This window comes from Bradyrhizobium liaoningense (assembly GCF_018130825.1).
Classification (GTDB): Bacteria; Pseudomonadota; Alphaproteobacteria; order Rhizobiales; family Xanthobacteraceae; genus Bradyrhizobium; species Bradyrhizobium liaoningense_B.
Window position 1 is genome coordinate 224135 of record NZ_JAFCJS010000006.1, and the last position, 114718, is coordinate 338852.

Genomic DNA, 114718 nt, shown 5'->3' on the forward strand with positions numbered 1-114718 from the left:
CGGGCGGCGGAGAGGGCGGCATACATGCCGGCAAAGCCGGCGCCGATGATGAGCAGTCGCATGTGGTTCACTCCTAAGTTTGGTGATCGGGACAGACATGCGTCGTCGCGGCCGCCCAAGGTCGGCGGAACCTGCTGCGATCGGCGAAGACGCGAAGAGGTGAGACGGTGGACGCTGCGGCCTTACGGGGCAGTGCAGCTCGGCAGTGACGACAGCAGCGCGGGGCTGCCACAGGCCGCCTGGCAGCCTCTCGGGCTCGATGGCCAGCCGCGCAGGGCGACCGGCACTGAAGCTTTCCTCGGCCAATCATGATTGATCAGGATTGACGTCAGGAGACTGGCGTTCTGCGCCGGCGCCTCTTCGGCCGTCGGCGAGGTGAAACGCACGGTCAGTGAGAGCCCGTACAGGAGCGCCGTTGCGATGGCTTTGCGGCGCGGTGCGATTGCAAGGCGTTTCCAGTCCATTGTTCGTCTCCGTCCGCGTGATCCGTTCCTGCGTTGTTTAGCGAACCAGAAATCCGACTGCCCCAGAGCGATTGCCGTCCCTGTCGCGGGATTGCTGCTACCGCGTCCGTCTGCGCCAATCGCTCGGCGTTTCGCCCGTCAGCTTCTTGAACGCCGCGGCGAAGGCGGTCTGGGTGGAATAGCCGAGCGCGGCGGCGATCGAGACGACCGATTCGTTGCTCTCGCGCAGCATGTTCATGGCCTGCTCGAGCCGGTGCTGGCGCAGCCAGGCGTGCGGCGAGAGTCCGGTGCTCTCCTTGAAGGACCGGCAGAAATGGAAGCGCGACAGACCGGCGTCGGACGCGAGCGCCGAGAGTGAGACGTCAGCGTCGCTGTCGGAGCGCAGGCGTTCGATGGCCCGGCGCAGCACTGAAGGCGAGAGGCCGCCGACGATCGGTTGCGGCGCGGCCGGCACGCCGGCATGGGCGGCGAGCACGCGCGTGGCGAGGAGATCGGTCAGTTGCTGCCTGAACAGCGTGTCGAGCGTGGCGCTGCCTTCGAGCGAGTCGGCTGCGCTCAGCAGCAGGCGGGAGGTGATGCCGTCGGGATGCCCGGTTCTTTCCAGGAGGTCGCCGGGGCTCGCCGTGCTGGCCTCGTCGGCGATGCGCAGCAGCGTTCGCTGCGGAAGATAGAGCTGAACCACATGCATGGACCGGTGAATGTCCCATCGCGAGGTCGATCCGGCCGGAATGATCGTGACGACGCCGGGTCGCGCCGTGCTGATCGCGGCCGATCTTCCGCTGCGCCGCTCCAGCGCCTGTGAGCCGGCGGGATAGGCCATGATGACGTGATCGACCATGGGTTCGACCACGTCGTGCAACGGCTCGTGCTTCCAATAGGCGATGGTGCCGCTCTGGGAATCGGAGGCCATGCGAAGCGGCGTCGTCTTGAGCACGCGCGCCATCTCCGCATCGGCAGCGCGCAGCTCGGAAGTCGCGCCATTGTCCGGCTTCGTAAGGGATGTGGGTGGCAAGCCCTTGGGCGGGGGATTGCGCATGAGTGCGGTGCTCCCGATCATTGTGCGGCTCCTCCTGATCGTCTCAGGTTGCACATCAGTCGTCCGTATTTGTACGGGTCGGGGCGTGTTCTATGCGCGTGACGGAACAGCGTCTTTCCTGAAGCGGCCGTGCTTTGTCCGATCCTGCTCAGGGCAGGTGCGCGTTTTCGCAAACGCACGCCGGGCGGCGTCGCTGTGTTGAACGGACATCGCGCGAAAAGGCGTCAAAAGCCGTTGAAATGGCTTGTGAAAGACCGCTTGCTACGAGGAGCGCGAGCAGGTCGGCACCGCTGCTCGATTGTCGACGACACGCCTCAGCGCGCGGCAAAGTGCCCGAGCGCCTCACGGTCGATCTCGATCCCGAGTCCCGGTCCGTCGGGGACGCGCACGACGCCATTCGCGTGCGCGATCGGCTTTTTCAGGATCGCCTGACGGATCGGATGTTCGGTGCGGTCGAACTCGAGCATCGGCTCCAGCGGTGCGAGCGACGTCGGCGTGTGCGACGGCAGCACGGCGAGGAGCTGGAGCGAGGCTGCGATCGCAATCCCGGTGCCCCAGACATGCGGATTGTAACGGATGCCGAAGGCCTCGCTCATGTCGGCGATCTTCTTGCATTCGGTGAGGCCGCCGGCGGCGCAGGTGTCGGGCTGGGCGATGTCGAGCGCATGCGAGGCGAACAGGTCGCGGAAGCCGAAGCGCGTGAATTCGCATTCGCCGCCGGCGACCGGAATGGACAGCGCGGACTTCACCGCGCGATATCCGGCGATGTCCTCCGGCGGCACCGGCTCCTCGAACCAGCCGATGTCATGACGCTCGATCAGGCGGCCGAGGCGGATCGCCGCGACCGCGTCATAGGCGTGGTTCGCATCCACCATCAGCGCAACATCGGGGCCGATCGCCTCGCGCACCGCGCGCGTGACGGTGGCATCCTCCGCGATGCCGAAGCCGACCTTCAGCTTCACGGCGCGAAAACCTTCCGCGACATAGCCGGCTGCTTCCTCCGGCAGGTATTCGAGCGGATCGCCTGTCTTGCGCCGGTAGAGTCCGGTCGCGTAGGCCTGCACCTCTTGACGCGAAGCGCCGCCGAGAAGCTGATACGCGGGGACACCGAAATGCTTGCCCTTGATGTCCCACAGCGCGATGTCGATGCCGCTCAGGCCCTGGATCACGACGCCCTTCTGGCCGTGATCGCGCAGACGCGCATAGACCGTCTGCCACAACACGTCGGTGCAGAGCGGGTCTTCGCCGATCAGCCACGGCGCGATGGTCTGCACGACGGCCGCCGTGATCCGCGCAGGTCCGTAGCATTCGCCCCAGCCGGTGAGCCCCGCGTCGGTCTCGATCTCGACCAGCATTGCGGTGCGGGTGTCGTACCAGGCGCGCGAATAGGCGAAAGGCTGCGAAAGCTTTGCCTCGAGGATGTGGGTCCGAACGCTCGTGATCTTCATGGGGTCTTCTCCCTTCTCGTTTTCACGCCTGACGTCTCGAACAGCAACGCGCGGATCCAGCGGTGGCCGGGGTCGCGATGGGTGCGATCGTGCCAGGCGGCGATCTTGGCAAAGCCGGGGATGTCCAGCGGCGGCTTGAGCAGCGTCAGACCGTCGATATCGGCGACCAGACGCCGGGGCACGACGGCGATGAGGTCGCTTGCGCGCAGCACTTCGGGGAGAACGAGGAAGCTCGCCACCGACAGGCTGACGCGCCGCCGGTGCCCGAGTTTTGCCAGAGCCGTGTCGGTCGTGCCGGTAAAACTGTCGCCGGCATAGGAGACCAGCGCGTGGTCGAGCGCGCAGAAGCGTTCGAGCGACAGCGTCCTGCGCTTCGCGTCGGGATGATCACGGCGCAGCGCGCAGACATACTGCTCGTCGAACAGGCGGCGGACATGCAGGTCCGGGGGCGTCGTTTCCGGCGTGAGCAGCGCAAGGTCGAGATCGCCGCGCTCGAACTGGCTGCGCAGCCGGTCGTCGTCGATCTGGCGCACCGCTACGCGAATATGCGGGGCGCGTGTTCGCAGCGCTGCGAGGAAGGGGACGACGACGGCCCGCAAGGCATAGTCGGTGGCCGCCAGCGACAGCGTGAAGTTCGCGGCCACAGGCTCGAACGCGCGCGGCCTCAAGAGCGCCTCGACCTCTTGCAGCACCCGCTTGACGGGATCTGCGAGCTCCAATGCGCGCGAGGTCGGCACGATGCCGCGTTGGGTGCGGACGAACAGCGGATCGCCGAAACTGTCGCGCAGGCGCGTCAAGGTTCCGCTCATCGCGGGTTGAGTCAGCGCCAGCCGCGCCGCGGCGCGCGTGACGTTGCGCTCCTCGATCAGCGCATTGAAGGCCTTCAGCAGGTTGAGGTCGAGGGTTCTGATATCGCGCATGCTGATGATCGTGATCGGAAATGGCGATTGGCGCTGTCCGGACGTAACCCCCATCTGTCGGAAAGTCCAATGGCGAGAACGCCAATCCGATCCGAACGAAGGATTTCCCTGCAATGAGCGATATCATCTGGCCCGATCAGTACCTGCCGGGTACGACCGACAACTACGTCTCGAACGAGATCATCGTGAAGGGCCTGCGTGCCGACCAGGTCTGGCAGCAGCTCAACGATACCACGGCCTGGCCGAGCTATTACAGCAACGTCTCGGATATCCGCTTCCACGACGGCAAGGGCTCCGCACTGCGTCTAGGGGCACGCTTCCGCTTCACCACCTTCAGCTTTCCGGTGGAGGCCGAAGTGACCGAGTACGAGCCGCCGGCGCCGGGCAAGCCGGCGCGTGTCGCCTGGCACGGCTGGGTCGAGGGCGATGCCGCGACGCGGCTCGACGTCCACCACGCCTGGCTGATCGAGGATCTCCCCGGCGGCCGCGTCCGCATTCTCACGCAGGAGACCCAGACCGGCCAGCCGGCGAGGGACCTGGCGCAGACCAGGCCCAATCCGATGCTGAACGCCCATCAGGAATGGATCGAGGGGCTCGCCGCCGCGGCGCGTCGCAAGTAGATCGCTACCGCGCCTCGTCCAGCGTGCAAGTCACGGTGCAGACGACGCCGCGCGGCAGGAAGTCGACGGTTGCCTCGCCGCCGAGCTGGTCGCGCGCGCTACGCTCGATCAGGCGCGAGCCGAAGCCGCGCCGCACCGGCGCGGTCACCGGCGGTCCGCCGATCTCGGTCCAGATCAGGCGCAGCCGCGGCTTGGGCGTATCGGCGATGACCTCCCAGTCGAGCGTCACCCGGCCGGTTTCGTTCGACAGCGCGCCGTATTTCGCCGCGTTGGTGGCGATCTCGTGCACGATCATCGACAGCACCACGGCAAGCCGCGGCGACAGCGGCACCGCGGGGCCCGCCATGCGGATGCGGTCCGGACTGCTCAACAGGAACGGCCGAAGCGCACGGGCGATCACGTCCCTCAGCTCCGAGCCCGCCCATTTCTCCTGGCTGAGCAGATTATGTGCCTCGGCGAGCGCGCCGAGCCGTCCCTCGAACTTGGCCCGCTCGTCCCGGCTGGCGCTGCGGAAGGTCTGCACCGCGATCGCCTGCATCAGGGCCAGCGTGTTCTTGACGCGGTGGTTGAGCTCCTCGATCAGGAGATTGTGCAGCATCTCGCCGCGCGCGATCGTGGTTGCCATCCGGACCGCGAAGGTGAGGCCGATCAGCAGCAGGATGCCGCCGATCAGGCTGGTGATCGCGATGTTGCGCCAGAGCGGGGCGATCAACGAGCTCTCGGGGACGCCCGCGGCCACGGTCCATCCCGTGAGCTGAGATCTTGTGTAGGCGGAGGCGAGTGCGACGCCGTCCAGCGAGACCGAGGACAGCGTCGCCTCGGGTGCGCGAAACATTTCCGCGTACAGCGAGGGCGAAGCGCGCTTGCCGAAGTTTTCACCCGGGTTTGGCACGCGGGCAAACACCGTGCCCTTGGTGTCGAGCAGGGACACCGTCCATTGCTGATCGGGCCGCTGCTTCTCGACCAGCTCCTGGAAGATGCTGACCGGCGGGCTGAAGCAGAGGTCGTAGATCACTTCGCCGTTGCGCGATACCGGTACCTCGACCGTCAGAACCTGGCGCCCGTTGATCGCGCCGGTGAACAGGTCGGAATATTGCGGCGTCCTGGTCGCGAACACCTTCTCGACGATAGCGAGATTGCCGCGTGACGGCAGGCTCGCGGTGTCCTCCGTCGACGAGGAGAACAGCAGCCGGCCCTTGCGGTCGGAGATCAGCAACAGGCCGCCCTTGCCGTACTGGTCGAGGAAGCCGAGCGCGATGCGGCGAAAGTTCTGGAAGTCGTCGTTGCGCAGCGAGTTCGTCAGCGCCAGCACCTGCAAGCTGCCGGTCATGCGCTGCACCTCGGAATCCAGCACGAGGCGCATGCTGCGCACGTTCTCCAGCACGCGGCGCGCCGCATCGCTGCGGTCCTGCTTGTAATGGTAGAAGGCGAGGCCGACCGCGAAGACGATCATCGGCAGCGTCGTTCCCGCGACCAGGAGAGCGAGCCGGACCGGCAGGGTGAGCTTTGACAAACGCGGGCGTCCCGATTCCGGCGCGGCGGCGCCGGATTATGATTTTGGCGAGAACCATACGGGCAGGACTTGCGGCGCGCCACGATTTTTGCATGTGGCGAGCGGTCCGAAAGGATTTTGCAGCGCAGTGCGGGAGCCCTGCGCCTCAGCTCATGCCAATCGCGGTCAGTAGCAGACACATGGCGTAGATGACCGCCAGACTGAGCCCGGCGATCCGCGCCTCTCGATGCGGTTTCATGCGGTCAACTCCGGCAGGCGGCCGCCTTCGCGGCGGCCGCTCGTCCGTCAGTCCTGATCAATCGATTTCCTGAACGACGGTCCGTGTACCCGGATCCACCAGCATCACGCGTTCGCCGGAATAGACGTAGCGATATTTCGTCAGCGACGGGCCCCAATCGGCCGGAACCGCTTCGAGCTCGACTTCGCTCGGCACTGTGGCGCCGACGATGATCTTCTCCTTGGTCGTGATCGGGCGCACGCGGTGCTCGGTGACGTAGGATTTGATCTTTGTGCGGTATTCCGGCTCGATCTGAACGACCGCGGCGTGACCGGTTCCGGTCGTGGTCACGGTGGATTGTGCGAATGCGCCGGTCGAGATCAGAATAGCCGCGGCGGAAAGCAGGAACAGTTTCTTCATCTTATCCTCCTCGTAGAAATAAGCGCGGCAACAACCTCCCGCCGCGCGCGACGTTCCCCGAGGATAGGAACAAAATACCATTTTTTCCCGTTTCCAAATCGACCGGACCGAAATCCGGCAATTGGAGGAGGAGACGAGATGAAGTTGAAGATGGCGACTGCAGCACTGATGGTTGCTGCGTTTTCCCTGCCGGCGTTCGCAGCCGACGAGTTCTACGTGGTCCAGGACGTCAAGACCAAGAAGTGCACCATCGTCGACAAGAAGCCGATGGACGCGTCCATGACCGTCGTCAGCCCGTCCGGCACGATCTACAAGACGCGCACCGAAGCCGAGAGCGGCATGAAGACCGTCAAGGTCTGCACATCCAATTGAGGAGGGCATCATGCCAGTACTCATTCTCTGGGCCGTGCCGGCGATCATCGTGATCGGCGGCGGCATCTATCTGATTGGTCATATGCACTAGGTCAGTCGTGGAAGACGCGCGGGTCTGTGCGTGCAGCGCACAGCTCCGCGCGTCTTCCCGTGTCCCAGGGAGTGAGGGGTCGCTGATGCGGCGTGCCGCGCGCCGGCAGGAGTGCGAGTTGCAGTGCAACAGGTCATGCAGGAGCAAGTCCTGCGACGAAGAAGACCTCCAGCGCGCGCGAAATGACTTCCGTCCCGCCGGAGTTTTTCATACGCTCCCTCTCGCAAGCCGCATACCGGCTGCACGCACGGCCCGGCGACGGGGCCGGAGCATCAAAGGGAGGGGAGACGATGAAGCGACGGTCATTTCTCGCTGGTATCGGTGCGACCACTGCGGCGGCCTCGATTGGCATGCCGTCGATCCTCAGGGCGCAGGCGCCGATCACGCTGAACGGCGCTGTGCAATTCAACGACGACCATGCCTTCAATCGGGCGCTGATCCGGTTCGAGGAGCTGGTGAAGAAATATTACGGCAAGCCCGTCAATTTCACGCTGCACAAGAACTCCTCGCTCGGCCTCGAGAAGCAGTATTTCGAGTACATGTCGCAGGGCAAGGCGGTCGATTACGGCATCGTCTCGCCGGCCCACATGTCGACCTTCGCCAAGGCGGCTCCGTTCATCGATGCGCCCTTCGTGTTCAAGGGCATCGAGCACATGAACAAGGTCGTCGAAGCCAACATCCTGGCGCCGATCGCCGACGAGGTCGCGACGAAGGCGGAGGTGGTTCTGATCGGCTATTCCGGCGGCGGCATCCGCAACATCTTCGCCAACAAGCCGCTCAAGAATCTCGCCGATCTCAAAGGCCTCAAGGTTCGCGTGCAGGGCGCCCCGATCTGGTCGAAGACCTTTGCGGCCGTCGGCATGAGCCCGACGGTGATCGCCTATAACGAGATCTACAATGCGATCCAGAACGGCGTGATATCGGCCGGCGAGAACGAGGCGGCCGGCGTCGAGGCGATGAAGTTCTACGAAGTCGCCCCGCATCTCAGCCTCACCCAGCATGCCGTATCGATCCGGCCGATCTGCTTCTCGGTGAAGACGCTGAAGACCTTGCCGAAGGATTTGCAGGACGCGATCATGAAGGCCGGCAAGGAGGCCGGCGACTACGGCCGTCAGCTGGAATCGAGCGAAGAGGTCGTCAAGCTCGATACGCTCGAGAAGGCCGGCAAGCTCAAGCGCGTTCCGTTCGAGGAGCGGGACGCCATGAAGAAGCTCGCCGACCCCGTGATGGCCACCTACGCCAAGGAGATCGGCGCAGAGGGCATCTTCGAGAAGATCAACGTCGCCTGAGCTCGTTGCATCCGCCGACGGCATGTCCGGGCAAGCCCCGCTTCTTGCCCGGCCGTGGTGGATCAGCTGCCGCTGGGAGTCCCAATGTCCGAAATGCCCGTCCCGTCCACACCGTCGCTGTGGCGTCGCATCACGGCGGCCTATGCGAAATTGCTGGAAATCCTGCTCGCGGCCTGCGTCGGCATTATCATCATCCCGGTGACACTGCAGATCATCTCGCGCTACACGCCCTTCATTCCGTCCTACATCTGGACGGAGGAAATGGCGCGCTTCCTGTTCGTCTGGACGATCATGATCGGCGCCATGGTCGGTGTGCGGGAGGCGCAGCATTTCGAGGTCGACGTGTGGCCGGACTTGTCGCGGCGGTCGGAGGCTGCGGTGCGGATTCTCGCGCGGCTCGGGGTGCTGGCGCTGGCGCTGGTGTTCGTGTTCGCCGGCCTGGAGTTCACCCGCTTTGCCTGGAACAGAACTTCGGAGCTGGCCGATCTGCCGCTCTGGCTGATCCACGTCGCCTGGCCCGTGACCGGCGCGACGTGGATCGTCTTTGCGGGCGAACAGATCATCGATGAAATGCGCATTCTGGTCGGGGCACGGCGATGAACGGCAATGTACTCTCGGCCGGACAGGCTGCGATGGTGCTGTTCGGGGTCTTCATCGGCCTGCTCATCGTGCGCGTGCCGGTCGCCTTCGCGCTCGGCCTTGCCTGCGTGCCGATCCTGCTGATCGAGCCGCGTCTGTCCTTGATGACGCTCGCGCAGGAGACCTTCAATGCGTACAATTCATTCATCCTGCTGGCGGTGCCGTTCTTCCTGCTGACGGCGAACCTGATGAGCATCGGCGGCATCACCGACCGCCTGGTGGCGTTGTCGCGCTCGATGGTTGGGCACTGGCCGGGATCCCTGGCGCAGATCAACGTCGTGCTGTCGGTGTTCTTTGCCGGCATCTCGGGCTCGTCCACGGCCGATGCGGCGAGCCAGTCCAAGATCTTCATCGATGCGCAGACCAAGGAGGGCTACGACCTCTCGTTTTCCATCGCCATCACGGCAGTGTCGGCGGTTCTGGCGGTCATCATCCCACCGTCGATCCTGATGATCGTGTGGGGCGGGCTGATCTCGACCTCGATTGCGGCGATGTATCTGGCCGGCATCGTGCCGGGCCTGCTGATCGCGGGCGCGCAGATGGCGACGGTGCACATCTATGCGGTGCGCCGCGGCTACCCGACCTATCCGAAGGCGACCTGGGTCGAGATGCGATGCGCCATCTGGCGGTCGATACCGGCCATGATGACGCCGTTCATCATCGTCGGCGGCATTCTGCTCGGCTGGTTCACCGCGACCGAGTCCGCCTGCGTCGCGGTGCTCTATTCCGTGGCGCTCTCGGCGTTCTTCTACCGCGAGACCGGGCTGCGCGAATTGTACAAGGCCTTGCTCGACACCGGGCGCCTTGCCGGCGTCGCGCTGTTCTGCGTCGGCACCGCAAGTGCGTTTGGCTGGCTGCTCGCCTATTACAGGATCCCGCAGGAGCTGCTGGCCAACGTTTCGACCTGGGGCATGGGCAGCGTCGCGGCCGGCTTTTTCATCGCCTTCTGCTTCCTGGTGGTGGGCTGCTTCCTCGACGCCATCCCGGCCATCATCATCGTCGGCACCGTGCTGGAGCCGCTGGCCAAGTCGGTCGACCTGCATCCGGTCCAGTTCGCGATCATATCGATCGTGTCGCTGGCCTTCGGACTGGTGACGCCACCCTATGGCTTATGCCTGATGATCGCCTGCTCGGTCGCCGGCGTGCGGCTGCGCTATGCGCTGAAGGACACGGTGATCATGCTGATCCCGATGCTGCTCGTACTGGCGGCGCTCATCGTCTGGCCGAGCGTGTCGCTGTTCCTGCCGCGCCTGATCGTGCCGGAGATGCTTAAATAAACGTCCCGCGGCCGAGGCCGCGGGATCGATTGAATAGGTTACAGATTGCTCTCGGTGATCGCGGCATACACCATGCTGCGCAGCTCGCGGCGGAGCGGATAGGCGCTCGACGGCAAAACCTGCGTCATGAAGATGGTGATCAGCTCCTCGGCCGGATCGATCCAGAACGAGGTCGTGGCCGCGCCGCCCCAATTGTATTCGCCGGGGCTGCCGGCGATCAGCGTCTCGGCCGGGCGCATGGTCACGGCGAAGCCGAGGCCGAAGCCGATGCCGTTATAGGTGGCTTCCGAGAACAGCGAACGCGACACCTCCGGCAGCGCGCGGCCGCCGGGAATGTGGTTGGTCGTCATCAGCGCCAGCGTCTTCGGTCCGATCAGCCTGACACCGCCGAGCTCGCCGCCATTGAGCAGCGCGCGGCAGAAGGTGAGATAGTCGGCCGCCGTCGAGCACAATCCGCCGCCGCCGGAGATGAAGGGGGGCGGCGACAGGAACGAGCTCGTCGTCGGATCGTCCTGGAGCGTCAGCCCCTCGCGGCGCTGGCCGGCATGGAAGGTCATGCCGCCGCCCGGGTCCGCCGAATAGCAGGCCGCGAAGCGGTGCGCCTTGGAGGTCGGCACGTGGAAATCGGTGTCGGTCATGCCGAGCGGATCGAGGATGCGTTGTTTCAGGAACTGCTCGAACGGCACGCCTGAGATCTTGCCGATGAGGTAGCCGATCACGTCGGTCGCGACCGAATAGTTCCAGGACTCGCCCGGCGAGAATTCCAGCGGGATTTTCGCCAGCCCCTCGATCATGGTCTGGAGCGTGCCTGATTTCTCGACCTCGCCGATCTTCTCGGTGCGATAGGCGGCATCGACATTGGAACGCTGCTGGAAGCCGTAGGTGAGGCCGGAGGTGTGGCGCAAGAGGTCGACGATCAGCATCGGCCGCGACGGCGGCCGGGTCAGGAAGGAAGGCGCGGTGCCGGCGACGAACACGCCGAGATCCTTCCATTCCGGAATGTATTTGGCTACGGGCTCGTCGATCGCGACGAGGCCTTCCTCGACCAGCATCATGAAGGCGACGCTGGTGAGCGGCTTCGTCATGGAATAGATGCGGTAGATTGTGTCGTCCTTCACCGGCACCTGGCGCTCGACATCGGCGAGGCCCTGCACGGAGCTGTGGGCGATCTTGCCGCGGCGATAGACCAGGAGCTGCGTGCCCGGGAACCGGCCGGCATCGATGTATCGCTTCTTCAGATGCGCATCGACGCGGTCGAGCGCAGCCTTGGACATGCCGACGGATTCGGGCGAGGCGGGGGTGGGGGCAAGCATCAGTTCCTCCGGGCAGTTTCTCGACGACCGTGATAGCCAAATGGCGGGCCCATTCCAAGCCGGTCGCGCTTAACGCGGGGCCGCCGACTGGTGTAGTCTCCAGCCGGGAACGCCTCCAGGGAGCCCGCCCGGGCCAACAAAAAACGCGAGGGCAAACGCACCATGACCCAGTTCAACGAGACCGAACTCACCGAAGCCGTCGTCAAGAGCTTCGACCGGACGCCTGATACGCGCACGAAATTCCTGCTCCAGGAATTGGTGAAGTCGCTGCACGATTACGTGAGCAAGACCGGTCTCACCTTCGAGGAATGGGAATACGCCATCGATTTTCTGACCCGGACGGGGCAGAAATGCACCGACACCCGCCAGGAATTCATCCTGCTGTCGGACGTGCTCGGGGTCTCCATGCTGGTCGACGCCGTCAACCACAGGGATCGCGAGGGGGCGACCCAGACGACGGTGCTCGGACCGTTCTATGTCGGCGAGCACAAGGTGACCGCGCATGGTACCGACATCTCGCCGAACAACCAGACGGGCGAGCGGATGTTCGTGCAGAGCCGCGTCACCGATCTCAAGGGCAAGCCGCTTGCGAACGTTCCCGTCGACGTCTGGCATGCCGACGATGACGGCTTCTACGATTCACAGAAGCCGAATTATGACGAGGTCGGCGCCTCCGCGCGGGCGCGCTTCATCACCGATCATGACGGCCGCTTCTTCTTCCGCACCATTCTGCCGTGCAGCTATCCGATCCCGACCGACGGTCCGGTCGGCGAGATGATCGTGCAGACCAATCGCCACCCGATGCGTCCCGCGCATGTGCACTTCCTGGTCAATGCCAAGGGCTACGAGCCGCTGATCACCCACGTGTTCATGGATGGGGACAAATATCTCGATTCCGACGTGGTGTTCGGTGTCAAGGACGACCTCGTCGCCAAGGTTGAGCCGCGCAACGATCCTGAGATGCCCGACGGCACCAAGGCGAACGGGCGGTGGCATCTGATGAGCTACGAATTCCACCTCAAGCCGGGCGGCGGCATGGCGCCGAAGCCGCTGGGGACGAAGGCGGCGGAGCCGGCGTGATGCGGCCTCGTCCCTTATCGCAGCCGTAGCGCTGCGAGCAGCACGATGACCGCGCAGGCCAGGATCGCCGTGGTCAGCTTCCAGAACAGCAGCGGATTGCGCTCCAGAAGTGGCGTGGTCCGCGTGGCGAGATAGGCCGGATTGGGATTTCTGAGCTCGAACACGAACTCGGAGAGGTCTTCGTGGCGCTTGTAGGGATCGGGATGCAGCGCCTTCCTCAGCGCGCCGTCGATCCAGCCGGGAATGCCCCGCTCGGCATCGACCGCGGGGCGGTATCTCAGTTTCCACGCGTCCGATCGTCCCCGGATTTTAGCCAGCTGGGCGCCGTAGGGCAGATGTCCGGTGAGCATCTGGTAGCAGATGGCGGCCAGTGAGAACATGTCGGACCGAGGCGATCCGCCCTCGCCGAGGAAATACTCCGGTGCCGTGTACTGGACCGTGCCGAGAATCTCCGCGTCGGCCGCTCCAGGCGCTGCTTCAGCGACGCCCGCGACCCTGACCGATCCGAAGTCGATGATCTTCGCGGTGCCGGTCTTGTCGATCAGGACATTATCGGGCCTGAGATCCTGGTGCAGCATCTCCATCCGGTGGAAGGCGCGCAGCCCGGTGGCGATCTGCTCGACGATCCGGCGCACCGTCTCCAGATCGGGGCGGGGATTGTCGAGCATCCACTGCCGCAGCGTCTGCCCCTCGACGAACTCGGTCGCGACGTAGAGATAGTTGCGCCGCGTCGATCGCGATCGCGGCTTGAGCACGTACGGACTGTCGATTCGCCGAGCGATCCATTCCTCCATCAGGAAACGTTTCAGATAGGCCTGGTTGTCGCGCAGGTCGATCGACGGAATCTTGAGCGCGACCGTTTCCTCGGTCTCCGCATCGACGGCGAGATAGATGTGGCTGCGGCTGCTGCCGTGGATCTCCCGGATGATCCGGTAGCCATCGAACATCGCCCGCGGCTCCAGCAGGGGCGGCAGCGGCAGCGCCGAACTCTGATCGAAGACACCGGATTCCTCCGGCACCGCATCGATGCGCAGGATCTGCACGGTGATGTTGTCGTCGCTGCCGCGCCGGTAGGCCTCCTCGACGATCGCCTTTGCTGCGCCGTCGAGCTCGGCCGCATGCTCGATGATTGCGCTCGTGACGAAACGCGGCTCGACGAATTCATACGCACCGTCCGTTGCCAGCAGGAAGGTGTCGCCGGCCTGGATCTCGACCGTCTGGTAGTCGATCTCGAGCTGCGGATTGATGCCGAGCGCGCGGCCGAGATAGGTCTGCTCCGACGACACGATGATGCGGTGATCGTCGGTCAGCTGCTCCAGCGCCCTGCCGGCGATGCGGTAGATGCGGCAGTCGCCGACATGGAAGATGTGCGCGGTGGCCGCCTTGATGACCATGGCGCTGAGGGTGCAGACATAGCCCTTGTCGCGGTCATAGGCATATTGGCTCTTGCGCGTCTGCGCATGCAGCCAGGAGTTGGTCGCCTCCAGCACGCGGCGGGCGGAGGTCTTCACCGTCCAGGATTCCGACGTGCAGTAATAGTCCATCAGGAAGCTCTTGACCGCCGACTCGCTGGCGATCTGGCTCACGCTGCTGCTGGAGATGCCGTCGGCGAGAACCGCCGCGATGCCCTTCAGGCTGAGCAGCGGCTCCTCCGGAATCAGGACGCCGTGAAAATCCTGGTTGACGGGCTTGCGACCCCTGTCCGAGTGCTGGCCGACCGAGATCTGGAGTCCGCGGGACATCGTCATCACCAGGAGAGGGGAGCCTCACCCTGCTTGGGCGAAGCTCCCCTGTCGAGACGGATTCGATCAGGCTGCGACGCGGGGCTTCGCAGCCTTGTCGGCCTGGCGCTTCGGCAGGGTCATGACGTGCGTGGCGTAGAGGGTCATGCCGGTGAAGGCGAGGCCGCCGACGAGGTTGCCGAGCACGGTCGGAATCTCGTTCCAGATCAGGTAGTCCATGATCGAGAACTTCGCATGGAGCATGAGGCCCGACGGGAACAGGAACATGTTCACCACGGAATGCTCGAACACCATGTAGAAGAACACCAGGATCGGCATCCACATCGCGATGACCTTGCCAGGGACCGAGGTTGAGATCATGGCGCCGACGACGCCGGTCGAGACCATCCAGTTGCAGAGCATGCCGCGCAGGAACAGCGTCGCCATGCCGGCCGCGCCATGCGCGGCGTAGCCCAGCGTTCGGCCTTCGCCGATATTGCCGATCGCCGCGCCGACCTTGTCGGGGGCCTGGGTAAAGCCGAAGGTCGTGACGAAGGCCATCATGAAGGCCACCGTGAAGGCGCCGGCGAAGTTGCCGACGAAGACGAGGCCCCAGTTGCGCAGCACGCCGCCAAGGGTGACGCCCGGGCGCTTGTCGATCAAGGCGAGCGGGGAGAGCACGAACACGCCGGTCAGGAGGTCGAAGCCCAAGAGATAGAGCATGACGAAGCCGACCGGGAACAGCAGCGCGCCGACCAGCGGCTGGCCGGTGTTCACGTTGATGGTGACGGCGAACCAGGCGGCGAGGGCGAGGATCGCGCCGGCCATATAGGCCCGGATGATGGTATCGCGGGTGGACATGAAGATCTTGGACTCGCCCGCATCCACCATCTTGGTGACGAATTCCGAAGGCGCGAGATACGACATCAATGGTTCCTTTGCTTCGTAAGTGAGATCGACACGCCCCCTCAGAGGACGCGGCTGAACGTCATTGGCCGTGCGGGCTGGCCGGCCGCGCACGAGGGCTATGGAATGTCTGGAAGCTTTGGGAATCGCGTCACGAGGACTGAGCCGGGAGGGCCGCGAAGCAGATGAGCTTCCGGGATGCAGCCGCCAGAGGCTGCAACGATGCGGCAAGCCGCAGTCTTCGTTGACGCCAATGAAGAAGCAAGTTGCGTGCCGCCGAGGCGCGCAGGAAAAATGAAGTCATATCAAACTGATGCGCCTCTCGCCGATTTCGGTCCGAGGCGCTTGGCAGCCTCCTGCTTAAGCGACTGCACAAGCTTTGTGCGCCGCACAAGGATTGGGCAGTGCGCAAATTTCGCAAGCGGGATCAGCCTGCGACAGTCTGGCGCGGGACGGCTAAGTTACTCAATATCTTGGTGTTTTGGCGATGCCGAGCTTGGCATGAAGCTTGAATAGTTCCAAGCGACGCCATTGAAGCCGTCCCGCGAGACTTCTCATCCGATTTGCTGACGCCACCAGACGGGGGTCTCTCCCGTCGTGCGTTCGCATGCGCCAAAGACGGCGCCGCCGGACGGACGGGCTGCTCGTGTGCACTGACGCCATCAAATTCTGCAACGACGCAAAGGACGACACTACACATGACCAAGCGCATTCGCCGGCCCTCCGAGACTGGCCTCAGCCGCCGTCAATTGTTGAAAGCCGCCGGCTCTACTGCTGCCCTTCTCGCCGCCGCCAAACTCAATTTCCCCGCCGGCGCCTTCGCGCAGGATTCAGGTCCTGAGGTCAAGGGCGCCAAGCTCGGCTTCATTGCGCTGAGCGACGCCGGGCCGCTGTTCGTCGCCAAGGACAAGGGTCTGTTCGCCAAATACGGCGTGCCTGACACTGACGTGCAGAAGCAGGCCTCCTGGGGCACCACGCGCGACAACCTCGTGCTCGGCTCCGAAGGCAATGGCATCGACGGCGCGCATATCCTCACCCCGATGCCGTACCTGATCTCAGCCGGCAAGGTGACGCAGAACAACCAGCCGACGCCGATGTACATCCTGGCGCGGCTCAATCTCGATGCCCAGTGCATCTCGGTCGCCAAGGAATATGCCGACCTCAAGCTCGGCACCGATGCGGCGCCGTTCAAGGCGGCGCTGGAGAAGAAGAAGGCCTCCGGCAAGGCGGTGAAGGCCGCGATGACCTTCCCGGGCGGCACCCATGACCTCTGGATCCGCTACTGGCTCGCCGCCGGCGGCATCGATCCCGACAAGGACATCGAGACCATCGTGGTGCCGCCGCCGCAGATGGTGGCCAACATGAAGGTCGGCACCATGGACTGCTTCTGTGTCGGCGAGCCCTGGAACCTGCAGCTCGTCCACCAGGACATCGGCTACACCGCGGTCAACACCGGCGAGATCTGGAACAAGCATCCGGAGAAATCTTTCGGCATGCGTGCAGCCTTCGTCGACAAATATCCCAAGGCGACCAAAGCGATCCTGATGGCGGTGCTCGAGGCCCAGCAGTGGGCCGACAAGGCCGAGAACAAGCAGGAGCTTGCCACCATCATGGCCAAGCGGCAGTGGATCAACTGCCCGGTTGAGGACGTCTACGACCGCACCGCCGGCAAGTTCGACTATGGCAACGGCAAGTTGGTCGAGAACTCGCCGCACATCATGAAGTACTGGCGCGACTTCGCCTCCTATCCGTTCCAGAGCCACGATCTCTGGTTCCTCACCGAGGACATCCGCTGGGGCAAGTATGAGGCGAATTTCGACACCAAGGCGCTGATCGCCAAGGTCAATCGTGAAGACCTCTGGAAGGATGCGGCGAAGACGCTGGGCGTTGCTGCCGCGGAAATTCCGACCTCCACCTCGCGCGGCAAGGAGACCTTCTTCGACGGCAAGGTGTTCGACCCCGAAAATCCGGCTGCCTATCTGAAGTCGCTCGCGATCAAGCGCGTCGAAGTCTGATGGAGCCAGCGGCCGCCCCCGGGCGGCCGCATCGTCTTTTGCAGCCGGAGAGATATTGCGATGAATATGCCTGCCACGAAGATTGAGGTCGAGACCGCGACGCCCGCGGCTGTTGCCGCACCTGTCGTTGCGATGACGCCGAAGCGCCCGCCCCGCAGTGAGGCCTACGCACGCATGGCAAGGGAAACCGCCGTGCGCGTCATCCCGCCGCTGGTCGTGCTCGCGCTGCTGACCCTGGTGTGGGAGCTCGTTTGCCGCCGCGCCGGCTCGGCGCTGCCGCCGCCGTCAAAAGTCTTCAAGGACACCAAGGAGCTGATCCTCGATCCGTTCTTCGACCATGGCGGCATCGACAAGGGCCTGTTCTGGCATCTCTCCGCCAGTCTCCAGCGCGTTGCGCTCGGCTATTCGCTCTCGGCGATCGCCGGCATAGCGCTCGGCGTGCTGGTCGGGCAATCGGTCTGGGCGATGCGCGGGCTCGATCCGCTGTTCCAGGTGCTGCGCACCATTCCGCCGCTCGCCTGGCTGCCGCTCTCGCTCGCCGCGTTCCGCGACGGCCAGCCCTCGGCGATCTTCGTCATCTTCATCACCTCGATCTGGCCGATCATCATCAACACCGCGGTCGGCATCCGCAACATCCCGCAGGACTACCGCAACGTCGCCGCGGTGGTGCAGCTCAACCCGCTCGAATTCTTCTCCAAGATCATGATCCCGGCGGCCGCGCCCTACATCTTCACGGGCCTGCGCATCGGCATCGGCCTGTCCTGGCTCGCGATCGTCGCCGCGGAAATGCTGATCGGCGGCGTCGGCATCGGCTTCTTCATCTGGGACGCCTGGAACTCCTCGCATATCAGCGAGATCATCCTGGCGCTGTTCTATGTCGGCATCGTCGGGTTCGTGCTCGATCGCCTGATCGCAGGCCTCGGCAAGATCGTCACCCGCGGCACCGCCACAAGCTAAGGGGGAAGGGACACATGACCGCCTATCTGAAGCTCGACCACATCGACAAGATTTTTACCCGCGGCGCTGCGACGACCGAGGTGCTGAAGGACATCAACCTGACCATCGAGAAGGGGCAGTACGTCTCGATCATCGGTCATTCCGGCTGCGGCAAGTCGACCCTGCTCAACATCATCGCAGGACTCACGACCGCCACCACCGGTGGCGTGCTGCTGGAGAACCGCGAGGTCAACTCGCCGGGCCCCGATCGCGCCGTTGTGTTCCAGAACCACAGCCTGCTGCCGTGGCTCACCGTCTACGAGAACGTCCGGCTCGGCGTGGACAAGGTGTTTGCGAGGACCAAGACGAGGGCCGAGCGCGACGCCTGGGTGATGCACAATCTCAACCTGGTGCAGATGGCTCATGCCAGGGACAAGCGCCCCTCGGAAATCTCCGGCGGCATGAAGCAGCGCGTCGGCATCGCGCGGGCGCTGGCGATGGAGCCGAAGGTGCTGCTGCTGGACGAGCCGTTCGGCGCCCTCGACGCGCTGACCCGCGCGCACTTGCAGGACTCGGTGATGGCGCTACATCAGAAGCTCGGCAACACCATCCTGATGATCACCCACGACGTCGACGAGGCCGTGCTCTTGTCCGACCGCATCGTGATGATGACGAACGGGCCGAGTGCGCGCATCGGCGAGGTGCTGGAGGTACCGCTGGCGCGTCCCCGCAAGCGGCTCGAGCTCGCGACCAACACCACCTATCTGAAGTGCCGGCAGCGTGTGCTCGAATTCCTCTACGAGCGTCATCGCTTCGTAGAAGCCGCGTAAACCAAGGTTTAACGCGGAGGATGCGCGCGCCTAAATAATTGACATCAAGCTCAATCCTTGTGCGCCGCACAAGGATTGAGCGAATCGCAAATTTAGCGTGCGAAAATGCCCTGCAAAAACTTCGGGCAATGCGAATAAGATCCTGAAATCCCTGTATTTCCAGTACGCGCGCAATTGGCACGGAAATTGAAGTGTCTTTGCGCGACGCCAACGACGACGTCCCTCAACATCATCAATCAGCATCGTGAACTCGCCACCGGGGTGAAGCCCCGGAGCGCGCCTTCGTGACCGGAGGCAGAGCCTGCAACGACGCAGCGGTGAGCCTGGAAGGGATAATGTATGACCAAGAATTCGACGTGGATTTCTGACTGGCGCCCCGAAGATGAGGCGTTCTGGAATGCGGGCGGCAAGACCATCGCCCGGCGTAACCTGATCTGGTCGATCGTCGCCGAACATATCGGCTTCTCGGTGTGGCTGATCTGGAGCATCGTCACCACCAAGCTGCCGATGGCGGGCTTCCACTACACCACGGACCAGCTGTTCCAGCTCGTCGCGGTGCCGGGCCTGATCGGCGCCTTCATGCGCTTTCCCTACACCTTCGCGGTGACGACCTTCGGCGGCCGCAACTGGACCATCTTCAGCGCGGCGATCCTGTTCATCCCGACGCTGTCCCTTGCCTATTTCGTCAGCCAGCCCGACACGCCTTTCTGGCTGATGCTGCTGGTCGCCTCGACCGCCGGTCTTGGTGGCGGCAACTTCGCCTCCAGCATGACCAACATCTCCTTCTTCTTCCCCGACCGGATGAAGGGATGGGCGCTGGGCCTCAATGCCGCCGGCGGCAATATCGGCGTCTCCAGCGTGCAGCTCTTGACCCCGATCCTGATGACGCTCGCCGTCATCAACCTGTTCCAGGCAAGCCCCGTCGACGGCATCTTCCTGCAGAATGCCGGCCTGATGTGGGTGCTGCCGATCGCGATCGCGGTGTTCGGCGCGGTGTTCTTCATGAACAACCTGACCACGGCGAAGTCGTCGATCAAGAACCAGCTCGCGGTGGTGAAGCGCAAACACACCTGGATCATGGCGTATCTCTACATCGGCACGTTCGGGTCTTTCATCGGCTACTCCGCGGCGTTCCCGCTGCTGCTCAAGACGCAGTTTCCGTCGGTGACGATCTCGATCGCCTTCCTCGGTCCGCTGGTCGGTTCGCTGTCGCGCCCGTTCGGCGGCTGGCTCGCCGACAGGATCGGCGGCTCGGTGATCACGTTCTGGAATTTCATCGCGATGGCGGCGGCGACGGTCGGTGCGCTCTATTTCGTCGGGCACAAGGACTTCATCGGCTTCCTGTCGATGTTCCTGATCCTGTTCGTGACGACCGGCATCGGCAACGGCTCCACCTACCGCATGATCCCCTCGATCTTCCGCGAGCAGAACCTGTTCAAGGTACGCGGCCAGGGCGATGCGGCACGTAGCGCTGCCCTGAAGGCCGCGAGCATCGAGAGCGGCGCGGCAGTCGGCTTCATCGGCGCGATCGGTGCCGTCGGCGGCTACCTGATCCCGAGTGGTTTCGGCAAGTCGATCGCCCTGACCGGCGGTCCGCAGCTCGCGCTCGCGATCTATCTCGGCTTCTACGCCTCGTGCCTGGCTTTGACCTGGTGGTTCTATCTGCGTCGCAGCCCGCAAGGCGAAGGCGCGCCAGGCCTCGCGGAAGCACGCGTGTGACACTTGGTACGAATCTCGCTTCTCCCCGTACGCGGGGAGAAGACTCTCTGATGACGTTTGACCCATGAACCTTGTCCGCAACGGCGCGGACAAAGGCAGACCGAAACAGACAGGAGAACATCATGACGCCCGAACAGATTACCCTCATTCAGCAGAGCTTCGCCAAGGTCGCTCCGATCTCGGAGCAGGCTGCGGTGCTGTTCTACGATCGCCTGTTCGAGGTGGCGCCGCCGGTGCGCGCGATGTTCCCTGAAGACATGACCGAGCAGCGCAAGAAGCTGATGGGCATGCTCGCCGCCGTGGTCGGCGGCCTGTCGAACCTCGAGACGATTCTTCCCGCGGCCTCGGCGCTAGCCAAGCGTCACGTCGCCTATGGCGCCAAGGCCGAGCACTACCCCGTGGTCGGTGCGACCTTGCTGTGGACCCTCGAGAAGGGTCTTGGCGAAGCCTGGACGCCCGAACTCGCCACGGCCTGGACCGACGCCTATGGCGTGCTGTCCGGCTACATGATGTCCGAGGCCTACGGCGCACAGGCGCAGGCCGCCGAATAGGAGATGCCTTGTGAGTGAACCGCTGGTCATCGTCGGTAACGGTATGGCGGCCGCGCGTCTGGTCGACGAGCTCGCCAAGACCGCGCTCGGCCGCTACGCGGTCGCTGTGATCGGCGAGGAACCGCGGCTCGCTTACAATCGCGTGCTGCTCTCCTCTGTGCTGGCCGGCGAGACCGGCTCGCACGAGATCGAGCTGCGGCCGGCCGATTGGTGGCGCCATCGCGGCGTCACGGTGCGCTACGGCTATCGCGTCACCGAGATCGACACCGGCCGCCGCGAGCTCAAGATCGCGGGCGAAGAGAGCATGGAATATTCCAAGCTCGTGCTTGCGACCGGCTCGACGCCGCTGCGCCTCAACGTGCCGGGCGCCGATCTCGCCGGCGTGCACACGTTCCGCGATACGCGCGATGTCGACCTGCTGCTGACGCTGGCGGCGGCGAAGAAGCGCGTCGTCGTGGTCGGCGGCGGCCTGCTCGGCCTGGAGGCCGCATACGGCCTCGCCAAGGCCGGCGCGCCGGTGACGCTGCTGCATCTGATGGACCGGCTGATGGAGCGCCAGCTCGACGCGCCCGCGGCCGACCTGCTCAAGACGCTGGTCGAGCGCAAGGGCATCCGCATCCTGCTCAATGCCAGCACGAAGTGCATCCATGGCGACGGCCACGTCGAGGCCGTCGAGCTTGCCGACGGCAGCCGGATCGAAGCCGATGCGGTGATTTTCGCTGCCGGCATCAAGCCGAACGTCGCGCTGGCGAAGGAGGCGGGGATTGCGGTCAATCGCGGCGTCGTCGTCAACGATGTGATGCAGACCTCCTCGTCCGACATTTTCGCGCTCGGCGAATGCGCCGAGCATCGCGGCACCTGCTATGGCCTTGTCGAGCCCGCCTATGAGCAGGCGCGCGTGCTGGCGCGGCATCTCGCCGGCCGGGCCGCCGCCTATCAGGGCAGCGTGGTCTCGACCAATCTGAAGGTCTCCGGCGTCAGCGTGTTCTCGGCCGGCGACTTCATGGGCGGGGAGGGCAGCGAAAGCCTGGTGCTGTCGGACCGCAGGCGCGGCACCTACAAGAAGCTCGTCATCGCCGACGGCCGGCTCACCGGCGCGGTGCTGATCGGCGATACCGTCGATGCGCTCTGGTATCTCGAATTGATCCGCAATCGCGACAAGGTCGCGGCGATCCGTACGGACATGATGTTCGGCCGCGCACTTGCGCGTCCTTCCAAGGCGGCTGACAAGGCGGCTTGATATGACGGCGATCGACCCAAACCTCCGCGCTACCCGAACGACTTGCCCCTATTGCGGCGTCGGCTGCGGCGTGCTGGCGACACCGGACGGCAAGGGCGGCGCGGCGATCGCGGGCGATCCCGACCATCCCGCCAATTTCGGCCGGTTGTGCTCGAAGGGCTCGGCGCTCGGCGAGACCGTGGGGCTCGAGAGCCGGCTGCTCTATCCCATGATCCGCTGCAAGGGCGTGCTGGAGCGCGTCGCCTGGAGCGATGCGCTCGACCACGTCGCCCACCGCATGCAGCACATCGTGGCGCGTGACGGCGCCGATGCGGTCGCGTTCTATCTCTCCGGCCAGCTTCTGACCGAGGACTATTACGTCGCCAACAAGCTGATGAAGGGTTTCGTCGGCACGGCGAACGTCGACACCAATTCGCGGCTCTGCATGTCGTCCTCCGTTGCCGGCCATCGCCGCGCTTTCGGCGCCGATACCGTGCCCGGCTGCTACGAGGATCTCGACCAGGCCGATCTGCTGATCTTCGTCGGCTCGAACGCGGCCTGGTGCCATCCCGTGCTGTTCCAGCGCATGCTGAAGAACCGCGGGGAGCGCGGCGCGCGCATGATCGTGATCGATCCGCGCCGCACCGATACCGCGAGCGACGTCGATCTGTTCCTCGGCCTCAAGCCCGGCACCGACACCGCGCTGTTCTCCGGCCTGTTCGTGCATCTCGCCGACAACGGCGTGTTGGACCAGGACTACATCGCTGAGAATACCAGCGGTTTCGACGATGCGCTGGCGCGCGCGCGCAACATCGCCGGCAGCGTCGGCGCGACCGCGCTCGCCACGGGCTTGTCCGAGCAGGACGTCGCCACCTTCTTCAAGATGTTCCGCGACACCGAGAAGGTCGTCACGCTCTATTCGCAGGGTGTCAATCAGTCGGCACAGGGCACCGACAAGGTCAACGCGATCCTGAACTGCCATCTCGCCACGGGCCGCATCGGCAAGCCGGGCGCGTCGCCATTCTCGCTCACCGGCCAGCCCAACGCGATGGGCGGCCGCGAGGTCGGCGGCCTCGCCAATATGCTCGCCGCCCATATGGGCTTCACGCCGCCGGACATCGACCGCGTCAGGCGGTTCTGGAAGGCGCCGCGCATTGCCACGCATGAAGGCCTGAAGGCAGTGCAGCTGTTCGAGGCGATCAACCGCGGCGAGGTCAAGGCGCTCTGGGTGATGGGCACCAACCCCGCGGTGTCGCTGCCCGATGCGGACTTCGTGCGCGCGGCGCTGAAGAAGCTCGAGCTGTTCGTGGTCTCCGAGAACGTGCTCTCCAACGACACGGTCGAGGCGGGCCCGCATGTGTTGCTGCCGGCGCTCGCCTGGGGCGAGAAGTCGGGCACGGTGACCAATTCCGAGCGGCGTATCTCGCGCCAGCGCTCGTTCCTACCGGCGCCGGGCGAGGCGCGTCCCGATTGGTGGATCCTGAGCGAGACCGCAAAGCGCCTCGGCTTCGGCGACAGCTTTAATTACAAATCCGCGGCTGATATTTTCCGGGAGCATGCCGCGCTCTCGGCCTTCGAGAATGATGGTAGTCGCGATTTCGATATCAGCGCGCTCACTTCTCTGTCCGACGAAGCCTTCGACGCCTTGAAGCCTGTGCAATGGCCGGCGCGCGAAGGCGCTGAGCCGGGCGAGCGTTTCTTTGCGCAAGGCGGCTTCTTCACCAATGACGGCAAGGGCCGCTTCATTGCGCCGGAGGTGCCGGCGCTGCGCAGCGAGACCGGTCCGTCGCGTCCCTTACGGCTCAATACCGGGCGCATCCGCGACCAGTGGCACACGATGACCCGCACGGGCCTCAGCCAGCGGCTGGGCGCGCATCTGCCCGAGCCGTTCGTCGAGATCCATCCCGATGACGCCGGCAAATACGGCATCGCCCACGACAGCTATGCCCGCATCACCACCGATTACGGCCAGTGCATCCTGAAGGCCGTCGTCAGCGAAGGTCAGCAGCGCGGCACCCTGTTCGTGCCGATCCACTGGAGCGCGATGAACACCTCGCACGGCCGCGTCGGTGCGCTGGTGCAGTCCTTCACCGATCCGTTTTCGGGGCAGCCGGAAGCGAAGGCCACGCCGGCCGCGATTGCGCCTTATGAATTCGTCTTCCGCGGCTTCGCGCTCTCGCGCAAACAGCTCGACCTGCCGCAGAATCTATTGTGGACCCGCGTCACGGTCAGCGGCGGCTTCGGCTATCTCTTCGCCGACAATGCGGATCTCACCCGCTGGCCGGCCTGGCTCGAGGGTGTTGTCGGCGAGGACGTCGCCGAGTACCGCGACTTTGGCGGCGGCGTCTATCGTGCAGCGTCTTTCGCAGGCGATCGCATCGAGACCTGCCTGTTCGTCGGACCCGCGCATGACGCGGGCGATTGGGAGGTGGTGAAGAGCCTGTTCGTGGCCGACCAGGTCACCGACGATCAGCGCCGCATGCTGCTGTCGGGCAAGTCCAGCGAAGGTGCCGGCTCGACCGGTCCCATCGTCTGCGCCTGCTTCGGTGTCGGCCGCGGCACCATCTGCGATGCCATCGCTGGCGGCGCGCGCACCGCCGCCGAGATCGGTGCAAAACTCAAGGCCGGCACCAATTGCGGCTCCTGCATCCCGGAGCTGAAGCGCCTGATCGCGACGACGGAGGTCGTGCCGGCGAAGCAGGCCAAGGTGGCGAGCGCGGCGGGGTAGGCCCGACTCTTTCCATCGTCATTGCGAGCGTAGCGAAGCAATCCAGAGTCTTTCCGCAGAGGGATTCTGGATTGCTTCGCTGCGCTCGCAATGACGGTGTTGATGCAGGTGCGCCAAAAGCCATGGTCTCGTGCCCCGGACGCAGCGCAGCGTCTCTTCGACGATGCGCTGCAGAGCCGGGGCCCATCTAACAGCGGAGCGTTTGGCTTTTCTGGGTCCCGGCTCTGCGCAGCAGCGTTTCACGCTGCAGCGCGTCCGGGACACGAGAGAGGTGGGGACGCAGCCATGCCCTCCGCCCAATCGACGCGACGTCGATTGTCGCCTATGCTGCCACGCGCTCACCCTCAGCAATCAAAAAAACATGATGTACCTGGAAACGCCGCCGCGCCTGATCGAGACCAGGCTGTTCTCCGCGATGCCCGACAAATTCCGCCGCAAGGGCGAGCGGACCGATTGGGCTGACGCCAACCGCCCGGGCGTGCCAACGGACTCCTTCATCGAAGGGCCCTCATTCGACAGGGACGGCCATCTCTACATCGTCGACATTCCGTTCGGCCGCATCTTCCGCATCGCGCCCGGCGGCGAATGGTCGCTGGTGATCGAATATGAGGGCTGGCCGAACGGACTGAAGATCGCAGCCGACGGTCGCATCCTGGTCGCGGACTATAGGCATGGCATCATGGAGCTCGACGCGAAGACCGGGTGCATCAAGCCCGTTCTGACCGCGCGCAATTCGGAATCGTTCCGCGGCTGCAACGATCTGCATCTCGCCTCCAGCGGCGACATCTATTTCACCGATCAGGGCCAGACCGGCCTGCACGATCCGAGCGGCCGGGTCTATCGTCTCGCAGCAAATGGCCGGCTCGATTGTCTGATCGACACCGGCATCAGCCCGAACGGTCTCGTACTCGATCCTACGGAGACCGTGCTGTTCGTCGCCATGACGCGCGACAATGCGGTGTGGCGGCTGCCGTTCATGAAGGATGGCAGCGTGTCGAAAGTCGGCCGCTTCTGCTCGCTGTTCGGCACCAGCGGCCCCGACGGCATGACCATGGATGCGAAGGGGCGTCTGTTCGTCGGCCATGCGTCGCTGGGGCATGTCTTCGTGTTCGCGCCCAACGGGGAACTGATCGCGCGGATCAAGTCCTGTGCGGGGCCCAACTGCACCAATGTCGCCATCGGTGGCGAAAACAAGGATCGGCTCTATATCACGGAGTCGGGGACGGGCAGCGTGCTGGTCGCCGACGTCAGCGGTCTCTAGAGCATCTGAAGGAACAAGCATGAACACGCGCCCCTTCGGCAAAACCAGCACCAACGTCTCCGTGATCGGGCAGGGCACCTGGTATCTCGACCATGGCGACCGCAAGCGAGCGATCGCGGCGCTCCAGCACGGGCTCGATCTCGGCATGACCCACATCGACACCGCCGAGATGTATGGCGATGCCGAGCTCGTCATTGCCGATGCGATCGCGGGCCGGCGCGACGAGGTGTTCCTCGTGTCCAAGGTGTTGCCGAGCAACGCCTCGCGCCGTGGCACCATCACCGCGTGCGAGCGCTCGCTGAAGCGGCTGAAGACCGATCGGCTCGACTGCTATCTCTTGCATTGGCGCGGTTCCTATCCGCTCGAGGACACCGTCGCAGCGTTCGAGGAACTGGTGAAGGCTGGCAAGATCAAGTCCTGGGGCGTCTCCAATTTCGATGCCGACGATCTCGACGAGATTCTCGATGTCTCGGGCGAAGGGCGCATCGCCTGCAATCAGGTGCTCTATCATCTCAAGGAACGCGCCATCGAGCATGCGGTGATCCCGTGGTGCGAGAAGCATGATGTTGCCGTCGTCGCCTATTCACCATTCGGTCACGATGATTTTCCGGATGCGCGCAGCAAGGGCGGCGCGGTGCTCGCGCGCATCGCCGAGGCGCGTCGTGCAACACCGCGTCAGGTCGCGCTGAGCTTTCTCACCCGTGCGACTACGGTGTTCGCGATTCCGAAGGCCTCATCCGCGGAACACGCCAGCGAGAATGCGGCGGCTGGTAATCTCGTGCTGACGAAAGAGGAGATTTCGGCGCTCGATGCGGCGTTTCCGCGCGGCCCGAAGCCGCGTGGACTGCCCATGCTGTAGTGCAGCAAAGGCCTATTCTTAATGGAATATTGACGCGCGCGGCGATCAGCGCATATCGGCATCCTGTTTTCGGAAGTTGTGAAAGCGGCGCATTTGTCGTTTTTTACGAACGCACTCGATTCGCATTTTTCCCGAGTTCCAGCCGTGACCCCGCCGCCAGCCGCAGCCGCAAGGCTCGACAGTATTTCCGTGCCCATGCCCGAGAAGAAGCATGTTGATCGCCGCGCGCCTGCGCGCGTCGATCATCCCTTCAAGGGCATCGCGCTGATCCTGCTCTCGACGGTATTTCTCGGCTGCTCCGACACCGCCGCGAAATATCTGTCGACGAGCCTGCCCTCGATCGAGATCACCTGGATCCGCTTTCTCACCTTCGCGCTGATCTTCACGCCGGTGATGCTGCGGTCCTCGCCGTACTACGCGATGCGTACCGAGCGTCTCGGATTGCACGTGATGCGCGGCGCGGTGCTGCTCGGCTCCTCGCTGTTCTTCATCACCGGCCTCGGCTTCCTCCCCATCGCGGAGGCGTCCGCCACCGGCTTCGTCGCGCCGCTGTTCGTCACCGCGCTCTCGATAGTCTTCCTCGGCGAGAAGGTCGGCATGCGCCGCTGGTTCGCGACCGCGCTCGGCCTCATCGGCGTGCTGATCATCCTGCGGCCGGGCACCAGCGCGTTTCATCCGGCGGCGTTCTTCCCCGTCGTCTCGGCGGCCTGCTGGGCCGGTACGCTGATCCTGACGCGCATGATGAGCGGCCGCGAGGCCGTCGTCACCACCATGGCCTATTCCTCGCTGACCGGCCTTGCGATCCTCACCGCGATCGTGCCGTTCGTCTGGGTGACGCCGTCCTGGACCGCGATCGCGCTCGGCATTTTCATCGGCATCGCCTCGACTGCGGGCCAGTGGATCGTCGTGCTGGCCTATCGCTACGGCGATGCCTCGGTGCTGGCGCCTTTCTCCTACTCGCAATTGTTGTGGGTCAGCATTCTCGGCTTCTTCATCTTCGGCGAGGTGCCGAGCATCTGGACCATCGTCGGGGCGGCCTTCATCGTCGCCAGCGGTCTCTACATCGCCCACCGCGAACGCGTCCGCCGCGCCTCGCTCCTGGTGCAGGCCGAGCGTTCCCCGAACGCCTGACGCAATATCGCAGCTCCCGCTTCGTGCTATCAACGGCTCCAACAACACGGGAGGAGCCGGATGCGCGCCGCGATTTTCAGGGACGGTGAGATTGTCGTTGGCGAGATGGCCGAGCCGAAACCGGGCGCGGGCCAGGTGCTGGTCAAGACGCTCGCCTGCGGCATCTGCGGCTCCGACCTGCATGCGCGTCAGCACGCTCCGCGCATGGTGGAAATGGCACGGAAGACCGGTCGCACGCCGATGGATTTGTCGCGCGATGTCGTGTTTGGTCACGAGTTCTGCTGCGAGATCGTCGATTACGGCCCGGGCACCGAACGTCGGCTCAAGCCGGGGACGCATGTCTGCTCGCTGCCCGCGCTGCTGACGCCGGAGGGCATCAAGGGCATCGGTTATTCCAACGAATTTGTCGGCGGCTATGCGGAAGCGATGTTGCTGAGCGAGCCGTTGTTGCTGGAAGTGCCCAACGGCCTTGCGCCGGAACACGCCGCGCTCACCGAGCCGCTGGCGGTCGGCGTTCACGCCGTGGCGAAAGCCGGCATTCGCGGTGGCGAGGTGCCGCTGGTGATCGGCTGCGGGCCGGTCGGGCTTGCGGTGATCGCCGCGCTGAAGATCAGGGGCCTGCATCCGATCGTCGCCGCCGACTATTCGCCTGCACGCCGCGCGCTCGCGGCGAAACTTGGCGCCGATATCGTCGTCGATCCCAAGGTGTCGCAGCCCTATGCGACCTGGGCCGAGCATGCGCAGATGTCGGAGGCGGAGAAGGCGGCGCGGCCGCCGTTCCAGGCCATGCTGCCGGCGCTCAAGCCGGCGATCGTCTTCGAATGCGTCGGCGTGCCCGGCCTGTTGCAGCAGGTGTTCGAAGGTGCCCCGCGCGATGCGCGCATCGTCGTGGTCGGCGTCTGCATGGAGAGCGACAAAAGCGAGCCCATGCTCGGCATCATGAAGGAGCTGAACGTCCAATATGTGCTCGGCTACACGCCGGAAGAGTTTGCAGCATCGCTTCGGTTGATTGCGGAGGGGCAGGTGGATGCCGCCGCCATGGTGACGGCGGAAGTCGGCATCGACGGCGTGGCAAAGGCGTTCGCGGATCTCGCCAATCCGGAAGTCCACACCAAGATCATCGTGCAGCCGTGGCGATGACGGTGCCGTAGGGTGGGTTAGCCCTGCGGCTGCGCGAAGCGCAGTCCGCATGGCGTAACCCACCACTTTCCTTGCCGCGGTTACAGAAGAGGTGGGTTACGCCGTGCAGATGCGCTTCGCGCACCTGCCCAGCTAACCCACCCTACGAAACCTCCCTCAATACTTCGCCGGCACGTACATCTCCGGCGGGACCGGGCCGCGGTGACAGTCGGGATTGCGCACGCGCGGCGGCAGCACCACCGGGACGCGCGCGACCTTCCGCTCGAATTCCGGCACTGTCTTGAAGAACTCCTGGTATTGCTCCTCGGTGCAGAAGCCCATCACGCGCTCGACGCCGGCGCGGTTGTACCAGCTGCGGTCGAACAGCACGATTTCGCCGCCGGCCGGCAGGTGCGCCACATAGCGCTGAAAGTACCATTGCGACCGCTCGCGCTCGCTCGGGGCGGGCAGCGCGGCGACGCGGCAGACGCGCGGATTGAGGCGCTGCGTGATGCGCTTGATGACGCCGCCCTTGCCGGCGGAATCGCGGCCCTCGAACAGCACGACCACCTTCTTCTTCTCGTTCTGCACCCAGTCCTGCAGCTTGACCAGTTCGCCCTGGAGGCGGAGCAGCTCCCGGAAATAGAGTTTTCGGTCGACCGTCTGGTTCAGCGTATCGGTCTCGTCCAGGAGCTCGTCGAGACGGGCGTCATCCAGCTCCATCTCCAGCTCTTCGTCGAGATCGTCGGCCATCTCCTGGATGATGCGCTCGCGCTTGGCGGTCTGGGCGGTGCGGTCGGTCATGGGTCCTTCTCTCGGCTGGATGCGAGTGGGCCACGACCATCGGCGTGGTTTGTTGCGCCCATGTGACAGCCGCGATCACACCGGCAGTGCGATCGAGTACTTCACCTGGCTCAGTGCGAAGCTGGACTCGATCGAGGCGATGCCGTCGAGCCGGGTCAGCTTGGTCTTCAGGAACGTCTCGTAGGAGGCGAGATCGGCCGCCACCACGCGCAAGAGATAGTCGCGGTTGCCGGTCATCAGATAGCACTCCAGCACCTCGTCCCATTTCGAGATCGCGCGGGCGAAGCGGTTGAGGTCCTCCTCCTTCTGCCGCGCCAGCTTGATCGAGATGAACACGCTGACATGCAGTCCCAGCGCCTTCTGGTCGACGGTTGCGACATAGCGCGAGATGACGCCGCGCTCCTCCAGCAGCTTGACCCGGCGGTGGCAGGGCGAGACCGAGAGCCCGACCTTGTCGGCGAGCTCCTGCATGGTCAGGCGGCTGTCGTTCTGGAGGTAGCTGAGGATCTTGCGGTCGATGGCGTCGAGCTCGGGCATTGGGATGGAACCTGTATCGGATGGCATTTCATTGGTAAAATATCCCAATTTCAGCGGGTATGGCGCGAAAAATTGAGAAGTTTGGCCCCGCCCGCAGGCGTACGATCCCGGAATCAGATTTCCGGAGCATCGCCATGCCCGTCGATTCCGCTCGCCTCGACACCTTGACCGCTCTCAGCCGCAAGGCACTGTGGCTGTCGTCCTGGACCATCCACCACGCCAACCACATCCGCGCCAATGCTGACGGACTCAAGGTCGGCGGCCACCAGGCCTCGTCCGCCTCCCTCGCGACCATCATGTCCGCGCTGTATTTCCATGTGCTGCGCCCTGAGGATCGCGTCGCGGTGAAGCCGCATGCGAGCCCGGTGTTCCACGCCATCCAGTACCTGTTCGGCCGGCAGAGCCGCGAGAAGCTGGAGAATTTTCGCGGCTTCAAGGGCGCGCAGTCCTATCCCTCGCGGACCAAGGACGTCGACGACGTCGATTTCTCCACCGGCTCGGTCGGCCTCGGCGTCGCGCAGACGCTGTTCTCTTCGCTGGTGCAGGACTACGTCAAGGCGCATGGCTGGATGAAGGACCGCCGCGAGGGGCGGATGATCGCACTCGTCGGCGACGCCGAGATGGACGAGGGCAACATCTTTGAAGCCCTGGCAGAGGGCTGGAAGCACGGCCTGCGCAACACCTGGTGGGTGGTCGACTATAACCGCCAGTCGCTCGACGCCGTCGTGCGCGAAGGTCTGTGGGAAAAGTTCGAGACCATGTTCCGCAATTTCGGCTGGGACGTGGTGATCGTCAAATACGGACGCCTGATGCGCGAGGCCTTTGCCGAGCCCGGCGGCGAGGCGCTCAAGCGCTGGATCGACAATTGCCCGAACGCGCTCTATGCGGCGCTGTGCTTCCAGGGCGGTGCGGCCTTCAGAAAACATCTGCATGATGAGATCGGCGATCAGGGGCCGATCACAAAACTGATCGACAAGCGCAGCGACGAGGAGCTGCTGGCACTGATGTCGAATCTCGGCGGCCACGACATGGCGAGCATGCTGGAGGCGTTCGAGTCCGTCGATCACGACCGCCCGGTCTGCTTCATCGCCTACACCATCAAGGGCGTCGGCCTGCCGTTCCAGGGCCACAAGGACAACCATGCCGGCCTGATGACGGTCGCGCAGATGGAGAAATATCGCGAGAGCCAGAACATCCGTCCCGGCCACGAATGGGACAAGTACGAGGGCCTCGCGCAATCCGCTGCCGAGCTCGACGCGTTCCTCGCGCACGTGCCGTTCAACCAGGACGGTCGCCGGCTGACCGCGCCGGTCATCGAGGTGCCCGCGCAGCTCAGCTTCAAGCCGTCGCCGCAGATGTCGACCCAGCAGGGCTTTGGCTTGGTGCTGAACGAGATCGCACGCGGCGACAGCGAGCTGGCAAAGCGAATCGTCACGACCTCGCCCGACGTCACCGTCTCGACCAATCTCGGGCCCTGGGTGAACCGCCGCGGCCTGTTCGCGCGGGGCGAGAAGGCGGATTTATTCCGCAGCGAGAAAATTCCGTCCACATTCAACTGGGACTTCTCGCCCAAGGGTCAGCATCTCGAGCTCGGCATTGCCGAGATGAACCTGTTCATCATGCTCTCGGCGCTCGGCCTGTCGCACCAGATCAACGGCGAGCGGCTGTTGCCGGTCGGCACGCTCTACGATCCCTTCATCGAGCGCGGCCTCGATGCGCTGAACTATGCCTGCTATCAGGATGCGCGCTTCATGGTGGCGGCGACGCCGTCCGGCATCACGCTCGCGCCGGAAGGCGGCGCGCACCAGTCGATCGCAACGCCCTTGATCGGCATGGCGCAGGACGGGCTCGCCTCGTTCGAGCCGGCCTTTGTCGACGAGCTCGCCGTGATCATGGGCTGGGGTTTTGACCACATGCAGCGCGATCCGGGCGAGGGCGGTTCCGTGTACCTGCGGCTCTCGACGCGCAGCATCGAGCAGGCGCAGCGGATCATGACGCCGGAGCTGCAGCAGGGCATCACGGACGGCGCCTACTGGCTGCGCAAGCCGGGCCCGAATGCCGAGGTCGTGATCGCCTATACCGGCGCGGTCGCGCCCGAGGCGATCGAGGCCACCGGCTTCATCGGCGAGAGCCGTCGCGACGTAGGCCTGCTCGCGATCACCTCGGCCGACCGCCTCCACGCGGGCTGGACCGCCGCGCGGAAATTGCGGCGCGACCGCCGCGGCGTGCAGCACCTCAGCCACATCGAAAAGCTGCTGGCGCCGCTGCCGCGCGACTGCGGCCTCGTGACCGTGATCGACGGCCATCCCTCCGCGCTCGGCTGGCTCGGCAGCGTCCGCGGCCACCGCGTCGAGGCGCTCGGCGTCGAGCAGTTTGGCCAGACCGGCAGCATCGCGGACCTTTATCGGCATTACGGCATCGATGCGAATGCCATCATCGATGCGGCCGAAAGCCTCACCACCGGCGCGCCGGTGCTGCACCGGAAGATGGCGGTGTAGTCGAGGTAACCGGCCGCATGGGCCCCGGCTCAGCAGCGCACCGCTGCGCCGGACGATGCTTCGCATCGCCGGGGAAGCGCTGCGCTGCGTCCGGGGCACGAGACTATCTAGACTCGTTACAATCTCGTGTCCCGGACGCGGCGCGACATGAAATGTCGCGGCGCAGAGCCGGGACCCATGGCCGCTTGCCTCGCTTCAAATCGCGTCCCATATTCCGCGTGTCCGCCGCAACGCTGGCCCCGCATATGGCGGGTTCAATTGCCGGCGCTTTCGTGCAAGGATGCCTGCCGAAACGCCCCCTCCAAGCCCCCAAGAAGAGGTTAACGATGGTCAATCGCATGCAATTCTACATCGACGGCGCCTGGGTCGATCCCGCCGTCAAGAAGTCCACCGCCGTGGTCAATCCCGCGACGGAAGAGGCGATGTACGAGGTTGCGCTCGGCTCGAAGGCCGATGTCGACAAGGCCGTTGCCGCCGCCAAGCGCGCCTTTGCAACGTTCTCCCAGACCAGCCGCGAGGAGCGCGTCGCGCTGCTCACCAAAGTCATCGAGGTCTACAAGGGCCGTCTCAAGGAGATCGGCGCCGCCGTCTCCGACGAGATGGGCGCGCCGCTGCCGATGGCGGAGAAGCTGCAGGCCGGCGCCGGCCTCGGCCATCTCATGACCACGCTCGACGTGCTCAAGAACTATCATTTCGAGGAGCCGGTCGGCACCGCCATGGTGCTGCGCGAGCCGGTCGGCGTGGTCGGCATGATCACGCCCTGGAACTGGCCGCTCAACCAGATCGCCTGCAAGGTCGCGCCTGCGCTCGCCGCCGGCTGCACCATGATCCTGAAGCCGTCGGAGTTCACCCCGACCTCGGCGCTGATCTTCGCGGAGATCCTCCATGAAGCCGGCGTGCCGAAGGGCGTGTTCAACCTCGTCAACGGCCTCGGCCCCGAGGTCGGCGCCGCCATGAGCGAGCACCCCGACATCGACATGATCTCCTTCACCGGCTCGACCCGCGCCGGCATCGATGTGGCGAAGCGCGCGGCTCCGACCGTGAAGCGCGTCAGCCAGGAGCTCGGCGGCAAGTCGCCGAACGTCATCCTCGAAGGTGCCGACCTCACCAAGGCGGTGACCGGCGGCGTGATGCACATGTTCAACAACTCCGGCCAGTCCTGCAACGCGCCCTCGCGCATGATCGTGCCGGCCTCGAAGATGAAGGAAGTCTCAGCGATCGCGAAGGCCGTCGCCGACAAGACCAAGGCCGGCGATCCGCGCGGCGAAGGCACCACCATCGGCCCGGTCGTCAATCGCGGCCAGTGGGACAAGATCCAGGCGCTGATCAAGAAGGGCATCGACGAGGGCGCAACGCTCGTCGCCGGCGGCCCGGGCCTGCCTGAAGGCGTCAACAAGGGCTTCTATGTCCGTCCGACCATCTTCGCCGACGTCACTCCCGAGATGACGATCGCGCGCGAAGAGATCTTCGGACCGGTGCTGACCATCATCGGCGCCAAGGACGAAGCCGACGCCGTGCAGATCGCCAACGACACGCCGTACGGTCTTGCCGGCTACGTCTCGGGCGCGACGGTCGAGGACGCCAAGCGCGTCGGCCGCCAGATCCGCGCCGGCAACGTCAACCTCCAGGGCGTGCCCAACGACCGCACCGCGCCGTTCGGCGGCTACAAGCAGTCGGGCAACGGCCGCGAGTGGGGCAAGTACGGCCTCGAGGACTTCCTCGAAGTGAAGGCGGTCGCCGGCTTCAACGCGGCGTAAATTTCACCGCCTGAATGAGAATGACGCCGGAGCGGGAAACCGCTCCGGCGTTTTTTGTTTTGTGGGCTTCGTAGGGTGGATTAGCGAAGCGTAATCCACCGCTTCTATTTCCGCGGAGACGAACAGTGGTGGGTTACGCCAGCGGACTACGCTTCGCGTAGCCGCGGGCTAACCCACCCTACGATTCCAACCTATCCCCCCAACGCCCCCTGCGTGTTCACATACAGCGCGTAGATCGACTGGCTTGCGGCCATGAACAGGCGGTTGCGCTTGACGCCGCCGAAGCAGAGATTGGCGCAGCGTTCGGGCAGCGCGATGCGGCCGATCATGACGCCGTCGGGCGCGAACACGACCACGCCGTCGAGCTCGGGGTCGCCCATGCCCCAGCCGCACCAGAGATTGCCGTCGATGTCGCAGCGCATGCCGTCGGGCGTGCCCGGACCGGCATCGATGTGGACGCGCTTGTTCGAAATCGTGGTGCCCTCGGGCGAAACGTCATAGGCAAGGATTTTTCGGTTCGGCACGCCGCGGGATTCCACGACGTACAGGATCTTCTCGTCCGGCGAGAAGCACAGCCCGTTCGGCCCGAGCACACCCTCGGCAACGATGGTCGCCTTGCCGGTCTGGGGATCAAGCCGGTAGACGTTCGGCTCGATCTCGGGCTCGGCCTTGTAGCCCTCGTAATTGCCGAGCAGGCCGAAGGTCGGATCGGTGAACCATATCGAGCCGTCGGATTTCACCACGACATCGTTCGGCGAGTTCAACCGCTTGCCGTTGAATTGATCCATCAGCACGGTGATGCTGCCGTCATATTCGGTGCGCACCACGCGCCGCCCGCCATGCTCGCAGGTGATCAGCCGGCCCTGGCGATCCCTGGTGTTGCCATTGGCGAAGTTGGAAGGCTTGCGGAATACGCTGACCGCGCCGGTCTCCTCCTCCCATTTGATGATGCGCTGGTTCGGAATGTCGCTGCAGAGCAGATAGCGCCCGTCGCCGAACCAGACCGGCCCCTCGGCCCAGCGCAGCCCGGTCGCCAGCCGCTCCACGGCCGACAGCTTCAGCCAGTATTTTTCGAAGCGGGGATCGAGCGCGCGGATCGCCGGATCCGGATAATAGCTCGCCGGCCGCCAGCCTGGCCGCTCCTGGGAGTGGGACGATGCCTCATTCATGCCGGTTCTCTCGTTTCGTTCCCTCTGGACAATTCTGCTATCATTAGAGACACGTGACCGCAAATCGGTCACTAACGGCGAGGGACAACATGCCGCGTATTTTGATGACGGGAGCTTCGGGCGGAATCGGCACGAGCCTGCGAAAACTGCTGCCGCCGATCTATCCGGATCTCCTGCTCTCCGACATCAAGCCGCCGGCCGATCTCGGCGCGAACGAGAAATTCAAGGCGGCGGACCTCGCCGATCTCGCGCAGTGCGAGGCGATCTGCGAGGGGGTCGACGGCATCATCCATTTCGGCGGCTATTCGGTTGAAGGCAGCTGGGATCAAATCCTTCAGGCCAACATCATCGGCGGCTACAATCTGTTCGAGGCCGCGTACCGCAAGGGCGTCAAGCGCGTCGTGTTCGCCTCGTCGAACCACGCCGTCGGCTTCTATCCGCGTCACCACAAGATCGGCACCGACGTCACCCCGCGCCCCGACGGGCGCTACGGCGTCAGCAAGGTGTTCGGCGAAGCGGTCGGCGCGCTCTACGCCGACAAGCACGGGCTGAAGGTGACTTGCCTGCGCATCGGCAATTTCGGCGACATGCCGCTCGACCAGCGCCGGCTCGCGATCTGGCTCAAGCCCGACGACCTCGTGCAGCTCTGCCGCATCGGGCTCGAACATCCCGACATCCACTTCGAAGTCTTCTACGGCGCCTCCCTCAACGAGCGCGCCTGGTGGGACAACCATCGCGCCTACGAGTTCGGCTACCGCCCGACGGGCCGCGCCGAAGATTTCCGCGAGCACGCGATGGCCGAGCAGGCCAAGCTGAAGCCCGATCCGGTCGGCGATTATTTCCAGGGCGGCACGTTCTGCAGCATGGAGTTCGACGCCGACCCGAGCCGGATCATCGACTGGAAGAAGCGCTAGCGTCGACGTCAGGAATGCAGATGCGCCCTCCCGGCTCGGCTTGCGGGCGGGAGGGGCGCACGATCGCGATGACGGCTAAGGTCTTGAACGGCCCCCTCCGTCTAACGTCTGAATGCACACCGTAGAGTTCCGGATTTCCGTTTTCGGAAATAGGCGTTCTATTGTCGGAACACGTGAGCGTTTCTTCTATCCATTGCGTCGCGCGGACGTGACCGCCTTTTCATTCTAGCGATTGTGGAAAAGCAAAATGCGCAAGATGGTTCTCTCAGGGGCCGCGGTGTTGACCGTCGCCCTCGTCGCGGCGGTATCCTGGCCAACGCCGCGTCCGGATGTGGAGCGATTCGGGGACAGTGTCTACGAAACCATCTGGTTCTGGCGCATCCCGGTCTACGCCCACAATCCTGCCTGGAGTGTGCGCTGGACGTGGAACGATCCGCTTCACGCACAGGCAAGATGCTGCCGGGCCACGCCGCAGCCGATATCCGAACCGGGCTCGCAGGTTCCTCCGGCCAGTCAGGCGATCGCGCGCTTGGCAAGCAAATAGAAGGGCCGCGTGGCTATCTGGTTTCTGGTTGAAGTGTTGCATCACGCGCTGTGCCAGAGGGACGCAGATGGTTCCGGAGATAGCTCGCATTTCTCTCAAATGAGTTCCTTGCTTTAAGCTTAACCAGAAACCTAATCCTCGATTTACAGCTGCAATCTACAGTTTACCTTGTTCTTGAATCGGTCATTCAAGGACGCCAACAAATGCGCCGCTTTGCGCTCAACCCATGTCTCGTGATTGTTCTGGCGGCATCGGGTTTCAGCGCGTACGCCGACGCGAACAAGGCCGATGGCGGCAGCTCGGCCTCGCTCGCTCCGCGTGCGAAGATCGAATGCTCGCTCAAGCGCAAGCCCGGTGAACCCCTCGATCCCCCGTCGACGGCCGCCATCCCATCTACCGAATCCTTCGTTGCGAGCAAGCATTTCAAGGAGGACATTGCGCCGACCGCGCCCGTCAAGATTTCGTGGCTCGGCGCGAGCTTCGCACGCCGCTTCGCCGTCAAGGTCGAGACCGCGGACGACACGTCTCTGCAGACTCATGCCTTGAACAATCCTGCAAATGCCGCGCGGATCGTCGATGAGCTGGGCGCTCGTGCCGAGAGCAAACTTGCCGATATCTGGTGTCTCCTGAAGCTGCAGGCCAACGGCGAAAGCGGGGCGCTGCAGACCGGCTCCGCTCCGAACCTCTTCTTTGTCCGCGATGGCGCGGGCGACCTTGGCGTGGTTGACGCCCTGTGGGGTGGCGCGGGCTGGGAAATCGGAGCCAGTCCGATCGGAAGCCCGCGGGCCTGGACTCCCGGCACGCGCGTGTTCTCTCACTGAGACGAGACGTCCTCAGTCTTCGCAGGCGGGGTGCGGCGGCCGATCCTTCTCGGCCTGCTGCATCCATGGCGCGCGCTTCAGCGCGCCGTCATGCGGGGCCTAGTCCATGCCTTCGTCGGGAATATTCAGGATGGTCCCACAGGCCTTGCAATGTACCGCGTCGACGTCATGGCGCTGCAGGGCGCAGACCGGGCAGGGAAAGCGCACCTTGGAGGGCGCGAGCAGGGCCTTGGCGAGATTCAGGAACAGGGTCACGCCGAAGATCATGATGACGACGGTGATCAGTCGCCCGACGGTGCCGGGCAGGGTGATGTCGCCGAAACCGGTCGTGGTCAGCGCGGTGACCGTGAAGTAGAGTGCGTCGGCATAGTTGGCGATCTGCTGGTTGTGGGACCTCTGGGTCTCGTAGACGACCCCGGTCATCACGAAAATGAACACGCCGAGATTCGCGACGGCAAAGACCACTTCCTCGTTCCGTCGAAAGAAGGCGCTGTCGGCCCTCAGCCGCGCCACCATCTGGTAGTCGCGCAACAGCCGCAATGTCCGGAACGCACGCAGGAATCCGCCGGCTTCTCCGGCGAGCGGCGCGAGGAACGAAATGATGACGACGATGTCGGTCCAGGTCGAAAGCCGCGTGAGCTCGCGCAGCGGCTGACGGCTGATGATCATCCGTGCCGAGAAATCCGCAAGGATCAGCAGGCCGAACACGACATCGAGCGCCTCGACGGTCCTGTTGCGAGGCAGGAACGAGGTCGCGATGATGAACAGAACCGTGACGATATCGAGCGCGAGCAAGGCGTAGCGAAATCTGATGCAGCCGAATGTGTCGCCCTCGTAAAGCTGCCTGACCCTGTCTTTCAGAATCTCGAATGGGACGGCAACGGCGCCGAGCAGCCCATGTCCCTTTGTGTTGTTGCGATGAGACACCATGGTCAGCGACCGCCGCGCCTGCGGCCTATCCTTCCGAAGGATCGAGCATTTCGCCGAGCTTGCGAACGGCGACATTGATCGACATGCCCAAGTAGTCGCCGGAATCGCCGAACCACGAGCCGGCCAGCGGCACGGCCTGCCCCGGATGCCGCGCTATGGCCACCGGGATGAGGTCGAAGCCGGCGCTCAGGCTGTTGGTCGGATCGTAATCGAGCCAGCCGGCGCCGGGCAGGAACACCTGCACCCATGCATGGGTGGCGCCGGAGCCGGTCATCCCCACGGCGCCGCCATCGAGCGCGGCATCATAGAGATAGCCGCTGACGAAGCGCGCGGCAAAGCCGAGGCGGCGCAACGTCTCGATCATGAGCCAGGCGAAGTCGCGGCAGGTGCCGGATTTCGTGCGCAGCGTCTCGCCAGGGGACTGGGTGCCTTCCGCCTCTCTTCCGCGATAGCTGAACTCGCTGCGAAACAGGCCCAGCATCCGGCGCAGCAGGTCGGCGGTCCGGTCCTGATCGCCGGCAACGAAGCTCTTGGTCCATGCCGCATGGCTGCCGTCTGGATCGTCGGCATGCGGACGCAAATATCCTGCAAGATCGGTCCACTCATCCGGCGTGTACTGCACGGGGACTTCCTCGGCCCGCGGCTCCAGCGGAAACGTCTCCAGCCCCTTGATGCCGAAATAGATGCCGCGAACCTTGAACGTGAAGGTCAGCTCGCTGCCGGGCTCGCTGAAGTCCATCACCGTGACGGCATTGGAGCGGGCGTCGGTCACCCAATGCACCTTTGATGGCAGACTGGTCGAAGCGGACCAGCGAAGCAGCCGGGTCGAGGCGCCGCGCCGCGGCAAGAACATGGCCCGGTGCGTGCCGAACGTCACCGGCTTTGCATAGCGATAGGTCGTCGTGTGCGTGATCTCGCCGATGATCGCCATGCACTGACCCGTTTCGCGTTGCAGCGCTCGTCGAGCGCCGTCTCACACAGCAAGAGCGGCCTGCAGCTTTCGGCTCGGCCGCTTCCGCCCATTGATCTAGATCAACGTCATTCCCGGCGTCGTCTGGCCCATCAAACGACATTCCTTCAGACGTTTGATGTTTCGAATTGACCGAATGGAGCGATGGACATGGGTATCCTTTGGACGATCATCATCGGATTTATCGTAGGATTGGTCGCGAAGTTCATCATGCCCGGCGACAAATCCGAGCCCACAGGGTTCATTTTGACGACGGTCCTGGGAATTGTGGGCGCGTTCGTTGCGACCTGGCTCGGTCAGGCCGTGGGATGGTACCGGTTCGGGGAGGGCGCCGGCTTCATCGGAAGCGTGGTCGGTGCAATCATCCTCCTGTTTGTGTACGGCCTTGTCATGGGTCGTCAGGGGCGGGCCTGATCGATCCACATGATCGGCCGAGCATGAAAATCAAACTGCCAGCTGTCGCATTGCTGGTATCAGCGCCGGCGCAAGCCGCAGCGCTCAGCCAGGCCGAAGCGACGTTTCTCGATCAGCTCGTCACGGCATCCGCGGTGCTGGAGCAGCGATGCACCGGCTATGAGGTCGATGGTGCCGGCAGCGTTCAACTCGGCGCCCGGCTTCTCGGCAGCCCTGATGCCGCGATGGCGATGATCGATGCCTATGCTGCGGCCATCAAGGCCTTTGATGGCGAGAGCTACGATCCCGGAAAATTCCGCCCAGAGGTGGCCGAGGCCGCCAGAAGGACATTCAGGCAGGTGCGGACCGACTTGATCAGGAATCCGGAGCAGGCCTGCGCCGACTATGGCGATAACAGCGTGGAGCGCGGGCTGCTGAGACGGTATTGAACGGTCCTTTGCGCGCCCGGCGAGCGAAGCGCGTCGGCCGACATCAGCCGCTGGCGATGTCACGACTCATCTTTTGCAGTCGCGCAAACGCAGCCCATGCTTTTGGATAGTCGGCGTGCTTTGAATCGATCGTGAGCAGCGCGCGGCAGGCCTCGTTGATGTCTTCCGGTGACGGACGCATCGAGCGGTCGGCCGATGACTCCGCCTTCTTCCAGCGGTCCTCGACGTCCTTCGCCAGGGCCAGTGCTTCCGACGGGCTTCGTTTCCGGGTTGATCTCGCCAATGCGTGATCCGGAGGGAATGTGGGCCACGCGGCCGGCGGCCGATCGGCTTGCCACTCGCTCTCCTTGGCAGCCCCTCGGTTCGCGGGCGGATTTGGCTGTCCATTTGCAGCATCAGGCGGAACGGTCTTGGCGGCGAGCTCGCGGACCTGCTGCTCTATCGTGCCGCCGGACGACGATCCGCCCGCTGAAGCTGCAGGCTTCGTCAGGGCGGGGGCAACCGACGTCTGCACGTCGGGGGCGGCCTTCTGAACGGTTTTGACGACCGCCGCCACGCCGGGCGACACACCCGGCCGCTGCTGCGCGACCTTGTCCTCTTCGGTGGGACAGGGTCTGTATCCCGAACGCTGATGCGTAATCCGTCCGTCGTCATCGATGCGGGCAAAATCAATGGCCACGGTATAGACGAAAGCGACATCGACAGACTGGCCGAACTTGTCCCTCGCCTTGACGCCGCCGCAAACATACCTCGCCGCGCCGGCCTCGACTGAATGCAATGTACTGAATTTGGCCGAGTCCGGATCGATCAGCGCATGTTTGACGGCTGCGCGCGCTTTCATATGTTCCGAGGAGAACATGCTGATCAGGGCGTCCGGGTTGATGAAATCGGGCTGGTAGTACCACGCATACTCCGCCGCGAAGAATGCTGCGCCGAAGGCCACTGCGATCAGGAAACCAGGTACATTCATCGGACTGTTCCGGGAAATGGAACCCGGCATGGTTGTTATGTGTTTCAGAAACCATTTGAAATAGAGTCCTCTAACAACCCGTTAATCGGTTGCGTGATTGGTCTTCATCTACCAGAAGATTATATTGGATGAGTTCCGCCGGGTTCCGTCGCCCACGCGTGGTTCATTCTTCTCCGCATCGGCCGTTGCAGGGCCGGCGGACCAACAGGCGCATGCGCCAGCGCTAGCTGTCGCCAGCAATCCGCGCCAGATAATCCGACTTGCTGAACTGCATGTGATCGACGCAGAGCTGCGCGAGCGCCCAGCTGTCGCGGCCCTTCAAGAGCTCGATCATCAGCTCGTGCTGGCGGCGCGATTGCGCGAGGCCGTCGCGGTCGGCGAGGTTCTTCGCGCGCATCGGCAGGGTCAGGTTCATGTAGTCCTGCAGCGAGCGCACCAGATAAGGATTGCCGCAGGCCGAGAACAGCGCGAGGTGGAAGGCGTCGTTGGCCTCGTGGATGCCGCGCAGATCCTGCAAATCGGCCTTGGCGCAATATTGCCGTTGCAGTGCGGTCAGCTCGTCGATCAGGCCTTGCGGTGCGGGCAGGGGGATCATCAGCGCGGCCTGGCGGGTCAGCATCTCCCTGACCTCGTAGATCTGCCGCACCTCCTCGGCCGAGTAGAACCGTACGGTGGCGCCGACATTCTTCTCGCGGCGGACGATGCCGCGCCGCTCCGCATCCACCAGCGCCTGCCGCACGAAGTGCCTTGACGTGCCGTAGCGCGACATCAGCGCGTCCTCGGTGAGGCGCGCGCCGGGCGCGAGGCGGCCGAAGATGATGTCCTCTTCCAGCCGCGCGACGACGTCATCAAGGTCGTCGCGCCGGACCGTCATGGCGTCTGCGGTGCGAATGTCGGACATGCCCTCAGCCTCCCGGCCTCGAGCCGGTCCCGACTGTGGAGCAGGGAGAGGATGGATTGTCAATAATTTGTGCCGCATGCAGGGCTCTCAGGCCGAAACTGCGACAATCTGGACCAATCTTATTGACAATCGGAGGCCAGGCTGTACCACAATGGTAACCTGGAAGGAGTGACGTGATGACGAGCGGGTTGCGCAAGGGTCTGACGAGCTACGGCGATGCCGGCTTTTCGCTGTTCCTGCGCAAGGCGTTCATCAAGGCCATGGGCTATTCCGACGATGCGCTGGAGCGTCCGATCGTCGGCATCACCAACACCTATAGCGACTACAATCCCTGTCACGGCAACGTCCCGCAGATCATCGAGGCCGCCAAGCGCGGCGTGATGCTGTCGGGCGCCATGCCGTTCGTGTTCCCGACCATCTCGATCGCCGAGAGCTTTGCGCATCCGACCTCGATGTATCTGCGCAACCTGATGGCGATGGACACAGAGGAGATGATCCGGGCCCAGCCGATGGATGCGGTGATCGTGATCGGCGGCTGCGACAAGACTCTGCCCGCGCAGGTGATGGCGGCGATCAGCGCCGACCTGCCGACCGTGGTGATCCCCGTCGGACCCATGGTGGTCGGCCATCACAAGGGCGAGGTGCTGGGCGCCTGCACCGACTGCCGCCGTCTCTGGGCGAAATATCGCGCCGGCGACATGGACGATGCCGAGATCGAGGCGGTGAACGGGCGCCTCGCCCCCTCCGTCGGCACCTGCATGGTGATGGGCACGGCTTCGACCATGGCCTGCATGATCGAGGCGATGGGCCTGTCGCTGCCGATGAGTGCGACGATTCCCGCGCCGCATGCCGAGCGATTTCGTCTGGCTGAAGCCAGTGGCAAGGTCGCCGCCGAGATGGCCAAGACCAAGGGGCCGAAGCCGAGCGAACTCCTGACGCCGGCGTCCTTCAAGAACGCACAGGTCGTGCTCCAGGCCATCGGCGGCTCGACCAACGGCCTGATCCATCTGACGGCGATGGCGCATCGCTCGCCGCACCGGCTCGATCTCGGCGCGTTCGACCAGATCGGCCGCGAGGTGCCGGTGCTGGTCGACCTCAAGCCGTCAGGCGAGCACTATATGGAGCATTTCCATCACGCCGGTGGCGTGCCGAAGCTGCTGGCGCAGCTCGGCGACCTCATCGATCTCGATGCGAAGACCATCACCGGCCAGACGCTGCGCGAGGTCGCGGCGAATGCCGAGGACGTGCCCGGCCAGGACGCGATCCGTCCGCGCGACAATCCGATCAAGAAGGAAGGCGGCCTCGCCATCCTGCACGGCAATCTCGCGCCGCGCGGCGCGGTCATCAAACAATCGGCTGCGAGCCCGAAGCTGCTGCAGCACACCGGGCGCGCGGTGGTGTTCGAATCCGTCGAGGACATGACCTTGCGGGTCGACGATCCCGACCTCGACGTCACCGCCGACGACGTGCTGGTGCTGCGCAATGCCGGCCCGAAGGGCGCGCCAGGCATGCCCGAGGCGGGCTATCTGCCGATCCCGAAGAAGCTCGCGCGAGGCGGCACCAAGGACATGGTGCGCATTTCGGATGCGCGCATGAGCGGCACCGCGTTCGGCACCATCGTGCTGCACATCACCCCGGAATCCGCCGTCGGCGGACCGCTGGCGCTGGTGAAGAACGGCGACATGATCCGCCTCGATGTGGCCAGGCGCAGCATCGAGCTGCTGGTCGATACCGCCGAGCTGGAGCGTCGGCGCGCCGCCTCGAAGCCGGCCGCTGCGCGGGAGGAGGCACGGCGCGGCTACGCCTGGCTGTTCAACGAGACCATCATGCAGGCCGACGAGGGCTGCGACTTCGATTTCATGCAGAGGACTGGGAAGACCGAGAAGGGCTGATAGCAAGCGAACGAACGCTCAGACCGCACAAGCGGCGGGCGATAAACAGGGGGAAACGATGATTGCACGATCCATGTGTGGGCTCGCGGCTGCGGCCGCCGTGCTGTTCGTCACGGGAGCGGGGGCGCAGGAGGTGAAGCATTATCGCTTCGCCTACGACCAGCCGCGCAACACCGGCTATTCCATCGCCGGTGACCTCTTCGCCGACAAGCTCAAGGAATTGAGCAAGGGCACCATGATCATCGACCAGTATCCCGGCGCACAGCTCGGGCAGGAGCCGCAGGTGCTTCAGCTCGTGAAGGCCGGCGACGTCGAGTTCGCCATCATCTCCTCAGCCAACACCGCGACCATCTCGCCGCAGGCCGGCGTGATGTCGCTGCACTTCCTGTTCCGCGACGAGAACCATGTGATCAAGGGGCTGGCCGATCCGAAAGTGTTCGAAGCGCTCAAGACCATGATCGACGAGACCACGCAGGGCCTGCACGTCATCGCGACCGGCTCGCAGGGCGTGCGCCACATGTACTCGAAGCGGGAAGTCCACAATGTCGGCGACATCAAAGGCCTGAAAGTCCGCGTGCAGGCGACCGCGACCGAGGACACCATGTTCCCGGCCTATGGTGCCCAGACCGTGCACATGCCGTTCGGCAGCGTCTACACCAGCTTGCAGACCGGCGTCGTCGACGTCGCTGAGAACAGCATCAACGTCTACCTCGTCAACAAGCATTACGAGGTCGCGCCTGTGCTCAACATCACCGAGCACGAGGCCAACAACGCGCTGGTGTTCATCTCCGACAAGCTCTGGCAGAGCCTCTCGGCCGAGCAGAAGCAGTGGGTGCAGACCGCGGCCAACGAGATCAGCTCCAAGGAGCCGGCAAAGGCGTTCGAGCTCGAACGCACCGCGGCCGAGAAGCTGAAGAAGATGGGCGTGAAGATCGTCGATAACGTCGACAAGAAGAGCTTTACGGCGGTCGCCGATCCCTATCTCGACAAGCTCGCCAAGGATCTCGGCCCGCACGCCGAGAAGATCAAGAATCTGATCCGGTCGATCAACTAGGGCCGCCCGCGGCCATCCTTCGAGACGCCCGCCTGCGGCGGGCCCTCAGGATGAGGTCGTGCTTCGCGGCGAGATTCTAAACCCTCATGGTGAGGAGCCCGCCAAAGCGGGCGTCTCGAACCATGCAGGCCGAGCACGATCGGCAGCTTCCCAGCTGTCGCGTCCGATAGCTTTGGGACGACGGGGGAATTGAATGTCGATTTCCGACAAACTGCTCGTTCAATGGCAACGCCACCTGAAATGGCGCGCGCTCGATTGGCTCGAGCTTGCGCTGATGATCCTCTGCGGCGTGCTGTGCTTCGGCTTCTCGCTGTCGGTCACCGCCGACATCGTCACCCGCACCATCGGCCATCCCTGGCTATGGCTGCAGGAAGTCACCTCGACGCTCTTCATCTACGCGATCTTCATCGGCACGGCGGCGGCGACCCGGCGCAACGACCACCTCTATCTCACCGCGATCTCCGAGGCGATGCACGGAACGCCGCGGCTGATCGTCGAGGTCATCATCCGCCTCGTCGTGCTCGGCGTCGCCTTCTGCCTGATCTGGTACGGCTACCAGAACTATCTGCGTGGCTTCGGCAGTTTTCGGCTGCCGTCGGGCACGCCGATCGCCTCGCTTTATGCGATCATCCCGCTCTCGGGCGTGCTGATCGGCCTGTTCACCATCGAGCAGCTCGTCAACGGCCTGCGCAACGGCTTTGACCACCCCGAGCCGCCCGAGGAAGATGCTGCGCCGGGTCTCTCCGAGGCACAGATGAGGGCGCAGCCGTGAGCGCACCCGTCGTCCTGGCATTGATGTCGATCTGCTTCCTGTCGTTCGGCTATCTCGGCGTGCCCGTGCCGTTCTCGCTGATGGCCGGCGTCTTCATCGGCGCGATCCTGTCCGATGTCTCGCTCGCCGCGATCATCCAGAAGATCTTCGACGGCGTCGATTCCGAGGCGCTGCTGGCGATCCCGTTCTTCCTCTTGGTCGGCGAGCTCATGAGCTCGGCCAATGTGGTGGTCAGAATCGCCAACCTGTCGGTGTCGCTGGTCGGGCACATCAGGGGCGGGCTGTCGCAGGTCGTGGTCGTCTTCAGCATGTTCTTCTCGGAGATGTCGGGCTCGACCACCGCCGACGTCGCGGTGATGAGCCGCGCGCTGGGCGGCCCGATGAAGCGCGAGGGCTACGAGCCCGCCTTCATCGCCGCCATCATCGCCTCCGCCTCGACCATCGCGGCGCTGGTGCCGCCGAGCATCACGGCGGTGGTCTACGGTGCCGTCGGCAACGTCTCGATCGCCGGTCTGTTCATGGCGGGTGTCGTGCCCGGCCTGATGATTGGCTTCGGCCTGATGATCTATTGCTATTTCTTCGGCCCGTCCGGCTTGCGCAAGCCGCGCGCGCCGCTCCGGCAGGTGGTGTTCGCGGCGGGCGATGCGGCCCTGCCGCTGATGATCCCGGTGATCCTGCTGGGCGGCATCCTCACCGGCTGGTTCACGCCGACGGAAGCCGGCGTCGTCGCCGTGGTCTGGATCATCCTGGTCGTGATCCCCGCGCTCAACCGCGGACACTTCAGGAAGATTCCTTACGATTTCTGCCTCGCCGGCCTGATCTTCTCGCTGCCGCTGATCACGATCGGCGCCGCCAATGCGTTCGGCTGGATGCTCGCGTACTTGCGCGGCGCGACCTATATCGCCGAGTGGATCACCTCCATCGCCGGCAACGATCCGCATCTCATCATGCTGCTCATGGTGCTGCTGTTCACCGTGGTCGGCGACTTCATCGAGCCGGTGCCGACCATCATCATCTTCATGCCGCTGGTCAACGCGCTGACGGAGGCCGGCGACATCAACGCCGTGCACATGGGCGTGGTGCTGATCGCAACGCTCGCCTTCGGCCTGATCACGCCGCCCTATGGGCTCGTCTTGCTGATGGCCTCGAAATTCGTCGGCATCAGCTTTGCCAAAGCGCTACGGGCGGCACTGCCGATCTACGTGGTATTCCTGGCGACGATCGCGTTCGCGATCTATTTCCCGAGCGTGGTGCTGTGGCTGCCGCGGCACGTGCTCCCCGAGTCGGTCGGCTGCTTCAAGTCGCCGGCGGGGACGGGCTATATCTGTCCGCAATAGCGACCTGCTCGACACGCCAATGTGCGTGCTCGCGCACGTAACGGAACGGCGTGCCATGGCTGTTCTTGAAGTAGCTGCCGCACAGCACGTTCGCCATGCCCTGCATCACGGCGTCGTGGCAGACGAACAGGAGTTCGTCGCCGGGATGACGGTCGAGCCAGGCGGAGACGCAAGCGAGCGACCGTGCGGCCATGGCGTCCCAGTTTTCGCCGTCGGCCGGCAGGATCGAGACGAGGCCCGTCGCCGATTTGACGCCGTGCTTGATCATGAGGTCGCGGACGGGAAGGCCCTCGAAGCTGCCGAAATCGAACTCGATGATGCCGTCGTCGATCGCGAGCGGCACCGCGATCGCGGCCGCGATGATCTCGGCCGTTCGCGCCGCGCGGACCAGCGGGCTTGCGACGATCCGGCTGATGCCGGCCCCGCGCAGCATCTCCACGGCTTCGTGCGCCTGCCGCAGGCCGTCCTCGTTCAGCGGATTGTCGGTGCGACCCTGGAAGCGTCCCTCGCGATTCCAGTCGGTCGCCCCGTGGCGAAGGCCGTAGAACGTGCGCGCGGGCGTCGTCACTTCGACTTGCTCGTGAACTTCTTCACGGCAGTGCGGAACGCCTCCGTGTTCATCGCCATGATGATCTTGTGCTCCTCGGCATCGAGCTGCTGTTTTACGGGCGTGGTAGCGGCCGCATAGACCAGCGACTTGGTGCCGGCGATGGCCGCCGGTGGATTCTGTGCGAGGCGCTCGGCGAGCTGTCGCGTGGCCGCCTTCAGCTCGGTTGCAGGAACGGTCTTGGCGACGAGGCCCCATTCATAGGCCTGCTGCGCGGTAAAATTGTCCTCGGCGAGAAAGATCTGCAGCGCGCGGCGGGAGCCGACCGTGCCGACGATCCCGACCGTGGAGCCGCCGTCCGGCGACACGCCGATCTTGGCATAGGCCGGCGTGAACTTGGCGTCGTCGGCGGCGATGCAGAGGTCGGTGACGAAGGCGAGGCCCATGCCGGCACCGGCGGCCGAGCCGTGGACGCTGGACAATGAGATCTTCGGCATGCGCCTGATGATCTCGATGAAGGCGTGATAGTGCTTGAGCAGCTCGCCGACGACGGGTGTCACCGTGTTGGCCTCGGCCGCGGCGCCAATCGTCTGCAGATCGCCACCCGCCGAGAAGGCGCGGCCTTCGCCCTCGATCACCAGAACCCGGATGGCGTCGTCGCCTTCGATATAGGCCGCGAGCTGCTCGAGCTTCTGCGCGATCGGAAGATTGATCGAGTTGAACGCTGTGGGGCGGTTGAGCGTGATGGTTGCAATCGGGCCGTCGATCCGCAGCAGGGCGGGATCGTCGGGCTTTGAGACGGGTGCTGGCATCTGGAATATCCCGGCATGAGGTGGTTCGTGCGACTAAATCGCAGAAGGCGAGGGGAGACAATCCCCGGCCGCTCTTGCGCCGGGCGGAACGATAGGCTCAAATGGCCCCGCCTTCGCCAAGGGACGGACACGAGCGCCGGCTCCTCGAAAGGCCAGCAAACCAAAATCAGCAAGAGAGGAGACGACATGGGTCACGCTCGTGTCTCCGGAAATGGGCTGCTCCGATGACTGGCCCGGTGATCATCGTCGGTGCCGGCCATGGCGGCTACCAGGTCGCGGCATCCCTGCGCCAGGCGGGCTCTTCCGAGCGCATCTGCCTGATCAATGACGAGGCGCATCTGCCTTACCAGCGGCCGCCGCTGTCCAAGGGCTACATCAAGGGCTCGGCCGGGCCGGAGAGCCTGATGTTCCGCCCCGAAAAATTCTACCAGGACCAGAAGATCGAGCTGGTCGCGGGCCGCGCGGTGTCGATCGACCGCGCCGGGCACAAGGTGCTGCTCGCGTCCGGCGAAACGTTGCCTTACGGCCACCTCGTGCTGGCCACCGGCGCGCGCAACCGGCTACTCGATCTGCCCAACGCCAATCTGCCCGACGTGAAATATCTGCGCATCCTCGACGACAGCGAGGCGCTGCGGGCGATCATTCCGTCGAAGAAGCGCGCCGTGATCATCGGCGCCGGCTTCATTGGCCTTGAATTCGCAGCCACCGCGCGGATCAAGGGGCTCGAGGTCGATGTGCTCGAGCTCGCCCCGCGCGTGATGGCGCGCGCGGTGACGGCGGAGGTCTCGGAATATTTCCAGGAACGCCATCGCGAGGCCGGCATCCGCATCCATCTTGGCGTGCAGGCGACCTCCATCGAGGCTGAGGGCGGCAAGGTCACCGGCGTGTCCTTGAGCGACGGCCGGCATCTGTCCGCCGACCTCGTCGTGGTCGGCGTCGGCGTGCTGCCGAATATCGAGCTCGCGGCCGAGGCGGGGCTCCCCGTCGCCGCCGGCATCATCGTCGACGAATATCTGTCGACGGTTGACCCCGATATCTCAGCGATCGGCGACTGCGCGCTGTTCGCAAGTCCTCGCTTCGGTAGCTCGCTGCGGCTGGAATCGGTGCAGAACGCCACCGACCACGCCCGCTGCCTCGCCGCGCGGCTGACCGGCGACAAGAAACCGTACGACAGCCATCCCTGGTTCTGGAGCGACCAGGGCGACGACAAGCTCCAGATCGCCGGCCTCACCACCGGCTATGACCGCGTCGTGCTTCGCGGCGATCCCGCGAAGAAGGCGTTTTCCGCGTTCTGCTATCACGGCGACAGGCTGCTCGGCATCGAGTCCATCAACCGCGCCGGCGATCACATGTTCGGCCGCCGGCTGCAGGCGATGGATCGCTCGATCACGCCGGAGCAGGCCGCGGACGAAAGCTTCGACCTGAAGAGCGCGCTGGCGTGACGTTCTTCTCCCTCGCCCCGCTTGCGGCAGGGCTATCGCATATGAAGATGCGTGGCGGATAGCTCGCCCGCAGCGCATCCTTCGAGACGCCCGCCGATGGCGGGCCCTCAGGATGAGGGCGGAGTGCGCGGCAGCAATTTCAACGGGGGCAATGCTGCCTAGCCTCATCCTGAGGAGACCGCGAAGCGGTCGTCTCGAAGGACGAGGCGCTTGCTCTGGCCGTCACCAAGAAGCCATCTGCGATAGCCCTGCCGCAGGCGGGGAGAGGCGAAGGAAGCGCGCTCCGTCCTATAAGACCGCCGCCACTTCGGCGGCCGTCGGCATCGACGGCCCGGCGCCCATCCGCTGCACGCTGATCGACGCCGCGGTGTTGGCGAAGGTGAGCGCGGCATGCAAAGGCACACCCTCAGCGAGCTGCGCCGCCAGCGCGCCCACAAAGCAATCGCCGGCGCCGGTCGTGTCGATCGCCTTCACCGCGCGGCCGGGCACCGCAATCTCCTCGCGCCCCGCCAGCGCCAGCACGCCGCGCTTGCCGAGTGTGACGCAGATGGTCTGGTCCTCGCGCGCCTGGAGTTTTCGCGCGACGTCGATGATGCGCGCGGCCTCGTCGCGCTCGGACAGCTCCGCGCCGGCGAGAAAGCCGAGCTCGGTCTCGTTCAGCACGAGGACGTCGACCAGCGCCAGCAGCTCGCTCGACATCTTCTGTGCCGGCGCCGGGTTGAGCACGGTCACGGCGCCCGCGTCGCGCGCGCGCCGGAAGAAGGCGGCGATCGTCGGCAGCGGGATCTCGAACTGGCTGACCGCGACGTCGCCCTTCAATAGCGGCACGACGCTGACGTCATCCGCGCCGACCAGGGCATTGCTGCCGGGGATGACGACGATGGTGTTATCGGCGTCCGCCACCGTGATGATGGCGGTGCCGGTGTGGGCCTCCGCCGTCTCCTTGATATAGCCGAGGTCGATGCCCTGAGCGCCGAGGAAGGCTTTCAGCTCGGTGCCGAAGGAGTCCTTGCCCAGCCGCCCGATCAGCGTCGTCCGCGCCCCTAACCGCGCTGCCGCGACCGCCTGGTTCGCTCCCTTGCCGCCCGGAAAATACAGCACCTGACGCCCTGCGACGGTCTCGCCGACGCGTGGGTGGCGATCGGCCGTCGCCACCACGTCCATGTTGATGCTGCCGGCGACGAAGACGCGCCCCATGTGAGTCTAGACCCTGACCTCGAACTCGTGCCTGACCTTGGCGATGTCGACGAGTGTCGGCAGGCCCGCCTCGTTGCCGAGGCGCTGGATCTTGTAGGTCGAGGCGGCGCGCGCGAAATCGAAATGCTCGCGCCAGCTTTTGCCGGGATGGGCGAGGTAGGAATAGACGTAGGCGCCGTGGAACACGTCGCCGGCGCCATTGGTGTCGATCACGCGCTCGCGCGGGATCGGCATCGCCGGCATGGTCTCGACCGTGCCGGTCTCGTTGTACCAGAGCAGGCCCTTCTCACCCATGGTGACGCCGCCGATCTTGCAGCCGCGGCTCTTGAGATAGTCGAGCATCTTCTCCGGCGTCAGGTCCATCTGCTCGCACAGGCGTTCGGCGACGATAGCGACATCGATATATTCCAGCAGCTCATGCGTGTTGGTGCGCAGGCCGCCGCCGTCGAGCGAGGTCAGGATGCCGGCCTCGCGGCAGACTTTTGCGTAGTGGATCGCGGCATCGGGCTGGTGGCCGTCGATATGCAGCGCGCGGCAATTGCCGAGATTGAGGATCGGGAAGGGATGGATGTGGGAATCGTCGCGGCAGCGGACGATGGCGCGCTTGCCGTCCTTGGGCATGATGAAGGACAGCGACGACTGGTTCACCTTGCGCGCATGCAGCGAGATCGCGTATTTCGCGCACATGTCCTGGAACATGCGTCCCAGCCAGTCATTGGCGGCGGTCGCGATCAGATCCGGCACGATGCCGAGCTTGGCGCAGCAGAACGCCGCCGTCACGGCATTGCCGCCGAAGGAAACCGCGTAGTCGGTCGCCACGTGCTTCTCGTCGCCGGTCGGCATGTGGTCGGTGATGAAGACGACGTCGATATAGGTCTGTCCGATAAAGAGAGCCTGCATTGGTTGTCCGTGATGCGCTGTGTGGTCCCGACCGGCTGCTTACCTTAGCACCGCTTCCGCGGGAGCCAAAATATTCGCAGAGTCATGGCGATAGGTGCTTGAGGTCGGCCTGGGGGCGGAATACGACCGTGGCTGGGCGAGCTGCCCGGGCGGAGCCAACGACCTCCAAGGTCTTTATCTTGGGCGTTTCGGTTCCGGCCCGTTGCGGAGGGGGGAACATGATCACCGGCCTCGATCACATCGTCGTTCTGGTCAGGGATATCGGTGCGGCCAGGGCGGCCTATCAGACGCTGCTCGCCCGCGCGCCGGCCTGGCAGAACTCGGGTGACGGTGCGGACCGGGTGCTGTTCACGCTCGAAAACATGACGATCGAGCTGATGGCGCCGAACGGCTTCAGCGTCACCGCCGACCGCATGCGTGCGCTGCTCGACGACCAGGAGGGCGTGCTCGCCAGCCTGTGCTTTCGTGTCGCGGACATGGGCAAGATGCACCGCCGGCTGGAGCGGGTGGCCTTGAGGCCCGATCCGGTCGCGGAGGTCGAAAGCAGCGATTCCGCCACCGATGCCGTCCTGCACTGGAAGCGCACCCGGGCCGCGACGGAGCTGACGCGCGGCGTGCGCATGTTCTTCCTCGAGCTCGCCGAGGAGCGCCCGAAATCGGTTGCGACCGACGTCGCGCCGATCGACGGGCTCGACCATGTCGTGATCACCACGGAGGATTCCGAGCGCGCCGCCGCGCTCTACGGCGCACGGCTCGGGCTCGACCTCGCGCTCGACCGCTCGCATCAGGATTGGGGCCAGCTGATGTTCTTCCGCTGCGGCGACCTCATCGTCGAAGTGGTGCGCCGACCCGTGGCGGGGGGCGATGCCGCGCACGATCGCCTCTGGGGCCTGAGCTGGCGCGTCGCCGACATCGACGCCACCCGCGCCCGCCTGATCGCGGCCGGCCTCGACGTCACCGAGGTCCGCAACGGCCGCAAGCCGGGCACGCGGATCATGACGGTGCGGAACGGCACCTGCGGGATCCAGACCGTGCTGCTGGAGCGCTCGCCGAAGCCGGTGGAGTGAGGCGCACGGCTTTCTCCGTTCGAAGACTCCCGTAGGGTGGGCAAAGCGACTTGTCCGCCGTAGCTCGAAGAGCGAAGGCGGAAGCGTGCCCAGGTCTTGCCTATTTGATGGGAAGACGTGGGCACGGCGCAAGCGCGCCCTTGCCCACCCTACGAAGCTCTCGTGTCCCGGACGCGGTGCGGCACGCAGTGACGCTCCGCAGAGCCGGGACCCAGAAGGCGGCGACTTCTCGCTTGGAGACATGGGCCCCGGCTCTGCAGCGCACCGCTGAAGTAGCGCTGCGCTGCGTCCGGGGCACGAGACATTCTCAAACGCCCACCCGCGTGGTACATGGCATACCGACAGCACCCAGCGAGCACCCGGTTTGGCAAAGGCAAAGCGAACTCTGAAATGGCAGCGCGATCCCGAGGGGATGCGGCTGCGCATTCTCGAAGCTGCCAAGCAGGAGTTTTCCGCCCACGGGCTCGCCGGCGCCCGCGTCGACCGCATCGCGGCCAAGGCCGGCGCCAACAAGCGCATGCTGTACTATCACGTCGGCAACAAGGACGAGCTCTATCTGGCAGTGCTCGAAGGCGCCTATGACAAGATCCGCAGCGAGGAACGCGGGCTCGATCTCGAGCATCTCGATCCGCCAGAGGCGATCCGGCGCCTGATCGAGTTCACCTGGAATTACTTCCTGCGCAATCCTGAATTCCTGTCGCTGCTCCAGACCGAGAACCTCGCGCGCGCAAAGCACCTGAAGAAATCGACCAAGGTCAAGTCGATGCATTCGCCCTTCGTCGAGATGATCCGCACCGTGGTGCGGCGCGGCGTCGAGTCCGGCGACTTCCAGGTCGCGGTCGATCCGGTGCAGCTCTACATCTCCATTGCGGCGCTCAGCTTCTTCTATCTCTCGAACTCGGCGACCCTCAGCGTGATCTTCGGCCGCGACCTGCTGGACAAGAAGGCCAAGGAGGAGCGTCTCGCGCACATGGCGGGCCTCGTGCTCGCCGCGCTGACGGGGCGCTCGGCAGAGCTGTTCGAGATCGCCAAGGCGCCGAAGTCGCGCAGCGCGGTGGTGCAGGCGGTGTAGCGGTCTCGTGCCCCGGACGCAGCGCAGCACGTAAGTGATGCGCTGCAGAGCCGGGGCCCATGCAACTGCAGAGCATGCGGCCTCTGGGTCCCGGCTCTGCGCCGCACCGCCGCGCGCTGCGTCGCGTCCGGGACACGAGACATTACGCTCCGTGTTCCCGACCCGATCCCCGAGCCCCCGGCACAAAACGTCACAGGGAAACCCCTAGACAGTATTTATCCAACGGGTTAATTTCTCCCCACAACGAAGAAGACTGCCGGGAGTGAAAATTGGCCGAGCCGAAGCCACCGAATGCGATCTCCAAATTGCTGAATGCGGCCTGGGTTCGGCCGTTCTTGTTCCTCGTCTTCATCGTTGTCGCCTGGGATCTCGCAATCCGGCTGTTCAGGATTCCCGCCTACCAGATCCCGTCGCCGGGCGATGTTCTCGCCGTGCTGCGCACCGAATGGCCGGAGCTGCTGCGGCAGTCCTGGCCGACAACCTATGCGACCGTCTGCGGCTTCCTGCTGTCGGCGCTGTTCGGCATCCCCGTCGCGATGCTGATCGCGGGCTCGAAGACGGTGGAGAGCTACGTCTATCCGCTGCTGGTGTTCTCGCAATCCGTGCCGAAGATCGCGATCGCGCCGCTGTTCGTGGTGTGGTTCGGCTTCGGCATCATTCCCAAAGTCATTTCCGCCTTCCTGCTCGGCTTCTTCCCGGTGGTCGTCTCCGCCGTGCAGGGCTTCAAGTCGGTCGACCCCGACATGGTCGATCTCGCCCGCGCCATGCAGGGCAGCCGCCTCCAGGTGTTCCGCGCGGTGAACCTGCCGCATGCGCTGCCGGCGATCTTCTCGGGCCTGAAAGTCTCCGTGACGCTCGCCGTGGTCGGCGCCGTCGTTGGCGAGTTCGTCGGGTCCAATTCCGGCATCGGCTACGTGATGCAGCGCTCGATCGGCACGTTCGACCTGCCGACGATGTTCGCCGCGCTGGTGATCCTCGCGCTGCTCGGCGTGATCCTGTTCTGGATCGTCGACCGGATAGAGAAGCTGGTCATTCCCTGGCATGTCAGCCAGCGCGAGGACGTGATTTTCGCAGCATAACCAAAACAACGAACGGCCAACAAAGGCCGACGCAACAAAGGCAAGGGAGAGTGACGATGAAGAGGTTGATTGGGGCTGTCTCAGCGGCGCTGATGGTATTCGCGGCCATGCCGGCGCAGGCAGCCGACAAGGTCGTGCTGATGCTGAACTGGTACGTCTATGGCGAGCACGCGCCGTTCTATTACGGCAAGGCCAAGGGCATCTACGCGGCCGAGGGCATCGACCTCGAGATCCAGGAGGGCCGCGGCTCGGCTGCGACCACGCAGGCGGTCGCCGCCAAGACCGCCGACTTCGGCTATGTCGACGTGCCCACCATGATGCGCGCCGCCATCAAGGGCGCGCCGGTGGTCGCGACCGGTGTGCTGCTGCAAACGAGCCCGATGTCCGCGATGGGCTTCGTCGACAAGAACATCAAGAAGCCCGAGGACATCAAGGGCAAGACGGTGGCGATCACGCCGGCCGATTCCATGACCCAGATCTGGCCGCTGTTCCTGAAGAAGACCGGCCTCAAGGAGAGCGACTTCCAGACCGTGGCCGGCGACGGCCAGACCAAGCTCAACGCCGTCATCAACGGCCAGGCTGATCTGCTGCTCGGCTACGTCATGGACCAGTCGATGAAGATCAAGGACGCCACCGGCAAGGACGTCTACCCGATCAAGTTCGCCGACTACGGCATCAACATGGTCTCCTCGGGCATCATCGCCAACGCCGACTACGTGAAGGCCAATGCCGACCTCGTCCGCCGCTTCATGTCGGCAACGACCAAGGCGGTCGAAGCCGCCGAGAAGGAGCCCAAGGCCGCGGCGCAATCGATCCTCGACGCCAACCCCAAGGGCGGCAAGATCGACACGCTGACGCAGGGCTTTGAGCTGACCATTCCGCTGTACCGAACCGCGGAGACCAAGGCCAAGCGGCCGTTCCAGGTCACCGACCAGAACATGACCGAGACGGTCAACCTGCTGGTCGAATATGGCGGGCTCGACGCCAAGGCCAAGGACAACCCGAAGGCCTTCTACACCAACGACTATCTGCCGAAGAGTGGCTCGTGAAACCAGCGAAAGTCGTGAGCGAAACCGTGCAGCCGGCCGCGCATCTGAGACTGGTGAGCGACCGGGCCGGCGATGCGTCGGGCATCAAATTGTCCGGCGTGTCGAAAACGTACCGGACGCGCGACGGCGACGTGCCGTCGCTGCGGCCGCTCGACTTCCACATCAATGACGGCGAGTTCTTCGTCGTGGTCGGCCCAAGCGGCTGCGGCAAGTCCACGCTGCTCAAGCTGATCTCGGGCCTGTTGCCGCCGACATCGGGCGAGATCCTGGTCGAGGGCGAGAAGGTGACGACGCCGCACGGCAATGTCGGCATCGTGTTCCAGAACGCGCTGCTCTTGCCCTGGCGCAACATTCTCAACAACGTCATGCTGCCGATCGACATGAAGCGGCTGCCGCGGCAGGAATATCTCGATCGTGCCAAGTCGCTGTTGAAGCTGGTCGGCCTCGAAGGCTTCGAGAAGAAGCTGCCCTGGCAGCTCTCCGGCGGCATGCAGCAGCGCGCCTCGATCTGCCGCGCGCTGGTGCATGACCCCAGGATCATGCTGATGGACGAGCCGTTCGGCGCGCTCGATGCGTTGACGCGCGAGCGCATGAATGTCGAATTGATGCGGATCCAGCGCGAGACGAAGAAGACGGTGCTGCTGATCACGCATTCGATTCCGGAGGCGGTGTTCCTCGCCGACCGCGTGCTGGTGATGACCGAGCGGCCCGGCGCGGTCGCGGCGATCTACGACGTGCCGCTGCCGCGCCCGCGCTCGCTCGACGTGATGGCCGATCCTGTCTTCACCGAGCTGGTGCAACGCATCCGCAAGCATTTCTTCTCGCAAGGTTCGCTGGACTAAACCATGGCGCCGCGCCTGAAGCTGCGAGACATCGCTTTCTTCGAACGTCCCGTGCATTTCGCGCGGCCGTTCCGCTTCGGCGCGATCACGATCAACGCGACGCCGCAGCTGTTCGTGCGGGTCGAGATCGAGGTCGAGGGCAAAGGCACCGCGATCGGTGCCAGCGCCGAGCTGCTGGTGCCGAAATGGTTCGACAAGCGGCCGGAGCTGTCGCCGGCGCAGACGGTCGACGGCCTGCGACGGTCGCTGCAGATCGCGCGCAGGCTCTATCTGGCGCAGACCGGTTTTCGCCCCGCGTTTGGCCTGCATGCGTCGTGCATCGGCGCCCAGGTCGCGGCTTGCGCAAAAAACAACATTCCGCCGCTTGCCGCCGCTTATGGTCCCGCGGAAATCGACAAGGCGATCCTCGATGCGCTGCTCCGCGCCGCCGAGACCAATTTCTTTGACGGCATGGCCGGCAACATCGCCGGCATCGATGCGCGGCTGTCGCCTGACTTGAATGATGGCGATATCACGCGATTTCTCGGTCTCGCCAATCAGTATCGGTCGGAACGCGTTGCGATTCGCCACACCGTCGGCCTCGACGACAAGGTCGAGGGAGACGGTGGCCTGGCCGATCCGAAGGAAAATGCCGGTGCGCGCTATTTCAAGCTGAAGCTCGGCGGCGATCCCGAGGCGGATGCCACCCGGCTGATCCGTATCGGCCGGGAGCTGGCGACGCTCCCTTACGACTACAAGGTCACGCTTGACGGCAATGAGCAATATGCGGACCTGACGGCGCTTGCTGCGCTGGCCAACCGGCTGGAGCGCGACAACGCCCTGGCGCCGATCTTTCGCAAACTGCTCTATATCGAGCAGCCCATGCTGCGCGACGTGACGCGTCAATCGCCGCTTGGCGAAGCCTTGCGTCGGCGCGGTTTGATCATCGACGAGGCGGACGATTCCTATGATGCCTGGCCGGCCGCCTACAAGCTGGGTTACAGCGGCGTCTCCTCGAAATCCTGCAAAGGCATCTATAAGTCGATCGTGAACTTCACCCGCATCGCCAAGCTGGACGATGACGGAGCGGAGTGCTTCGTCACGGGCGAAGACCTGACTTGTCAGCCCGGGCTCGCCCTGCAGCAGGATCTGGCGCTCGGCGCCTTCATTGGCGTCACGCATGCCGAGCGCAACGGCCACCACTATGTCGACGGTTTTGGCGACACGCCGGCCGCCGAAGCTGCGGCCTTCGCCGCCGCGCATCCCGATCTCTATGCTGATGCCGGGCAGGGCATCCGCCTCAGGATTCACAACGGCGATCTCCTGACGGGATCGCTCAACACAGTGGGCTTTGCGACGTCGGTCCATCCGGACTGGTCGGCGCTCCGCCCGCTCGAACAGCCAACATCACTTCAGGAGTATCTGGCATGACCACCCAACGCCTCGGCCTCATCATGAACGGCGTCACCGGCCGCATGGGGCTCAACCAGCATCTGATCCGCTCGATCGTCGCGATCCGCGACCAGGGCGGCGTCCGCCTGAAGAATGGCGACCGCATCATGCCTGATCCGATCCTGGTCGGCCGCAGCGCCGAAAAGGTCGAGGCGCTCGCCAAGCGCTACAACATCACGCGCTGGACCACCGATCTCGACGCCGCGCTCGCCGACAAGAACGACACCATGTTCTTCGACGCCGCGACCACGCAGGCCCGCCCGGGCCTGCTGACCCAGGCCATCAATGCCGGCAAGCACGTCTATTGCGAGAAGCCGATCGCGACGAATTTCGAGGAAGCCGTCGAGGTCGTGAAGCTCGCCAATGCCAAGGGCGTCAAGCACGGCACGGTGCAGGACAAGCTGTTCCTGCCCGGCCTGAAGAAGATCGCCTTCCTGCGCGACTCCGGTTTCTTCGGCCGCATCCTCTCGGTGCGCGGTGAGTTCGGCTATTGGGTGTTCGAAGGCGGCTGGCAGGAAGCGCAGCGGCCGTCCTGGAACTATCGCGACGAGGACGGCGGCGGCATCATCCTCGATATGGTCTGCCACTGGCGCTACGTGCTCGACAACCTGTTCGGCAATGTCCAGAGCGTGGTCTGCATCGGCAACACCGACATTCCCGAGCGCTTTGACGAGCAGAACAAGAAGTACAAGGCGACCGCGGACGATTCCGCCTACGCGACCTTCCAGCTCGAAGGCGGCATCATCGCTCACATCAACATGTCCTGGGTGACGCGCGTCTATCGCGACGATCTCGTCACCTTCCAGGTCGACGGCACGCTCGGCTCGGCGGTCGCGGGCCTCACCGACTGCATGATCCAGGCGCGGCAGGCGACCCCGAGGCCGGTGTGGAATCCCGACGAGAAGCGGCTGCATGATTTCTACGGCGACTGGCAGAAACTGCCCGATAACGTCACCTACGACAACGGCTTCAAGGAGCAGTGGGAGATGTTCATCCGCCACGTCTACGAGGATGCGCCCTACAAGTTCACCCTGCTCGAAGGCGCCAAGGGCGTGCAGCTCGCCGAATGCGCGCTGAAGAGCTGGAAGGAGCGCCGCTGGATCGACGTCGCCCCGATCAAGGTCTGAGGTCGAGAGAGTCCAAATGTCAGTTGAGCCGTCATTGCGAGGAGCGAAGCGACGAAGCAATCCAGACCTTCCGTGCGGAGGCATTCTGGATTGCTTCGCTTCGCTCGCAATGACGGGGAGAGGTTCGAAGTCATGAACAAGCCCGTCCAGCCGATATCGTCATTGTCGCTCAAGCTGCCGAAGGCCGATCGCTCGATCGAGACCTATCGGCTCGCGGCTTCGCGCACGTTTCCTGCAAAGCTCGAGGGCCCGCTGAACCGCATCGCCTTCTCGGCCGTGCATACGGTGGCCGATCCCTTCGCGGACAACGATCCCTGGCTTTCGGTTACCGTCGACTGGGACAAGACCATCGCCTTCCGCGAACACGTCTGGGACCTCGGCCTTGGCGTTGCCGAAGCCATGGACACTGCGCAGCGCGGCATGGGGCTGGACTGGCCGACCTCGCTGGAGCTGATCACGCGTTCGGTCGCCGCCGCCAAGCGGCGCAACGCGCTGGTGTTCTCCGGCGCAGGCACGGATCATCTCGCGGTCGAGGATGCCAGGAACCTCGACGACGTGATCCGCGCCTATGAGGAGCAGGTCTCGGCGGTCGAGAAGGTCGGCGGCCGCATCATCCTGATGGCCTCGCGCGCGCTCGCCAAGCTCGGCCGCAATGCCGATGACTACGCAAAAGTCTATGACCGCGTGCTGTCGGGGGTAGCGCAGCCCGTGATCATCCACTGGCTGGGCGACATGTTCGATCCGGCGCTGACGGGCTATTGGGGCACCAAGGATCTCGACAAGGCGATGGACACGGCTGTCGCCATCATCAACGGCAACGCCGCCAAGGTCGACGGCGTAAAAGTCTCGCTGCTCGACAAACAGCGCGAGATCGACATGCGCCGGCGCCTCGACAAGCGCATCAAGATGTATACCGGCGACGACTTCAACTATGCGGAGCTGATCGCCGGCGACGAAGAAGGTTTTTCGCACGCGCTGCTCGGCATCTTCGATGCGATCGCGCCGGCGGCGTCCTATGCGCTGTCGCGGTTAGCTGCCGGCGACGAAGCCGGCTTCCACGACGTGCTGGGGCCGACGGTGCCGCTGTCGCGCCACATCTTCAAGGCGCCGACGCGCTTCTACAAGACCGGCGTGGTGTTCATGGCGTATCTCAACGGCCATCAGGATCATTTCACCATGGTCGGGGGACAGGAGAGCACGCGCTCCACGTTGCATCTGGCCGAGCTGTTCCGCCTCGCCGACAAGGCCGGCCTGCTCGCCAATCCCGAACTCGCGACGCAGCGGATGAAGACCGTGCTCGCCACCCACGGTATCGAATCCTGATGCGCGATTTCTCGTCCGACCATCGCTGGCTGTCGCTGAACACGGCGACCGTCCGCAAGCAGGGTGATTTGGTAGAGATCATCGACGCCTGCGCAAGACACGGCATCCGCGCCATCGATCCCTGGCGCGACCAGGTCGCCGCCGTCGGTCTCGACCGCGCCGCGCGCGCGGTGCGCGAGGCCGGTCTCGATCTCTCCGGCTATTGCCGCGGCGGCATGTTCACCTCGGATGCCTCGCGCCGGAGCGAGGTGCGTGACGACAACCGGCGCTGCGTCGATGAGGCCAAGGCGCTGGGCGCGCCTTGCATCGTTCTCGTTGTCGGTGGCCTGCCGCAATATTCGCGGCCCGGCAGCGAGGCGTCGAAGGACATCGTGGCTGCGCGCGGGCAGGTCGAGGAAGCGCTCGCCGAGATGCTCGACTACGCGAGGCAGGCAAAGCTGCCGCTGGCCATCGAGCCGTTGCATCCGGCCTATGCCGCCGACCGCGCCTGCGTGAACACGACAAAGCAGGCACTCGACATCTGCGACCGGCTCGATCCCGGCCGCAGCGGCATGCTCGGCGTCGCGCTCGACGTCTATCACATCTGGTGGGACCCGGAGCTGATGGGCCAGATCGAGCGCGCCGGCAAGGATCGCCTGCTTGCGTTCCATGTCTGCGACTGGCTGGTGCCGACCAAGGACATTCTCAACGACCGCGGCATGATGGGCGACGGGGTCATCGACATCAAATCGGCGCGCAAGGCGGTCGAAGCGCAGGGCTTTGCCGGCTATTCGGAGATCGAGATCTTCTCCAACGACTGGTGGGGCAAGCCGATGGACGATGTGCTGCGCACCTGCATCGCGCGTCACAGGACGGTGGTGTAGCGTTACCACGGCTGCGGCCCTATGGCCCCTCGACGACGCTGGCGAAGCAGCGAGCTGGTGGGAGTACCACCAATGATGAGGTGGACTGCCATCAGCTTTCAGGCAGAATATCATCATTCCGATGCCGCAGCCGCGCCACAGTCTGTGCCAGATCGGATGCGGTAATCAGCGGCATCAACGATCAGCAGGCACGGCGGATGTACCCATACCTGTTGATCTTGAATGGCCCCGACGTGCAACCGTCGGGGCCATTGCTGTGATCGGCGTGACAAGGCTGGCGAGCTTCGCCGAAGTCACCGGCGCGTTTATTGCGGTGCGCCGGGGACGATCCTGCAATTCAATGTGCCGGCCAAACTAGTTTCGAGGTCAAATTTTTTCGGGCTGGACTGTTCGGTGAAAAGTCAGACGATTGCGCTATCATCGATTTACCGTCAAACACCGGGCTATCACTCGCCAATTCGATCTGCGAAGCTGTGACAACACAAATGCGCTTGCAAGCAAGCAAGCGCAAAGGGAGGTTCGCAGTGGATAAGGTGCGACGCTTGCGTGCGATGAGCTCACTGTGCCGCCAACAGGCCGCGTACAACAGCATGAACAAGTGGAAGCTGCTCGCGGAAGCAGAATACTGGGAGCATCTGGCCGATCTTGCGTTGTCGTCTCACTTCCAGCAATGCAACGCGACCACAAACACGAATGATGCTGGGCCGACGACGATTTCCGTGTGACGTCAGAAACGAGGCTGTCGTTTGGGTTGCGTGCCGCTGCACCCTTACAGAGAGTGCGCGGCAGAGACATGCATAGTCTCGTCGAGCCTTGAAGCAGGACGACTAAGGCGTGGCTCATTAGCGCCGAGCCATAGTCTGATCGAAGCGAGTTGGACGAAGGCGAGATGATTGGCGGCAAGCTTGTCATAACGCGTCGCCACCCGACGACATTGCTTGATCCTGTTGAAGAACGTCCAACTCGATTGCGGGCGCGATAGAAGTAGGGGCCAAAACAGTGGCGCTTTTGACCAACTCAGACGTTGGCGCGAACTTCTGTCTCGCATTCTGCGTTTAGGACCACGGCGGCTCTTCGCCCGCCGCGACTACCTCGTGGTTGATCGTGACACCCGCTGAACGCAATCCAGTCAGCAATATGGTTCTTACAGAGGCAGGATCAAATCCAATATCCTTGGCGTTTGGTGGATGGGCCTCGCTGTCCTTCAATCGGAGCGCCAAATGCAATTGCGCGCAGAGGTGCCGAACGACGAGATTGACTTGATCGTCAGTCATCATTGTCTTCTCCTGGTATTCCAACCCTACGCTCATGGTTGCGGGGCCGGCCCGTCTGGTACACCGGAAGTGACCAAGCGGCGATTGGAGCGACGTTTTGACCTTTCGGACATTGAATCCGATCAGCACAATGCGGATGAGCTTGATTAGTGCCGTTCGGCTTCGGCTTCTTGTTCCAACTGCAGGATGCGTACCCGTAGCGCGTCGAACGTCTCTTCGGCTGCCTCGCTAAACAGCGGATCCTCAGGATTGGACATAGCCGAAGCGATCTCCGTCCAATCTTGAGGCTCGAGAGCCTTCACGGCAGCGGGAAAGAAATCGCGATCTTCCATGGTCATGTGGCGTCGCTCGTGCTCGATGAAATCGTGAACGATGGCATGCACGTCTTGCCGAAGGAGTTCGCGGCCCGCAAGAACATTGTCAATCTCACGAGCGACGCGGCGCAAAAGTTCGGCCCCTTTCTGGTGTTCGCGAGCGAGATCACCGATCTTCGCAGCCGCACCGGGATCGCGAATTTTCAACTTGGCGAAGACCAGGTCTTCCTGAGGGTGGTGGTAGACCTCGGGGTAAAGTTCGAAATAGCTAATGACCGCGCCAATAACCTCATAATCGGGGCGGTCGCCCAGGTCGAAAACCTGAAGCTCCCGCTCAAGGATGGCGAGCAGTTTCTCGATATTGCGGTGCTCTTGGCTTAAGCGCTCAATGATCATTGCTGTGACCCACAAAGTGACCGATTGAGAAGCTTTGAAAGCTTAGCCCCGAATTCGCCTCAGCTTCTTGCGCTAAATCAAGTTCCGGGCGCAGGGTGCGCCATCCTCCTGTTCTAATCGCGTATTTTGCTACTGGCGCGTCACGAACTGGAGGTCTTAGTCACCCCGTTTCGTTCGACCGCTGCACAAATCGCAACGAGCGAACGCGACACCGTCCTCACGGTCCTGCGACCTGTTGCAGCGTGTTGAAGCGCGCCTTCTGCTCGCTGCTCAGCGTGGCATAGAATTCGTCCAGCGCAGGCTCGACCAGCTTGGCGGCCGTCAGCATCGCCTCTAGTCGGTGCTGCATCGCCTCCAGCCGTCCCACCGGCGTCAGCGGCACATCGTTCGGGCAGGCCGCCTGCAGGCCTTCGACGCCCTTGGCTGTCGCTTCACTGAGACGGTCGAGCGCCTCCTTCTGCTTGCCGGCGGGGTGGAGCACAGCGTCGATCCTCTGGATCGGCAGCTGGGTCAGGCCGGATTTCGGATCGCCACAGCCCTCGGCACTGGCTTGGGCACTGGCTTGCTGCTGCGGCGAGCGCTCGCCGACATTGGGACCGAGCGCGTTGAAGCTGGCCTGCTGCTCGTCGCTGAGCGAGTTGTAAAAATTCTCCAGCGCCGGCCGCACGATCTTGACGGCCTCCAGCGTCGCGCTGACGCGGTTCATCATCGCGCGCAGGCGGCCGGGCGGGGTCAGTGCATAGGTCTCCGCACAGGAATCCTTGAACACACCGGCAGCGTTGGTCGCAGCGGTCTTCAATTCGTCGAGCAGGGCGCGTTGCTCCGGTGTCGGCCGTACGGCCCGCGCGATGTCAGCCAGCGGCCAGGCCGTCACGCCCTTGTCCGGTGTGCCGCACAATTGCTGCAGCGTTTGCGGACTCGCGCCGGCGCGCTGGCGAACGCGGCCGCCGCCGGCTTGCGGGTAGTCATACGGGTTGATGCTGGCGTAGGCGGAATAAGCGCCGTCACCACCCCAGAACACGGTGTCGACGAAGTCGTCATACGCGTACGCCCAATAGCCGGGCTCGTAGGCATAGGACCAGAACGTGTAGTCGAAAATGTCGGAATAGGCATAAGGCCAGAACACCGGCCCAAGCCAGGCCACGAACACCGCGCGATGGCGGTGACGCCAGGCCTGCCGGGGAGCCCAGCCGCTCTGGCGGGTGGTGAGCGCCGCCTGGGCTTGCGCAGGGGCCTGCTCGCGGAAGCGCTCGGCAAACCGCCCGCGCTGGGCGGCCTGGGCAGCGGCCGCAACGGCTGCCGTCCGCCCGGCCGGAGCCAGGAGACCAAGCCGCTGCTGGCGCGCCAGGTCGCTTTGCTGCGCGCGCTGCTCACGTGCGAGCAAGCGGTTCTGCGTCTGGAGCGTCCGTTGCTGCTCGCGCAACGCCCGCGCGCCTTCCGGTTTCTGCGCCTGGACTTGCTGCACGCGCTGCTGCAGGCGATCGATGCGGGTCTGGCGTTCCGTGGTCTGCCGCGACAGCATCTCGCGCTGCCGCTGCTGTACCATCTCCTGGCGCTGCTGGACTTGCTGCTGGCGCTGTTGTGCGCGCTGTTCGATCTGATCCCGCCGCGACAGCCGCTCGCTCGCGGCCGGCGGTCCGCCGGGCCGCGAGGGGGCGGCCGAGGGGGCGGCGATGTGTGGCGTCGGCCGGGGTGCCATGGCCGGGCGTTGTGGTGCTGCCGGCGCCCGATGGAATTCAGGCCGCGGCGCTGCCACGTGCGGGGCCGCCCGCGGTGGCGGTGCAGCGAAATGTGGGGTCGGGCGCGGTGGCGGTGAGGCAATGTGCGGCGCGGGACGTGCCATGGGTGGCGGCGCCGCCGGACGTGCCATGGCGGGTGGCGCGGCGGGACGTGCCATCGGTGGCGGCGCCGCCGGACGGGCCATGGCCGGTGGTGCTGCCGGACGTGCCGCCGGCGCTGCGGCTGGGCCGGGTGGCCCGCCTCTTCCATGTCCCTGGCCGGGTCCCTGGGCGAGCACACCAATGCTCGCCGTCAGCATCGAGGCACCAACTAAAACAGCCGTCAGGCAAACGCCACGCGGAAGCATGATCGTAGCTCCCAGCTCGTAATCGCCCACGAATTTCAACGCGCAGCTGGCGGAATCGTTCGTTGTTGGCCACGGCCGGCCTTGCGATCTTCCGACGCAGGCGGCCTCAAAGATTCTGCGTCAGGTGGTGGCGAGCCGCTCCGGCGCGCCCGGTCCGGCACGCTAGGACGCGCGGTTGAGAAAGATCGGCAGCCCCTGCTTGTTGGCGTAGATGGGGCGGTAGCGCTCCGTGTTGTAGCTGCTCGCAACGTCCAATTTGCGCGGCCCGAGCTTGGCGTCGGGGATGGGCACGAGGTCGTAGCGGCCCTCGACCAGCGCCGACATGAGGCCGGTCTTGCCTTCCAGCATGGCATCATAGGCCATGTTGCCGAAAGTCAGGGCCACAAGCTTGTCGATGAAGTCCGGATCGCCCGATCGCAGATCGTAGGTGAGATCGGAGATGATCGTCTCCTCGCCGGTGCGCTGCTTGATCTCGTCGGCAAGCGATTCCGCCACGTTGGCCTTCTTGCGGTGACCGTAGGCGTCAGGCTCGCCGTATTCCCGCAGCTTGTAGCCTTCCCACTGAGCTCCCTCGCTGAGCACGATCAGCGCGTAGTTGCTTGGATTGGCGCGCTTGTCCGCGATGAGCAACTGGATCAGCTTGTCGAGGTCGACCTTATACTCGGGTATGACGCATCGTATCGAGGTCGCATACGCGGTGTAGAGTGCCGTAAATCCGGCATCGCGGCCAAAGACGCGGAAAATGCCAATTCGCTCATGCGAGCCGACGGTGGTGCGCTGCCGCTGGATGGCATCGCTGGCGCGGGTGATCGCGGTCGAGAAGCCGACGCAGTACTCGGTGTTGCGGACGTCATTATCCATCGTCTTCGGGATGGCGATGATCTTGACGCCGAGTTCGTTGAGCTTGGCCGCATAACTGAGCGTGTCGTCGCCGCCGATGGCGATCAGGTGTTCGATGCCAAGTCCCGAAAGGTTAGCGAGCACCCGGCTGGTGAGGTCCCACGTCTTTGTCGCGATGCCGCCATTGGTGCTCAGCGTGACTGGAACATCATTGCCGACGAGATGATCGGGCAGCTTTTGTATTTTGGAGGGATTGACGCGGCTCGAGTGCAGCACGGTGCCGCCGCGCCGGTCGATGGTTCGAGTGTTTTCACGGTTCAGCGGGATGACGTAGTGGGACCTGCTGTTTGGGTCGTCGAGGTTCAGGTGCGTGAGGGCCTCCCAACCACGGCGCAGGCCGACAACCTCGATGTCGTCCTCACTGCCGCGATAAGTCACGCTCTTGATGACTGCATTGAGGCCGGCGACGTCGCCGCCGCCCGTGAGAATGCCGATGCGTTTTTTGGCCATATCCACCTCCCGGATCGGCATGTCGTCAGAGCGCCTGCATCTGTCGATTGAACGGTGAACGTCGCTCCAGCTTCTGATTGGAGGCGGTCGCTACTCGGCCGCTTCCGGCTTGCGGTCCTCGCGCAGTCGAAAACGCTTCAGCAGTCCGGACACGGTGTCGCGGAAGCCGCCATATTCCAGTTCGGAATAGGGTAGCATGGCGGCGCCAGACCAGCCTTGGCTGCGCATCTCGATGGCCTTGCGCTGGGCGCGCCGGCGGACCTCATCCCACGCCGGGTTGTCGAAGAAATCGGTGTAGGACTCGGCAAAGCGGCCTTCCCTGTCGATCGAAAAGCCGACGCAAGAAACGATCGGCAGGCAGTACATGCCGGTAACGGGCGTGTTGAGTGGCACCGGCATGAGCGGCATCACATGCGAGCCGCGTGCATCGCCGCCGACGAAGTGCGCCTTGGCGAACGGTGAGACTATTTCCTCCGGAGCGGGAAAAATCCCCTGGTTCCTGACGATCGCGACTGGATCATCCTTGCCGGTGTACTTGCCTGCGATCGCGTGGAGGCGCTGTGCCGAAACGGCCGCGACGACCTCGCCATGGGTTCGAGAAATGATGCGATCGATGCCGAAGCGCTCGTTGTCGCGAAGCAGGGCGGCAATGTGGTAGCTGTCGGCGGGTGCGTCGAGCTCGATCAGACTGTCGCCGGCTGTGTTGTCCATGTCGATGACATGGAAACGGAATCCCTTGATCATCGGAGGCAGCATCAGCCCGGCGCAGTACATGGGGTCGGCAAAGGCGAGATAGAGCGGCAAGTTGTAGGCGCCGGGGCCGCATTTGTCGGCCGCGAACACCATGAAGGACTCCGCAGGCCGCACGCCGGAGAGGCTGTGGTCGAAGCTGAGCTCGGCGACGCCTGGGCCGGCGCCGCGAATGTTCCCGGAAGGCGCGTCGGCGAGAAGATCCTGGCCAGCGCCATAGAGCCCGGAGGTTTTCGCGACCGAGGTGGCCGCGAGGAACGTCTTCCAGGCGAGTTGATGGACCTCGGAGCTTCCTTCGCCCCGTGTGTGCGTCATGATGATCGCAATGTCGTCGCCGGTGTGGCAGATGAAGCCGTCGATCAGCAGGCCATTGCAGATCGCCTTGGCAACCTCGCCCTCGACAGTCGCGATCATGCGTGAAGACGGTTTCGTATGCCCGCCAACGGAGCCAACGTCAGCTTTGATGACTGAAAGAGTGAGTCTCATGAGCATTTCTCCCGATCCGCACAGCTCAGCGCTTCCGGCCTCGGCGCTTGCTGCGCCGGGCACGGCGCTGCTCATTCGCGGACCAAAACGTCCGTCGTCCCGATAGGTTCCACGTGCCAGGCAGCTTCAGGAGAAATCCTGCGTCAGGGTGGTGGCGAGCCGCTCCAGCGCCCAGTCGACCTGGTCGCTTGTGATCACCAGCGGCGGAGCGATGCGGATCGTTTGCTCATGGGTATCCTTGGCGAGGATGCCCTTGCCCTGAAGCGCCTCGCAATAGCGGCGGGCGCGGCCGGCCTCGGGATGCAGCTCGACCGCCAGCATCAGGCCGCGCCCGCGCACCTCGCGGATGGTATTGGCGCGAATGTCCTTCAAGCCTTCAAGAAAGCGCGCGCCTTGCCTCGCCGCGTTCTCGATCATGCCTTCCTCGACCAGCACGCGCATCGCCGCGCGCGCCACGGCGCAGGCAAGCGGGTTGCCGCCGAAGGTCGAACCATGCTGCCCGGGTCTTAAAGTCCCGAGCACGTCGTTGTTCGAGAGCACGGCCGACACCGGATAGAAGCCGCCGGACAGGGCCTTGCCGAGCAGCGTCACGTCCGCCTCTATCCCCTCGTGCTGTTCGGCGAGCAGCTTGCCGGTGCGGCCGAGCCCGGTCTGGATCTCGTCGAGCACCAGCATCACGTTGTTGGCGGTGCAGAGCTCCCGCACTTTCGTGAAATAGCCGGCTGGAGGAATGACGACACCGGCTTCGCCCTGGATCGGCTCGACCAGGAAGGCGACCGTGTTTGGCGTGATGGCCTGCTCCAGCGCCGCGGCGTCGCCGAACGGGATGATCCTGAAGCCCGGCGCGAACGGCCCAAAGTGTCCATGTGTCTCGGGGTCGGTCGAAAAGCCGACGATGCCCAGCGTGCGTCCGTGGAAATTGTTGGCGCAGACGATAATCTCGGCCTGGCCGTCCGGCACACCCTTCACCTCGTAGCCCCATTTGCGGACCGACTTGATGGCGCTTTCGACCGCCTCCGCGCCGCTGTTCATCGGCAGCACCTTGTGGGAGCCGGTGAGCGCCGCGATCTCCTCGTAGAACAAGGCGAGCTGGTCGTTGTGGAAAGCCCTCGAGGTAAGCGTCAGCCTGTGTGCCTGTTCGACCATCGCCGCCAGGATCTTGGGGTGGCAGTGGCCCTGGCTGACCGCCGAATAGGCCGAGAGGCAATCGAGATAACGGTTGCCGTCGGTATCCCAGACCCAGACACCTTCGCCGCGCGACAGGACGACCCCGATCGGTGCGTAATTTTGGGCCCCAAAGCGTGCTTCCGTTGCGATGAAATCAATGACCGACGAGCTCATCTGCCGTCACTCCATTGCTGCGCGCGGGCGCGTCGTCCGACTGCACCGGCCGCCTTCAGCTTGATTTGGGTATCAGCCGGCCGCCTTGGAAGCCTCCCTGCGCCGATGGCGTGGCGCGGCCCGATTTGCCCGAAACGTCAGATGGTTCTGTGAGACCACAGGGCGTCGTTCACCGACTCGCGCTCTACTGTGCATGGGGTTGTTTTCGACATTTTTGTTTTGAGGCCTCAGCGAAGCGAGCAGGGCACGCTCAAGAACCCGCGGAACCGCACCCTTCCGCCCCGCACCGGCTGGCCGCTGACGGCATAGTTCGGGAAGCGCGCCAGGAAGCGCGAGATCGCAATGGCCCCTTCCAGCCGCGCCAGCGCCATGCCGGCGCATTGATGCGCGCCGGTGGCGAAGGCCAGATGCCGGTTCGGCGTCCGCGCGATGTCGAAGCGCTCAGGGTCGGGAAACTGCGCGGGGTCGCGGTTGGCAGCACCAATGCACAGCGTCACCGACGTGCCGGCCTCGAGCATGACTCCGCCGAGCTCGACCTTTTCCGTGGTCATGCGGTTGCCGAGCTGGTTCGAGCTCTCGTAGCGCAGCATCTCTTCGACCGCAGTCTTGATCATGTCCGGATTGTCGATCAGGCGCTGCTTCTGGTCCGGATTGCGGTCGAGCGCGACGAGGCCGTTGCCGATCAGATTGGTGGTGGTCTCGTGGCCGGCATTGAGCAGGAAGATGCAATTGTGCAGTAGCTCCTTCTCGGTCAGCCGCTCGCCGTTTTCTTCTCCTTGGATTAGCCGAGTCAGCACGTCGCGCTCGGGATTGCCCGGCTTTGCGCGCCGCCGTGCCACCAGTGTTTCGAGATAGGCGAGGAAGTCCGTCACCGCCTTGTTGCCGCGCGCGGCGGCGTCCGTCGACACCACGGGTTCGAGTGCGCCCAGGATCGCCAGCGACCAGTCGCGCAGCGGTCCGCGTTCGTCATGGGGCACGTCGAGCAGATTGCCGATCACCTCGATGGGAATCGAGGCGGCGAAATCCTCGATCAGCTCACACGCGCCCTTGGCGGCGATGGCGTCGAGCAGGCCGTCGACCAGCTTGATGAGATCGCCCTCCATCCCCGCGATCGCGCGCGGCGACAGCGCGCCCATGATCAGGCGACGTACGCGGGTGTGGGACGGCGGGTCGTTGAAGACGAGGCTGGTGGTGTGGTGCTCGTAGAGCGGGGTGTCGCCGTATTTCGGTGCGAACTCGCGCTTCTTGTCCGAGCTGAACGACTTCGTGTTCTTGTAGGTGGTGACGAGGTCGTCGTAGCGGGTCAGGAACACGGTGCCGTTCGGCAGGCGCTTGACCGGCTCGTTCTCCCGCAGTGCACGATAAGTCGGATAGGGGTTGTCGTAGAATTCAGGCGTCAGCTTCTCGAGATCGAAGCTTGCCGCCAGCTCCTTCGCATCTGCGTTCATCCCGTTATACTCGCCGGTTAAAGCCGTTATGCCGTTTTTGTTGTTCTGGTCGGCGCATGCATGCGTCTACAGTCTTTGCACCTTGCTAGCCGACCGGACAGGAAAATGCACGCACGCGCTGACGCTGCCGACACGGTGCCGAACTGGCCCGACGATATTTTCGCAACCTTGCAACGCTTCGACGTCCGGCAGGTGCCTTACGTGCCCGATGCCGGTCATTCGAAGCTGATCCAGCGCGTGCTGGACTCCTCCACCATGCGCGGCATTGCGCTGACGACGGAGGAGGAGGGCGTGGCGCTGCTCGCCGGCGCCTGGGCCGGTGGCCAGCGCGGCGTGCTGCTGATGCAGTCGAGCGGCGTCGGCAATTGCATCAACATGCTGTCGCTGATCCCGATCCTGCGCTTTCCCTTCCTCACGCTCGTGACCATGCGCGGCGAGTGGGGCGAGTTCAATCCGTGGCAGGTGCCGATGGGGTCGACCACGCAGGGCGTGTTCGAGCTCTCGGGCGTCCAGGTGCTGCGCGCCTCCAGCGCGGCGGAAGTTCCCGCAGTGCTCGAAGCCGCCGCCTCACAAGCCTACAACGCGCTCACGCCCACCGCCGTCCTTCTGTCGCAGCGCCTGATCGGCGCCAAGGTTTTCACCAAATGAGCAAGGCCAATCTCCTCGACCGCCGTCAGGTGGTCTCCACCCTGCTTGCGGACCGCAAGGACGTGGTCGCGATCGGCGGCCTAGGCGCCTCCACCAACGACATGTGCGCGGCCGGCGACCATGCCCGCAACTTCTATCTCTGGGGCGGCATGGGCGGCGCCGCAATGATCGGGCTGGGTCTGGCGCTGGCGCAGCCGAAGCTGCCGGTGCTGGTGATCACCGGCGACGGCGAGATGCTGATGGGCCTGGGCAGCCTTGCCACCATCGGCCTGCAGAAGCCGGCCAATCTCTCGATCGCAGTGCTCGACAACGAGGCCTATGGCGAGACCGGCGGCCAGACCAGCCACACCTCGGCCGCTGCCGATCTCGTCGGCGTCGCCAGGGCCTGCGGCATCAAGGACAGCCAGTCGATCTCGACCATGGCCGAGGTCGAGGCCTTCGCGAGCGCCGTTCATGACGTGTCGGCGGGCCCGCGATTTGCCAATGTGAAGATCGACAGCGCCAATCTGGAACGAATTCTGCCGACCCGGGACGGGACCTACATCGTCAACCGGATCCGCGCAGACCTCGGCTTCCAGCCGATCTAGGCGGTCTGCCCATTCCCCGTTTCGGAGGTCCTGCACGCGATCCGTGCAGGCTGGATCAATTTCCACTAATTTCACACCGCATGCAGGTTGCGATGCAGCATAGTGCTTGACTTTTGCGTGGGTGAGTGCTTACTCACTAATCATGAGCTCATTGCGTATGACGAGCGACCTGAGGCGTCAGTTGATCCTCGGTGCCGCGAAACGCTGCTTTGCCCGCCACGGATATAACGGCACCACGACGAAGAGCGTGGCGGCCGCTGCTGCCATTTCCGAGGCGCTGCTGTTCAAGCATTTCCCGTCCAAGGCGGCGCTGTACGCCGAAATCCTCAGCGACGAATGCGAGGCGGACCCGGCGCTCATCGAGCTGCTCGAGCGGGAACCGTCGACGGCCACCCTGGTCGAGCTGATCCGCGGCATGGTCCAGCACTTCCTCCACATCGCCGACGGTCCCGACCAGGAAGAAGCGCAGCGCCTGCGACTGATGGCCACGAGCCATTTGGACGATGGCGAATTCGCCCGTCTGCTATATGCCAAAATCGAGAAGCTGATCGGGGCGGTCTTCCTCGCCTCGCTCGAGCGTGCGGTGGCCAGCGGTGACGCTCGACCCTGCGCCGGTGATCCGCTCAACCTGTTCTGGTTCGCACATCATGCGGTGATGACGGCGGCACTGACCAGGCTGCCGGCTGCGCCCTGTCTCGCTTATGGCAAGGCGAACGAGCTGGAGCGGCAGCTCTGTGAGTTTCTCCTGAGAGGTATCGGACTTAACGACGCCGCAATTGCTTCGCATTTGAGCCGCGATCAGGCCGCGGATGCGGGCAAGACGGCGATTGCAGAAAGTGCATGACATGAACATCGTAGCCGAACACAAGATTTCGGGCGAACCGATCGATAACAAGGCTCCCAAGCGTCCGGTCCGGCCGGTGCTGTGGTTCATCATCGTCGGCACGCTGCTCGCCGCGCTCGTCGGTGGTCTCGTCTGGTTCAATTACTTCCGCGGCCAGATGATCAAGCAGTTCTTCGCCAACAACAAGCCGCCGCCGACGGCAGTCAGCGCGGCCGAGGCGAAGTCGGAGATGGTGCCGAACCTGCTCACCGCGGTGGGCAGCCTCGTCGCCGTGCACCAGGTCGACGTCAGTGCCGACGTCAACGGTCGCGTCACCGAGATCAAGTTCGAGCCGGGTACGCGTGTCGAAGCCGGTACGCCGCTGGTGCAGTTCTTCGATATGCCGGAGCAGGGCGACCTCGCCAATTACAAGGCGCAGGCGACCGTCGCGCAGCTCTCGCTCGACCGCGCCAAGCAGCTCGCCTCGCGCCAGTTCGGTCCGCAGGCGACCGTCGACCAGGCGCAGGCCGCTTACGACCAGGCGCAGGCGGGCATTGCCAAGACCGAGGCGCTGATTTCGCAGAAGCTGGTGCGCGCACCGTTCTCCGGCGATCTCGGCGTCCGCAAGGTCGAGGTCGGCCAGTATCTCACGGCCGGCACCGCGATCGTCTCATTGACCGACCTGTCGGAGCTGTGGGCCAACTTCACGGTGACCGAAAAGGATTCCGGCAGCCTCAAGGTCGGCCAGACCGTTCGGCTGAAGGTCGACGCCTATCCGGGCCGCACCTTCGAAGGCAAGATCACCACGATCGAGCCGCAGATCGCGACCGACACCCGCAACATCCGCGTGCAGGCGACGATCGCCAATCCCGAGAAGATCCTGAAGCCTGGCATGTTCGTGACCACGACGGTGGTGCTGCCGGACAAGCCGGCGGTGATCACCGTTCCGGAAACGGCGGTCGACTACACGCTGTACGGCGACTCAGTGTTCGTGATCACCGAGAAGAAGGAAGAGGACGGCAAGACCAGCCTCTCCGCGGTGCGCACCTTCGTGCAGACCGGCAACCGGGTCGAAGGTCGCGTCGAGATCGTCAAGGGCCTGAAGGCAGGCGACAAGGTCGTCGCCGTCGGCCAGCTGAAGCTGCAATCGGGCGCGGCGGTCGCGATTTCGACCGACCCGGCTCCGCAGGTCCCGGCGCAGCCGCCGCGCTACTGACAACATCCTCGCGTGATCCGGCCCGGCCGGATCACGCATCTTGAGACAAAGAAATCGAGATCGCCGCGATGGCCTTTACCGATATTTTCATCAAGCGCCCGGTTCTGTCGGTCGTCGTCAGCCTGCTGATCCTGCTGATCGGCCTGCGCGCGGCGATGGTGCTGCCGATCCGGCAATATCCGAAACTGTCGAACACGGTCATCAACATCACGACCGTCTATCCCGGCGCGTCCGCCGACCTGATCCAGGGCTTCATCACCACGCCGATCGAGCAGGCCGTCGCCTCCGCCGAAGGTGTGGACTACATGACCTCGTCCTCGGTGCTCGGCACCTCGACGATCCAGGTGTACATCAAGCTGAACTTCGATCCGAACCAGGCGCTCACCGAGGTGCTGGCGAAGACGAACTCGGTCAAGTACCTGATCCCGAAGGAATCCAACGACCCGATCGTCACCAAGACCACGGGCCAGACCACGGCCGTGATGTATCTCGGCTTCTCCTCCGAGGAGCTGTCGGGCTCGGCGATCTCGGATTACCTGACGCGCGTGGTGCAGCCGGTGCTGTCGACGGTCGACGGCGTGGCCTCCGCCGATATTCTCGGCGGCCAGACCTTTGCGATGCGGCTGTGGCTTGATCCCATGAAGATGGCCGGCCGCAACGTGTCGCCGGCCGATGTCGCGGCCGCGATCACCGCCAACAACTTCCAGTCCGCGGCGGGGCAGACCAAGGGCTATCTGATCGTTTCCAACATCTCGACCAACACCAGCCTCACCGACGTCAACCAGTTCAGGAAGATGATCGTCAAGGCCAAGGACGGTGGCTTTGTGCGGATGGAGGACATCGCGACAGTCGAGCTTGCCGCGCAAAGTACCGACGCGAGCGTCGCCTTCAACGGCGAGCATGCGATCTTCATTGGCGTGAACGCGACGCCGCAAGGCAATCCGCTGACGCTGGTCAAGGGCGTGCGGGCGCTGTTCCCCGAGCTCGAGCGCAATCTGCCGCCCTCGATGAAGATGAAGGTCGCCTACGACTCGACCAAGTTCATCCAATCCTCGATCGACGAGGTGGAGAAGACGCTGGGCGAAGCCGTGATCATCGTGATCGTGGTGATCTTCCTGTTCCTGGCCTCGCTGCGCTCGGTCATCATCCCGGTCGTCACCATTCCGCTGTCGATGATCGGCGTCTGTACCTTGATGCTGGCGCTGGGCTTCAGCTTCAACCTGCTGACCTTGCTCGCGATGGTGCTCGCGATCGGCCTCGTGGTCGACGACGCCATCGTGGTGGTGGAGAACATCCACCGCCATCTGGAAGAGGGGAAGACACCGGTACAGGCGGCGATGGAAGGCGCGCGCGAGATCGTCGGCCCCGTGATCTCGATGACGATCACGCTCGCCGCGGTGTACGCCCCGATCGGTTTCCTCGGTGGCCTGACCGGCTCGCTGTTCCGCGAATTCGCTTTCACGCTCGCCGGCTCGGTGATCGTGTCGGGCGTGATCGCGCTGACGCTGTCGCCGATGATGTGCTCGGTATTGCTGAAAAACACCGAGGAGGGCCGCTTCGCCAAGCTCGTCAACAAGGTGTTCGGCGCGCTGACGCGCTGGTACGGCCGCAGGCTCGACCGCTCGCTCGACTACAAGGCGATCACCGGCCTGTTCGCGATCACGATCCTCGGCCTGGTCGGCTTCCTCTATATGCACACCTCGAAGGAGCTGGCGCCGGAGGAAGACCAGGGCATCGTGTTCGCGGTGACCAAGGCACCGAAATACGCCAACATCGACTATGTCGATTATTACGGCGACAAGCTCGACAAGGAATTCCAGAAATTCCCCGAGACTGACCTGCGCTTCGTGCTGAACGGCATCAACGGCCCGCAGGGCGGCATCGCCGGCATGCTGCTCAAGCCGTGGGAGGAGCGCAAGCGCTCGTCGATCGCCTTGAAGCCGCTGGTGCAGGCCGAGCTTTCCAAGATCGAGGGCGTGCAGGCCTTTGCATTCAACCTGCCGCCGTTGCCGGGTGGTCCGGGCGGTCTGCCGGTGCAGATGGTCATTAACTCGACTGCGAGCTACCAGACCGTCTTTGAGCAGATGGAGAAGCTGAAGGACTCTGCGCGCAAGAGCGGCATGTTCATCGTCTCCGACAGCGACCTCGCCTACAACCAGCCTAACGTGAAGATCACGATCGACCGTAGCAAGGCGCAGGATCTCGGCGTCAACATGCAGAACCTCGGCTCTACGCTCGCGGTGCTGCTCGGCGGCAACTATATCAACCGCTTCAACCTCGAGGGCCGATCCTACCAGGTGATTCCGCAGGTACCGCGCGGCCAGCGGCTGTCGCCGGAATCGCTCGGCGGCTATTACGTGACGACGAACACCGGCCAGCAGCTTCCGCTGTCGACGGTGGTCTCGATCAAGACCACGACCGACCCGAATTCGCTGACGCACTACAACCAGCTCAACTCGGCGACGTTCTCGGCCGTGCCGATGCCGGGCGTGACGGTGGGTGCAGCGGTCGACTTCCTCGAAGGCGAGGCCAAGAAGCTGCCAGCCGGCTTCAGCCACGACTATCTGGCTGACAGCCGGCAGTACGTGCAGGAGGGTAACCAGCTCGCGATCACCTTCGGTTTCGCGCTGATCATCATCTTCCTGGTGCTGGCGGCGCAGTTCGAGAGCCTGCGCGATCCGTTCGTGATCATGATCTCGGTGCCGATGGCGATCGTCGGCGCGCTGATCCCGCTGTTCTTCGGCGTGGCGACCATGAACATCTACACCCAGGTCGGTCTACTGACTCTGGTCGGCCTGATCACCAAGCACGGCATCCTGATGGTGGAGTTCGCCAATGAGCTCCAGGTCAAGGAGCGGCTCGATCGCCGTTCGGCCATCGAGATGTCGGCCCGCATCCGCCTGCGGCCGATCCTGATGACCACGGCCGCGATGGTGACCGGCCTGATTCCGCTGCTGACCGCGACCGGCGCCGGTGCGGCCAGCCGCTTCTCGATCGGTCTGGTCGTCGTAGCCGGCATGTCGATCGGCACGCTGTTCACGCTGTTCGTGCTGCCCGCGGTCTACGTGGTGCTGGCGACCGACCATCGCGCGGCGGCCGACTCCGAGCGGAACAAGCAGGTCAACGAGATCGACCTCGGGACCAAGGCGCTGCGCCCGACCTGAGGCCGCAAGCAAGCCAAATCGGAGGGCGGCAGCGGCGGGTCCGCTGCCGCCCTTTTTCGTTAGGTCCCGGCCCGGCCCCGTCAGGCGGCTGCAGTCATTGGACTGGGCCCTCGGCCGCGCAGGCGAGAGACAAGGTCGGGTCTTCTTGCTAGTTTCCGCGGGATGACCCTCTCCCTCAATCCCGACACACCGCAAGCCAGGATGTCGCCGCCCGCGGCCTCGAATGGCGTCGTGTCCGGCGAAGCGGCCGGGCGGGGGATCAGGACCCGGCTGTTCGCCAAATATGTCGCGCTGTTCGTGGCGGTCGTCGCGGTCGCGCTGCTGGCCAACGGGCTGTTCGAGGTGTTCTTCTATTATCGCGAGCACAAGGCCTCGCTGATCCGGGTTCAGCATGAGCAGGCCGAGGCGGCGGCGGCCAAGATCGGCCAGTTCGTCAAGGAGATCGAGAGCCAGCTCGGCTGGACCACGCAGCTGCCCTGGTCTGCGGGCTCGATCGAGCAGCGCCGGTTCGACGCACTGCGGCTCTTGCGCCAGGTGCCTGCGATCACCGAGCTCGCCCAGGTGGATTCGACCGGCAAGGAGCGATTGCGGGTCTCGCGGCTGGCGATGGACGCGATCGACAGCGGGCTCGACCTGTCGGCCGATCCAAAATTCACCGAGGCGGTCGCGCGCAAGGTCTATTACGGGCCGGTGTATTTCCGCAGGGACTCCGAGCCCTATATGACGCTGGCGCTGGCCGGCGCCCGCAAGGATGCCGGCGTCAGCATCGCGGAGGTCAATCTCAAGCTGATCTGGGACGTCGTGTCCCAGATCAAGGTCGGCGAGCACGGTCATGCCTATGTGGTCGGCCCGGAAGGGCGCCTGATCGCGCATCCCGACATCAGCCTCGTCCTGCGCAACACCGATATGTCGAACTTGGCTCAGGTGCGGGCTGCGCTGGCCGGCGATGGTGCCATCACCGATGCGCTATCTGAAGCGCGCAACGTCCAGGGTCAGAAGGTGCTGACCGCGTCGGCCCCGATCGCACCGCTGCATTGGACCATGTTCGTCGAGCTTCCGGTCGAGGAAGCCTATGCGGCGCTCTATGCCGCGTTGCAGCGGCTAGCGATCGTGCTGCTCGCTGCGTCGATCTTCGCGGTGCTGGCCGGGATATTCCTGGCGCGCCGCATGGTCGGGCCGATCCAGGCGCTGCGCAGCGGCGCCGAGCGGATCGGCAGCGGCGATTTCGCGCAACGCATCTCGATCAAGACCGGCGACGAGCTCGAGGGACTCGCGGACCAGTTCAACGACATGGGCGCGCGCCTGCAGGAATCCTATGCGGATTTGGAAAGGAAGGTCGAGCAGCGCACGGCGGAATTGAGCGAATCGTTGCAACAGCAGACCGCAACGTCCGAAGTGCTTCAGGTCATCTCCATCTCCCCCGGACAGCTGGGGCCGGTATTTCGCATCATGTTAGAGAACGCCACTCGTATCTGCCAGGCTGAGTTCGGGTCGCTTTATCTGCGCGAGGGAGACACGTTCCGCGCCATCGCGATGCACGGCGTCCCGGCCGAGCTGAAGGACGAGATCTACCAGAAGCCGACACGGCCGGCTCCGAACACCGTCATTGGTCGCATCGTTCGGACCAGGGAAACGGTGCATGTCGTCGATACGGGGACGGAGCCGGACTTCTTCGAGACGCCTCCCGGATACGACGGCCCAATACTGGCGCTACGCGCGGGAGCGCGGACACTGGTTGGCGTTCCCATGCTCAAGGACGGGGACCTGATCGGTGCCCTTCTGATCTACCGTCAGCGGCCTCTTGCTTTCTCCAGCAAGCAAATCGAGTTGGTGACGAATTTTGCGGCGCAGGCAGTGATCGCCATGGAAAATGCGCGCCTGCTCAACGAATTGCGTGACCGCACGGATGAGCTGTCGCGTTCGCTCGAGGACCTGCGCGCCGCGCAGGGCCGCCTGATCCAGACCGAAAAGTTGGCTTCGCTCGGTCAGCTCACGGCCGGCATTGCCCATGAGATCAAGAACCCGCTCAACTTCGTCAATAATTTCTCATCAGTGTCGACCGAGCTGATCGACGAGCTCAACGAGGTTCTGCAAACCGCTACGCTCGACGACAAGATCAAGGAGGAGGTCGACGAGCTGACTGCAATGCTCAAGGGCAATCTCGAGAAGGTCGTGCAGCACGGCAAGCGCGCCGATTCCATCGTCAGGAACATGCTGCTGCATTCGCGCCAGGGATCTGGCGAACATCGCCCCGTCGATATCAATGCGGTCGTCGAGGAGAGCCTCAATCTTGCCTATCATGGCGCGCGCGCCGAAAGGCCAGCCTTCAACGTCACGCTCGAACGCGCGTTCGACCCCGCCGCCGGCATGGTGGACATCTATCCGCAGGAGATCACGCGCGTTTTCCTCAACCTGATCTCGAACGGCTTCTATGCCGCGGCCAAGCGCAAGGAGGGGGCGGCGCAAGGTTTTGAGCCGACCCTGAGCGCCGCGACCCGAAGCCTCGGCGACAAGGTGGAGATCCGGATCCGCGATAATGGCACCGGAATTCCGCCCGAGGTGAAGGAGAAGCTGTTCAACCCGTTCTTCACGACCAAGCCGGCCGGTGAAGGCACCGGGCTCGGCCTGTCCATGAGCCACGACATCGTGGTGAAACAGCACGGCGGCACCATCGACGTGAGGACCGAGCCCGGTGTATTCACCGAATTCATCATCACGCTGCCGCGGACGATGGCAGCGGACGACACTTCCGGAGGCAAGACTTGAACGTTTATATCCTGGTTGTCGATGACGAGCCCGACGTCGAGCCGCTGTTCAGACAGCACTTCCGGCGCGATCTGCGTGCCGGCCGTTTCCAGATGGAGTTTGCGCCCTCCGCGGCCGATGCACTGAGGCGTGCCGCCGAGGTCCGCGATCCCTCGCTGATCCTGATCCTGTCCGACATCAACATGCCCGGCATGAGCGGGCTCGACCTGCTGCCGAAGGTGCGTGCCGACTATCCGCACGTTCCCGTCATCATGATCACCGCCTATGGCGACGCCGAGACGCGCCGCAAGGCGATCGAAAGGGGCGCCCACGGGCTTCTCACCAAGCCGATTGATTTTGCGCTGCTGCGCCAGGAGATCGATACGAGGCTCGAGCAAGCCGCATGACTGCGACCATCCTCTTCGTCGATGACGAGCCGGACCTCGAGGCGCTGATCCTGCAAAAATTCCGCAGGCAGATCCGCGACGGGCAGCTCGCCCTCATGTTCGCCCGCGACGGCATCGAGGCGCTTGAGGCGCTGGAGCAGAATCCGCACATCGACATGGTGGTCTCCGATATCAACATGCCTCGCATGGACGGTCTGTCGCTGCTGGCGAAGCTCCAGGAGGCCGAGGAGAAGAAGTCGACCATCATCGTCTCGGCCTATGGCGATATGAGCAACATCCGTACCGCGATGAACCGCGGCGCCTTCGACTTCCTGACCAAGCCCATCGACTTCGCCGATCTGGAAACCACGATCCAGAAAACCATCCGCCATGTGGAGATGCTGCGCGACGTGCGGCGGCGCCAAATGGAAGCCGAGCGCGCCCACGCCTCGCTGTCGCGCTTCTTCTCGCCGGAGATCGCAAGACGCCTGGCGGCGGATGTCGAAGGCGACGGCATGGAGGTGCAGTGGCGCGATGTCGCCACCCTCTTCACCGACATCACCGGCTTCACCTCGCTGGTCGAGACGGCGCCTCCGCAGACGCTCGGCCAGCTCCTCAACGAATATGTCGGCGGCATGACCGAGATCGTCTTCGCGCATGAAGGAACGGTCGCCAAGATCATTGGCGATGCGATCCAGGTGCTGTTCAATGCCCCCGGTGACCAGCCGGACTATGCGACGCGCGCAGTCGCCTGTGCGCATGATCTCGACGCCTGGGCGGAGGATTTTTCCGCGCGTTGGAGGGCGAAGGGCGTGAATTTCGGGACAACCCGCATCGGGGCCCATGCCGGCCCGGCGCTGGTCGGCAATTTCGGCGGCAACCGCTTCTTCGACTACACGGCCTATGGCGATACGATCAATATAGCGGCGCGCCTGGAGGCTGCGAACAAGCATCTGGGAACGCGCATCTGCGTCAGTGCCAGCGTGGCGAAGGAAGCCGAAAATTTCCATGGCCGTCCGGTGGGGGAGCTGATGCTGCGCGGACGCAGCGAGCCGCTGCGTGCGTTCGAACCGCTGCCGCAGCAAAGGTTCGAAGCGCCGGCGACGGCGCAATATTCCGAGGCCTTCGCCAAGATGGAGGCCGGCGATGCCGCCGCCATGCCGGCCTTTGCCGCGCTGGTCGGCATGCACGCCGACGATCCGCTGGCCGGTTTTCACCTGAAGCGCCTGCTCAACGGCGCCAAGGGCATTCGCATGCAACTGGAATAGGAGCCCGTCATGACGCGCGAATTCTCCGCCGGCAATTATCGTTTCATCCCGTCCGTGTTTCAGTATTCGGCCGGTGCGGCCGCGGATGAGGGCTACGAGATCGAGCGCGTCCGGTTCGATCGCCTGGTACCGCTGGCGGAAGGATTTGCACTTGCGGCGAAGTTCATCCAGGAGGCGGGGCGTCCGTTGACGGCGTTCTGTGCCTGCGAGCTGCGCTCGCCCGCCGCCTTTAGCGAAGAGGGCTTTCGCGCGTTCAATCTGCACTATGTGAAGACGTTGTCCGAATGGGGCATCTTCGACGGCACCACCAATCCCGTGGCGCGCAGCAATGTCTGTCCCGAGATCGATCCGCCAACCGAGCCGTCGTTCTACGCGTTCTCCTTCACGCGCCCGACGCGGTCGAACGCGCCGAGCTTCGTCATCGCCGGCGGTGCCGAGGCGCGCGAGGGCAGTGGCACCTATGTCGAGCGCACGGTGCGCTATCGTGACCTCAGTCCGGAGGGCCTACGCGAGAAGGTGCGCTTCACCACGACGTCGCAGATGGAAAACCGGATGGCGGCCTTCGGCTTCGGCTGGAAGGATACGACCGGCGTGCAGGCCTATTCCGTGCACGACTTCCACCACGCGTTGGTCGACGAACTGGTCCGCCGCGGCGCGCTGCGCTCCGGCCTGACCTGGCATTTCGCCCGGCCGCCGGTGGTCGATCTCGAATACGAGATGGATTGCCGAAGGGTGTTGCGAGAGGTGGTGATCTAGCGCTGCCTTGGATCGAGGGCGTCGCGCAGGCCGTCGCCGAGCAGGTTCAGCGACAGCACCACGAGGAAGATCGCAAGGCCCGGCCAGATCGCCATCCACGGCGCCTGGGTCAGGAAGCGTTGTGCCGCATTGAGCATGCTGCCCCAGGACGGCGCCGGCGGCTGCTGGCCGAGGCCGAGGAACGACAGCGCGGCCTCGGCGATGATGGCGGCGGCGATCGACAGCGTCGCCTGCACCAGCAGCGAGGGCAGGATGTTCGGCAGGATGTGCGAGAACGCGATCCGCCAGGGCGGGTTGCCGAGCGCACGTGCGGCCTCGACATAATCTTCGGCCTTGACGCTCAGCACCTGGCCGCGGGTCAGCCGGATGAAAATCGGGGTTGCCGAGATGCCGATCGCAATCATGGCATTGCCGAGGCTCGGACCGAGGAACGCGGCGAGTGCGATCGCCAGGATCAGGAACGGGCAGGCCAGCATCGCATCGGTGATGCGGCTGATCAGCGCGTCGATGAAGCCGCCGCGATAGCCGGCAAGGAGCCCGAGCGGCACGCCGATGCCGAGCGCGATCGCGACCGAGATCAGGCCTGCGAGCAGGGAGGCGCGCGCGCCGTAGACGACGCGGCTGAGGATGTCGCGGCCGAGCTCGTCGGTGCCGAACCAGTGCGCCGCCGTCGGCGGTTTGCGTACCAGGCTCCAGCTCGTCGCGATGGGGTCGTAGGGCACGACGATGGGCGCCAGCACTGCAAGCGCGATGAACAAGGTGATCACGACAAGCCCGAACACGGCGGCCTTGCGCTTGAACAGCCGCCGCCGCGCGCGGCGCGCCGGGCTGTCGAGCTCATAGGCTTGCGTGGTGGAGGGTGCGGCGGGCAGCGCGGCGTCGGTCATGGCGCTAGCCCCGCAGCCGCGGATTGACGAGGATATAGGCGACGTCGGCAACGAGGTTCAGCGTGATGTAGACCGTGGCCGTCACCAGCACCACGCCTTGCACAACCGCATAGTCGCGGTTGAACACGGCGTCGACGATCAGCTTGCCGAAGCCGGGAATGGAGAAGATCTGCTCGGTCAGCACGGCGCCCGACAGGAGCGTGCCGAGCTCGAGCGCGCCGAGCGTGATGACGGGCGTCAGCGCATTGCGCATCGCGTGCTTGAGGATGACGGAGCGCTCCGACAGTCCCTTGGCACGCGCGGTGCGGACATAGTCGCTTTCCAGCACCTGGAGCATCGCGCTGCGGGTATGCCGCATCAGGATCGCGGAGATCGCGTTGCCGAGCACGAAGGCCGGCATGATGGTGGCGGCGAGACTCGCGCGCCAGTTCTCGGTGAGCGGCACGTAGCCCGAGGCCGGCAGCCAGCCGAGCTCGATCGAGAACAGGAAGATCAGCATGATCCCGAGCCAGAAGTTCGGCGTCGAGATGCCCCACAGCGCGAACAGATTGGCGCCATAGTCCCAGGCCGTGCCTTTCTTCACCGCGGAGACGATGCCCGCGGGAATGCCGATGCAGAACGCGATCAGGATCGCCATCGAGCCGAGCTGCAGCGTCACCGGCAGCTTCTGCGCGATCAGCTCGCGCACCGGCATCTTGTTGCGCAGCGACTCGCCGAAATTGCCTGTCAGCACGCCCTTGAGCCAATAGACGTATTGCACGGGGATCGGCTGATCGAGCTTGTATTGCTGGCGGATCTGCTCGATCACGGCGGGATCGCGCTCCTCGCCGGCCATCACCAGCGCGGGATCGCCCGGCAGCAATTGTTGCAGCGAGAAGATCAGCACCGACACGAAGAACAGCGTCGGCACGATCTGCGCGATGCGGCGGGCGAGAAAGTTCAGCATGATGCCGATCGCTTCGTGGGCGCTGTCGCGTTCACTTGAACTTCAGCCCGACCACGCGCACCAGCCCATCGGGCATCTGCCGGTAGCCGTCGAGCTTCTTGGTGTGCGCGATCAACAGTGTGCGGTGATAGATGTAGATGATCGGCAGGTCGTCGAGCAGGGTCTTGGTCAGCTTGGCGTAGATCGCCTTGCGTTCCTCGACGTTGGATGTCGCCCGTCCTTCTTCCAGCAGCTTGTCGGCCTCGGGGTTCGAATAGCCTCCGTCGTTCTGCGGCGCCTTGCTGCGCATGAAGATGTAGGAGTTGCCGTCGGGATCGATGCGGCCGCTCCAGTTGATCTGGAACACCTGGAATTCACCGGCCTGGGCCTGCTTGAAGGTGGTCGCGAATTCGACGGCGCGGATCTTGATGTCGAAGCCGGCTTCCGCGGCCATGGACTGCACGACCTGGGCGACGGCCTCGTACTCGGTACCCTTGGGGACCATGTAGTCGACAGTGACGGGGAGGCTGACGCCGGCTTCCTTCAGCAGCGCCTTGGCCTTGGCGATGTCGCGGCCCGGAATGGGAAACGCCTTCTGGTAATAGGGGTGCGTCGGGCTGACCCACTGATTGCCCGGCGTGAACTCGCCGTTGAACACGACCTGGTTGATGGCCTCGCGATCGATCGACAGGCTGAGCGCCTGGCGCACCTTCGCCGACTGGCTGAGCGGCCCCTTGGCCTTGTCGTTGCCGATGTTGATGGTCAGGCCCTGATAGCCGAGCTCGGGGGCCGTCGACAGCACCAGCTTGGGATCGGCGCGGACGTCCTTGATGTCGGTCGCGAGCACGCGTTCGATCAGGTCGAGCGCACCGGATTTCAGGTTCGCAAGCCGCACGGTCGAATCGATGATCGGCTGGAACACGACGCGGTCGATGTGAACGTTGTCCTTGTTCCAGTAGTCCGCGAACTTCTCGAACACCATCCGGTCCTGCTGGACGCGCTCGACGAACTTGTAGGGACCGGCGCAGACCGGATGCAGGCCGAACTTGTCGCCGGCTTCCTTGGCCGCCTTCGGCGAGACCATCATGCCGGAACGGTCGGTGAGCTGGGCGATCAGCGGCGAGTAGGGAGTCTTCAGCACCAGCTTGATGGTGAGGGGATCGACCACCTCGACGTGGTCGACGCTGGCGAGCTCCGACTTGCGGAACGAGGTCGGCAGCGTCATGTGGCGCTCGAGGGAGAACTTTGCAGCTTCCGCATCCAGCGGTTCGCCGTCGTGGAATTTGACCCCCGGCCGGAGCTTGATCGTCATCTCCTTGCCGTCGGCCGACGTCTCGTGGGACAGCGCGAGCTGCGGCACGATGTTGAGCTTCTCGTCGATGTCGAACAGCTTGTCGCAGAAGGCCGAGAACACGATGCGGCCGACATAGGTGCGGCCGATGCTGGGATCGAGAATATCGGGGTCTTCGGCGATCCCGATGCGAAGCGTGGTCTGGGCTTGGACTTGGCTTTGGGCCGTGCCCACGAGCGACGTCAGCAGGGCCGACGCCAGGATTGTCAAACGCATGAAGCTCATCGCTCTCAACCTCTGTTTTATGGCTGCCGGGTATCGTCCTTTACGAACTAACCCCGCCGCTGCGTGCTGCTTCCGGGCCGCCGCTGAAGGCGGCGACCAATTTTTCAAGAACCGGCGAGAAGCCGCCGTCCGTCGGGACGATCGCCGCCGAGGACGGCAGGTCCGACGTCCGGTGGCAGGCCGTTGCATGTCCGATGCCATCCGCCACGAGCTGAGGCATTTCGCTGCGGCAGCGGTCGACCACATAGGGGCAGCGGGTGTGGAAGCGGCATCCCGGCGGTGGATTGAGCGCGCTGGGAATCTCTCCCTGCAGCACAATCCGGCTGCGCTTTGCCCGCGGTTTGGGCACGGGGATCGCGGACAGCAGCGCGCGGCTATAGGGGTGGCGCGGCGCGGCGAACAGCGCGTCGGCCTCCGCGGTCTCGACGATCTGGCCGAGATTCATCACCGCGACGTGGTCGGCGATGTGCTTGACCACGGCGAGGTCGTGCGAGACGAAGATGTAGGCGAGGCCGAGCCGGTCCTGGAGCTCGCGGAGCAGGTTGAGAATCTGCGAGCGGATCGAGACGTCGAGCGCCGAGACCGGCTCGTCGCAGATGATGAGCTTCGGTTCGACCGCGAGCGCGCGGGCAATGGCGATGCGCTGGCGCTGGCCGCCGGAGAATTCATGCGGATAGCGCCGCTCGAGCCGCGGCTCGAGGCCGACCAGCCGCAGGATTTCCGCAACACGCTCGCGCCGCTGTGCGGGCGGCACCAGATCGTGCAGCGCCAGCGGCTCGGTCAGGATCTGGCCGACCGTCATGCGCGGATTGAGCGAGGCGTAGGGATCCTGGAAGATGATCTGCGCTTCGCTGCGGAATTTTCGGAGTGCGTCGGCATCCAGCGAGAGGAGATCGCGACCGTTGAAGCGCACTGTGCCCGCATCGGGCTCGATCAGCCGCAGAACGAGGCGGCTGACGGTGGACTTGCCGCAGCCGGATTCGCCGACCAGGGCCAGCGTCTTGCCGGCTTCCAGCGAGAAGGACACGCCATCAACGGCTTTGACATGGGCCAGCGCCCGGCCGAACAGCGAGCGCTCGGCGACGAAATGCTTGACCAGGCCTTCGACTTCGAGGAGCGCCATCACGAGACCAGGAGTTCGAGCGGCGCGCGGATGCAGCGCGAGAGGTGACCAACGCTGATTTCGACCAGCGGTGGCGGCGCCTCGGTGCAGGCATCCAGCACGAAGGGACAGCGGGCGGCGAAGCGGCAGCCGGCGGGCGGCTGCGCCATGTTCGGCACCATGCCTTCGATCGTCGCCAGCTGCTCGGCGCGGTGGTCGAGCCGCGGGATCGAGCCGAGCAGGCCAACCGTGTAAGGATGCTGTGGCGCGGAGAAAAGCTCATCCACCGGCGCGCGCTCCACGATCTCGCCGGCATACATCACCGCGACCTCGTCGCAGACCTCGGCGACGACGCCGAGATCGTGGGTGATCAGGATGATGGCGGCGCCGCTCGCGGCCTTCAGCTCGCGCATCAACTCCAGGATCTGCGCCTGCAGGGTGACGTCGAGCGCGGTGGTCGGCTCGTCCGCGATCAGGAGCCGCGGGTCACAGGCGAGCGCCATCGCGATCATCACGCGCTGGCGCATGCCGCCGGAGAGCTTGTGCGGGTATTCGTCGATGCGCCGCTCGGGCGAAGGGATGTGGACGCGGCGCAGGAGGTCGATCGCCCGCTCCCGCGCGCTCTTTCGTGAGCCGCCGCGGTGACGCAGGATCGTCTCGATGATCTGGTCGCCGATCGTAAAGCTCGGATTGAGCGAGGTCATCGGCTCCTGGAAGATCATCGCCAGCCGGTTGCCGCGCAGATCGCGCAACGTCTGGTCCGGGGTCTTCAGCAGGTCAAAGCCGTCGAAGCGGATCGCGCCTGATATTTCCGCGCTCTGCTTTGGCAGCAGCCCCATGATCGCCAGCGACGTCACGCTCTTGCCGCAGCCGGATTCGCCGACGAGGCCGAGCGTGGCGCCATTGGCGACGCTGAGGTCGACGCTGTCGACGGCGTGGGTGATGCGGCCGTCGTCGCCGTGGAAGCGGATGCGCAGGTCCTTGATCTCGATGAGAGGACTTGCGCTCATGCTTGTCTTGCCCGTGCCGCTGCGATGCTGGCGTCGATGACGCTGCGATCGGTGTTGCCGGCCGGGTTCTGCCGCGTCGGCATGGACGGGCGGAAGTGAACCCAGAGCTCGTGGCTGACGCGCTCGAGCCGTTCGAGCTCGCCGAGCGGATCGGGATGGTCGTCGGCGCGAATGTCCAGCGCCGGCCATTCCTCTTCGCCGTGGATCAGCAGCGCAGCCGATTGCTTGCCGCGCTTGTCGCCGCCGGCGGCTTCGCCTGCGCGCATCGCCGCAAGCAGGCGGCGCGGGAAGGGCAGGCTGTCATTGGCGATGTAGGTCTTCGCGGTCTCGTCGAGCACGTCGGCGCCGGCGAGCATGTTTCCGGCGATCGAGAAGCCGCTGCCCGCAATGTGGCCGCACCAGTCGATGCAGTCACGCCCGGTATGCGCCGCGATTTCGCCGCTGGCGTCCATGATGTGGACCTGGCGGCTCTCGCGGCCGTCGTCTGTCGCGAGCAGCGCGGCGAGCACGTCGTGGACGTTGAGGCCTTCACGCAGCAGCTTGACGCCGTCGATGCCGTAATAGGGATTGACGAAGGCCTGCGTCGCGATGGCGCCGAGGCCGGCCGCGATATAGGGCACGCGCGCGCCGACGGCGAAGAAGCGGGTCGCAACCGCGATGCCGAACTGGCCGGTGGCAGGGTCTCGCGCGATGATCGACCAGGTCATGTGCTGCCTTCAGCGTCCCGCGGCGTAGCCCTGCATGCCGCGCGGATTGGCGGCGGCGCGGCGGCGTACCCCGACGCGCGAGGCCGCGGTGAGGCGGCCTTCCGACCAGTCGGGGCCGACCTCGACGATATGCCCACGCTCGCGCAGGTTTTCGATCGTCGCCTTCGGCACGCGGTTCTCGACCACGAGCACGCCGGGGCGCGCGGTGCGCGGCCAGAACGAGATCGGGAAGTGCTCGGAATGCCAGGCCGGCGCGTCGATCGCCTCCTGGAGATTGAGATTGCAATGGACGTGGCGCAGGAAGAATTGCGTGATCCACTGGTCCTGCTGATCGCCGCCGGGCGAACCCCAGGCGAGGTAGGGCTCGCCGTCGCGCAGCGCCATGGTCGGCGACAGCGTCGTGCGCGGCCGCTTGCCCGGCGCGAGCGAGCCCGGTTGGTTCTCCTCCAAATCGAACATTTGTGCGCGGCTGCCGAGGCAGAAGCCCAGCTCGGGAATGACAGGCGAGGATTGCAGCCAGCCCCCTGAAGGCGTCGAGGACACCATGTTGCCGGCCTTGTCGATGATGTCGAAATGCACGGTGTCGCCGCGCACCTCGCCGAAGCGCCCGACGGTTGGTTCACCGGCGCCGAGTGCGCCAACGGCCTCGCGTTGGCCCTCAGCGCGGCGCAGCTTGACAACGCCGCCGAAGCCCTCGACCGCGCCGGGCCGGAGATCGAGCGAAGCCTTCTCGGTGACCAGCTTGCGGCGCTCGTCGTTATAGGCATCCGACAGCAGCGTCGCGATCGGGATCTCGCTGAATTTGGGATCGCCGTAGAATTTTTCGCGGTCGGCGAAGGCGAGCTTGGCGCATTCGATCTGGAGATGGATGAACTCGGGCCCGGTCGGGTCGAGCCCGTCGAGCGCAAAGCCCTTCAGCAGCGCGAGCTGCTGCAGCGTCACCGGGCCCTGGCTCCAGACGCCGGCCTTGCAGACGGTACAGCGGCCGTAGTCGTAGGTCAGTGGCGCCTCGACGGTCGGCTGCCAGCGCGCCATGTCGTCGGCCGAGAGCACGCCGCGATGCGGCGATCCGCTGACGTCCATCACCTCTTGCGTGCGGCAGAACTTGTCGATCGCTTCGGCGACGAAGCCTTGCGACCAGGCCTTGCGCGCACGCTCGATCTCGGCATCGCGGCCTCCGCCGCCGCTCTCGGCTTCGTTCAGGATCCGGGTGTAGGTGGCCGCCAGCGTCTTGTTGGTGAACAGCGTGCCGGGCTTTGGCACCTCGCCGTTTGGCAAATAGACCGCGGCCGAGGTCGGCCAGTGCTTGCGGAACAGCTGCTCGACGGTCTGGATGGTGGCACAGGCGCGCTCGACCAGCGGATAGCCGTCGCGGGCGTAGGCGATCGCGGGTTCCAGCACGTCGCGCACGCGCATGGTGCCGTAATCGCGCAGCAGCATCATCCAGGATTCGAAGGTCCCGGGAACACAGGCCGCGAGCAGGCCGGTGCCCGGCACCATGTCGAGACCTTCGCTCTTGTAATGCGCGATGGTCGCACGCGCCGGCGCAGGGCCCTGGCCGCAGATCACCTCGGTGCGGCCGCGCTTGACGTCGTGGACGATGATTGGCACGTCGCCGCCGGGGCCGTTCAGATGCGGCTCGACGACCTGAAGCGTGAAGGCAGTCGCAACGCCGGCATCGAAGGCATTGCCGCCCTTTTCCAAAATGCCCATGCCCACGGCCGTCGCGATCCAGTGCGTGGTGGCGACGACGCCGAACGTGCCCTCGATCTCGGGACGCGTCGTGAAGGGATCGGGATTGACGTTGCTGGCCATCGGACTTTCGCTACCTTATTTGCGGCGCGCGCAATTGATCACAGCCGATGCCGTGCCGCCAATGCGCAGGCTGCATGGCACGCGCGCGTCACGCCGGGACCGGCGCGGTGTTGACTGCGTGGCAGGCGACGCCGTCGATCAGTTCCGGCGTTTCCTTGCGGCAGAGATCGAACGCCAGCGGGCAGCGCGGATTGAAGGCGCAGCCGGGCGGTGGATTGATCGGGTTCGGGATCTCGCCCTTGACCGGAATGCGCTGGCGGCCGCTCATCGCGAGATCCGGCACGGCGCCCAGCAGCATCTTGGTGTAGGGCATGCGCGGGCGGGAAAACAGCTCGCGTCCCTCCGCGATCTCGACGATGCGGCCGAGATACATCACGCCGACGCGGCTCGCCATGTGGCGGACCACGGCGAGGTTGTGGCTGATGAACATGTAGGTCAGGCCGAACTTGTCCTGGAGGTCACGCATCAGATTGAGGATCTGCGCCTGCACGGACACGTCGAGCGCGGAGGTCGGCTCGTCGCAGACGATGAATTCGGCGTCGGATGCGAGCGCGCGCGCGATCGCGATACGCTGGCGCTGGCCGCCGGAGAATTCGTGCGGAAATTTCAGACGGTCGTCGGGATGCAGGCCGACGAGGCTGAGCAGCTCGCCGACGCGCGCCTGGATGTCGCGCTCGCCCTGGATCAGGTCGAAGGCGCGGATCGGCTCGGAGATGATGGCATCGACGCGGAAGCGCGGGTTCAGGCTCGCATAGGGGTCCTGGAAGATCATCTGGATGCGGCGGCGCAGCTTTCGCCGCGCGAGGGCCTGCCTGGGATCGCCCATCGAGACGCCGTCGATCAGCACGTCGCCGGAGCTCGGCGGCAGCAGGCCGACCACCATCCGCGCGACCGTGGTCTTGCCCGAGCCGGATTCGCCGACCAGCGCAAAGGTCTCGCCCTTCCTGATGTCGAAGGTGACGCCATCGACGGCCTTGAGGTATTCGAGATGGCCGCCTTCGAGCACGCGGTTGAGCCATGGCTTCGAGACGTCGAACACGCGGCGCAGATTGGTGGCCTGGACGAAAGGCGTGCTCATGCCGCGCTCTCCGCCGGCACGGTGTCATAGAGATGGCAGGCGACCGATTGCGCGCCGCGCGGCAGCGGCTCCGGTCGCTCGACACGGCAACGGTCGAAGGCGAAGGCGCAGCGCGGATTGAACGAGCAGCCGCGTGGAATCGCCGACAGGCGCGGCATCGAGCCGGGAATCTGCACCAGGCGCTTGTCCTCGCCGGCAAGCGTAGGGATCGCGCCCATCAAGCCCTTGGCATAGGGATGCAGCGGGTTCTTCACGACGTCCTGCACCGGGCCGATCTCGGCGACGCGCCCGGCATACATCACCGCGACTCGGTCGGAGGTCTCGGCGATCACGCCCATGTCGTGGGTCACCAGCATCACGGCGGTGCCGTGGTCGCGGCCGAGGCGCTTGATCAGCGAGATGATCTGGGCCTGCACGGAGACGTCGAGCGCCGTGGTCGGCTCGTCCGCGATGATCAGCTCGGGCTCGGCGCAGATTGCGAGCGCAATCACCACGCGCTGGCGCATGCCGCCGGAGAATTCGTGCGGATAGCCGTCGATGCGCTTTTCCGGTGCGGGGATGCCGACCTCGGCGAGCAGGTCGATGGCGCGGCGGCGCGCAGCAGATTCAGACAGATTGAGGTGGGTGCGGATCGTCTCGACGATCTGGTCGCCGACCTTGTACAGCGGATTGAGCGATGTCAGGGGATCCTGGAAGATCATCCCGATGCGCTTGCCCCTGATACGGCGCATCTCCTCGGGCGGCAGGTCGTCGATACGCGTGCCCGCGAGGCGAATCTCGCCGCCGGAGATGCGACCGGGCGGATCGATCAGGCCGATGACCGCAAGGCCGGTGACGGATTTGCCGGCGCCGGATTCGCCGACCACCCCGAGCACCTCGCCCTTGGCGATGTCGAAGGAGACGTCGTTGATGGCGCGCAGCGTGCCGCGGCGGGAGGCGAACTCGACCTGAAGGTTACGCACGGAGAGAACGGGTTCGGTCATGGGCGAGGCGTACTCATCGAAGCTTTGGGTTGAGCGCGTCGCGCAGCCAGTCGCCGAGCAGGTTGATCGACAGGATCAGCGCGGCCAGCGCGAGCCCAGGGAAGGCGACGATCCACCATTCGCCGGCGAACAGATAATTGTTGCCGATCCGGATCAGCGTGCCGAGCGAGGGCATGGTGTCGGGCAGGCCGACGCCGAGGAAGGACAGCGTCGCCTCGGTGATGATGGCGAGCGCGAGGTTGATCGTGGCGATAACCAGGATCGGGCCCATCGTGTTCGGCAGCACGTGCCGCAGCATGATCTTCGGCGCGGGCAGGCCGATGAGCTGCGCGGCGGCGACGTAGTCCTTGTTCTTCTCGACCATCACCGAGCCGCGAACGGTCCGCGCATAGCCGACCCAGAAGCTCAGGCCGATCGAGATCACCAGCACGAATAGCATGCTGGTGGCGTCCAGCCGGTTGCCGAGGATCGATTTCGCGATGCCGTTGACCAGCAGCGCGATCAGGATGGCGGGGAAGGTGAGCTGCACGTCGGCGATCCGCATGATGACGCCGTCGACGGCGCCACCGAAATAGCCGGCGATCAGGCCGAGCGCGATGCCGAGTGCGCCGGCGAAGATCACGCCGGCGACGCCCACGGCGAGCGAGATGCGCATGCCGTAGAGGATGGCGGAGAACACGTCGCGCCCTTGCTCGTCGGTGCCGAGCAGGAACGGGCTCTGGCCATCGGCGGTCCAGAGCGGTGAGATCCGCGAATTGATCAATTGGAGCTGTGCCGGATCGAACGGGTTCTGCACCGCAAGCACGGATGCAAAGATCGCGAGCAGGAAGAACAGGACTGTGATGGCGGCCGCAACCATGGTGAGCTTGGAGCGGCGGAACGAATAGAAGACGTCGCTGTCGAGCGCGCGGCTGAGCCAGCTGCGGGCGTGGGGCGGCTGCGTGCTCTGCCGATCGGAATTGGAGACGACTGCGTCGGACATGCAGGCTGCCTTACGTGGCGCGGCCGACCGTCGCGCGCAGGCGCGGATCGACCACGGTGTAGAGGATGTCGACCACCAGGTTGATGGTGACGAAAATCAGCGAGACCATCAGCAGGTAGGCGGCCATGATCGGGATATCGACGTTTTGCACGGCCTGGACGAACAGAAGTCCCATGCCCGGCCATTGGAACACGGTTTCGGTGATGATCGAAAATGCAATAACCGAGCCAAACTGCAGTCCGGCCACCGTGATCACGGGAATGAGGGTGTTCTTCAGCGCGTGGCCGAAATGGATCGCGCGCGTGGTCAGCCCCCGCGCGCGGGCGAAGCGGATATAGTCGGTCCGCAGCACTTCCAGCATCTCCGCGCGCACCAGCCGCATGATCAGGGTCATCTGGAACAGGCCGAGCGTGATCGAGGGCATGATCAGCGCCTTCAGGCCCGACAGCGTCAGCAGGCCCGTCGTCCACCAGCCGAGCTTCACCACTTCGCCGCGGCCGAACGAGGGCAGCCAGCCCAGCGTCACGGCGAACAGATAGATCAGCAGGATGCCGATCAGGAAGGTCGGCAGCGAAATGCCGATCAACGAGACTGCCTGGAATAATTTGGCAAGCACGGTGTCGCGCTTGAGCGCGGAATAGACGCCCATCAGGATGCCGAACACCATTGCGAACACGGTCGCGCAGATCGCAAGTTCCAGTGTCGCGGGCATGCGCTCCATCAACAGTGCCGCGACCGGCTGGCGGAACTGGTAGGAGACGCCGAACTTGAACTGCGCGGCGTCGGCGAAATAGCGCACGAATTGCACCGGCACGGGATCGTCGAGGCCGAGCGACTTGCGCACGACCGCGCGTTCGGCCGCCGAGGTGTCGATCGAGACGATCTGGTTGACGGGGTCGCCGGCGAAACGGAACATCGAGAACGCGATGATGCCGACGGCGAACATGACGCCGATGGCCTGAACGGCGCGGCGAAGCGTGAAAGCGAGCATGCCTTCCACTTTCCTTAGGTGTGCGTACGGCCGACGTCCTTGTCAGCCGGAAAAGGAAAGGTCCCGGAAGCCTGACGCTGCCGGGACCTCGTGTTCAAATAACGCTATTCCTTCTTGGTCGCCCAGTGGAACATGACGAGATTGTCGGCGCGCTGCGGCAGGTTGACCTTCTTCGAGACGCCCCAGGCGAGAGCCTGCTGGTGCAGCGGGATGTAGGACCAGTCCTTGATGCCGATCTCGTAGGCCTCCTTGATCAGCTGGTTGCGTTTCTCGGTGTCGGTTTCGACCAGCACCTTGTCGGTGATGGTGTCGAACTCCTTGTTGCAGTAGCCGCCGAGATTGGCCTCGCCTCGCGAGGATTTCGCATCGTCGCGGCAGCCCATGATGTCGTAGAGCACGTTGTGGGAGTCCATCGTGCTCGGGGTCCAGCCCAGCAGGTAGAACGAGGTCTGGTAGCCGCCCTGCTTGAGCACCTTGGCGAAGTACTGCGCCTTCGGCTGCGCCAGGAGATTGATCTTGACGCCGATGCGGGCAAGCATGCCGACCACAGCTTGACAGATCGCGGCATCGTTGACGTAGCGGTCGTTCGGGCAGTCCATGGTGACCTCGAAGCCGTCGGGGTAGCCGGCTTCGGTCAGCAGCTTCTTGGCTCCATCAGGATCGAATTTCGGCCGCGTGAAGCTCTTGGACAGTGCGAACAACTCCGGCGCGATCATCAGGGCCGAGGGCGTCGACAGCCCGCGCATGACGCGCGTCTTGATCAGCTCGATGTCGATCGCCTTGTAGAAGGCCTCGCGGACGCGGGCGTCCTTGAACGGATTCTTGCCCTTGACGTTGGAGTAGAGCAGCTCATCGCGCATCTGGTCGAAGCCGATGAAGATGGTGCGCAGCTCCGGCCCCTTCAGTACCTGGGCGTTCGGGCTGGAATCGACGCGGGAGATGTCCTGGATCGGAACCGGCTCGATGACGTCGACCTCGCCCGAGAGCAGGGCCGCGACGCGGGTGGCGTCGGAGGAGATCGGGGTGAAGATGATCTCCTTCAGATTGCCTTCGACCTTGCCCCAGTAATTGGGATTGGCCTTGAACACCGTCTTCACGCCGGGCTGATGGCTCTCGATGGTGAAGGGACCGGTGCCGTTCTCATGGAGCGAGGCGTAGCTCGGCGTGGTCGCCGCCACCGGCGTCGGATCGACGACGTTGTTCTCCTCGGCCCATTTCTTGTCCATGATGTACCAGACATCCCACGAGTTATGCAGGATGGGATTGGGCGAGGGCAGGACGAAATCGACGGTGTAGTCGTCGACCTTGACGACCTTGACGTCGGGCGCAAGGCGGGTCTGCATGTTCGACCCCTTCTTGCGGACGCGATCGGCCGAGAACACCACGTCGTCGGCGGTGAAGGGATCGCCGTTGTGGAACTTCACGCCCTTGCGCAAATGGAAGCGCCAGCGGGTCGGCTCTGGAGTTTCCCAGCTTTCCGCCAGTGCCGGGATGATCTTGAGATCCTTGTCGCGCGCGGTGAGGCCTTGATAGACGTGCCCGAGATGGGCGTGGGTGGTGCTCTCGTTGAGCGTATAGGGATCGAGCGACTTCAGATCACCCTGGTTGGCATAACGTAGCGTCTGGCTCGACGCCGGCGAGACCGCCAACGCAAGCGTACCGGCGAGCGTCGCCGCAAACAGACTTCGACCGACTGACATTCTTGACCCTCTCCACACCGCCGCGCCGGTGATTTTTGATTGTTCGGCGAGGCTGACTGATCCATGTTGCCCAGAGTTCACGACCCGTGCAAGCGCCATTCCAGCAAGGAACGCGCCAAGTTGCACCGCTGTGCAGCAATGCTGCCCGGCAATCTAGGGGAGGCCGGCGCGCGGACGACATTCGACTTTCGACCTGTGAAGTCTCCGGAGGAAGGGAGATTGGCTCTGCCGGCCTTCTGCGTTTCAGCCGTCCGCCGCGGTCGCGGCCGGGCGATTTGATTGACCATACCCGTCGATTGCAGAAGCCGGTCCTAGCGGCTTCCCCTCAGGTCGCTTGCGTTGCACACTGTGTCGCGGTGATACTGCCAGCAGGCCGCTCGAATCTCATCCGGAGGGGACATGAAGGTTAATATCGAAATCGACTGCACCCCCCTTGAAGCCCGCCAGTTCTTCGGCTTGCCCGACGTGGCGCCGATGCAGACGGCCGTGATGGACAAGCTGCAGCAGCAGGTCCTCAGCAATATCGAGAAGGTCTCGCCGGAATCGCTGATCCAGAGCTGGTTCACTTTCGATCCCAAGATCGCCGAGCGGTTTCAGGACATGTTCGTCACCATGGCCGGTCTCGGCAGCCCGCGCAGCAGCGACAAGAAGAAATAGTGCAGTCCGGGCGGGACGGGGCGCAGGATCCAGGCCGGCTTCGTCCGCCGGGTCTCGGCCTGCTGCTGGCCGAAGCCCGTGGACTGTTCGAGTTCAATGCGAGCCTGTTGCTCTCGCCGCTCCTGATGCGTGCGCCCAAAGGCGACGGCCATCCGGTGCTGGCACTGCCGGGCTTTCTCGCCAGCGACCTCTCGATGGTGCCGCTGCGGCGCTATCTCAGCGAGCTCGGCTATGAAGCTCATGCCTGGCGGATGGGCCGCAATCTCGGCGGGCTGGAACGGATGCGGGATTCGCTGCGTGCGCGTCTCGCCGAAATCCATGCCGCGACCGGGCGCAAGGTCAGCCTGGTCGGATGGAGCCTCGGCGGCGTCTATGCCCGTGATCTCGCGCTCTGCGCGCCCGACATGGTCCGCTATGTCATTACGCTCGGCAGCCCGTTTGCCAACGACGTGCGGGCGACCAACGCCACGCGGCTCTACGAGGCGCTGTCCGGCGAGCGGGTCGAGGATTTCGCGGAGGCGCGCGAAGCGATCGCCGGCGACCTGCCGGTGCCGGCGACGTCGATCTATTCGCGCGCCGACGGTGTCGTGAACTGGCGGACCTGCCTGCTCCGTCCCTCCGACCGTGCCGAGAACATCGAGGTGCACCTGGCGAGCCATATCGGGCTCGGCGTGAACCCCGCGGTGCTGTGGGCCGTGGCGGACCGCCTGGCGCAACCGGAGGGAGAGTTCTGGCCATTTGACCGGGCCGGGCCCTTTGCCATTGCATATGCCCCTCCGGAGCGGGCAGTATCGGCCTGACGAGAAGCGCCGCCAAGGCGCCCGTCGAATATCGGGAGGGAACCATGGCTGACGGGAAGAAACTGTCGTCGCTGGACGCGTCGTTTCTCTATCTGGAAACACCTGAGATGCCGATGCATGTCGGCAGCATGGCGATCTTCCGCCTGCCCGACGATTACAAGGGCGACTTCTTCGAAGACTTCAAGGCGATGATCGTCTCGCGCCTGCACATCGCGCCGATCCTGAAGGCGCGGCTGGAGAAGGCGCCGCTCGACATCGACCATCCCTCCTGGGTCGAGGACGATCAGTTCGACATCGACCGCCACATCTTCCGCGCCAGCCTGCCGCAGCCCCGCGACCGCGCCACGCTCGAGCGCATCGTCGGCTGGATGCATGCCAAGCTGCTCAATCGCGCCCGTCCGCTCTGGGAATTCTACGTCTTCGAGGGCATGAAGGACAACGAGGTCGGGCTCTATTCCAAGATGCACCACGCCGCGATCGACGGCGGCGCCGGTGCGGCGCTGACCAACATGATCTACGACATCTCGCCGATCCCGCGGAAGGTCGATCCGCCGACGGCCGGAGCCAAGCCCGGACAGGAGCCGCGCGACATCGCCGCGAACCTGCTCGATTCCTATCAGCAGCTGTTCAGCCAGCCGCTCGATGCCTCGGCGGCGGCGAAGAACCTGCAATTGCCGCGCACCGGCAAGAGCGATATCGGCTCGATCCTGTTCGACAACGCCATGTACCAGATCGAGAGCGCCGTTCGTTTCGCCGGCAACATCCCGACCGTGCTCAAGAGCGTGTCCGACGTGCTCGGCAAGGTCGCCGATCCCAAATCGCGCGAGAGCCTCGCCAGCATGGTGTCGCCGCCGACCATGCTCAACAAGACGATCTCGTCGGAGCGGAGCTTTGCCGGCGTGTCGATTTCGCTGTCGCGGGCCAAGGCGTTGGCCAAGCAGGCCGGCGGCAAGCTCAATGACGTCGTGCTGGCGCTCGCCTCCGGCGTGGTCCGCCGCTACCTCCAGCAATATGGCACGCTGCCGGCGAAATCCTTGACCGCGGCGGTCCCGATCTCGCTGCGCGAGGAGGGCAACACCGAGGCCAACAACCAGGTGTTCGGCATGATCTGCGCGATCGCGACCAACATCGAGGATCCCAAGGCGCGGCTGGAAGCCATCATCGCGCAATCGACCAAGTCCAAGGAGATGTCGCATCCGCTGCGCGCGCTGATGCCGCAGGTCTCCAACATCTCGATGCTGGGCGCGCCGATCATGGTGCAGATCCTGGCGCTGCTCTATAGCCGCTCCAACCTGTCGGACGTGCTGCCGCCGGCCGCGAACATCACGGTGTCCAACGTACCGGGGCCGCGGCAGACGCTCTACGCCGCTGGCGCCGAGCTGCTGCACATCTTCCCGGTGTCGATTTCGACGCACGGGCAGGCGCTCAACATCACCGTGCAGAGCTATCGCGACCAGCTCGATTTCGGCTTCATCGTCGGCGCCAACATCATTCCGCACGTGCAGGTGATGTGCGACATGCTGCCCGAGGAGTTCGCCGCGCTGGAGGCGGCCTATGCGCCGCCGGCAGCCGACGTCAAGGGCGCTGCTGAGTAGGAAATTCGCCATGATTGAAATGCCGCCGCTCAAGTTCGCGCAGACGAACGGAATCCGCATGGGCTATTACGAGGCGGGCCCGGCCGATGACAAGCCGCCGGTCGTGCTGTGCCACGGCTGGCCCGAGCTCGCCTTCTCCTGGCGTCACCAGATCAAGGTCCTGAGCGAGGCCGGCATCCGCGTGATCGCGCCGGACCAGCGCGGCTATGGCGCGACCGACCGGCCCGAGCCGATTGAAGCCTATGACATGGAGCATTTGACCGGCGACCTCGTCGGTCTGCTCGATCACCTCAACATCGACAAGGCGATCTTCGTCGGCCACGACTGGGGCGGCTTCGTGGTCTGGCAGATGCCGCTGCGGCACCCCACGCGCGTCGCCGGCGTCGTCGGCGTCAACACGCCGCACTGGGATCGCGCGCCGATCGACCCGATCGCGCTGTTCCGCCAGCGCTTCGGCGACCAGATGTACATCGTCCAGTTCCAGGATCCCGCGCGCGAGCCGGACAAGATTTTCGGCAGCCGCGTCGAGCAGACGTTTGATGCCTTCATGCGTAAGCCCGCCGCGCGCCCTCCGGGTGCGCCCGAGGAGCAGCCGATCGCCGGCATTGGTGCTTCGCCCCGCATCAACCTGGCGTTCCCGCAGATGATCGCGAATTACGACGCCAGACATGATCCGCGCACGCCGATCCTGTCGGCGGAGGAGAAGAAGGTGTTCGTCGACACCTTCACGAAGACCGGCTTCACCGGCGGCATCAACTGGTATCGCAACTTCACGCGCAATTGGGAGCGCGCGAAGGGGCTGGATCATCACATCCGCGTGCCGTCCTTGATGATCATGGCCGAGAACGACGCGGTGCTGCCGCCCTCGGCGGCCGACGGCATGGAAAAGCTGATCGCCGACCTCGAGAAGTATCTGGTGAAGGACAGCGGTCATTGGACGCAGCAGGAGAAGCCGGAAGAGGTCAGCGCCAAGCTGATCGAATGGCGTAGAAGGCGGTTTGGCTAGCTCGTCATTGCGAGCGAAGCGAAGCAATCCAGAAATGCATCCGCAGAGACGGTCTGGATTGCTTCGTTGCTTCGCTCCTCGCAATGACGACGTTGAAGACCGAGGCAGGGGGAAGCGCATTTAATGTCGTCATCCAAGAACCGTCTGGACCCGATCCCGCAGCCGCCGACCAAGCCGGTGGTCGGCAACATGCTGTCGCTGGACTCGGCGGCGCCCGTGCAGCACCTGACGCGGCTCGCGAAGGAGCTCGGTCCGATCTTCTGGCTCGACATGATGGGCTCGCCGATCGTCATCGTCTCCGGCCACGATCTCGTCGACGAGCTCTCCGACGAGAAGCGTTTCGACAAGACGGTGCGCGGCGCGCTGCGGCGCGTGCGTGCGGTCGGCGGCGACGGCCTGTTCACGGCCGACACCCGTGAGCCGAACTGGAGCAAGGCGCACAACATCCTGCTCCAGCCCTTTGGCAACCGCGCCATGCAGTCCTATCATCCGAGCATGGTCGACATCGCCGAGCAGCTCGTCCAGAAATGGGAGCGGCTCAACGCCGACGACGAGATCGACGTCGTCCATGACATGACGGCGTTGACGCTGGATACGATCGGCCTGTGCGGCTTCGAGTACCGATTCAACTCGTTCTACCGGCGCGATTACCATCCCTTCGTCGAGTCGCTGGTGCGCTCGCTCGAAACCATCATGATGACGCGCGGCCTGCCGCTCGAGCAGCTCTGGATGCAGAAGCGGCGCAAGACGCTCGCCGAAGACGTTGCCTTCATGAACAGGATGGTCGACGAGATCATCGCCGAGCGCCGCAAGAGCACCGAAGGAATCGACGACAAGAAGGACATGCTCGCGGCCATGATGACCGGCGTCGATCGCTCGACCGGCGAGCAGCTCGACGACATCAACATCCGCTACCAGATCAACACGTTCCTCATCGCGGGGCACGAGACCACCAGCGGCCTGTTGTCCTACACGCTGTATGCGCTGCTGAAGCACCCCGAGATTCTCAAGAAGGCCTATGACGAGGTCGACCGCATCTTCGGTCCTGATATCAACGCGAAGCCGACCTATCAGCAGGTGACGCAGCTCACCTACATCACGCAGATCCTGAAGGAGGCGCTGCGGCTGTGGCCGCCGGCGCCGGCCTATGGCATCTCGCCGCTGCAGGACGAGACCATCGGCAGCGGCAGGTACAAGCTCAGGAAGGGCACGTTCGTCACCATCCTGGTGACGGCGCTGCATCGCGATCCCAGCGTGTGGGGTCCCAATCCCGACGCCTTCGATCCCGAGAACTTCAGCCGCGAGGCGGAGGCCAAGCGGCCGATCAATGCCTGGAAGCCGTTCGGCAACGGCCAGCGCGCCTGCATCGGCCGCGGCTTCGCCATGCACGAGGCGGCGCTCGCGCTCGGCATGATCCTGCAGCGCTTCAAGCTGATCGACCACCAGCGCTACCAGATGCACCTGAAGGAAACCCTGACGATGAAGCCGGAGGGCTTCAAGATCAAGGTGCGTCCGCGCGCCGACCGCGAGCGCGGCGCCTATGGCGGGCCTGTCGCGGTTGCGCCCTCGGCGCCGAAGACGCCGCGCCAGCCCACGACGCGCCCGGGCCACAACACGCCGATGCTGGTGCTCTACGGCTCCAATCTCGGCACCGCGGAGGAACTCGCAACGCGCATGGCGGACCTCGCCGAGATCAACGGCTTTGCCGTGCATCTCGGCCCGCTCGACGAATACGTCGGCAAGCTGCCGCAGGAGGGCGGCGTGCTGATCATCTGCGCCTCCTATAACGGCGCGCCGCCCGACAATGCGACGCAGTTCGTCAAATGGCTCGGCGAGGATCTGCCGAAGGATGCGTTCGCCGGCGTGCGCTACGCCGTGTTCGGCTGCGGCAACAGCGACTGGGCCGCGACCTACCAGTCGGTACCGCGCTATATCGACGAGCAATTGTCGGCGCATGGTGCGCGCGCGGTCTATCCGCGCGGCGAGGGCGATGCGCGCAGCGATCTCGATGGCCAGTTCCAGAAATGGTTCCCGGCGGCGGCCCAGGTCGCGACCAAGGAATTCGGCATCGACTGGAATTTCACCCGCACGGCGGAGGACGACCCGCTCTATGCGATCGAGCCGGTCGCGGTGACGGCCGTCAACACCATCGTCGCCCAGGGCGGCGCGGTGGCGATGAAGGTGCTCGTCAACGACGAACTCCAGAACAAGAGCGGCTCCAATCCCTCGGAGCGTTCGACGCGCCATATCGAGGTGCAGCTGCCGTCCAACATCACCTACCGCGTCGGGGATCACTTGAGCGTCGTCCCGCGTAACGATCCGACGCTTGTGGACTCAGTCGCTCGCCGCTTCGGCTTCCTGCCGGCCGACCAGATCAGGCTTCAGGTCGCCGAGGGCCGCCGTGCGCAATTGCCGGTCGGCGAGGCCGTGTCGGTCGGCCGCCTGCTCAGCGAGTTCGTCGAGCTGCAGCAGGTCGCGACCCGCAAGCAGATTCAGATCATGGCCGATCACACCCGCTGCCCGGTGACCAAGCCGAAGCTGCTGGGCTTTGTCGGCGAGGAGCCTGAAACGCTCGAGCGTTACCGCACCGAGATCCTGGCGAGGCGCAAGTCGGTGTTCGACCTGCTGCTGGAATATCCCGCCTGCGAATTGCCGTTCCACGCGTACCTGGAGATGCTCTCGCTGCTGGCGCCGCGCTATTACTCGATCTCGTCCTCGCCATCGGTCGACCCGGCGCTGTGCAGTGTCACGGTCGGAGTGGTCGAAGGGCCGGCAGCCTCGGGACGCGGTGTCTACAAAGGCATCTGCTCGAACTATCTCGCCAATCGCCGCGCGGGCGATACCATCTACGCCACCGTGCGGGAGACCAAGGCTGGCTTCCGGCTGCCGGATGATCCGTCCGTGCCGATCATCATGATCGGCCCGGGTACGGGGCTTGCACCGTTCCGCGGCTTCCTCCAGGAGCGCGCGGCGCGCAAGGCGAAAGGGACCACGCTCGGCCCGGCCATGCTGTTCTTCGGCTGTCGCCATCCCGATCAGGATTTTCTCTATGCGGACGAGCTGAAAGCGCTGGCGGCGGCTGGCATCACCGAGCTCTTCACCGCATTCTCGCGGGCGGATGGGCCGAAGACCTATGTGCAGCACGTGCTCGCCGCGCAGAAGGACAAGATCTGGCCGCTGATCGAGCGGGGCGCGATCATCTATGTCTGCGGCGATGGTGGAAAAATGGAGCCCGACGTGAAGGCCGCGCTCGTCGCGATCCATGGCGAGAAGAGCGGCAGCGATGCCACCACCGGCGCCCGGTGGATCGAGGAGATGGGCGCGAAGAACCGCTATGTGCTCGACGTCTGGGCGGGTGGGTGATTGTTCGTCCGATCGTGCTAAAGCATTCCCATGATTCCCTGGGAAAAGATCGACACCGCCAAAATCCCCGGCTCCGACGAAGAGCTCCGCCTGATGCGGCGGGGCAAGGAGTTTTCGATCAAGCTCGGCACCAACGAGCTGATGAACAGCCGCCTGTCGGGTTCGGAGGCCGCGCTGGCAACGCTCGCGGCAAAGCAGATCGAGAAGGTCGCAAGGCCAGTCGTCCTGATCGGCGGCCTCGGCATGGGCTTTACGCTGCGGGCGGCGCTGGCCGTGCTCGGAGATAAGGCCAAGATCATGGTCTCCGAGCTCGTGCCATCGGTCGTCGCCTGGGCGCGAGGGCCGATGGCAGAGGTCTTCGGCGACAGCCTCGATGATGTCAGGGTCAGCATCCGGGAGACCGACGTCGGCGAAATCATCCGCGCGCAGCGGTCGGCCTTCGATGCCATTTTGCTCGATGTCGACAATGGGCCGGAGGGACTGACACGCAAGGGCAATGATGCGCTCTATAATGCGAGCGGGTTGGCGGCCGCCAAGACGGCGCTGCGACCGGGAGGCGTGCTCGCCGTCTGGTCGTCGGGACCCAATCCGGCATTCACCAGGCGCCTTCGGAACGCCGGCTTCGATGTGAACGAAGTCAACGTCCGCGCCACCGGAAGAGGCGGCGGCGCGCGTCACGTGATCTGGATGGCGAGGAAGCGCTAGGTAGTTTCTTTGTGCTGTGCCGAGCCCCCTATCCACGATGTCGGAATCGTAGGGTGGGCAAAGCGACCTGTCCGCCGTAGCTCGAAGAGCGAAGGCGGAAGCGTGCCCACCATCTTTGTCCTCGATGCGGATGGATGGTTGGCACGGCGCGCGAAAAGCGCGCGCCTTTGCCCAGCCTACGTAGTTATGCCTGCGAGCTAGAACATCGTGTTGCCGTTGGCCGGATTTTCAGGAATCTCCTGAACGACGTCCCAGTGTTCGACGATCTTGCCGTTTTCCAGCTTGAAGATATCGACGATAGCGCGGCCCCTGGTGCCGGGCTCGCGAACGGAGTGGACGTGCAGGATGACGTAGTCGCCGTCCACGAAGCTGCGCTTGATCTCGCTGTGCGAGTTCGGAAATTTTTCACGCAGGAATCCGATGAACTTCCGGAAGCCGTCCGGGCCGTCGGCGGCGTTCGGATTGTGCTGCACATAGCGGTTGCCGATATAGGCGATGGCTGCATCCGCATCCTTCTGGTTGAGGCCCTTTTCGTAGAAGGCAAGCACGGCGGTGCGATTGGCTTCTTCCTCCGCGCTGCCGGCCATCGCGGCGCCGTTGCCGAGAGATAGCATGAGAATGGAAGCGGCGATCATTGCCGCCGATCGGACGATGGAATGCATGTGAGCTCCGAGAGGCCGCGGCCTCTGTTGTGATCGAGGGAGGCCTCTATAGCTTTCGCGCCGGCTTCCGTTAAGACAGTCACCGGCAGCTCACATGGTCACCGCGGAGAGACCGCCCGCGAGTCTACGCCGCCCGCGCGGCCGCGCCATGCGCGTGCTTGTCGATGGCGCCGATGATCTCGGGCCAGAAGCGCATCGGCAGCGCGTGGCCCATGCCCGGGATCATCAACAGCTTGGCGTTCGGAATTGACGCCGCCGTGTCCTTGCCGCCTTCGGGATGGACCAGCGGATCGACGGTGCCGTGAATGACGAGCGTCGGCGTCGTCACGGCGTGCAGCCGCTCCTTGCGGCTGCCGGAGGCAAGCACGGCGCGAAGCTGGCGGCCGACGCCGGCCGGATTGAGCCCGCGCGCGAACACGCGCTCGGCGCGGCCGGGGTCGAGCGCTTCCTCTTCCGGAAACGACCCGGCGCGCAGCACCTTCCAGGTCTGGCCGAAGCGGACCATGAACTCATCCTTGCTGCGCGGCGGCGGCGCCATCAGCATCGCCGCGGCCTCGCGTGTCGGCGGCGGTATGCGCGGATTGCCCGTGGTCGACATGATCGAGGTCAGCGAGCGCACGCGCTGCGGAAACGACAGCGTCACCTCCTGCGCGATCATGCCGCCCATGGATGCGCCGACGAGATGCGCCGACTTGATACCGAGCGCATCCATCAGGCCGACCGTATCCCTGGCCATGTCGATCAGCTTGTAGGTCGCGGCCACGGGAATCCGGAGGAAGCGCAGCTTCAGCAGCTCGAACGGCGTCAGGCGCTTGCCGCCGGTGAGATGGCTCGACTTGCCGATGTCGCGATTGTCGAAGCGGATCACGCGGAAGCCGTGCGTGGCGAGCTGTTCGCAGAACGCATCGTCCCAATGGATCATCTGCGCGCCGAGCCCCATGATCAGCAGCAGCGGCTCGGCATTGTCGTTCCCGAAGATCTCGTAACAGATGTCGATGCCGTTGGCGCGGACGGTCTGGGGCGGCTGATGAGCGGTCACGGGTCCCTCCTGCTGATCGCTGCTGTATCGCACGGTTTGCCGCCGCAAAGAAGCGCATGCGCGACGACGCGTCCGCCGCTTGCCGGTTGACCGGCCCCGCGCAACGGTGTGGTATGGCGGAAAAGAAGGGCATCGCAGCTCTCGATACCAGGAGGACGCCGATGACCGACAAGACCGATGATCCGGTCGCCATGTGGCAGAAGATGATGGGTGAGATGGAGAAGGGGTTCAACTCCTTCGCCAACCAGGCCATGTCGTCGCCAGAGTTTTCTCAAGCGATGAATCGGGCTGGCGGCGTTGCTGCAGGTGCTCAGAAGCAGCTTGGCGAGCTCATGGAGAAATATCTCGTTGCGATAAATCTGCCGAGCCGCGAGCAGGTGACGGGGCTTGCGGAACGGCTGCAGTCCGTCGAGGCTCAGCTCAGCGAGATGAAATCGATGCTGAGCCAGATTGCGGCAAGTTCCGGAATCTCGCAAAGCCTCGATGCTGCGCCGCGGCCGCCGCGCACCAAGCGTCCGCCCTCCGAAAACGGAGGACAGACATGAACGCGCCGGCGGGACTTGATTTCGCATCCATCCCGGAACGCATCCAGTCCGAGGTGCAGCGCGCCATCCAGCGCAGCATCAAGGGCGTCGAATACTTTTCGACCTCCGGTCCAACGCTCGGCTCGACGCCGAAGGACGTGCTGCATTCGCGCGGCACGATGAGTCTCTATCACTACCGGCCGATGTCGGACGAGATCTACCGCGTGCCGGTGCTGATCGTGATGGCGACCACCAACCGCGGCTACATCCTCGACCTCGTGCCCGGCCAGAGCTTCATCGAGTTCCTCTTGAGGCGCGGCTACGACGTCTACATGCTCGACTGGAGCGCCCCGCGGCCGGAGGAGAAGAGCCTGCGCATGGAGGACTATGTCCTCGACTTCATCCCGGATTGCGTCCGCCGCGTGCAGGCCGATTCCGGCGAGCGGGACGTCTCCGTCATCGGCTATTGCTTCGGCGGCGTGCTGTCGCTGCTCTACGGCTCGATCCACAAGGATGGGCCGATGAAGAACCTGATCTGCTTCACCACGCCGATTGATTTTCGCGAGATGAAGCTGTTCTCGAATTTCTCCGACCGCCGCTATTTCGACGTCGACCACCTCGTCGACAGTGTCGGCAACGTGCCGCCGGAGATGATCCTGTCCTCGTTCGAGATGCTGCGGCCGGCCTCGCGCACGGTGAGCCAGATCCAGCTCTGGGAAAACATCTGGAACGACGAGTTCGTCAAATCGTATCGCATGTTCGACCGCTGGGCGACCGACACGCTGCCGCTCGCGGGCGAGTATTTCCGCGCCATCACCAAGGACCTGATGTGGGACAACAAGCTGTTCAACGACACCATGTCGGTCGGCGGCCGTGCGGCGAAGCTCGAGGACATCAAGGTGCCGATCCTGCACGCTGTCGCCGAGCACGACCACATCGTCCCCTATGACGCCGCAAAGCACCTGATCGCGAAGATCGGCTCGGCGGACAAGGAAGAGGTGATGCTGAAGGGCGGGCATGTCTCGCTGGTCGCCGGCGCCAACGCGGTGAAGCGGCTGTGGCCGAAACTGGATTCCTGGCTGGGGAAGAGATCGACATGAGCGAGCAGCGTTCCTATCCGCGCCACGTCAAGACCGACGCCGGCGATATCGAGATCCGCCTGATGTCACCCGCGGACGAAGCCGCCGTGCTGGCCTTCGGCAAGGGCCTGCCGACCCACGATTTGTTGTTCCTGCCGCGCAACATCAGCGAGCCCAAGGTGCTCTCCGCCTGGGTCAAGGAGATCGAGCGCGGCGCGATCACGAGCCTGCTCGCGGTCATGGATGGCAAGGTCGTCGGCTGCGGCACCTTGGTGCGCGATCCCCACTCCTGGTCACCCCATGTCGGTGAGATCCGCATGGTCATCTCACAGGACGTGCGCGGCAAGGGAGTGGGCAAGGCGCTGTCGCAGGAGACCTTCGCCCTCGCGCTTGGCGCGGGCCTGGAAAAGCTCTCGGTCCAGATGACCGTTGATCAGCAGGCGGCGATTGCGCTGTTCGAGAGCCTCGGCTTCAAGGCCGAAGCCCTGCTGCGGGATCATGTCCGGGACGTCGACGGCAAGACCCACGACATCGTCGTGCTCGGCCACAACATCGCGCAGGTCCAGGCGCAGATGGAGGCCTATGGGCTGCCAGGCGCCGTCCAGCACTGAAGCGGCCGCTCAGTATTAGGTCCAAATCGAGCCGATCACCGGGGCGCTGGCTAGGGAGGCATCAGAATGCCTCTCGTTAAGGCTGTTCACGATTTCGTGATATCGCAGTGCAATACGAATATTGCATCGCACAATTAACCGTGCCATATAGGTCGTGCCCCGGGCCAATGCGGACGGGGTGAGCCCATAGCTCAGACCAATGAGGATGGAGAGAACCCCATGACCACTGAAACCAACACCGCTTTCGAGGGCTTCAAGGACGCTTTCAAGAACATCCAGAACCTGGAAGTTCCCGAGGCCGCCCGCGAATTCGTCAAGAAGACTGCCAACACCGCCAAGGACCGTGCTGCCGAGGTGTTCGCTGGCTCCGAGCGTGTGACCGCCGCCGTCGAGAACGCGGTGACCGAGTCCGTCACTGAAGCCGGCAAGATCAGCCGCAACATCCAGCAGGCGATCTACGAGGACGCCGAGGCGTTCTTCTCGGGCATCGACAAGCTCGCGTCCGCCAAGTCGGTCAGCGAAGCCGTCGAGATCCAGTCGAGCCTGCTCCGCGCCCGCGGCGAAGTGTTCGTCTCGCGCGCCAAGGCGACCGCCGACTATTTCGGCAAGCTGGCCGCCAACGGTGCGAAGTCCGCTCAGGACAACTTTGCCAAGGTCTACAACAAGACCGCCTGATCTGGCGCTTGAGTAGAAACTGAATTTGAGGCCCGCTTCGGCGGGCCTTTTGTTTTTTGCGCTGCCGTCATCGCGAGCTGGATTGCTTCGCTTCGCTCGCAATGACGGGTAGGGTGATGCAACCATGAACGCACCCGCCACCTTCTTCGACACCCCCGGCGATGCCGAACGCGCGGCCGAGCTGCGCCGTGTGAAAGCGCTGGCGACGTTGGTCCTGGCCTCGACGCTCGCCCTCTTCATCGTCGCGAAATGGCTACTCCCGGTGCATCCCGTGTTCGGCTTCGTTGCAGCCTTCGCGGAGGCCGCGACCATCGGTGGCCTCGCCGACTGGTATGCGGTGGTGGCGTTGTTCAAGCGGCCGCTCGGCCTGCCGATCCCGCACACCGCGATCATCCAGAGCAACCAGGCCCGCATCGCCGACAAGCTCGGCGAATTCATCCAGGTGCATTTCCTCGAGGCCGGTCCCGTCGAGGCCAAGCTGAACGAGATCGATTTCGGCTCCTTCGTCGCGGACTGGCTGCGCGACCGCAAGCGCAGCGATGACCTTGCGCGCTTCGCGCTGCGTCTGTTGCCGGAGGCCGTGTCCGCCACGGAAAGCTCCGGCCTGATGACCTTCATCATCCGCCGCATGTCCTCGCAGCTTCAGGCGATCGATCTCGCCCCGCTGGCGGCCGGCACGCTGCGCGGCTTCGTTGCGGAGGGGCGGCACCAGATCCTGTTCGACGATCTCCTGCGCGTGATGCACGAGACCTTGAACCAGAAAGAGACGATGGCGATGATCCGCGAGAAGGTGCGGGCGGAGTTGCCGACCTTGCTCAATCTCTATCGCGCCGACAAATTTCTGGTGAACAAGATCGTGGCCTCCGCCACCGCTTTCTTCAACGAGGTGCGCAGCGATCCCAAGCATCCGTTCCGCGGCGAATTCGACCGCATGGTGCTGAGCTTTGTCGATAGGCTCGGCACCGATCAGGCCTATGTCGATCGCATCGACGGGCTGAAGCGCGATCTGCTCGCACGGCCCGAGCTTGCCGACCTCGCCCGCACCGTCTGGGCCAACACGCGCTCCTTCATCGAGCGCAGTGCGTCAGGCGAGACGCAGGTGCTGCAGCATCATCTTGCCGGCATGTTCGTCTCCGCGGGCGAGGTGCTTGCCGGCGATGCCGAGCTGCGCGGCGAGATCAACAAGGGCCTGGTGACAGTGCTGCGCAGCTTCGTCGCGGACCAGAAAAGCGGCGTCTCGACCTTCATCTCCGACCAGGTCAAGGCGTGGGACATGGCGCAGCTGATTTCGCTGATCGAAATCAACATCGGCCGCGACCTGCAATACATCCGCTTCAACGGGTCGTTGATCGGCGGGCTCGCCGGGCTCGCGCTGTACTCCGTAGAATTCCTGCTTCGATGGCTGTGACTTTTGCGTCACGGCCGTTAGCATTAACGCGCGGGCCTATTGTCGCCCTGCATCTCTCCCGCTTGAATGTCGGGAACCGGCCGCCTAGCTGATTCATGTTGCGCTGCGGAACGTTCAAGAAGCCGGCGTATTGGAATTCATGCCCATTTGCCGGCATCGCAGCCGGCGCCTTCTAGGGGAAATCTTGATGACCGCTACTGCCCAGACGCTGCGTCCGCCGTCCCGCACTTTGATGTTTCTGGAAGGGCGCGCGATCCACGAGTTCGGCGCATTCCTCGGCGCACTGCCGCTGCTGAGCCTCGCGCCGCGTGGCGACGGGCATCCGGTGCTGGTGTTGCCGGGCCTCGTAGCCTCCGACGCGTCCACGCGCGCGCTGCGCACGTTCCTGTCCGGCAAGGGCTACGCCGTGAGCGGCTGGCGTCAGGGCCGCAATTACGGCCTGCGGCCGGGCGTGCAGCATGCGATGGTCGATCTGGTCGAGGAGCTCAGCGACACGCATGGCCGCAGGATCAGCCTGGTCGGCTGGAGCCTCGGCGGCCTCTATGCGCGCCAGCTCGCCAAGATGATGCCCGAGCGCGTGCGCCAGGTCATCACGCTCGGTAGCCCCTTCGCAGGCGATCCCCGTTCGACCAATGCCTGGCGCGTCTATGAATGGGCGAGCGGGCGCAGGTCCGACGAGGTCGATCCGGAGTTCGGCGGCGAGCTCGCTGTTCCGCCGCCGGTGCCGACCACCGCTATCTTCAGCCGCACCGACGGCGTCTGCGCCTGGCAGGGCTGCATGGAGAAGTCGGGCGCGCAGACCGAGAGCATCGAGATCGAGAGCAGCCATTGCGGCATGGGCCATCATCCGGCCGCGGTCTACGCCGTAGCCGACCGGCTTGCGCAGAAGGAAGGCCAGTGGCGTCCCTTTGACCGCAGCGGCTGGCGTAGCCTCGCCTATCCCGATCCGCACAGGTAGCCGGGCCTGCATGGTTCGAGACGCGCGGCCTTGCCGCGCTCCGCGCTCCTCACCATGAGGGTTGACAGTAAATGACGCCGCACGAAAGCGATCAGACCTCATCCTGAGGAGGCGCGAAGCGCCGAGCCCGGCTCTCGCATTGTCGCTCCCGTCCATTGTCGCGCCCGCATCAAACGCGCTATGCCTCGCGCATGGCGCATCCACTCTCCCGCATCATCGACCAGCTCAAGCGCGAGCCGTCACGCACCGGCTCCATCGTCATCACCGTGTTCGGCGATGCCATCGTGCCGCGCGGCGGTTCGGTGTGGCTCGGCACGCTGCTGGAATTCTTCGAAAGCCTGGATATCGACAGCGGCGTCGTGCGCACCGCGATGTCGCGCCTTGCGGCCGACGGCTGGCTGACGCGCGAAAAGGTCGGCCGCAACAGTTTTTATCGCCTGGCCGACAAGGGGCGGCAGACGTTTGAAGCTGCCACGCGCCATATCTACGATCCGCCGCCATCGGACTGGACCGGGCGCTTCGAACTGCTGCTGATCGGCAATGGCGGGGACCGCGACGCCTCGCGCGAAGCGCTGCGCAATGCCGGCTTCGGCAGCCCGCTGCCGGGTGTGTGGGTGGCACCATCAGGCGTGCCGGTGCCGGACGAGGCTGCCGGCGCGATCCGTCTGGAAGTCTCCGCGGAAGACGACAGCGGCCGCCGCCTGCTCAGCGCGAGCTGGCCGCTGGAGCGAACTGCGGACGCCTATCTGAAATTCATGAAGACGTTCGAGCCGCTACGCGCCGCGATCGGCCGCGGCACGGACTTGTCCGAAGCCGACGCCTTCACCGCGCGCATTCTGCTGATCCACTATTACCGCCGAGTCGTGCTGCGCGATCCGCTGCTGCCGGAGAGTCTCTTACCTGCGGATTGGCCGGGCAGGGCGGCGCGGGAGCTCTGCGGCGAAATCTATCGCGCGCTGCTTGCCCCGTCCGAACAATGGCTTGATGGCCATGGAACCAATGAAAAGGGGCCATTGTCGCCGGCGCGAAAGCTGCTGGAACGGAGGTTCGGCGTCTGATTTTTATGTTACAGAAATATCTTGCATGATGTAATTTTTGTTATATATTGCCTTCCAATAAAACGGGAGGACGCGCATGTACACCCAGGCGCTGAACACGGCCGAGACCGATGATCGCGGTCTGGAGGACGCAGGCAAAGCCGCGCAGTTCCAGGCCCGCATCGATGCCGAGGAGCGTATCGAGCCGAACGACTGGATGCCGGCGGCCTATCGCAAGACGCTCACGCGCCAGATCTCCCAGCACGCTCATTCCGAAATCGTCGGCATGCTGCCCGAGGGCAACTGGATCACGCGCGCGCCGACACTGCGCCGCAAGGCCGCGCTGCTCGCCAAGGTGCAGGACGAGTGCGGTCACGGGCTCTATCTTTATGCCGCCGCCGAGACGCTCGGCTCCTCGCGCGAGGAGCTGGTCGATGCGATGCTCGCCGGGAAAGCAAAGTATTCCTCGATCTTCAATTATCCGACGCTGACCTGGGCCGACATCGGTACCATCGGCTGGCTGGTCGACGGCGCCGCGATCATGAACCAGATCCCGCTGTGCCGCTGCTCCTATGGCCCCTATGCCCGCGCGATGATCCGCGTCTGCAAGGAGGAATCGTTCCACCAGCGCCAGGGTTATGAGATCAT

The 114718-nt window shown here is 64.5% G+C and carries 104 protein-coding genes and 1 pseudogene (2 of these 105 cut by a window edge); 62 read left to right on the plus strand and 43 right to left on the minus strand.

Features of this window, described 5'->3' with window-relative positions; translation table 11 throughout:
- The 5 genes from JQ603_RS25885 to JQ603_RS25905 form a co-directional block, all read right to left on the minus strand.
- Nucleotides 1–62, minus strand: the 5' end (the start) of a protein-coding gene (locus JQ603_RS25885) for an NAD(P)/FAD-dependent oxidoreductase (RefSeq protein ID WP_212343505.1). The gene continues 1144 nt to the left of window position 1, outside the view; only the first 62 of its 1206 coding nucleotides appear in the window; its start codon is at nucleotides 60–62; the stop codon falls past the left edge of the window.
- A 120-nt stretch (nucleotides 63–182) separates the two neighbouring features.
- On the minus strand, nucleotides 183–464 hold the full coding sequence (locus JQ603_RS25890) for a hypothetical protein (protein WP_212343506.1): 282 nt from the start codon (nucleotides 462–464) through the stop codon (nucleotides 183–185).
- Nucleotides 465–561: 97 nt separating this feature from the next.
- Nucleotides 562–1521, minus strand: coding sequence for a helix-turn-helix domain-containing protein (locus JQ603_RS25895; RefSeq protein WP_212343507.1), 960 nt, complete (start codon nucleotides 1519–1521; stop codon nucleotides 562–564).
- A gap of 293 nt (nucleotides 1522–1814) precedes the next feature.
- On the minus strand, nucleotides 1815–2948 hold the full coding sequence (locus JQ603_RS25900) for a mandelate racemase/muconate lactonizing enzyme family protein (protein ID WP_212343508.1): 1134 nt from the start codon (nucleotides 2946–2948) through the stop codon (nucleotides 1815–1817).
- Nucleotides 2945–3868 (minus strand): LysR family transcriptional regulator, encoded by a 924-nt coding sequence (locus JQ603_RS25905; RefSeq protein WP_212343509.1) that lies wholly within the window; start codon nucleotides 3866–3868, stop codon nucleotides 2945–2947. The genes JQ603_RS25900 and JQ603_RS25905 overlap by 4 nt, the downstream gene beginning before the upstream one ends.
- Before the next feature lie 113 nt (nucleotides 3869–3981).
- Between JQ603_RS25905 and JQ603_RS25910 the strand changes: the two genes are divergently transcribed.
- Nucleotides 3982–4488, plus strand: coding sequence for an SRPBCC domain-containing protein (locus JQ603_RS25910; RefSeq protein ID WP_212343510.1), 507 nt, complete (start codon nucleotides 3982–3984; stop codon nucleotides 4486–4488).
- Nucleotides 4489–4492: 4 nt separating this feature from the next.
- Here JQ603_RS25910 and JQ603_RS25915 read toward each other — a convergent pair whose 3' ends face one another.
- Together JQ603_RS25915 and JQ603_RS25920 are read right to left on the minus strand one after the other, a co-directional pair.
- A complete protein-coding gene (locus JQ603_RS25915) occupies nucleotides 4493–6001 on the minus strand; it encodes a sensor histidine kinase (protein ID WP_212343511.1) in 1509 nt (502 codons plus the stop codon).
- Between the two features lie 295 nt (nucleotides 6002–6296).
- On the minus strand, nucleotides 6297–6638 hold the full coding sequence (locus JQ603_RS25920; RefSeq protein WP_212343512.1) for a DUF1236 domain-containing protein: 342 nt from the start codon (nucleotides 6636–6638) through the stop codon (nucleotides 6297–6299).
- 138 nt (nucleotides 6639–6776) lie between these two features.
- On the opposite strand from JQ603_RS25920, the gene JQ603_RS25925 reads away from it, so the two are divergent.
- The 4 genes from JQ603_RS25925 (at nucleotide 6777) to JQ603_RS25940 (ending at nucleotide 10306) form a co-directional block, all read left to right on the plus strand.
- Entirely contained in the window at nucleotides 6777–7010 is a 234-nt protein-coding gene (locus JQ603_RS25925; protein WP_212343513.1) for a hypothetical protein, read from the plus strand.
- Nucleotides 7011–7391: 381 nt separating this feature from the next.
- Nucleotides 7392–8390, plus strand: coding sequence for a TRAP transporter substrate-binding protein (locus JQ603_RS25930; protein ID WP_212343514.1), 999 nt, complete (start codon nucleotides 7392–7394; stop codon nucleotides 8388–8390).
- An 84-nt stretch (nucleotides 8391–8474) separates the two neighbouring features.
- Nucleotides 8475–8990: a TRAP transporter small permease gene (locus tag JQ603_RS25935; RefSeq protein ID WP_212343515.1), complete on the plus strand. Its 516-nt coding sequence runs from the start codon at nucleotides 8475–8477 to the stop codon at nucleotides 8988–8990.
- Nucleotides 8987–10306, plus strand: a complete 1320-nt coding sequence (locus JQ603_RS25940; protein ID WP_212343516.1) for a TRAP transporter large permease — start codon at nucleotides 8987–8989, stop codon at nucleotides 10304–10306. Before JQ603_RS25935 ends, JQ603_RS25940 begins: the two co-directional genes overlap by 4 nt.
- 38 nt (nucleotides 10307–10344) lie before the next feature.
- On the opposite strand, the gene JQ603_RS25945 is transcribed toward JQ603_RS25940, so the two are convergent.
- Nucleotides 10345–11619, minus strand: a complete 1275-nt coding sequence (locus JQ603_RS25945; protein WP_212343517.1) for a serine hydrolase domain-containing protein — start codon at nucleotides 11617–11619, stop codon at nucleotides 10345–10347.
- A gap of 162 nt (nucleotides 11620–11781) precedes the next feature.
- Between JQ603_RS25945 and JQ603_RS25950 the strand changes: the two genes are divergently transcribed.
- Nucleotides 11782–12699 (plus strand): dioxygenase, encoded by a 918-nt coding sequence (locus JQ603_RS25950; protein ID WP_212343518.1) that lies wholly within the window; start codon nucleotides 11782–11784, stop codon nucleotides 12697–12699.
- Between the two features lie 14 nt (nucleotides 12700–12713).
- Here JQ603_RS25950 and JQ603_RS25955 read toward each other — a convergent pair whose 3' ends face one another.
- Together JQ603_RS25955 and JQ603_RS25960 are read right to left on the minus strand one after the other, a co-directional pair.
- Nucleotides 12714–14447, minus strand: a complete 1734-nt coding sequence (locus JQ603_RS25955) for a bifunctional protein-serine/threonine kinase/phosphatase (RefSeq protein ID WP_212343870.1) — start codon at nucleotides 14445–14447, stop codon at nucleotides 12714–12716.
- Nucleotides 14448–14507: 60 nt separating this feature from the next.
- A complete protein-coding gene (locus tag JQ603_RS25960) occupies nucleotides 14508–15347 on the minus strand; it encodes a formate/nitrite transporter family protein (RefSeq protein WP_212343519.1) in 840 nt (279 codons plus the stop codon).
- A 677-nt stretch (nucleotides 15348–16024) separates the two neighbouring features.
- On the opposite strand from JQ603_RS25960, the gene JQ603_RS25965 reads away from it, so the two are divergent.
- The 11 genes from JQ603_RS25965 (at nucleotide 16025) to JQ603_RS26015 (ending at nucleotide 29715) form a co-directional block, all read left to right on the plus strand.
- A complete protein-coding gene (locus JQ603_RS25965) occupies nucleotides 16025–17341 on the plus strand; it encodes a CmpA/NrtA family ABC transporter substrate-binding protein (protein ID WP_212343520.1) in 1317 nt (438 codons plus the stop codon).
- 60 nt (nucleotides 17342–17401) lie between these two features.
- Entirely contained in the window at nucleotides 17402–18298 is an 897-nt protein-coding gene (gene ntrB, locus JQ603_RS25970; RefSeq protein ID WP_212343521.1) for a nitrate ABC transporter permease, read from the plus strand.
- A gap of 14 nt (nucleotides 18299–18312) precedes the next feature.
- Nucleotides 18313–19107 carry an ABC transporter ATP-binding protein gene (locus tag JQ603_RS25975; RefSeq protein WP_018648209.1) on the plus strand — a complete coding sequence of 265 codons (795 nt, stop codon included), beginning with the start codon at nucleotides 18313–18315 and terminating at the stop codon, nucleotides 19105–19107.
- A 339-nt stretch (nucleotides 19108–19446) separates the two neighbouring features.
- The gene (locus tag JQ603_RS25980) at nucleotides 19447–20826 is read left to right on the plus strand and encodes an MFS transporter (RefSeq protein ID WP_212343522.1); all 1380 of its coding nucleotides are present in this window, start codon (nucleotides 19447–19449) and stop codon (nucleotides 20824–20826) included.
- Between the two features lie 122 nt (nucleotides 20827–20948).
- On the plus strand, nucleotides 20949–21377 hold the full coding sequence (locus JQ603_RS25985; protein WP_212343523.1) for a globin family protein: 429 nt from the start codon (nucleotides 20949–20951) through the stop codon (nucleotides 21375–21377).
- A 10-nt stretch (nucleotides 21378–21387) separates the two neighbouring features.
- A complete protein-coding gene (locus JQ603_RS25990) occupies nucleotides 21388–22617 on the plus strand; it encodes an NAD(P)/FAD-dependent oxidoreductase (RefSeq protein WP_212343524.1) in 1230 nt (409 codons plus the stop codon).
- Between the two features lies 1 nt (nucleotide 22618).
- The gene (locus tag JQ603_RS25995) at nucleotides 22619–25324 is read left to right on the plus strand and encodes a nitrate reductase (RefSeq protein ID WP_212343525.1); all 2706 of its coding nucleotides are present in this window, start codon (nucleotides 22619–22621) and stop codon (nucleotides 25322–25324) included.
- Nucleotides 25325–25688: 364 nt separating this feature from the next.
- Complete coding sequence (locus JQ603_RS26000; protein WP_212343873.1) at nucleotides 25689–26585, plus strand: SMP-30/gluconolactonase/LRE family protein; 897 nt, start codon at nucleotides 25689–25691, stop codon at nucleotides 26583–26585.
- A gap of 19 nt (nucleotides 26586–26604) precedes the next feature.
- The gene (locus JQ603_RS26005) at nucleotides 26605–27444 is read left to right on the plus strand and encodes an aldo/keto reductase (RefSeq protein ID WP_212343526.1); all 840 of its coding nucleotides are present in this window, start codon (nucleotides 26605–26607) and stop codon (nucleotides 27442–27444) included.
- A 189-nt stretch (nucleotides 27445–27633) separates the two neighbouring features.
- Nucleotides 27634–28575, plus strand: a complete 942-nt coding sequence (locus JQ603_RS26010) for a DMT family transporter (protein ID WP_212343874.1) — start codon at nucleotides 27634–27636, stop codon at nucleotides 28573–28575.
- A gap of 60 nt (nucleotides 28576–28635) precedes the next feature.
- On the plus strand, nucleotides 28636–29715 hold the full coding sequence (locus JQ603_RS26015; RefSeq protein WP_212343527.1) for a zinc-binding dehydrogenase: 1080 nt from the start codon (nucleotides 28636–28638) through the stop codon (nucleotides 29713–29715).
- A gap of 156 nt (nucleotides 29716–29871) precedes the next feature.
- On the opposite strand, the gene JQ603_RS26020 is transcribed toward JQ603_RS26015, so the two are convergent.
- Both JQ603_RS26020 and JQ603_RS26025 read right to left on the minus strand, forming a co-directional pair.
- Complete coding sequence (locus tag JQ603_RS26020) at nucleotides 29872–30498, minus strand: hypothetical protein (RefSeq protein ID WP_212343528.1); 627 nt, start codon at nucleotides 30496–30498, stop codon at nucleotides 29872–29874.
- A 75-nt stretch (nucleotides 30499–30573) separates the two neighbouring features.
- On the minus strand, nucleotides 30574–31035 hold the full coding sequence (locus JQ603_RS26025) for an Lrp/AsnC family transcriptional regulator (protein ID WP_018648199.1): 462 nt from the start codon (nucleotides 31033–31035) through the stop codon (nucleotides 30574–30576).
- Nucleotides 31036–31169: 134 nt separating this feature from the next.
- Here JQ603_RS26025 and JQ603_RS26030 point away from each other — a divergent pair, with 134 nt between their 5' ends.
- Entirely contained in the window at nucleotides 31170–33533 is a 2364-nt protein-coding gene (locus JQ603_RS26030) for a transketolase (protein ID WP_212343529.1), read from the plus strand.
- A gap of 326 nt (nucleotides 33534–33859) precedes the next feature.
- Nucleotides 33860–35290 carry an aldehyde dehydrogenase family protein gene (locus JQ603_RS26035; protein ID WP_212343530.1) on the plus strand — a complete coding sequence of 477 codons (1431 nt, stop codon included), beginning with the start codon at nucleotides 33860–33862 and terminating at the stop codon, nucleotides 35288–35290.
- A 191-nt stretch (nucleotides 35291–35481) separates the two neighbouring features.
- On the opposite strand, the gene JQ603_RS26040 is transcribed toward JQ603_RS26035, so the two are convergent.
- A complete protein-coding gene (locus tag JQ603_RS26040) occupies nucleotides 35482–36459 on the minus strand; it encodes an SMP-30/gluconolactonase/LRE family protein (protein ID WP_212343531.1) in 978 nt (325 codons plus the stop codon).
- 89 nt (nucleotides 36460–36548) lie between these two features.
- On the opposite strand from JQ603_RS26040, the gene JQ603_RS26045 reads away from it, so the two are divergent.
- The 3 genes from JQ603_RS26045 to JQ603_RS26055 all read left to right on the plus strand — a co-directional run bounded on the left by JQ603_RS26045 (nucleotide 36549) and on the right by JQ603_RS26055 (nucleotide 38738).
- A complete protein-coding gene (locus tag JQ603_RS26045) occupies nucleotides 36549–37373 on the plus strand; it encodes an NAD-dependent epimerase/dehydratase family protein (protein WP_212343532.1) in 825 nt (274 codons plus the stop codon).
- Nucleotides 37374–37620: 247 nt separating this feature from the next.
- Complete coding sequence (locus tag JQ603_RS26050) at nucleotides 37621–37917, plus strand: hypothetical protein (protein ID WP_212343533.1); 297 nt, start codon at nucleotides 37621–37623, stop codon at nucleotides 37915–37917.
- A 203-nt stretch (nucleotides 37918–38120) separates the two neighbouring features.
- Entirely contained in the window at nucleotides 38121–38738 is a 618-nt protein-coding gene (locus tag JQ603_RS26055) for a hypothetical protein (RefSeq protein ID WP_212343534.1), read from the plus strand.
- 99 nt (nucleotides 38739–38837) lie between these two features.
- Here the strand turns inward: JQ603_RS26055 and JQ603_RS26060 are convergent, their stop codons facing one another.
- Complete coding sequence (locus JQ603_RS26060; RefSeq protein WP_212343535.1) at nucleotides 38838–39668, minus strand: potassium channel family protein; 831 nt, start codon at nucleotides 39666–39668, stop codon at nucleotides 38838–38840.
- Nucleotides 39669–39693: 25 nt separating this feature from the next.
- Complete coding sequence (locus tag JQ603_RS26065) at nucleotides 39694–40599, minus strand: transglutaminase family protein (protein ID WP_212343536.1); 906 nt, start codon at nucleotides 40597–40599, stop codon at nucleotides 39694–39696.
- Nucleotides 40600–40788: 189 nt separating this feature from the next.
- Between JQ603_RS26065 and JQ603_RS26070 the strand changes: the two genes are divergently transcribed.
- A complete protein-coding gene (locus tag JQ603_RS26070) occupies nucleotides 40789–41052 on the plus strand; it encodes a GlsB/YeaQ/YmgE family stress response membrane protein (RefSeq protein WP_212343875.1) in 264 nt (87 codons plus the stop codon).
- Between the two features lie 23 nt (nucleotides 41053–41075).
- Nucleotides 41076–41480 carry a hypothetical protein gene (locus tag JQ603_RS26075; RefSeq protein ID WP_212343537.1) on the plus strand — a complete coding sequence of 135 codons (405 nt, stop codon included), beginning with the start codon at nucleotides 41076–41078 and terminating at the stop codon, nucleotides 41478–41480.
- Between the two features lie 43 nt (nucleotides 41481–41523).
- Here the strand turns inward: JQ603_RS26075 and JQ603_RS26080 are convergent, their stop codons facing one another.
- Together JQ603_RS26080 and JQ603_RS26085 are read right to left on the minus strand one after the other, a co-directional pair.
- The gene (locus JQ603_RS26080; protein WP_212343538.1) at nucleotides 41524–42450 is read right to left on the minus strand and encodes a hypothetical protein; all 927 of its coding nucleotides are present in this window, start codon (nucleotides 42448–42450) and stop codon (nucleotides 41524–41526) included.
- Nucleotides 42451–42673: 223 nt separating this feature from the next.
- The gene (locus JQ603_RS26085) at nucleotides 42674–43351 is read right to left on the minus strand and encodes a GntR family transcriptional regulator (RefSeq protein WP_212343539.1); all 678 of its coding nucleotides are present in this window, start codon (nucleotides 43349–43351) and stop codon (nucleotides 42674–42676) included.
- 176 nt (nucleotides 43352–43527) lie between these two features.
- On the opposite strand from JQ603_RS26085, the gene JQ603_RS26090 reads away from it, so the two are divergent.
- From JQ603_RS26090 to JQ603_RS26105, 4 genes are all read left to right on the plus strand, one after another.
- Nucleotides 43528–45243 (plus strand): IlvD/Edd family dehydratase, encoded by a 1716-nt coding sequence (locus tag JQ603_RS26090; RefSeq protein ID WP_212343540.1) that lies wholly within the window; start codon nucleotides 43528–43530, stop codon nucleotides 45241–45243.
- 58 nt (nucleotides 45244–45301) lie between these two features.
- Nucleotides 45302–46297: a TRAP transporter substrate-binding protein gene (locus JQ603_RS26095; protein WP_212343541.1), complete on the plus strand. Its 996-nt coding sequence runs from the start codon at nucleotides 45302–45304 to the stop codon at nucleotides 46295–46297.
- A gap of 193 nt (nucleotides 46298–46490) precedes the next feature.
- Complete coding sequence (locus JQ603_RS26100) at nucleotides 46491–47069, plus strand: TRAP transporter small permease (RefSeq protein WP_212343542.1); 579 nt, start codon at nucleotides 46491–46493, stop codon at nucleotides 47067–47069.
- Nucleotides 47066–48406: a TRAP transporter large permease gene (locus tag JQ603_RS26105; protein WP_212343543.1), complete on the plus strand. Its 1341-nt coding sequence runs from the start codon at nucleotides 47066–47068 to the stop codon at nucleotides 48404–48406. Before JQ603_RS26100 ends, JQ603_RS26105 begins: the two co-directional genes overlap by 4 nt.
- Here the strand turns inward: JQ603_RS26105 and JQ603_RS26110 are convergent.
- Both JQ603_RS26110 and JQ603_RS26115 read right to left on the minus strand, forming a co-directional pair.
- Nucleotides 48366–48974, minus strand: a complete 609-nt coding sequence (locus JQ603_RS26110) for a histidine phosphatase family protein (protein ID WP_212343544.1) — start codon at nucleotides 48972–48974, stop codon at nucleotides 48366–48368. The genes JQ603_RS26105 and JQ603_RS26110 overlap by 41 nt on opposite strands.
- Nucleotides 48971–49765, minus strand: a complete 795-nt coding sequence (locus tag JQ603_RS26115) for an enoyl-CoA hydratase/isomerase family protein (protein ID WP_212343545.1) — start codon at nucleotides 49763–49765, stop codon at nucleotides 48971–48973. Before JQ603_RS26115 ends, JQ603_RS26110 begins: the two co-directional genes overlap by 4 nt.
- Before the next feature lie 224 nt (nucleotides 49766–49989).
- Between JQ603_RS26115 and JQ603_RS26120 the strand changes: the two genes are divergently transcribed.
- On the plus strand, nucleotides 49990–51207 hold the full coding sequence (locus tag JQ603_RS26120; RefSeq protein ID WP_212343546.1) for an NAD(P)/FAD-dependent oxidoreductase: 1218 nt from the start codon (nucleotides 49990–49992) through the stop codon (nucleotides 51205–51207).
- Between the two features lie 288 nt (nucleotides 51208–51495).
- Here JQ603_RS26120 and rbsK read toward each other — a convergent pair whose 3' ends face one another.
- Together rbsK and JQ603_RS26130 are read right to left on the minus strand one after the other, a co-directional pair.
- Nucleotides 51496–52404, minus strand: a complete 909-nt coding sequence (gene rbsK / locus JQ603_RS26125) for a ribokinase (RefSeq protein ID WP_212343547.1) — start codon at nucleotides 52402–52404, stop codon at nucleotides 51496–51498.
- 6 nt (nucleotides 52405–52410) lie between these two features.
- Nucleotides 52411–53304, minus strand: coding sequence for a sugar kinase (locus tag JQ603_RS26130; protein ID WP_212343548.1), 894 nt, complete (start codon nucleotides 53302–53304; stop codon nucleotides 52411–52413).
- Nucleotides 53305–53522: 218 nt separating this feature from the next.
- Here JQ603_RS26130 and JQ603_RS26135 point away from each other — a divergent pair, with 218 nt between their 5' ends.
- The 10 genes from JQ603_RS26135 (at nucleotide 53523) to JQ603_RS26180 (ending at nucleotide 63882) form a co-directional block, all read left to right on the plus strand.
- Nucleotides 53523–54371, plus strand: a complete 849-nt coding sequence (locus tag JQ603_RS26135; protein ID WP_212343549.1) for a VOC family protein — start codon at nucleotides 53523–53525, stop codon at nucleotides 54369–54371.
- Between the two features lie 364 nt (nucleotides 54372–54735).
- Nucleotides 54736–55443: a TetR/AcrR family transcriptional regulator gene (locus JQ603_RS26140; protein WP_212343550.1), complete on the plus strand. Its 708-nt coding sequence runs from the start codon at nucleotides 54736–54738 to the stop codon at nucleotides 55441–55443.
- A gap of 269 nt (nucleotides 55444–55712) precedes the next feature.
- Nucleotides 55713–56522: an ABC transporter permease gene (locus JQ603_RS26145; RefSeq protein WP_212343551.1), complete on the plus strand. Its 810-nt coding sequence runs from the start codon at nucleotides 55713–55715 to the stop codon at nucleotides 56520–56522.
- 56 nt (nucleotides 56523–56578) lie between these two features.
- Nucleotides 56579–57571, plus strand: a complete 993-nt coding sequence (locus JQ603_RS26150) for an ABC transporter substrate-binding protein (protein ID WP_212343552.1) — start codon at nucleotides 56579–56581, stop codon at nucleotides 57569–57571.
- Nucleotides 57568–58413, plus strand: a complete 846-nt coding sequence (locus JQ603_RS26155; RefSeq protein WP_212343553.1) for an ABC transporter ATP-binding protein — start codon at nucleotides 57568–57570, stop codon at nucleotides 58411–58413. Before JQ603_RS26150 ends, JQ603_RS26155 begins: the two co-directional genes overlap by 4 nt.
- Before the next feature lie 3 nt (nucleotides 58414–58416).
- Nucleotides 58417–59823, plus strand: a complete 1407-nt coding sequence (locus JQ603_RS26160; protein WP_212343554.1) for a hypothetical protein — start codon at nucleotides 58417–58419, stop codon at nucleotides 59821–59823.
- On the plus strand, nucleotides 59820–60971 hold the full coding sequence (locus tag JQ603_RS26165) for a Gfo/Idh/MocA family protein (protein WP_212343555.1): 1152 nt from the start codon (nucleotides 59820–59822) through the stop codon (nucleotides 60969–60971). The genes JQ603_RS26160 and JQ603_RS26165 overlap by 4 nt, the downstream gene beginning before the upstream one ends.
- Before the next feature lie 132 nt (nucleotides 60972–61103).
- Entirely contained in the window at nucleotides 61104–62294 is a 1191-nt protein-coding gene (locus JQ603_RS26170) for a dihydrodipicolinate synthase family protein (protein WP_212343556.1), read from the plus strand.
- Complete coding sequence (locus JQ603_RS26175; protein ID WP_212343557.1) at nucleotides 62294–63157, plus strand: sugar phosphate isomerase/epimerase family protein; 864 nt, start codon at nucleotides 62294–62296, stop codon at nucleotides 63155–63157. Before JQ603_RS26170 ends, JQ603_RS26175 begins: the two co-directional genes overlap by 1 nt.
- 524 nt (nucleotides 63158–63681) lie before the next feature.
- Complete coding sequence (locus JQ603_RS26180; RefSeq protein ID WP_212343558.1) at nucleotides 63682–63882, plus strand: hypothetical protein; 201 nt, start codon at nucleotides 63682–63684, stop codon at nucleotides 63880–63882.
- 44 nt (nucleotides 63883–63926) lie between these two features.
- Here JQ603_RS26180 and JQ603_RS38105 read toward each other — a convergent pair.
- From JQ603_RS38105 to JQ603_RS26220, 8 genes and pseudogenes are all read right to left on the minus strand, one after another.
- Nucleotides 63927–64138, minus strand: a pseudogene (locus tag JQ603_RS38105) (hypothetical protein); the annotation flags it as partial.
- Between the two features lie 74 nt (nucleotides 64139–64212).
- Complete coding sequence (locus tag JQ603_RS26190; protein ID WP_212343559.1) at nucleotides 64213–64434, minus strand: hypothetical protein; 222 nt, start codon at nucleotides 64432–64434, stop codon at nucleotides 64213–64215.
- A gap of 143 nt (nucleotides 64435–64577) precedes the next feature.
- Nucleotides 64578–65141, minus strand: a complete 564-nt coding sequence (locus tag JQ603_RS26195; RefSeq protein WP_212343560.1) for a hemerythrin domain-containing protein — start codon at nucleotides 65139–65141, stop codon at nucleotides 64578–64580.
- 217 nt (nucleotides 65142–65358) lie between these two features.
- Complete coding sequence (locus JQ603_RS26200; RefSeq protein ID WP_245003851.1) at nucleotides 65359–66840, minus strand: Spy/CpxP family protein refolding chaperone; 1482 nt, start codon at nucleotides 66838–66840, stop codon at nucleotides 65359–65361.
- Between the two features lie 549 nt (nucleotides 66841–67389).
- A complete protein-coding gene (locus tag JQ603_RS26205) occupies nucleotides 67390–68577 on the minus strand; it encodes a 6-phosphofructokinase (protein WP_245003852.1) in 1188 nt (395 codons plus the stop codon).
- A 90-nt stretch (nucleotides 68578–68667) separates the two neighbouring features.
- A complete protein-coding gene (locus tag JQ603_RS26210) occupies nucleotides 68668–69819 on the minus strand; it encodes a fructose-1,6-bisphosphatase (RefSeq protein ID WP_333938909.1) in 1152 nt (383 codons plus the stop codon).
- Nucleotides 69820–69939: 120 nt separating this feature from the next.
- A complete protein-coding gene (gene rocD, locus JQ603_RS26215) occupies nucleotides 69940–71154 on the minus strand; it encodes an ornithine--oxo-acid transaminase (RefSeq protein ID WP_212343563.1) in 1215 nt (404 codons plus the stop codon).
- Nucleotides 71155–71381: 227 nt separating this feature from the next.
- Nucleotides 71382–72602 carry a cytochrome P450 gene (locus JQ603_RS26220; RefSeq protein WP_212343564.1) on the minus strand — a complete coding sequence of 407 codons (1221 nt, stop codon included), beginning with the start codon at nucleotides 72600–72602 and terminating at the stop codon, nucleotides 71382–71384.
- Between the two features lie 105 nt (nucleotides 72603–72707).
- Here JQ603_RS26220 and JQ603_RS26225 point away from each other — a divergent pair, with 105 nt between their 5' ends.
- The 9 genes from JQ603_RS26225 (at nucleotide 72708) to cnbZ (ending at nucleotide 84195) form a co-directional block, all read left to right on the plus strand.
- Nucleotides 72708–73250, plus strand: a complete 543-nt coding sequence (locus JQ603_RS26225) for a phosphonopyruvate decarboxylase (protein WP_212343565.1) — start codon at nucleotides 72708–72710, stop codon at nucleotides 73248–73250.
- Nucleotides 73247–73837 (plus strand): thiamine pyrophosphate-dependent enzyme, encoded by a 591-nt coding sequence (locus tag JQ603_RS26230; protein ID WP_212343566.1) that lies wholly within the window; start codon nucleotides 73247–73249, stop codon nucleotides 73835–73837. Before JQ603_RS26225 ends, JQ603_RS26230 begins: the two co-directional genes overlap by 4 nt.
- 142 nt (nucleotides 73838–73979) lie before the next feature.
- Nucleotides 73980–74681, plus strand: coding sequence for a TetR/AcrR family transcriptional regulator (locus JQ603_RS26235; protein ID WP_212343567.1), 702 nt, complete (start codon nucleotides 73980–73982; stop codon nucleotides 74679–74681).
- Between the two features lies 1 nt (nucleotide 74682).
- Nucleotides 74683–75876, plus strand: coding sequence for an efflux RND transporter periplasmic adaptor subunit (locus tag JQ603_RS26240; RefSeq protein WP_212343568.1), 1194 nt, complete (start codon nucleotides 74683–74685; stop codon nucleotides 75874–75876).
- Nucleotides 75877–75944: 68 nt separating this feature from the next.
- Nucleotides 75945–79040 (plus strand): MexW/MexI family multidrug efflux RND transporter permease subunit, encoded by a 3096-nt coding sequence (locus JQ603_RS26245; protein WP_212343569.1) that lies wholly within the window; start codon nucleotides 75945–75947, stop codon nucleotides 79038–79040.
- Nucleotides 79041–79202: 162 nt separating this feature from the next.
- Nucleotides 79203–81806 carry an ATP-binding protein gene (locus tag JQ603_RS26250; protein ID WP_212343570.1) on the plus strand — a complete coding sequence of 868 codons (2604 nt, stop codon included), beginning with the start codon at nucleotides 79203–79205 and terminating at the stop codon, nucleotides 81804–81806.
- Nucleotides 81803–82192 carry a response regulator gene (locus JQ603_RS26255; RefSeq protein ID WP_018648152.1) on the plus strand — a complete coding sequence of 130 codons (390 nt, stop codon included), beginning with the start codon at nucleotides 81803–81805 and terminating at the stop codon, nucleotides 82190–82192. Before JQ603_RS26250 ends, JQ603_RS26255 begins: the two co-directional genes overlap by 4 nt.
- Nucleotides 82189–83439 (plus strand): adenylate/guanylate cyclase domain-containing protein, encoded by a 1251-nt coding sequence (locus JQ603_RS26260; protein WP_212343571.1) that lies wholly within the window; start codon nucleotides 82189–82191, stop codon nucleotides 83437–83439. Before JQ603_RS26255 ends, JQ603_RS26260 begins: the two co-directional genes overlap by 4 nt.
- Before the next feature lie 9 nt (nucleotides 83440–83448).
- Complete coding sequence (gene cnbZ / locus JQ603_RS26265; protein WP_212343572.1) at nucleotides 83449–84195, plus strand: 2-amino-5-chloromuconate deaminase CnbZ; 747 nt, start codon at nucleotides 83449–83451, stop codon at nucleotides 84193–84195.
- On the opposite strand, the gene JQ603_RS26270 is transcribed toward cnbZ, so the two are convergent.
- The 12 genes from JQ603_RS26270 to JQ603_RS26325 form a co-directional block, all read right to left on the minus strand.
- Entirely contained in the window at nucleotides 84192–85082 is an 891-nt protein-coding gene (locus JQ603_RS26270; protein WP_212343573.1) for an ABC transporter permease, read from the minus strand. The two genes, cnbZ and JQ603_RS26270, sit on opposite strands and share 4 nt — an antisense overlap.
- A gap of 4 nt (nucleotides 85083–85086) precedes the next feature.
- Nucleotides 85087–86028, minus strand: a complete 942-nt coding sequence (locus tag JQ603_RS26275; protein WP_212343574.1) for an ABC transporter permease — start codon at nucleotides 86026–86028, stop codon at nucleotides 85087–85089.
- Nucleotides 86029–86059: 31 nt separating this feature from the next.
- Nucleotides 86060–87583, minus strand: coding sequence for an ABC transporter substrate-binding protein (locus JQ603_RS26280; protein WP_212343575.1), 1524 nt, complete (start codon nucleotides 87581–87583; stop codon nucleotides 86060–86062).
- A 40-nt stretch (nucleotides 87584–87623) separates the two neighbouring features.
- Nucleotides 87624–88706, minus strand: a complete 1083-nt coding sequence (locus JQ603_RS26285) for an ABC transporter ATP-binding protein (protein WP_212343576.1) — start codon at nucleotides 88704–88706, stop codon at nucleotides 87624–87626.
- Nucleotides 88706–89695 (minus strand): ABC transporter ATP-binding protein, encoded by a 990-nt coding sequence (locus JQ603_RS26290; RefSeq protein ID WP_212343577.1) that lies wholly within the window; start codon nucleotides 89693–89695, stop codon nucleotides 88706–88708. The genes JQ603_RS26285 and JQ603_RS26290 overlap by 1 nt, the downstream gene beginning before the upstream one ends.
- Entirely contained in the window at nucleotides 89692–90402 is a 711-nt protein-coding gene (locus tag JQ603_RS26295; RefSeq protein WP_212343578.1) for a DUF1028 domain-containing protein, read from the minus strand. Before JQ603_RS26295 ends, JQ603_RS26290 begins: the two co-directional genes overlap by 4 nt.
- Before the next feature lie 9 nt (nucleotides 90403–90411).
- Entirely contained in the window at nucleotides 90412–92217 is a 1806-nt protein-coding gene (locus JQ603_RS26300; RefSeq protein ID WP_212343579.1) for a gamma-glutamyltransferase family protein, read from the minus strand.
- 88 nt (nucleotides 92218–92305) lie between these two features.
- A complete protein-coding gene (locus JQ603_RS26305) occupies nucleotides 92306–93295 on the minus strand; it encodes an ABC transporter ATP-binding protein (RefSeq protein ID WP_212343580.1) in 990 nt (329 codons plus the stop codon).
- On the minus strand, nucleotides 93292–94278 hold the full coding sequence (locus tag JQ603_RS26310; RefSeq protein WP_212343581.1) for an ABC transporter ATP-binding protein: 987 nt from the start codon (nucleotides 94276–94278) through the stop codon (nucleotides 93292–93294). Before JQ603_RS26310 ends, JQ603_RS26305 begins: the two co-directional genes overlap by 4 nt.
- 13 nt (nucleotides 94279–94291) lie before the next feature.
- Nucleotides 94292–95260, minus strand: a complete 969-nt coding sequence (locus JQ603_RS26315) for an ABC transporter permease (protein WP_212343582.1) — start codon at nucleotides 95258–95260, stop codon at nucleotides 94292–94294.
- A gap of 10 nt (nucleotides 95261–95270) precedes the next feature.
- Nucleotides 95271–96251: an ABC transporter permease gene (locus JQ603_RS26320; RefSeq protein ID WP_212343583.1), complete on the minus strand. Its 981-nt coding sequence runs from the start codon at nucleotides 96249–96251 to the stop codon at nucleotides 95271–95273.
- A gap of 104 nt (nucleotides 96252–96355) precedes the next feature.
- A complete protein-coding gene (locus tag JQ603_RS26325) occupies nucleotides 96356–97951 on the minus strand; it encodes an ABC transporter substrate-binding protein (RefSeq protein ID WP_212343584.1) in 1596 nt (531 codons plus the stop codon).
- 399 nt (nucleotides 97952–98350) lie between these two features.
- Here JQ603_RS26325 and JQ603_RS26330 point away from each other — a divergent pair, with 399 nt between their 5' ends.
- The 6 genes from JQ603_RS26330 (at nucleotide 98351) to JQ603_RS26355 (ending at nucleotide 106077) form a co-directional block, all read left to right on the plus strand.
- Nucleotides 98351–98608 carry a DUF6489 family protein gene (locus JQ603_RS26330; protein WP_018648137.1) on the plus strand — a complete coding sequence of 86 codons (258 nt, stop codon included), beginning with the start codon at nucleotides 98351–98353 and terminating at the stop codon, nucleotides 98606–98608.
- A complete protein-coding gene (locus JQ603_RS26335; protein ID WP_212343585.1) occupies nucleotides 98608–99408 on the plus strand; it encodes an esterase/lipase family protein in 801 nt (266 codons plus the stop codon). The genes JQ603_RS26330 and JQ603_RS26335 overlap by 1 nt, the downstream gene beginning before the upstream one ends.
- A 44-nt stretch (nucleotides 99409–99452) precedes the next feature.
- The gene (locus JQ603_RS26340) at nucleotides 99453–101003 is read left to right on the plus strand and encodes a WS/DGAT/MGAT family O-acyltransferase (protein ID WP_212343586.1); all 1551 of its coding nucleotides are present in this window, start codon (nucleotides 99453–99455) and stop codon (nucleotides 101001–101003) included.
- A gap of 10 nt (nucleotides 101004–101013) precedes the next feature.
- Nucleotides 101014–102009, plus strand: coding sequence for an alpha/beta fold hydrolase (locus JQ603_RS26345; RefSeq protein WP_212343587.1), 996 nt, complete (start codon nucleotides 101014–101016; stop codon nucleotides 102007–102009).
- Nucleotides 102010–102132: 123 nt separating this feature from the next.
- Nucleotides 102133–105372, plus strand: a complete 3240-nt coding sequence (locus tag JQ603_RS26350; RefSeq protein WP_212343588.1) for a bifunctional cytochrome P450/NADPH--P450 reductase — start codon at nucleotides 102133–102135, stop codon at nucleotides 105370–105372.
- Between the two features lie 30 nt (nucleotides 105373–105402).
- Nucleotides 105403–106077 carry a spermidine synthase gene (locus tag JQ603_RS26355; protein WP_212343589.1) on the plus strand — a complete coding sequence of 225 codons (675 nt, stop codon included), beginning with the start codon at nucleotides 105403–105405 and terminating at the stop codon, nucleotides 106075–106077.
- Nucleotides 106078–106274: 197 nt separating this feature from the next.
- Here JQ603_RS26355 and JQ603_RS26360 read toward each other — a convergent pair whose 3' ends face one another.
- Nucleotides 106275–106739 (minus strand): nuclear transport factor 2 family protein, encoded by a 465-nt coding sequence (locus tag JQ603_RS26360; RefSeq protein ID WP_212343590.1) that lies wholly within the window; start codon nucleotides 106737–106739, stop codon nucleotides 106275–106277.
- 124 nt (nucleotides 106740–106863) lie between these two features.
- Nucleotides 106864–107778, minus strand: coding sequence for an alpha/beta fold hydrolase (locus JQ603_RS26365; RefSeq protein ID WP_212343591.1), 915 nt, complete (start codon nucleotides 107776–107778; stop codon nucleotides 106864–106866).
- Between the two features lie 161 nt (nucleotides 107779–107939).
- On the opposite strand from JQ603_RS26365, the gene JQ603_RS26370 reads away from it, so the two are divergent.
- The 8 genes from JQ603_RS26370 to paaA all read left to right on the plus strand — a co-directional run.
- Nucleotides 107940–108323: a hypothetical protein gene (locus tag JQ603_RS26370; protein WP_212343592.1), complete on the plus strand. Its 384-nt coding sequence runs from the start codon at nucleotides 107940–107942 to the stop codon at nucleotides 108321–108323.
- Nucleotides 108320–109402, plus strand: a complete 1083-nt coding sequence (locus tag JQ603_RS26375; protein WP_212343593.1) for a PHA/PHB synthase family protein — start codon at nucleotides 108320–108322, stop codon at nucleotides 109400–109402. Before JQ603_RS26370 ends, JQ603_RS26375 begins: the two co-directional genes overlap by 4 nt.
- The gene (locus tag JQ603_RS26380; RefSeq protein ID WP_212343594.1) at nucleotides 109399–109992 is read left to right on the plus strand and encodes a GNAT family N-acetyltransferase; all 594 of its coding nucleotides are present in this window, start codon (nucleotides 109399–109401) and stop codon (nucleotides 109990–109992) included. The genes JQ603_RS26375 and JQ603_RS26380 overlap by 4 nt, the downstream gene beginning before the upstream one ends.
- Nucleotides 109993–110211: 219 nt before the next feature.
- Nucleotides 110212–110667 carry a phasin gene (locus tag JQ603_RS26385; RefSeq protein WP_212343595.1) on the plus strand — a complete coding sequence of 152 codons (456 nt, stop codon included), beginning with the start codon at nucleotides 110212–110214 and terminating at the stop codon, nucleotides 110665–110667.
- Nucleotides 110668–110791: 124 nt separating this feature from the next.
- Entirely contained in the window at nucleotides 110792–112075 is a 1284-nt protein-coding gene (locus JQ603_RS26390; protein WP_212343596.1) for a DUF445 domain-containing protein, read from the plus strand.
- A 187-nt stretch (nucleotides 112076–112262) separates the two neighbouring features.
- Nucleotides 112263–113033 carry an alpha/beta fold hydrolase gene (locus JQ603_RS26395; RefSeq protein WP_212343597.1) on the plus strand — a complete coding sequence of 257 codons (771 nt, stop codon included), beginning with the start codon at nucleotides 112263–112265 and terminating at the stop codon, nucleotides 113031–113033.
- Between the two features lie 191 nt (nucleotides 113034–113224).
- The gene (paaX, locus tag JQ603_RS26400) at nucleotides 113225–114091 is read left to right on the plus strand and encodes a phenylacetic acid degradation operon negative regulatory protein PaaX (protein WP_212343598.1); all 867 of its coding nucleotides are present in this window, start codon (nucleotides 113225–113227) and stop codon (nucleotides 114089–114091) included.
- A gap of 76 nt (nucleotides 114092–114167) precedes the next feature.
- On the plus strand, nucleotides 114168–114718 hold the 5' portion of the coding sequence (gene paaA / locus JQ603_RS26405) for a 1,2-phenylacetyl-CoA epoxidase subunit PaaA (RefSeq protein ID WP_212343599.1). Its footprint extends 442 nt past the window's final position; 551 of the gene's 993 nt are visible here — the first part of the coding sequence; its start codon is at nucleotides 114168–114170; the stop codon falls past the right edge of the window.

Coding starts and splice junctions, on each gene's coding strand:
- JQ603_RS25890 (WP_212343506.1), bottom strand. CDS start 464: ATGGACTGGAAACGCCTTGCAATCGCACCGCGCCGCAAAGCCATCGCA.
- JQ603_RS25895 (WP_212343507.1), bottom strand. CDS start 1,521: ATGATCGGGAGCACCGCACTCATGCGCAATCCCCCGCCCAAGGGCTTG.
- JQ603_RS25900 (WP_212343508.1), bottom strand. CDS start 2,948: ATGAAGATCACGAGCGTTCGGACCCACATCCTCGAGGCAAAGCTTTCG.
- JQ603_RS25905 (WP_212343509.1), bottom strand. CDS start 3,868: ATGCGCGATATCAGAACCCTCGACCTCAACCTGCTGAAGGCCTTCAAT.
- JQ603_RS25910 (WP_212343510.1), top strand. CDS start 3,982: ATGAGCGATATCATCTGGCCCGATCAGTACCTGCCGGGTACGACCGAC.
- JQ603_RS25920 (WP_212343512.1), bottom strand. CDS start 6,638: ATGAAGAAACTGTTCCTGCTTTCCGCCGCGGCTATTCTGATCTCGACC.
- JQ603_RS25925 (WP_212343513.1), top strand. CDS start 6,777: ATGAAGTTGAAGATGGCGACTGCAGCACTGATGGTTGCTGCGTTTTCC.
- JQ603_RS25930 (WP_212343514.1), top strand. CDS start 7,392: ATGAAGCGACGGTCATTTCTCGCTGGTATCGGTGCGACCACTGCGGCG.
- JQ603_RS25935 (WP_212343515.1), top strand. CDS start 8,475: ATGTCCGAAATGCCCGTCCCGTCCACACCGTCGCTGTGGCGTCGCATC.
- JQ603_RS25940 (WP_212343516.1), top strand. CDS start 8,987: ATGAACGGCAATGTACTCTCGGCCGGACAGGCTGCGATGGTGCTGTTC.
- JQ603_RS25945 (WP_212343517.1), bottom strand. CDS start 11,619: ATGCTTGCCCCCACCCCCGCCTCGCCCGAATCCGTCGGCATGTCCAAG.
- JQ603_RS25950 (WP_212343518.1), top strand. CDS start 11,782: ATGACCCAGTTCAACGAGACCGAACTCACCGAAGCCGTCGTCAAGAGC.
- JQ603_RS25955 (WP_212343870.1), bottom strand. CDS start 14,447: ATGACGATGTCCCGCGGACTCCAGATCTCGGTCGGCCAGCACTCGGAC.
- JQ603_RS25960 (WP_212343519.1), bottom strand. CDS start 15,347: ATGTCGTATCTCGCGCCTTCGGAATTCGTCACCAAGATGGTGGATGCG.
- JQ603_RS25965 (WP_212343520.1), top strand. CDS start 16,025: ATGACCAAGCGCATTCGCCGGCCCTCCGAGACTGGCCTCAGCCGCCGT.
- ntrB (WP_212343521.1), top strand. CDS start 17,402: ATGAATATGCCTGCCACGAAGATTGAGGTCGAGACCGCGACGCCCGCG.
- JQ603_RS25975 (WP_018648209.1), top strand. CDS start 18,313: ATGACCGCCTATCTGAAGCTCGACCACATCGACAAGATTTTTACCCGC.
- JQ603_RS25980 (WP_212343522.1), top strand. CDS start 19,447: ATGACCAAGAATTCGACGTGGATTTCTGACTGGCGCCCCGAAGATGAG.
- JQ603_RS25985 (WP_212343523.1), top strand. CDS start 20,949: ATGACGCCCGAACAGATTACCCTCATTCAGCAGAGCTTCGCCAAGGTC.
- JQ603_RS25995 (WP_212343525.1), top strand. CDS start 22,619: ATGACGGCGATCGACCCAAACCTCCGCGCTACCCGAACGACTTGCCCC.
- JQ603_RS26000 (WP_212343873.1), top strand. CDS start 25,689: ATGTACCTGGAAACGCCGCCGCGCCTGATCGAGACCAGGCTGTTCTCC.
- JQ603_RS26005 (WP_212343526.1), top strand. CDS start 26,605: ATGAACACGCGCCCCTTCGGCAAAACCAGCACCAACGTCTCCGTGATC.
- JQ603_RS26015 (WP_212343527.1), top strand. CDS start 28,636: ATGCGCGCCGCGATTTTCAGGGACGGTGAGATTGTCGTTGGCGAGATG.
- JQ603_RS26020 (WP_212343528.1), bottom strand. CDS start 30,498: ATGACCGACCGCACCGCCCAGACCGCCAAGCGCGAGCGCATCATCCAG.
- JQ603_RS26025 (WP_018648199.1), bottom strand. CDS start 31,035: ATGCCCGAGCTCGACGCCATCGACCGCAAGATCCTCAGCTACCTCCAG.
- JQ603_RS26030 (WP_212343529.1), top strand. CDS start 31,170: ATGCCCGTCGATTCCGCTCGCCTCGACACCTTGACCGCTCTCAGCCGC.
- JQ603_RS26035 (WP_212343530.1), top strand. CDS start 33,860: ATGGTCAATCGCATGCAATTCTACATCGACGGCGCCTGGGTCGATCCC.
- JQ603_RS26040 (WP_212343531.1), bottom strand. CDS start 36,459: ATGAATGAGGCATCGTCCCACTCCCAGGAGCGGCCAGGCTGGCGGCCG.
- JQ603_RS26045 (WP_212343532.1), top strand. CDS start 36,549: ATGCCGCGTATTTTGATGACGGGAGCTTCGGGCGGAATCGGCACGAGC.
- JQ603_RS26050 (WP_212343533.1), top strand. CDS start 37,621: ATGCGCAAGATGGTTCTCTCAGGGGCCGCGGTGTTGACCGTCGCCCTC.
- JQ603_RS26055 (WP_212343534.1), top strand. CDS start 38,121: ATGCGCCGCTTTGCGCTCAACCCATGTCTCGTGATTGTTCTGGCGGCA.
- JQ603_RS26060 (WP_212343535.1), bottom strand. CDS start 39,668: ATGGTGTCTCATCGCAACAACACAAAGGGACATGGGCTGCTCGGCGCC.
- JQ603_RS26065 (WP_212343536.1), bottom strand. CDS start 40,599: ATGGCGATCATCGGCGAGATCACGCACACGACGACCTATCGCTATGCA.
- JQ603_RS26070 (WP_212343875.1), top strand. CDS start 40,789: ATGGGTATCCTTTGGACGATCATCATCGGATTTATCGTAGGATTGGTC.
- JQ603_RS26075 (WP_212343537.1), top strand. CDS start 41,076: ATGAAAATCAAACTGCCAGCTGTCGCATTGCTGGTATCAGCGCCGGCG.
- JQ603_RS26080 (WP_212343538.1), bottom strand. CDS start 42,450: ATGAATGTACCTGGTTTCCTGATCGCAGTGGCCTTCGGCGCAGCATTC.
- JQ603_RS26085 (WP_212343539.1), bottom strand. CDS start 43,351: ATGTCCGACATTCGCACCGCAGACGCCATGACGGTCCGGCGCGACGAC.
- JQ603_RS26090 (WP_212343540.1), top strand. CDS start 43,528: ATGACGAGCGGGTTGCGCAAGGGTCTGACGAGCTACGGCGATGCCGGC.
- JQ603_RS26095 (WP_212343541.1), top strand. CDS start 45,302: ATGATTGCACGATCCATGTGTGGGCTCGCGGCTGCGGCCGCCGTGCTG.
- JQ603_RS26100 (WP_212343542.1), top strand. CDS start 46,491: ATGTCGATTTCCGACAAACTGCTCGTTCAATGGCAACGCCACCTGAAA.
- JQ603_RS26115 (WP_212343545.1), bottom strand. CDS start 49,765: ATGCCAGCACCCGTCTCAAAGCCCGACGATCCCGCCCTGCTGCGGATC.
- JQ603_RS26120 (WP_212343546.1), top strand. CDS start 49,990: ATGACTGGCCCGGTGATCATCGTCGGTGCCGGCCATGGCGGCTACCAG.
- rbsK (WP_212343547.1), bottom strand. CDS start 52,404: ATGGGGCGCGTCTTCGTCGCCGGCAGCATCAACATGGACGTGGTGGCG.
- JQ603_RS26130 (WP_212343548.1), bottom strand. CDS start 53,304: ATGCAGGCTCTCTTTATCGGACAGACCTATATCGACGTCGTCTTCATC.
- JQ603_RS26135 (WP_212343549.1), top strand. CDS start 53,523: ATGATCACCGGCCTCGATCACATCGTCGTTCTGGTCAGGGATATCGGT.
- JQ603_RS26150 (WP_212343552.1), top strand. CDS start 56,579: ATGAAGAGGTTGATTGGGGCTGTCTCAGCGGCGCTGATGGTATTCGCG.
- JQ603_RS26160 (WP_212343554.1), top strand. CDS start 58,417: ATGGCGCCGCGCCTGAAGCTGCGAGACATCGCTTTCTTCGAACGTCCC.
- JQ603_RS26165 (WP_212343555.1), top strand. CDS start 59,820: ATGACCACCCAACGCCTCGGCCTCATCATGAACGGCGTCACCGGCCGC.
- JQ603_RS26170 (WP_212343556.1), top strand. CDS start 61,104: ATGAACAAGCCCGTCCAGCCGATATCGTCATTGTCGCTCAAGCTGCCG.
- JQ603_RS26175 (WP_212343557.1), top strand. CDS start 62,294: ATGCGCGATTTCTCGTCCGACCATCGCTGGCTGTCGCTGAACACGGCG.
- JQ603_RS26190 (WP_212343559.1), bottom strand. CDS start 64,434: ATGATGACTGACGATCAAGTCAATCTCGTCGTTCGGCACCTCTGCGCG.
- JQ603_RS26195 (WP_212343560.1), bottom strand. CDS start 65,141: ATGATCATTGAGCGCTTAAGCCAAGAGCACCGCAATATCGAGAAACTG.
- JQ603_RS26200 (WP_245003851.1), bottom strand. CDS start 66,840: ATGGCACCCCGGCCGACGCCACACATCGCCGCCCCCTCGGCCGCCCCC.
- JQ603_RS26205 (WP_245003852.1), bottom strand. CDS start 68,577: ATGGCCAAAAAACGCATCGGCATTCTCACGGGCGGCGGCGACGTCGCC.
- JQ603_RS26210 (WP_333938909.1), bottom strand. CDS start 69,819: ATGCTCATGAGACTCACTCTTTCAGTCATCAAAGCTGACGTTGGCTCC.
- rocD (WP_212343563.1), bottom strand. CDS start 71,154: ATGAGCTCGTCGGTCATTGATTTCATCGCAACGGAAGCACGCTTTGGG.
- JQ603_RS26220 (WP_212343564.1), bottom strand. CDS start 72,602: ATGAACGCAGATGCGAAGGAGCTGGCGGCAAGCTTCGATCTCGAGAAG.
- JQ603_RS26225 (WP_212343565.1), top strand. CDS start 72,708: ATGCACGCACGCGCTGACGCTGCCGACACGGTGCCGAACTGGCCCGAC.
- JQ603_RS26230 (WP_212343566.1), top strand. CDS start 73,247: ATGAGCAAGGCCAATCTCCTCGACCGCCGTCAGGTGGTCTCCACCCTG.
- JQ603_RS26235 (WP_212343567.1), top strand. CDS start 73,980: ATGAGCTCATTGCGTATGACGAGCGACCTGAGGCGTCAGTTGATCCTC.
- JQ603_RS26240 (WP_212343568.1), top strand. CDS start 74,683: ATGAACATCGTAGCCGAACACAAGATTTCGGGCGAACCGATCGATAAC.
- JQ603_RS26245 (WP_212343569.1), top strand. CDS start 75,945: ATGGCCTTTACCGATATTTTCATCAAGCGCCCGGTTCTGTCGGTCGTC.
- JQ603_RS26250 (WP_212343570.1), top strand. CDS start 79,203: ATGACCCTCTCCCTCAATCCCGACACACCGCAAGCCAGGATGTCGCCG.
- JQ603_RS26260 (WP_212343571.1), top strand. CDS start 82,189: ATGACTGCGACCATCCTCTTCGTCGATGACGAGCCGGACCTCGAGGCG.
- cnbZ (WP_212343572.1), top strand. CDS start 83,449: ATGACGCGCGAATTCTCCGCCGGCAATTATCGTTTCATCCCGTCCGTG.
- JQ603_RS26270 (WP_212343573.1), bottom strand. CDS start 85,082: ATGACCGACGCCGCGCTGCCCGCCGCACCCTCCACCACGCAAGCCTAT.
- JQ603_RS26275 (WP_212343574.1), bottom strand. CDS start 86,028: ATGCTGAACTTTCTCGCCCGCCGCATCGCGCAGATCGTGCCGACGCTG.
- JQ603_RS26280 (WP_212343575.1), bottom strand. CDS start 87,583: ATGAGCTTCATGCGTTTGACAATCCTGGCGTCGGCCCTGCTGACGTCG.
- JQ603_RS26285 (WP_212343576.1), bottom strand. CDS start 88,706: ATGGCGCTCCTCGAAGTCGAAGGCCTGGTCAAGCATTTCGTCGCCGAG.
- JQ603_RS26290 (WP_212343577.1), bottom strand. CDS start 89,695: ATGAGCGCAAGTCCTCTCATCGAGATCAAGGACCTGCGCATCCGCTTC.
- JQ603_RS26295 (WP_212343578.1), bottom strand. CDS start 90,402: ATGACCTGGTCGATCATCGCGCGAGACCCTGCCACCGGCCAGTTCGGC.
- JQ603_RS26300 (WP_212343579.1), bottom strand. CDS start 92,217: ATGGCCAGCAACGTCAATCCCGATCCCTTCACGACGCGTCCCGAGATC.
- JQ603_RS26305 (WP_212343580.1), bottom strand. CDS start 93,295: ATGAGCACGCCTTTCGTCCAGGCCACCAATCTGCGCCGCGTGTTCGAC.
- JQ603_RS26310 (WP_212343581.1), bottom strand. CDS start 94,278: ATGACCGAACCCGTTCTCTCCGTGCGTAACCTTCAGGTCGAGTTCGCC.
- JQ603_RS26315 (WP_212343582.1), bottom strand. CDS start 95,260: ATGTCCGACGCAGTCGTCTCCAATTCCGATCGGCAGAGCACGCAGCCG.
- JQ603_RS26320 (WP_212343583.1), bottom strand. CDS start 96,251: ATGCTCGCTTTCACGCTTCGCCGCGCCGTTCAGGCCATCGGCGTCATG.
- JQ603_RS26325 (WP_212343584.1), bottom strand. CDS start 97,951: ATGTCAGTCGGTCGAAGTCTGTTTGCGGCGACGCTCGCCGGTACGCTT.
- JQ603_RS26330 (WP_018648137.1), top strand. CDS start 98,351: ATGAAGGTTAATATCGAAATCGACTGCACCCCCCTTGAAGCCCGCCAG.
- JQ603_RS26340 (WP_212343586.1), top strand. CDS start 99,453: ATGGCTGACGGGAAGAAACTGTCGTCGCTGGACGCGTCGTTTCTCTAT.
- JQ603_RS26345 (WP_212343587.1), top strand. CDS start 101,014: ATGATTGAAATGCCGCCGCTCAAGTTCGCGCAGACGAACGGAATCCGC.
- JQ603_RS26350 (WP_212343588.1), top strand. CDS start 102,133: ATGTCGTCATCCAAGAACCGTCTGGACCCGATCCCGCAGCCGCCGACC.
- JQ603_RS26355 (WP_212343589.1), top strand. CDS start 105,403: ATGATTCCCTGGGAAAAGATCGACACCGCCAAAATCCCCGGCTCCGAC.
- JQ603_RS26360 (WP_212343590.1), bottom strand. CDS start 106,739: ATGCATTCCATCGTCCGATCGGCGGCAATGATCGCCGCTTCCATTCTC.
- JQ603_RS26370 (WP_212343592.1), top strand. CDS start 107,940: ATGACCGACAAGACCGATGATCCGGTCGCCATGTGGCAGAAGATGATG.
- JQ603_RS26375 (WP_212343593.1), top strand. CDS start 108,320: ATGAACGCGCCGGCGGGACTTGATTTCGCATCCATCCCGGAACGCATC.
- JQ603_RS26380 (WP_212343594.1), top strand. CDS start 109,399: ATGAGCGAGCAGCGTTCCTATCCGCGCCACGTCAAGACCGACGCCGGC.
- JQ603_RS26385 (WP_212343595.1), top strand. CDS start 110,212: ATGACCACTGAAACCAACACCGCTTTCGAGGGCTTCAAGGACGCTTTC.
- JQ603_RS26390 (WP_212343596.1), top strand. CDS start 110,792: ATGAACGCACCCGCCACCTTCTTCGACACCCCCGGCGATGCCGAACGC.
- JQ603_RS26395 (WP_212343597.1), top strand. CDS start 112,263: ATGACCGCTACTGCCCAGACGCTGCGTCCGCCGTCCCGCACTTTGATG.
- paaX (WP_212343598.1), top strand. CDS start 113,225: ATGGCGCATCCACTCTCCCGCATCATCGACCAGCTCAAGCGCGAGCCG.